Here is an 83,426-nt window from a genome sequence, read left to right as displayed (position 1 = left end):
GCAGAACCGGGCGTGAGATTCGAAATGACGGTCTTCGCAAGCACGCAGGATCTTGACGGCAACGATCATGACGTGTGGTTCAGTGCCGAACGCCGGCTGCGAGATTCGTCGCTGATCTGCCGCCCGCTCACGCAGTGTCGCGACGTGATCGTTGCGTCGCCAACGTACCTTGCGCGGCGCGGTCCGCCAGAGGTCCCGCAGAACCTTCCCGACCATAACGTTCTGCTCGCGTCGAACGTAGCGACTCGCCACTGGGAATTCCGCGATGCTCACGGTCCCCGTCGAGTCGCCGTGCATCCGATCTTCACTTCGCCCAATCTGATGGCGGTAAAACGGGCAGCATTGGCGGGTCTCGGCGTTGCGCGCCTGCCGCGGCCGCTGATCGAGTCGCAACTGCGTGCGGGCGCGCTCAAGCTGCTGCTTGACTGTTTCGATCTCGAAGGCGACGAGCGCACTATGTGGATGCTCTATTCGGGGCGTCGTTACATAACGCAGCGCGTGCGAAGTTTTGTCGACTTCGTTGTTGCTCGCTATCGGGAGCCGCAGATCTTCTGATAGCAGCAACCATCGTCGCAAAGGCGATGGGTTGTTTAGGTAAGTGTTCAGGAGATAGAGAATTCAAACTCTGCGGGGTACCTACCTACCCATGGGCGCAGCAATTTCCCCTTTGCTTAAACCATAAGGTGTCGACAGTTGTCCCCGGCTCGCGAACTCACAAAACGTGATTGCAGCAGTCGCAGCGCATGGGGTGGATGTGTGATATTGGCGCCAGAGCTGCCTGCCGATAACTTGTGCCGACAGGCAGGTCAAGGTCGAGCGGAAGATCGAGCCGACCAATGAAGCAACGCACCGATAAACTCGTGCGCCAAAGCAACTTTACATCCGAGCTATGCCTGCACCCACTATCACTCCGCCCGCCGTCGACCCACTTCGGCCCGTGAGTCCAGCCGATCTCAACGGCGGCCTCCAAAGATGGATCGGTCATTCGTTGACCCGCATGGCCAGGTGCGGCAGCCGGCCAATGTGACGGTGCCACGAAAATGCCAACGTACGCAATCGCACACTTCTGCTCGGTTTGGTCTTCGGGCTTCGCGCCCAGAGCACTATTTTTCAGAAGCACGTCCCTCGACTGACAAAACCGGCGCGGAACGTGCCGGCCTGTACGGCCCGCCGATTTGATTGCGCCGGACCGCATCCTTACTTGCCAGCCACCTCATTGCAGCCATCCGGTCTCCTGATGGCGGCCGTTGCACGTGTTGCAAATTGGGGGTACGTCATGAAACGAATCTGTGCCGCATTCCTTGCGGCAATGCTGAGCGCTACGATCGCGTCAGAATGTCAGGGCCAGTACACGACTGACTGGATAGCGAATACGTTTGGGACTAACGCCACTCACGTAGGTAACGCCGCGCGTTCGATGTGGGTTGCGCCAGAAGGCACCATTTACACCGCTTCCATGTGGGACGAGAACGAGGGCGGCATTGCGATCTACAAGAGTGGTTTGAACGCCGGCAGCCTTGGCGCGCATGGTGAACCACAAGGCAGTGCCATCACCGGCAATGCCACCAAGCTCTGGGCACCGCGCCAGTGGGGACGCGTGAACGGGGTCTACTCGAGCGGCCTCGTGATCAGATACGACCGGGTGACGGGAGCGTTTGACCAGAGCATCCAGGTCTCGTGCGACACCACCGAGCGGCGCGCCGATGTGATCACCGGTATCGCCACCTGGTCCCACTTCTGGATGGCGAGCGACAACCCGTGCGCGCGCATGCGACTTTACGACATCAATGGCACCTGGCTGCGTGACATTGCCGTGACTGACCCCGGTGCACTAGCGTTCGACGGCAATGGCAACATCCTCGTCGCCCAGGAGGCAGAGGGCACCGTCCTTCAGGTCAGCCAGACCGGCACGATCCTGCATACGCTCACCCTGCCCACCGGCGAAGTCCCGCATGCGCTCTACTTCGACCCAACCACGCAGTATCTTTGGATCGGCGACGCAGGACCGGACCAGAATGCGAAGATCTACGACACGCGCACGTGGACACTGAAAAGCACGTTCGGGGTGACGGGTGGCTATCTGGATACAACGACTGGTACAAAAGGGCAGGTGGGGAGCCTGCGCTTCGCGCGCATCGACGGCATCGGCAAAGACTCGGCCGGCAACCTCTACATCCTTTCCCAGCCGTGGGGAGGCTCATGGGACCATGGCCGCACAGGAGGCACAGACCTCTACGCATACAGCCCGACAGGCAAGCTCCTCTACAACCTGCGTGCACTGAATTTCGAGGCGATAGCCGCCCCCGATCCGGCGACTGACGCAACCCTGTTCTATTCCGGCGTGAACATCTATTCAGGCACAGGTAGTGCGGACTGGAAGTTTGTCGCCAACACCGTTGACCCGTTCACGTATCCGTCCGACCCCCGCCTCGACGTGACTTACCGGGGTCGCGGCCTGCACTTCGGCATGATTGCGAGCGCAGGAACGAACAGGGTGCTGGTCGCCACTGACCAGAACCCCGACGGCTTCTACTTCTTTCACTTTGACCCCGCCCAGGGCTACACTGCCGTCCCGGATGGGGTATTGCCGGGCACGCTATTCAATGCCACTGCGCTGGTTCGCAACGGCTTCTGCGTCGACAGCAGGGGCGACGTGTGGGCCGGGCTCGACAAGACGAACCGGATCTGGCACTGGCCGCTGACCGGGTTCGATGCGAACGGCAAGCCGTCATGGGGAGCGCCCGTAACCGTGCCGGTTCCTGCATCGATCGGTGACCTGAGCCGCATCATCTACCTGCCCGAAAGCGACACGATGATTCTCGGGCAGCGGATCACGGGCAGCACTGACTGGACCGGCATCGGAACCCGCGTAGAGGTCTACCACGGGTGGCTCGCCGGCAACACAACCAACCCGAACCCGGTTATCACGCTCACCAGCGCCAATCCGAAGTCCCTCACTGCTGCTGGCAACTACCTGTTCGTTGGCTACGTCCACACCGTGCCCAACATCGATGCCTTCAACCTGACGACGGGCAGTTTGGACAATACGTTCATCAACAGCAACCCCAGCAATGTGTACGTCGGCAATGACATGGATTCGATGTACGGTCTTAGATCGTACCTTCGATCGACCGGGGAGTACGTGGTCACGAAGGACAACTACAACGCCTCCAGCATCGTTGTTTATCGTTGGACACCGTGATCGCCCGTGCCCGTCGCGCCTACTCCACCGGCCTCAGACCAGCAATCTGGCAAATCGCAGCGCGCAGACAACCACACGCCGCCAATGGATCGTTGACCGATGTACCGTCACAATGCTGTAGATCTGGCTGGATTTGACGAGACGACGGTAGACAGTTGTTTTGCGAAAAATCGAGTTACTTCAATGGGTTGTGGCCGTCCTGAGACGTGCTGAGCATCCGCTCCACATACCGCGCAATCAGATCGATCTCCAGATTGACCGGCGAACCCTCGCGCAAATTCTTCAGCGACGTCACCTGCACCGTGTGCGGAATCAGATTGATCGAAAACTCACAGCCATCGTCGCGATCTTTAATCGAGTTGACGGTCAGGCTCACGCCGTTGACGGTGATCGAGCCTTTATAAGCCAGATAGCGGCCGATCTCGCGCGGCGCCAGCACGCGCAGTTCGTGCGATTCGCCGACCGGCGCAAAATACGTGACCGTGCCGAGGCCGTCCACGTGGCCTGAGACGATATGACCGCCGAGCCGGTCATGCGCGCGCAGCGCCTTCTCGAGATTGACCTCGCCGGTCTCGCCCAGGCCCGCCGTGCAGTTCAGGCTTTCGCGCGACACGTCGACTTCGAACGAATGCGCGGTCTTTGCCACGACCGTCATGCAGGCGCCCTGGATCGTGATGCTGTCGCCGAGCTGGACGTCTTCGAGTTCGAGGCCGCCGGCTTCGACGTTCAGGCGCACGCCCGCGTCACCATCCGTGCCGAGGGGTTTGACTGATTCGATGCGGCCCACCGCCGCGACGATTCCTGTAAACATCGTGCTAGTCCTTGATCAATTCGAAGTTGGTTGGGGTGCGGGCTCGGTCCCGGCTTCGGGTGCAGGATTCGGCACGGCGCGGGGCACAAAGCGCGCAAGAATCCGCAGATCGTCGCCGATCCGGTCGACTGCGTGGAAGTTCAGTTGCGTGCGGCCGTCGAGCGTCTCCGGCGCGTTCAGATTGAACATGCTCATCGAGTCTACGCCAAGCAGGCTGGGCGCAAGATAGACCAGCAGTTCGTCGACGCAGCCTTCGCGCAGCAGCGAACCGTTCAGCTTGTAGCCCGCCTCGACGTGCAGTTCGTTGACGTTACGCTCGCCGAGTATTTTCAGCATGGCGGGCAAATCGACCTTGCCGGACGCGTTCGCCAGTTGCACGATCTCCGCGCCGCGATCGCGCAGTGCGGCGGCTCGTTCAGTGTGACGTTCGTCGAGATTGCCGCAGAAAATCAGCGTGGGTGCGCCGGCCAGAATCTGCGCGTCAGGCGGCACGTCGAGCTGGCTGTCGATCAGCACGCGTTGCGGCTGGCGCGGCGTGTCGACGGCACGCACGGTCATGCGCGGGTCGTCTTCCCGGACGGTGCCGATGCCCGTCAGAATCGCCGACGCGCGGGCGCGCCACGCGTGACCGTCGGCGCGCGCCGCTTCGCCGGTAATCCATTGACTGACGCCCGAGGGCAAACCGGTGCGGCCATCCAGCGAGGCGGCCACTTTCATGCGCACCCATGGGCGGCCGCGCGTCATGCGCGACACGAAACCGATGTTGAGTTCGTGCGCTTCGTTGGCGAGCAGCCCGCAACGCACTTCAATGCCGGCGTCGCGCAGCATCTTGAGACCACGCCCGGAGACCTGCGGATTCGGGTCTTCCATCGCCGCGACCACGCGCTCGACCTGCGCTTCGATCAGCGCGTTCGCGCACGGCGGCGTGCGGCCGAAATGGCTGCACGGTTCGAGCGTCACGTAGGCCGTGGCGCCGCGCAGATCATGGCCGCGCGAACGCGCGTCCTTCAACGCGCGCACTTCCGCGTGATCCTGGCCGGCCGGTTGCGTGAAGCCTTCGCCGATCACCTCGCCGTTCTTGACGAGCACGCAACCGACGCGCGGATTCGGGTCGGTCGTGTACATGCCGCGCTTGGCTAGTGCGAGCGCGCGTTCCATATGGACGAAGTCGGTTTGCGAAAACATCGGTGTCCGATCGGGTGCGGTGGCTAGGTAGTGTTGGGCCTGGGTTTCGGCGGTTTCTGCGTCTCGTTCTGTGTCTCGCCAGCCTCAGGCCGCGAGCGAGGTGAACGCGCCGCGCGCGGCGTCGATCGTGGCGTCGATGATCGCGTCGTCGTGCGCGATGGAAACGAAGCCCGCTTCATAGGCCGACGGCGCGAAGTACACGCCCGCGTCGAGCATCTTGTGGAAGAACGCATTGAAGCGCGGCACGTCGCTCTTCGTGACTTCGGCAAAGCTGGTGGGAATCGACTCGGTGAAGTAGAGGCCGAACATGCCGCCAAGCGAATCGGCCGCGAACGGCACCTTCGCTTCGCGCGCGACATTCGCGAGACCTTGCGCGAGACGCGTGGTGCGGGCGGAGAGGGTGTCGTAGAAGCCGGGCGCCTGAATTAGTTGCAGCGTTTTCAGGCCCGCGGCGACCGCGATCGGATTGCCCGACAACGTGCCAGCCTGGTAGACGCCGCCGAGCGGCGCGAGGTGAGCCATGATGTCGCGCCGGCCGCCGAAGGCCGCGGCCGGCATGCCGCCGCCGATCACCTTGCCCAGACACGTCAGGTCTGGCTTGATGCCGTAGACCTCTTGCGCGCCACCCAGGGCGACGCGGAAACCGCACATCACTTCGTCGAAAATCAGGACCGAACCGTACTCGGTGCACAGGCGCCGCAAGGCTTGCAGGAATTCAGGCGTGGCGCGCACGAGGTTCATGTTGCCCGCCACCGGCTCGACGATCACCGAAGCGATCTCGTTGCCGAACGCCTTGAACGCTTCTTCGAGTTCCGCGACGTTGTTGTACTCGAGCACCGTGGTGTGTTTGGCGATATCGGCCGGCACGCCCGCCGAAGTCGGATTGCCGAACGTGAGCAGGCCCGAGCCGGCCTTGACCAGCAGGCTGTCCGCGTGGCCGTGATAGCAGCCTTCGAACTTGACGATGCGGCTGCGGTTCGTGAAGCCGCGCGCGAGACGCAGCGCGCTCATGGTCGCTTCGGTCCCGCTCGAGACCATGCGGACCTGCTCGATCGACGGGACCAGTTTGCAGATTTCTTCGGCGATTTCGATTTCGGATTCCGTCGGCGCGCCGAACGAGAAGCCGTTGGCCAGCACGCGCTGGACCGCTTCCAGCACTTCCGGGTGGACGTGGCCGAGGATCATCGGGCCCCACGAGCCGATGTAGTCGGTATAGCGTTGTCCGTCCGCGTCCCAGAAGTAGGGGCCTTGCGCGCGCTCGATGAAGCGCGGCGTGCCGCCAACCGAACGGAAGGCGCGGACCGGCGAGTTCACGCCGCCGGGGATGGTGCGCTGCGCGCGTTCGAAGAGGGTCTGATTATTGGACATGGCGATGGCTGGAAATTGGGTTGCGCAGCGGCGCGGGTAGCCTGGAGGCGGCTGGCGCGGCGCTGGGATGAGTACAGAAATTGTACCGGAGTCAGCGTGAAGAGGTTTTGGGTATGCCCAAGCCGGCGGATGTGTCGAGCTTTGGCGGCTTGCGCTTGCCCGTGAGCTCGGCCCAGCGCTTCTCCAGCGCGCCTTCCGCCATGGGCTTGATCACGGTGCCCGAACTCTGCGCGTCCCACGTTTGCACCGAAAACGGATGCGTGCGCAACATCTCGCGTGGAATCACGACACCCTCGTGTGCGTCGACCACCCAGTCGTAGACGAAGTCGATGCACAACCTGTAGCCGCGCTTCGTCGCCGGGTCGGGGACTTCGTACGGCGCGCGCGTCACGTAGCCCGAGCCGAAAATGCCCTTGGGTTCCTGCGCGACACGGTGCAGGAACACGCGGTCGCCCGGCAGGATGCTGCGGGCAAATCCGCAACCCCATACATCAGCCACCGCTACGCCTGCGGCGACCCGTTTCGCCACGTCGGGCAACTCGGGCCACGGCCATTTCTTGGGGCTCCAGATCAACAGGAAGGCAGTCATGACAAGGTCGGAACAGGGCAGTGTGGAAGGCGTAGCGGACAGGTTTGTGTCACGCCCCGAAGCGTTCTGGCGGCAGCTTAACCGATCGACGGCGCGCTTGTCGCGGGGCATGAACGGCCCGTTATCATTCGGACCTGGACGCCTCGGACGGTTTAGCTGTCGCGTACAATCGAGGTCGTCAAGCTGCTGCTTTCCCTGTTTCACCGCGTGTCGCTGCCGATGAGGGCGCGGCGCTTCATCTGGATTCCCATGTCTCACGTCACCCGAAGCCGGCCCGATGGCCGGCTGATTCTGTTGCTCGGTGCGCTTGCCGCATGCGGGCCGATTTCGATCGATATGTATTTGCCGAGCCTGCCGACTATCTCGCAGGCATTCGCCATCAGCAACGGCGCCGCGCAAACCACGCTCACCAGCTTCATGTTCGGCTTTTCGATCGGCATGCTGCTCTATGGTCCGTTGTCGGATACCTATGGGCGCCGGCCCGTGCTGCTCGGCGGCATCATCATGTATGCGCTGGCAAGCGTGGCCTGTGCGCTGTCGTTTTCGATCGGATCGCTGGTGATATTCCGCTTCGTGCAGGCGCTCGGCGCGGGCGCGGCCTCGGTGCTGGCGCGCGCGATCGCCCGCGACGCGCACGGGCCGACCGATGCCGCGCGTGTGCTGTCGATGCTCGCCATCGTCACGTCGATCGGGCCGTTGCTCGCGCCGCTGATCGGCGGACAGTTGCTGTTGCTCGGCGGCTGGCGCGTCGTCTTTATCGTGCTGACGCTGTTCGGTACGGTGTGCGCGGTGACCGCTTTCCTCAAGGTGCCGGAAACGTGGCCGCCCGAAAAGCGTGCGCATTCAGCGCTGCTGAAATCGTTCGGCGCCTATGGCAAATTGCTGCACGATCCGGTCGCGTGGGGGCACATGCTGTGCGGCGGGATGGCGTTCGCGTCGATGTTTGCGTACATCACCGCGACGCCGTTCGTGTACATCGAATATTTCCATGTATCGGCGCAGCACTATGGCTTTCTGTTCGCGCTGAATATCGTCGGCATCATGTTCGGCAACTTGATGAATACGCGTCTCGTCGGCCGGCTCGGTTCGCTGCCGATCATTTCGTTCGCCGCGACTGTGAGTTGCATCGCGTCCCTGTTCGTTTGTCTCGTCTCGCTGACGGGGTGGGGCGGGTTGTGGTCGATCGTTTTCGGTTTGTTCTTCGTGGTCGGCGTGGTGGGGTTGTTGTCCGCTAACTGCACGACCGATCTTATGCATCGGTATCCGTTGAATGCCGGCGCCGCGGCCGCCGTGTTCGGCGCGGTGCAGTTGGCGCTCGGCGCATTGGCGAGCCTCGCCGTCGGACTCTGGCAGGATGGCTCGCCCAAGGGCATGGGCATCGTCGTGGGCGTCGCGGGCGTGCTGTGTTACGTCGGGCGGATTCTGGTAGTCAAATGGCACGGGATGAAGGTACCTGTCGCTGCTGTTTGACGGCATCGCGAGCAGGCATTCTTCGCTAAACGCGGATCATTGTTCCTTAGCCGAAACGCGCGGCATGCTTGCTTCTTCATCCTGCGCGAACAATGTGTCTACGGAAAACACCAGGTGTTGCGTGCGCGCGACCGTGCGTTTCAATTTGCATTGCTATGATGGCGTCACTGTTCCTCGGAGCGGCAATCATGGCGATCAGAGATTTGATGAATGGCGAACGGCAACATGCTGCCTTCGCTGAAGCGCAGAAGCTGGCAGACAGCGGCGCCTATCACGATTACACAGACATCGAATACGTCTTGCGCTTTGATTACGGTTTGTCTGATGTATCGGCGCTGCTCGACAGCCAGTTGATGCATCGCGACCTGAATCGCCGCTGCGCCGATGCGCGTGAGAAGCTGGATGCGCTTAGCGTGTGACGCGTCTGACGTGGGCGGTGAGCGGCATGCAGCGTCCTGTGCATAGCCACGCGCTGCGAAGGCGCCATCCACTTTGGAGTTGCATTCATGGCTGTTAGCCAGCACGACCCGCATCTGCCGCACATGGACAATCCCGCTGGTTTGGCAAAGCCGGGTGGCCATTACAGTCATGTTGCGATTGCGAATGGTTTTGTTTTCGTCTCGGGACAGTTGCCGATCAACGCACAGGGCGAGAAGCTTGCTGACGCCTCGTTCGAGGTCCAGGCCGAGCAGGTGTTGGCGAATGTTCAGGCTGCGCTCGAAGGTGCCGGCAGCAGCATTGCACAACTGGTGCAGGTACGCGTCTATATCGCCGACGTCGAACACTGGGCGAGCTTCAATCAGATCTACGCGCGTTGGGCAGGTGAGGCACGGCCGGCGCGGGCCGTCGTGCCGGTTCCACACCTGCATTACGGGTTGAAGGTCGAGGTCGAGGCGACCGCGCTGGTTTAAGTCGTTGTGGTGTCGAGGCGTTGCGACTCAGTTTCAGTGAATGATGAGGCCGTTAAACTGGGCATTGCCCACGCCGGACGCGATATTCACGCCGACATTGCCGCTCACCGCCGCCAGTGAGCCGGCACCGAGTTTGGCGGAGGTGCTGCCCGTCACTTGCGCGACGGCACGCACATTCTGTTGTGAGGTGATCGTTGCTTGCGGTGTGGTGATGAGGATGATCTGGTTGGCCTGAGCATTCAGCGCACCGGCTGAGACGTTCACGCCGATATTGCCGCTTGCGCCTCTCAGCGTATTGGCGCCCAGGGTAGCGGCGGAGGCGCCCACTTTCGCGCTGCCGCCAACGTCCTGCAGATTCGACAGCCTGGCCGAGCCGAATACCGCTGCGCTATCGTCGTCGGACAGCGCCGTTGACGTGCCTGCAAGCGCGGACGATGCGCCCGCGCTCGCGGCAACCCAAATTAGTGCACAGGCTAAAGTACTGACTTTCATGAGCAACTCCCTGGCGTGCTGACGCACAGATAGTCTTGATATCGACCATGGGAGCAAGATGTTGAGGGAGGGGTTCCCCTTAGTGCGGGTGGTGCCGAGAGATTGACTGATACGACCTTGGCCAGGAACGAGCTTGGCCAGAAATTACCACCTCCCGCGGCCGCCGTAATAACCGCCGACGCCAACCCCCACGCTGACGCTCGGGACGGCATAGTAGCCGGGCGCATATCCGTATGCCGGTGCGTAGCCATAGGGTGGTGCAACCACACACCCGGTAAGGCCCACTGCGAAACCTATCGTTAACAGTAACTTGAGCATGGTTCCTCCCTCTTCATGAGTTGGAGGAGCCGGGCGCAGCATTCGTTCGGCCTGGCTTGTGACAGCAAATTACGCAGCCTCGGTGCAATCGGGCTTTATTTACAGTTGCTTACCCGTTCGACACGTTGCGCATTCGCCGATGGGCGGATTCTTTGATGGCCAGAAATGAAAAACGGGCCGATCGGCCCGTATTCATTGATTGTCTGGCGGAGGCGGTGAGATTCGAACTCACGGAAGGATCACTCCTTCGCCGGTTTTCAAGACCGGTGCCTTAAACCGCTCGGCCACACCTCCAAGCCCTAAATTGTAACCTGAAAAATCCTCGTTGCGGCGCTCGGCGGGGCTGCAATCACTGCGGATCTTTCAGAAACAGCGCCTGCAGATCGTTCAGGAAGGCCTGGCCAAGCGGTGTCGGCGCGATCTTTTCGTGGTCGCGCGTAATCAGCTTGCGCCGTTCCGCCTCCTGCAAAGCCGGTTCGATGGAGGTCATCGAGAGCCCTGTGCGCTCGATAAAGCGATGCACAGGAAACCCTTCCACCAGCCGCAGCGCGTTCAGCATGAACTCGAACGGCAGATCGCGCGGCCCGACCTCGTTCTCTTCATGCACTGCCGTGCCGGCCAATGCCTGCTCGATGAAGGTGGTCGGATGCTTGTAGCGCACCTGACGCAGCACGCGGTTCGGAAACGACAGTTTGGTATGCGCGCCCGCGCCGATGCCGAGATAGTCGCCAAAGCGCCAGTAATTCAGATTGTGCTTGCTCTGCCGATGCGGCTGCGCATACGCGGACACCTCGTAGCGTTCGTAACCTGCGGCTGTCGTGCGTTCGTGAATCCAATCCTGCATGTCGGCGGACGCATCGTCGTCTGGGAGCGCAGGCGGGAATTTCGCAAACAGCGTGTTCGGTTCCAGCGTCAGGTGATACAGCGACAAATGCGGCGGCGCGAACGACAACGCCGTCTCCACATCAGCCTGACACTCCGCGAGCGTCTGCTGCGGCAGCGCGAACATCAGATCGAGGTTGAAGTTGTCGAACGTGTTCGCGGCCACTTCGACCGCGTGGCGCGCCTGCGTCGCGTCGTGAATCCGGCCGAGCGCCTTCAGATGCGCCTCATTGAAACTCTGGATGCCCACTGACAGACGATTCACGCCGCTTGCGCGAAACTGCGCGAACTTGGCGGCTTCGAACGTACCAGGGTTGGCTTCGAGCGTGATTTCCGCGTCGGCGTCGAGCGGCAGCAGCGCACGCACGTCGGACAGCATGCGGTCGAGCCCGGCCGCAGACAGCAAGCTGGGCGTGCCGCCGCCGATAAACACAGTATGCACCTGGCGCCCCCACACGAGCGGCAACGCCATCTCGAGATCGGCGCGCAGCGCGTCGAGATACTCGGTCTCCGGAAACGTGTCGCCTTTCCATTCGTGCGAGTTGAAATCGCAGTACGGGCATTTGCGCACGCACCAGGGAAAGTGCACGTACAACGCCAAGGGCGGCAACGACGTCAGGCGAATGCTGCCCGGCGACGTGAAGGCCTTGATGACGCCGTTGCCGATATCGGCAGGCGCCGGTTTGATCGGAATCACGCTTCCTCCGTCAAACGCGCGAGCAGGTGGCGCAAGGCAATCGCGCGATGGCTGCTGGCGTTCTTCACCGCCGGTTCGAGTTCCGCGGCGCTCGCATTCAGCGACGGCAGGAAGAAGTACGGGTCATAGCCGAAGCCATGCGCGCCGCGCGGTGCATCCAGCATTTCGCCATGCCAGCGGCCTTCGGCGATCAGCGGTTCGGGATCGTCCGCATGACGCACGAGCGCCAGCACGCAGTAGTAATACGCGCGCCGATCGGTTTCACCTTGCAAGGCTGAAACGAGCTGCGCGTTGTTCGCTGCATCGCTCTTTTCACCGCCGGCGAGTTGCGCGTAGCGCGCCGAATAAACGCCGGGTGCGCCGCGCAGCGCGCGCACGCACAAGCCGGAATCGTCGGCGAGGGCGGGCAGGCCGGTGAGCTTCGCCGCGTGACGCGCCTTGGTCAGCGCGTTTTCGACGAAAGTCGGATGCGGCTCTTCCGCTTCCGGCACGTTCAACTCGCCTTGCGGAATCAGCTCGATGCCGGCCGCGCCGAGCAGCGCCGCGAACTCGCGCAGCTTGCCCGCGTTGTTCGACGCCAGCACGACTTTCTTCAGCGGCGAGTCAGACGCAACAGCGCCGTTGCCTTGACGAACTTCACTCACTCTTTTGCTCCAACGCTGCTTTCTGCTTCGCGATCAGCGTGTTGATGCCGTCGCTTGCCAGATCGAGCAGCGAATTCATTTCGTCGCGCGAGAAAGGCACGCCTTCGGCCGTGCCCTGAATTTCGACGAAGCCGCCCGCGCCCGTCATCACCACATTCATGTCGGTGTCGCATTGCGAATCTTCGTCGTAGTCGAGATCCAGCACCGGCAGACCGTCGTACACGCCGACCGAAATCGCCGCGACGTAATCGGTAATCGGCGAGCTTTCGATGCGGCCCGTAGCCAGCAATTTGGCCACCGCGTCATGCGCCGCCACGAATGCGCCCGTGATGCTGGCCGTGCGCGTGCCGCCGTCGGCCTGGATCACGTCGCAATCGATATGCAGCGTACGCGCGCCGAGCTTCTCGAGATCGAACACCGAGCGCAGGGCGCGGCCGATCAGGCGCTGGATTTCCTGGGTGCGGCCGGTTTGCTTGCCGCGTGCGGCTTCGCGGTCGCTGCGGGTATGCGTGGCGCGCGGCAGCATGCCGTATTCGGCGGTCAGCCAGCCCTGGCCGCGGTCGCGCAGAAACGACGGCACGCTCTCGGCAATGCTCGCCGTGCAGATGACCTTGGTGTCGCCGAATTCGACCAGCACGGAGCCCTCCGCATGCTTCGTGTAGTGGCGCGTGATGCGCACGTCGCGTAGCTGATTGGCCTGGCGGCCGCTGGGGCGTTGGGTGTTGTCGGTCATGTTGGGATTGGTCTGGAAGAAAAGCAGGAGGGAAACCGCGATTTTACCGCCGATCGCGTCGGGCGCGGCGCGGCCGGTCGATCGCACGGCCGCCCGCGTGTGCCGGGGCTTTCCGCGGGGTAGCACTTCGCGCGCGGCGGTGCTCGCGTTGCCCGGCTGCCGCCCGCGTACGAAGCGGCCTCGTCGGTAAAAATGGGATAATGCGGATTCTCCGCCCCGCGTCTCGTACACGCCGGGCGATTCGACTCTTCGGCCATCGTCAAACGCATGGCCACAATCGCGAGAAATACGATGATCTACAGCATGACTGGCTATGCGAGCGCCACGCGCGAACTCGTCCCGGCCTCAGGCACAGGCGGCGTGAGCGTATCGGTCGAACTGCGCACGGTGAACTCGCGCTTTCTCGATCTGAACTTCCGGATGCCGGAAGACGTGCGCGTCTGCGAACCGACGTTGCGCGAAATGCTGATGAACAAGCTCTCGCGCGGCAAGGTCGACATCCGTATCAACCTGCAACGCAGCGAACAGTCGGCTAACGCGGGCTCGGTCAATCGCGATGCGCTGACGCAACTCGCGCTGCTCGAGCGCACGGTGTTGTCGACGTTCCCGGAAGCAGGGCGCCTGCGCACCGGAGAAATTCTGCGCTGGCCGGGGGTGCTGGCCGAAACCGGCGTGGCGCCGGACGTGCTGCGCGATGCGGTGCTCGCATGCGGCAAGCAGGCGATTACCGATCTGATCGACGTGCGTGCGCGCGAAGGCGCGCAACTGGCAGCGGTGCTGCTCGCCAACGTCACTGAAATGGAAACGATCGTCACGAAGATCACGCCGCTCGTGCCGGAGCTGATCGCCAAGCATCAGCAGAAGATCGTCGAACGTCTGCAGGAAGCGCTGGGTATCGCCGCGCCCGACACGACGGCAACGAGCGTCTCGCGCGAAGAAATCAACGAACGGATTCGCCAGGAAGTGACGATGTACGGCATCCGCATCGACATCGCCGAAGAACTGTCGCGCCTCACGGCTCACCTGAACGAAACGCGTCACGTGATCGAGAAGGGCGGCAAGGTCGGCAAGCGCCTCGACTTCATGATGCAGGAACTGAATCGCGAAGCGAACACGCTCGGCTCGAAGGCGGCGGCGAAGGAACTGGCCGATTCGTCGATGACCCTGAAGCTGCTCATCGAACAGATGCGCGAGCAAGTACAGAATCTGGAGTAAGGCAGGAGCCTCGATAACATGACCGACCACACACGCGAAACCAGCGCACCGCGCAACCCTTACGCCGGTGCTTATCCCGGCAACCTGTTCATGGTGGTCGCGCCTTCGGGCGCGGGCAAGTCGACGCTCGTGAACGCGCTGCTCGCCGGCGACGAAGCGATCCGTCTGTCGATTTCGTACACGACGCGCCCGCCGCGTCCGAAGGAACAGGACGGCGAGCACTATCACTTCACGAAGGTCGACGATTTCCTGACGCGTCACGCGGCCGGCGAGTTTCTGGAAAGCGCGGAAGTGCACGGTAACTACTACGCGACCTCGCGCGTGTGGATCGAAGAGCAGATGAAAAGCGGGCATGACGTGCTGCTCGAAATCGACTGGCAAGGCGCGCAGCAGGTAAAGAAACAGTTTCACAACGCCGTTGAAATTTTCATCTTGCCGCCGTCTCTCGATGCGCTCGAAGAGCGTTTGAAAAAGCGCGGCCAGGACGAGCCGAACGTGATCACGCGCCGTCTGCTCGCAGCCGGCAGCGAGATGGCGCACGCGGCCGAAGCGGAGTATGTCGTGATCAACGACAACTTCGATCGCGCGCTCGGCGAACTGCGCTGCCTCGTGGCGGCGACGCGTTCGCGCTTCGCCTCGCAATACGCGCGTCACACGCAGCTTTTCGTGCAACTCGGCATTCACCTGCCACACGCGTGAACGCGGCGGCATATTGAGCACATAAGGTAGAATAAGCAACATCAATTAACGCCCCCAGACCCGTCGCTTCGCGCCGGCCCCCCCGAGGGCAACAAGAAGACTTGGGGCGGCCCAGCGTTTTCTGGAAAGAAGGAACCCAACATGGCCCGCATTACCGTCGAAGACTGCCTCAAACAGATTCCGAACCGTTTCGAACTCGCGCTTGCCGCGACCTATCGCGCGCGTCAGCTCGCACAAGGTCACACGCCGAAGATCGAAAGCCGCGACAAGCCCACGGTCGTCGCATTGCGCGAAATCGCAGCTGGCCAGGTTGGCGTCGAAATGTTGAAGAAGGTGCCTGTTTAAGGCGCACGCTTCCGTTTTCGATTGCCCAGTTGCCATGTAATTGCATCAACGTACAGACCGGCGTCCAACCCTAACCGCTACGGAGGCGAAATTGAGTGCTACCCCGCCCACCGCCACGGAAGTGGAACACGACGCCGATTCTCCCTCGTCTGCACGGAAGTACATCGACGCGGTCCTCGAACAGTCGTTTCGCCATCTGTTCGGGCCGACCGCCACACCGGAGCAACCGCGCCGGCATGACGTCGTTTCGATTGCCAAGCTGACAGGCGTTCTGTCCGGCTATCTTCAGCCGGAAGAAATCAAGGACATCAAGGCAGCGTTCCATTTCAGCGACGAAGCCCACCTTGGTCAGTATCGCCAGAGCGGCGAGCCCTACATCACCCATCCTGTTGCCGTCGCGGAAATCTGCGCCGGCTGGAATCTCGACGCCCAGTCGATCATGGCGGCGCTGCTGCATGACGTGATGGAAGACCAGGGCGTGACCAAGGCCGAACTCGCCGAGCGATTCGGCGCGAAGGTCGCGGAACTGGTCGACGGCTTGTCGAAGTTGGACAAGATGGAGTTTCGCAATCGCGAAGAGGCGCAGGCGGAAAACTTCCGCAAGATGCTCCTCGCGATGGCGCGCGACGTCCGCGTGATTCTGGTCAAGCTCGCCGACCGGCTGCACAATATGCGCACGCTGGGTGCGGTGCCGCATGAAAAGCGCCGCCGCGTGGCGCGTGAGACGCTGGACATCTACGCGCCGATCGCCCACCGGCTTGGCCTGAACAATACCTATCGCGAGCTGCAGGACCTGAGCTTCGCGAACTTCAACCCGCATCGCTACGCCACGCTCGAAAAGGCCGTCAAGGCCGCGCGCGGCAACCGGCGTGAAGTGGTTGGCAAGATTCTGGAGTCGGTGCAGCGCGCGATTGCCGACGCGAAGCTCAACGCCGAAGTCACGGGCCGCGAGAAAACCATCTTCAGTATCTATAAGAAGATGCGCGACAAGCAGTTGTCGTTCTCGCAGGTGCTCGACGTGTACGGCTTCCGTGTGGTGGTCGAAAGCGCGCTCGAGTGCTACACCTGCATCGGCGCGCTGCATGCGCTTTACAAGCCGGTGCCGGGCAAGTTCAAGGATTACATCGCGATCCCGAAGGTGAACGGCTATCAGTCGCTGCACACCACGCTGGTTGGCCCGTTCGGCGCGCCGATCGAGTTCCAGGTGCGCACGCGCAAGATGCACGAGATCGCCGAAGCGGGCGTCGCGGCGCACTGGCTGTACAAGAACGGCGGCGCGGATCTGAACGACGTGCAGAAGCGCGCGCACCAGTGGCTGAAGTCGTTGCTCGACATTCAGAGTGAAGCGGGCGATTCGAGCGAATTCCTTGAGCACGTCAAGATCGATCTGTTCCCGGATGCGGTCTACGTGTTTACGCCGAAGTCCAAGATCATGGCGCTGCCGCGCGGCGCCACCGCACTCGACTTCGCGTATTCGATCCACAGCGACCTGGGCAACCAGTGCGTCGCAGTGAAGATCAACAATGAACTGCTGCCGCTGCGTACCGAGCTGAAGAGCGGCGATATCGTCGAAGTCATTACGGCGCCGTATTCGAAGCCGAATCCGGCCTGGCTTGGATTCGTGCGGACCGGCAAGGCGCGTTCGGCGATCCGCCACTACCTGAAGACCATGCGTCTGAACGAGTCAGTGCAGCTCGGCGAGCGTCTCGTCGACCAGGCGCTGAAGGGCTACGGGCTGGCGCTGTCGGACGTCACGCCTGAAGCGTGGGAAAAGCTGGTGCAGTGGACGGGCAACAAGAACCGTCAGGAAATCTTCGCGGATATCGGTCTTGGCCGCCGTGTTGCCGCAGTCATGGCCAAGCGCATCGAAGTGCTGATGAGCGGCCGCGATGCGGACGACGACGGCTCGCGCGACGGCACAGCATCGCATGCGCCGCCGGTCGTGATCACTGGTACAGAAGGCATGTCGGTGCAACTGTCCGCGTGCTGCCGTCCGATTCCGGGCGACGACATCATGGGCTACATCGGCATCGGCCTCGGCATGGCGATCCACACCACGGACTGCCGCGTCGCGCAGCGTATCCACCGGCGCGATCCGGGCCGCTGGATCGATGTGGCGTGGGCGCCGCAGCCGGGACGTCTGTTCGACGTCGCGGTGAAGGTGCTGGTCAAGAACACCAAGGGCGTATTCGCCCGCGTGGCGGCCGACATCACATCGGCGGATGCGAACATCGTCCACATCGCGATGGACGAAGACCTGTCGCAGGAATCCACGGTGCTGCGTTTCGTGATCCAGGTCAGCGATCGCGTCCATCTCGCCAACGTCATGCGCCGCGTGCGTACGAATCCGGACGTGATGCGTATTGCGCGCGAGCGGCCGAGCGAGGAAGGGCATCACCGTCACGACGGCGGGATGCGGATCGACCGCGAGCGCGCGGATTACTGATCTGACGGCTGGCTGGGTCTGCTCGACCACGTTGGACGTCTGGTCGCCTCGGGCGGCTTCAGGCGGCTTTCGTTTGAATCTGAACGCACCTGCCCGCCAGCGAGTCTCACCGGAACTTCAGGGAGAACGCTTATGAACGTAGCTGACCTCACCGGCGTGGCGCTCGACTATTGGGTGGCCCGCAGCCTGCACGACTTCGTGCGCGAAATCTACTTTACCGACAGCGGCGAAACCGTCTCGATCCGAGGCAATGACCGTGGCCGCCCGTGGGATGGCCGTTTTACGCCGTCCACGTCATGGGAAGCGGCCGCGGCGGTGCTGGAGCGCGCGCAGCGGCTGGAGGTGCGTGAGCGGACCGATCATGGCGCGGCACATTGCATCGCTGAGTTCGAGGGCGGCCATCGAACCGTGGAAGGGCGGGGAGACTCGTTACGGGTTGCGCTGCTGCGGGCGTTTGTTGAAAGCCGTTTCGGCGATAGCGTGGGTGAGGTATTGCGGCAGGCGCAGGCTGTGACTGGCGAGCGCGCGGCGCTGATCGGCGAGGAATCGGCGGAAAGTTCGTTCGTGGATGTGCCGAGTCCCGATGGGCAGATCGGTGATATTCAGTCGATACCGCGATAGCTGCGGTGACGCTGCCAAGGCCTGGGCCCTGGCAGAGTGGACCGGTTGAGCAGAACCGGTCACGTAAAAAACAAAGGGCCTTCCGATCGGAAGGCCCTTCATAGGTGGTGCGGCTGGCAGGATTCGAACCCACGACCCCTTGGTTCGTAGCCAAGTACTCTATCCAACTGAGCTACAGCCGCACGCTAAACAGGTGACGCTAAATACGATGATACTGCAATGAGGCTCGGTAAAACGTAAGGGCCTCCCCGGAGGGAGGCCCTCGAATAAGTGGTGCGGCTGGCAGGATTCGAACCCACGACCCCTTGGTTCGTAGCCAAGTACTCTATCCAACTGAGCTACAGCCGCACGCAGAAACGAGATTATAGCAAAGGTTTTCAAAAAGGGAAGCATGTAACTGCGATTTGTCTCATTGCCCTGATCGTGTACCCTTGATAGGCAGTCGCTTGCTGCAGTTAACGGACCATCATGAACAAGGCCTTTGTCAAAGAGTCGAGTGAAGAGAATGACGACGATCTCGACGTCGCCCAGCCCGAAATCCCCCCGGGTACGAAAAACTACATCACGCCCGCCGGCTACCGGCGGATGCGCGACGAACTGCTGCATCTGATCGATGTCGAGCGGCCGGAGGTGGTCAGACTGGTGTCGTGGGCGGCCTCGAACGGCGACCGCTCGGAAAACGGCGACTACATCTATGGCAAACGCCGTCTGCGAGAAATCGATCGGCGGATCCGCTTTCTGACCAAGCGCCTCGACATCGCTGAAATAGTCGACAGCAGCAAACAGGAAAACGTCGATCAGGTGTTCTTCGGCGCGACTGTCGAATATGCGACGGAAGACGGCGAGGTGCATACGCTGACGGTTGTTGGCGTCGATGAGGTCGACCTGGATGTCGGCCACGTGAGCTGGATCTCGCCGATCGCGCGAGCGCTGCTCAAGGCCAAAATTGGCGATACGGTGACCTTGTACACGCCCGCCGGCCCACAGCCGATCGACATCCTGGACGTCAAGTATCCGCTGCCTGATACCGGCGGCGGTGCAGCATAAAAAAAGGCGCCGCGAACGGCGCCTTCGATGCTGCGGATGTTGCCGGCCGCTTTAGAAGCGGTGACGCAGACCAGCGGTCACAGCGACTTGGCTGTTCGTCGACGACGCCGCACCCAGGCCATTGATGTTTGCAACCAGGCCCGAGCCTTCGTTGACGCGCTGATACTCACCCTGCAGGTACACGTCCGTGCGCTTCGACAGCGCGTAGTCCGTTTGCAGGTTGAACTGGTTGTAGTTCGGGCGCACACCGTTCAGGCTGGCGCGCGTGTAGGTGTACGAACCCGCCACGCTCACTGCCGGCGTGAGGGCATAGCGGCCGTTCACTTCGAAGTTCTGGAAGTGAGCGCTGTTGCTCGGCAGGGAGACGGCAGCCGAGGTACCCCCTGCAGCTGAGCTGATGCTGGTCAGGCCGGTCAGGTTGGTTTGCGTGTACAGGAGGCCAGCCGTTGCCGGGCCGAACGTGTAGTTCGCGCCTGCCCCCCAGGTTTGCTGACGCTTTGCTCCGAACGTGAAGTCGTCCGACACTGCGCCGCCGGTATTCGCCGTGCCGCTGCCGTTCAACTGCATGAACGCAGCTGCGACGTTCAGGCCACCCCAGTTATACGTTCCACCAACGCTGTATGCGCGGTTGTTCGCAAATCCGCCAGCCTGGTTCGAGAAGCCGTACATGGCGCCGCCCTTGAAGCCGCCGTAGTTCACGCTGGTGTACTTGACCGAGTTGTTGACGCGGAACGAGTTGTTCAGGTTGTCGTTATCGAACGGGTGGGCGAACTGCGTGCCGCCGTATTGCGTGCCCGTCAGGGACAGCGGGCCGACGTAGTCCACCATGCTGTCGTATTGACGACCGAGGGTCACGGCGCCGAACTGGTCGCTCGACAGGCCGACGAACGCTTGACGGCCGAATTCACGGCCACCTTGCTTCAGCGTGCCGTTGTTGATGCCGAAACCGTTTTCCAACGTGAAGATGGCCTTGAGACCGCCACCGAGGTCTTCAGAGCCACGCAAGCCCCAACGGCTGCCGTTCACTGAACCGCTGGTTTCTTGCCAATTGCTGTGGCCGTGCTGGTTATTGGTATAGGTGATGCCGGCATCGATCAAGCCATACAGCGTGACGCTGCTCTGGGCATGTGCTGCCGTTGCAAAAACGCCCGTGAGGGCCGCGACCATGAGAGTCTTTTTCATCTTGTAACTCCGAGAGCTAGAGTGGGCGTTGAACCCAGGCTTAAGGAGACCATCACGCGGGCGCTGCGAGAGGCGAAATCCGCATGAGAAGCGCGCTGTACGCCACGCGCGCCGGTTTCCGGTTACGCAGAGTGTAGAGAGACGCTCGCAAAGCGGATGTTCCGATTTCCACAATAAAGTATTACTGGATATGAAACGATAGGCGAATAGCGTTTAAGCCTTGCTGATAAAGGCTTGCAGCGCTATTGAGGGGGGGCGTGAGAGGTGAGTCAACTGAATTGCGTTGCACATTCGCTACAGTAATCGATGCAAAAAAACAACGCGATAAATCGTAAAAAAGGATTGTTGTCGCTATAGCAATAGATGGTTGTCGATTATGCGAATAATCGATCTCGACTAAGCCGTTATACTGAAATCTCTGCTTTCCGAAGCAGACTTTTTCGTTGACGAAAAAGATCTCCAAACCTTTGTCGGCGCGACTTCCCAGTCGCGCTTTTTTTTTGCCTTCCGGTTGCGGATTCGCGGACGTTAGTCAGTGCGCCGGCGCAGCACCGTCCACATCACTCCAGTCGGTTGTCACCGAGTCGCTCCAGTCTTCCATCACATAGCGGCGTGCATCCATGGGGGACGAGAGCAGATTTTGCCAGTGATCCCCATGCCACATGGGATCGACCTCGAAGGCCGAGGGTGATGGAGCGACCGGCTCGGATTGCGAGGGAACTGTCTTTGCGTGGGATTGGGTGAACCAGGCGATGAAGCGACGGAATTCATTGAACAGCATGGCAATCTCCTGACGCGCATTACTTCGCGCTACTGATTTCCATGATGCTGGCATGAGTGCGGCGCAACAACTCGGACAAACACTTACTAAAAACATCTTCTGTTACATGTTTTCGTGGGTATGCCGAAATTTTTTCCGATATCGGTTGTGCCCGATATCGAGTGAGTAATATTGACGTGAAAAGCGATTCTGTTTTCGCTGAATATGCGGTCGGAATTCGTCGATTCATTTGGCATTGACTTATCGCGCCGCATGCTAAGTGAATATGAAAAATTCGCTTGACGTTGTTTCTTCGTTCCCCGTATAACAGCAAAGCTGAATTTCAATTGCCAGATATGAAAGTGCCGAAGGCTTCAGAAATGCCCGATCGCAGATGAAATGGCCACGAAATGCAGTTTGAGGGCAATGCCCCGATTTTGATAAATCCTCGAGGGAAACTGGAATATGGAAACTGGTATCGTCAAATGGTTCAACGATGCTAAGGGCTTTGGCTTCATTACATCGGATTCGGGTGGCGAAGACCTGTTCGCGCACTTTTCGGAGATCCGCACCGAAGGCTTCAAGTCGTTGAAGGAAAGCCAGCGCGTCTCCTTCGAGGTCAAGGCCGGCCCGAAGGGCAAGCAAGCGGCGAACATTCAACCGCTGTAAGCCGCACCGCGCTGCTCCGCGTATGTCGCCGGGCAGCCTGATCGCCGGAAAGCCTTCGCACGACGCGAAGGCTTTTTTATGGGCATTCGTTATTATCATCGCGGCATAAACGATTAACTACCTGGTTCGAATTAATCTGGAGAAGATCGGGGGCGTAAAATTGAGCCCTGGAATCTAAAATCGACATCATAGAAATATAATAATTAACAGCTTTATGAGCGAATCGCAGGTCGTGCCGGAATCCAGTCTTTGTGCCGCACGGCGACAAGGGCAAAGCAATACTGGCTGGGTGCGCGGCGGCTAACTGGTGCATACTTGCCGCAAAGCCACGCGTCCAAAGTATCCCTTTCCATGTCTGAACAGTTTCTGCCGCAACCGGCCCTAGATGTGCCAATCGTCTTCGTCGACCTTGAAACCACCGGCGGCTCGACCAGTGAGCATCGCATTACCGAAGTCGGCGTGGTTGAAATAGGACCGGCCGGCGTGTCGCGTTGGAGCAGCCTGGTCGACCCTCAGCAACCGATTCCTTCCTTCATTCAGCAGCTCACCGGCATCACGAATGCGATGGTGCGAGGCGCGCCTACTTTCGACGTCATTGCGCCGGCATTGTTCGAGCGCCTGAACGGCAAACTGTTCGTCGCGCACAACGCCAGTTTCGATCGCGGTTTTCTGCGTGGGGAGTTTCGCCGGGCCGGACTAGCGTTCGATCCGGATGTGTTGTGTACCGTGCGCCTGTCACGCGCGTTGTTTCCGGCGGAAAAGCGCCATGGGCTCGATGCATTGGTGGAGCGTCATGGTCTCGTCCCGTCCGATCGTCACCGCGCACTTGCGGACGCCGATCTGATCTGGCAGTTCTGGCAACGTCTGCATGGCGGTCTCGTGCCACCGGACGTTTTGCAGGCGCAGATCGAGCGAACTACGCGGCGCTACCGGCTTGCAGGCGACATCACCGAAGATCTGCTCGACACGGCGCCAGCCGGATGCGGTGTCTACGCGTTCTATGGAGAAGGCGACCTGCCGCTCTATGTTGGGCGAAGCGTGCGTGTGCGTCAGCGGCTGCGTTCTCACTTGACGGGGGAGCGGCGGTCGTCGAAGGACGTGAGGCTCGCGCAACAAGTACGGCGTGTCGAGTGGCTCGCGACCGGTGGCGAGCTGGGCGCCATGCTCGCGGAGGCGCAATGGATCGCGACGCTGCGTCCCGGCCATAACCGGGTGCCGCGCGTCTTGAAGAGCGATCCCGTGGATGCGCCGTGGCCGTTCGAAGGTCCGATCGTGTTTGAGGAGCGTGAAGAAGCGTCGCACGCGCGTGCCTTTCATGTCGTCGACCGGTGGCGTTACCTTGGGCATGCGCCTTCGCTCGCCCAGGCGGCCGCGCTGCATGCTTCGAGCGAGGGTGGACCGTTCGAACTGTCGACCTATCGTCTTCTGCAAAGCCATCTGGCGCGCGGCTTGCGCGTGATGTCCTTGAGCGTCTCGAGCGGCACGCCTGTGCCGAGTCTGGCTTAACGCGAGTTTCGTGCGACAACCCGCTCATCAGGGCGGGTTCAATCCGCACCTGAGAGCGTTGGACCGATCGGAGTCTCAGACTCCGTTCGACCGCACCAACCGATCATCCCGTCGCACCGACTCCACCCGCTTCGCACACATGACCGAGAGCGCGCGTCAACGCGCTCGAATGGGCCGAGTCATAGCGCGTCAGTGATTTCCAGTTAGCAAGCGATTGCGCCACGCGCGACGGACAATCCTGCGCTGTGCGCAGCGGTTGCACCCGTGCGAGTCCGGCCACGAGCGACTGCGTCAGCCGGTCCAACTCCGGCCTCGTGCTGGTGGCAAGGTCGGGCGCAGGGCCTTCGGGCGGCCGCGTGCTGCGCCAGGTGTCAAACAGCGCGTTTTGCACTTCCTTGCTGGCGTCGATCTGATCCTGGAAGAAGGCGCGCGCAAACGCTGGATCGACGTTCGCTGCGACGGCGCGCTTTTCGACGTCGGCGAGCAACGCATTCTCGCGCGGTGTATCCGTAATCGCCTGGTGGTTCGCCCACTTCCAGCGCGCAACGGGTTCCGCGAGCGCGAGGCGCTGCGAAGCCAGTGCAATCAGGTTGGTGAGAGCGGTGTCGTCGCCATCCGCGACGGCAGGGGCGGGCGCGAGCGCAAGCGCCGTGAACAACGCGAGCGCGCATGACGCTCCAAAGCGATACGAGCGATTCATGGAAGGCGGGAGTGGCCGGTGGCCGCGGAAGAAAAAACAGAAGAATAGACGATGCGCGGATCAAGCGGGCGCGCTGAACGACTGAAAACAAGCTGCCGGGATATTTAAAGGCGCCCTAGGCGCCTATCAGAGACAGAGACAGAGACAGAGACGAGCGCTCTCAGTGCGCCGGGCGAAATCAGCCGGGCGTCACAATCAAGCAGGCGTAACCCGCGTCTCGAAAGCGGCAAACGACAATCGTAGGGGCACGTAGCAACTTTCGCCGCGCGCCGGACGCGCGGACGCTGATGCTGCATCGCGCCACCGCACACTTACTTCGAGTCGCACGACTTACGTTGTTCGTCGAAAAATGCGCGAACGTGCTCAGGCAGTTCGGCACCCAGAAACTCGACGCCAGCGGGTTCCGGATCCGGGCTAAAAACTTTATCCGGGGTCGGAATCTTCGGTGGTTTGGCATCCATGATCTCTCTCCTTTACAAAGCGATTATCTGCCTCGGTCCCCGTTTTGCACCAGTGTCCGATGCGGCTCACATGTTGTGTGTTGCTTTAACGGTACAGCCTTACATTGGAACGGAATGTTTGAATAGAATTTATCGGTTGACTGCGCAGAACTGAATTTGCAGCAGCCAATCAAAAACAGTCCGATATCTTCGCCATTCCCTTCCCAGCCTTGCACCATGCGCCTTCCGCGCATTATCTCTGTTGCGCCACAGCACAGCCTGTTCGTACCCGTTGATATGAACAAATCGCGGTGATTTTTGTGCACTGCCGCATCGGAAGGATTTTCCCCGCGTTAGTCCGAACGTTCGTTTATTACCGATTGGTTCAGCGCGCTCATTCAGCCCCCTAATTGTTTGTAAACGAACGATTGCGCGACTTCGTTGACGAACAGGAATACTTTCCTGAATATTTTTTGCAAATAAAAAGCGCCGCGCTCCAGACGAAGCGCGGCGCTCGCTGTGGACGATTTTTACGCGTTCGGCGCCGGAATTGTCACGGGCGCGGAGTAGGCCGCAGGTTTATCGGCGACTTCGACCTGGCCATGAATCCGCGCCTGATGACCGTCGGCAAACATGTAGTACGGGAATGGACGGGCCGGTTCCGAGACGGCGTCGAGACGCGCGATCAATTCCGGCGCGAGCGTGAAATCGAGCGAGCCGAGCGACTCCTGCAGCTGCTCGGGCCGGGTTGCGCCGACAATGATGCTCGACACGCCGCGCTTGTGATGCAGCCAGTTCAGCGCAACTTGCGCCATCGGCCGCTCCGCCAGATTCGCGACGGCCTCCAGTTCCGCGACGATGCGGAAGTTGCGCTCGGTCAGCTTGTCGAATCCCGGCGGCGGCGCGCTGGCCATGCTCGCAAGGCGCCCGTCGCCGGAAACAGCGCTCGCCGCTCCGCCTTGCGAAGGACGGTATTTGCCCGACAACACGCCCATACCCAGCGGACTCCACGGCACGAGCCCCATGCCCAGATTGGCGGCGAGATCGGCGAACTCGTTTTCGGCGTTGCGCTCGATCATCGAGTATTCGAGTTGCATCGCCGCGACCGGTTCGAAGCCGCGCCAGTCGGCAAGCGTCTGCGCCCGCCCGGCGAACCACGCGGGCGTATCCGACAGGCCGACGTAACGGATCTTGCCCGCGCGCACGGCGTCGTCCATCGCGCGCATTACTTCGTCCACCGGCGTGACGCGATCCCATGTGTGCAGGTAATACAGGTCGATGTAGTCGGTGCCCAGACGCTTGAGCGAGCCGTCGAGCGCGCGCAGCAGATTCTTGCGATGGTTGCCGCCCGCGTTCGGATTGCCGGTCTCGGCGTTGTAGCCGTACTTGGTGGCGATCACGAGCCGGTCGCGCAGACCGCGCGCCGCGACGAATTTGCCGAGCCATTTCTCACTGGTGCCTTCGGTGTACAGGTCCGCGGTGTCGACGAAGTTGCCGCCGGCATCCACGTACAGATCGAACAGGCGTTGCGCCGCTTGTTCGTCGGCGCCCCAGCCCCATTCGGTGCCGAAGGTCATCGTGCCGAGTGCGATCGGGCTCACGCGAAGGCCCGAGCGGCCGAGCAGGGTGTAGCGGTCCATCGTCATATCAGTCTCCTTGAGCGGTGAGGCGGGAAGCGTTGAATCGATGGCGTTATCGTGCGCCGATTCTTTGCTTGGAAAAATGCCGTCCGTCTGCAAGGATTGTGAAGTCTGGCTTAATAATGGAGATCGCGATGGACCCAGCCCAGTTGCCGGCGTTGATGGCATTCGCGAGCGTGGCGCGCCACGGCAGTTTCACGCACGCGGCTGCGGAAACCGGCGTGACGGCATCGGCGTTGTCGCAAAGCATTCGTTCGCTTGAGACTCAACTGAATGTGCGCCTGTTCAACCGGACCACCCGGCGTGTTGCCCTGACGGAAGCTGGCGCGCAGTTTCTCGCGCGCGTGCTGCCTGCGCTGGGTGAACTGGAGGCGGCCTTCGAGGCGCTCGATGAAACTCGCGAGCAGCCCGCCGGCCGCTGCGCATCAATTTGCCGAGAGTCGCGAGCGAGCTGCTGGTGTTGCCGCATCTGGCCGAGTTCACGCGTCGCTATCCGCAGATCCGTCTCGATCTGACACTCGACGATGGTTTCGCTGACTTGGTCGGCGAAGGTTTCGACGCGGGCATCCGGCTCGGCGAACGGGTCGCGCAGGACATGGTGGCGGTACCCTTGGGCGGCGAGATCCGCATTGTCGTAGCCGGCTCACCGGCCTATTTCGAGCGCTATCCAGCGCCGGCGACGCCATCCGATCTCGCCGCTCACGATTGCCTGCGCTACCGCTTCTCGACCAGCGGCGGCATCTATCGATGGGAGTTCGCGCAGCCTGACGATCCGTCGCGTGTGTTCGAAGTCGAGACACGCGGGAGTCTCGTCACCAACGATCTGTACACGATGGTGCGGGCGGCGGAGCAGGGAGTGGGCCTCCTCCACGTGATCGACGACTACGTGAACGAGCAACTCGAAGACGGCCGCCCGGTCCGCGTGCTGGACGGGTGGTGTCCGAGCTTTCCGGGCTTTTATCTGTACACGGCGAGCCGCGCGCAGATGCCGTTCAAGCTGCGCGCGCTGATCGATTTCCTCCGGGAGAAGCGCGAAGTCCGATAGACCTCGCGTGTTGCTGCAGCTTCAGGCTGTGAATCGTTGCGTCGGACAGGATGCCGTGCGGCTCTCCCCGGGTGGTGTCTGCAACTGCCGTTGGTTTGTCGTTCGCCTCGATCGTGCCGCCGACTATCATTGAAGCGGCTATCTGCGGCACAGGGTGCGGTGGATAACGGAAGCGCCGGCACCGGCGCGGAAGATGGCTGTCTTCGCCCTTCAGAGAGTTCGCCATGGAAAACGCTGTCTACTGGAAAGGACGTCAGGTCGGTATCGAGTGCGCTGGCCGGACCTTGTGGTTTTCGTCGGCGCCGCAGGAAGCCGTGTTGGCATATGGCACGAAGCCGGCTGAGAACGTGATTGTTGAAGATGCGGTCGTCGTTCGCAATCTCGGCGTGACCGCGCGAAGCGATCGATTGGATTTTGGCGGCTGAAGGGGCGCTACCGTTGATCGTTGTGACGGTCGGTTGAAGCGGGAGCCGCGTTGAAAACCGGCACCAGAAAGCAAAAAGCCCAGTCACGAGGACTGGGCTTTTTGCTTGAATCTTGTGGTGCCGGAAAGAGGAATCGAACCCCCGACCTTCGCATTACGAATGCGCTGCTCTACCGTCTGAGCTATTCCGGCATCAGGAGAAACGAGATTATAGGGACTTCTTCAGGAACTTGGCAAGCCCCCGCGGTCACTTTTTTGTTTCGAGATGGTAGCGCGTGACGCGGTCGACTTCGTTCTTCGAGCCGAGGAACACCGCCACACGTTCGTGCAGACTTTTCGGCTGGATGTCCAGAATCCGCTTCTCGCCGTTGGTCGCGGCGCCCCCGGCCTGCTCGACGATGAACGCCATCGGGTTTGCTTCGTACATCAGGCGGAGCTTGCCCGGCTTGTCCGGCGTGCGCTTGTCGGCCGGGTACATGAAGATGCCGCCGCGGTTCAGGATACGGTGCACGTCAGCCACCATCGATGCGATCCAGCGCATGTTGAAGTCGCTCTGGCGCGAACCGTCCTTGCCGTCTTTCAACTCGCCGATGTATTTCTCGACCGGCGGATACCAGTGACGCTCGTTCGACGCGTTGATCGCATATTCACGCGTTTCAACCGGAATGCGCATATCGCTTTGCGTGAGTACCCACGAACCCAGTTCGCGGTCGAGTGTGAAGCAGTTCACGCCGTTGCCGGTGGTCAGCACCAGCACGGTTTGCGGGCCGTACACCGCATAACCTGCCGCGACCTGCTGCGTGCCGGGTTGCAGGAACGACTGTTCGGTGGGCTGCTGGCCGTCCGGGCAGCGCAGCACCGAGAAGATCGTACCGATCGACACGTTGACGTCGATGTTCGACGAGCCGTCGAGCGGATCGAACACCAGCAGGTATTCGCCCTTCGGGTAGTTGGCGGGGATCGGGAAGAACTGCTCCATTTCCTCGGACGCCATGCCCGCGAGGTTGCCGCCCCATTCATTCGCTTCGAGCAGGATTTCGTTCGACAGGATGTCGAGCTTCTTCTGCACTTCGCCCTGAACGTTCTCGCTGCCTGCCGTGCCGAGCGCATCGCCCAGCGCGCCCTTGCTGACGTGGTAGCTGATCGCCTTGCACGCGCGCGCGACGACTTCGATCAAAAGGCGCAGGTCGGCCGGCAGGTTGTTGGTTTCGCGCTGCTGCTCGATCAGGTACTTCGTGAGAGTGGTACGACGTTGCAAAGCCATTGCTGTACTCCGGGAAGGCTTAGGGAATGTCTCGATTTTAACCGCTCGCTGTGTCGGTTCCGTGCTTTTGAGATACGAGGGCGTGCGCCCGTCCTGCCAGGCGCTGTAAAGGCGCGCGAAATTCAGGCTTTGCGGCGGGCCTTCATGGCCGTGACTTGGCCGGCCACGTGGGTGGCAAGCGCCGCGGCACGGGTGTGTTCGGCCGGGACCTTCGGCATTTTGGGCCGGTTCGCCTTGGGCATCGGCTCGATCTCGCGTTCGATCTGCTCGCCGGCCGCCGCGGTGGCGACCCGCAGGTCGTAGGCGATCTGAAGATTCAGCCAGAACTGCGCACTCGCGCCGAAGTAACGTTCGAGCCGTAGCGCGGTGTCGGCCGAGATGGCGCGTTTGCCGCGCACGATGTCGTTGATGCGCGGCGCCGGTACGCGCAGCGCAAGGGCGAGCGCGTTGACGGACATGCCGAGCGGCTCGAGGAACTCGCACCGCAGAATCTCGCCGGGGTGGATTTCCGGGATGCTTTCGCCGGTGCTGATGTCGGAGAAATCGATGCTGCCCAGATCGGAGCGTTTGATGACCATGCCGGTCTCCCAATAATCAGTGATAGTCGACAATTTCGACATTCAGCGCCTCCCCGTCGACAAAGTGAAAACAGATTCGCCACTGCGCGTTGATGCGAATGCTCCACTGCCCGCTGCGCTGGCCTTGCAAGGATTCGAGCCGGTTGCCCGGCGGCGCATGCAGGTTGCGGATTGACCTGGCGGCGTCGATCATGAGCAGCTTGCGGCGCGCGAGCGCCTGCATATGAAGCGGCAGTGAATGCACGAACTTGCCCTGAAAGATTGCTGCCGTGGCCTTGTCGCCGAATGTCGTGATCATGGGATGATATAACGCGTTGCGTTAAACGTAAACCGTTAAATGAATGCGTTTACTTTCCACCCGCCGAACCGATGCGAACAGTCGTCCAGACGGCTAACGTTGACGTCCGCACACCGCTTCATCGCAAAATTCAGGACGAAAAAAAGCCGGCAACACGTGCCGGCTTTTCGCTGCGCAAAGCGCTGTCAGACGATCGTCACGCCAACGCTTTCTCCACGATCTCGCGCACGTCGCGCGACTTCACCTGCGACGCCACTTTCTCCAGCGCCGCGCGCATACCGTCACGCAGTGTCGGCGTAAAGCGGCGCCACAGTTCCAGCGAGCGGGCGAGGCGGGCGGCGACTTGCGGATTGATGGCGTCGAGCGCGATCACCTGCTCGGCCCAGAACGCATAGCCCGAACCGTCTTCGGCGTGGAACTGTGCGGGGTTCGCCGCGCAGAAGCTGAAAATCAGCGAGCGAGCCCGGTTCGGATTCTTCAGGTTGAAAGCCGGGTGCGCCATCAGCTTGCGTACGATCTCGATCACCGGACGCTGCGCGCTGCCACGTTGCGTGGCTTGCAAGGCAAACCACTTGTCGATGACGAGCGGTTCCTTTTCGAAGCGCCGGTAGAAGTCGTCCAGCGCCTGCTGCGCCTCAACGCTGCCGCCGTTCGCCGCCGACGCATTGAGCAACGCCGAGAGCGCCGCCGAGCGGTCGGTCATGTTGTTGGCGGCATCGTATTGCGCGGATGCAAGACGCACGGCTTCAGCCGGATCGTCGAGTTCCGCGAGATACGACAACGCAAGATTCTTCAACGCACGATGACCGGAAGCCTCCGGCGTCGCTTCATAGGCGCCCGGCGTGCGGTGCTTTTCGTACACGGCAAGCCAGTCCTTCCTGAGGGCATTCGCGAGGCGCTTGCGCACGAATTGCCGCGCGGCGTGTACGGCGGCCGGATTCGATTCGGTCATCTGTTCAGCCAGATACGCTTCCGACGGCAGCATCAATGCCAGTTCGCGGAAAGCAGGCGAGAGCGTTTCGTCGGTCAGCACGCGCGCGAACGCGGCGACGACCGAGTCGTCGAGCTGCAGCGGCACGCCGGTTGTGGCGCGCCCGGCGAGCGTCAGCAGTTCGCGCGTGGCGAGCCGCTGACCGGCTTCCCAGCGGTTGAACGGGTCGCTGTCGTGCGCTAGCAGGAACGCGAGCTGATCGGCCGAGTAGTCGTATTCGACGATCACCGGCGCCGAGAAATTGCGCAGCAGCGAGGGCAGCGGTTCCTGCGCGACGTTGACGAACGTGAAGGTCTGTTCGGCCTGCGTGAATTCCAGCACGCGCGTTGTGGCGTCCGACGCCTTGGCTTCGCTTTCCAGTTGCAGCGGCAGGTCGTGGCCGTCCTTGCCGATCAAACCGATCGCGAACGGGATCAGCAGCGGGCCTTTTTGCGTTTCACGCGCGGCTGGCGCGGCATCGCCGTAGCCTTGCGTGAGCGTCACGCTGTAGCGTTGCTGCGCGGCGTCGTACTTCGTGCGTACCGAGACGCGCGGCGTGCCGGCCTGACTGTACCAGCGTTCGAATTGCGCGAGATCGCGGCCGTTCGCATCGGCGAGCGCGTGACGGAAGTCGTCGCAGGTCACAGCCTGGCCGTCATGACGCTTGAAGTACAGGTCCATGCCTTTGCGGAAACCGTCGCGGCCGAACAGCGTCTGATACATCCGCACGACTTCGGAGCCTTTTTCGTAGACCGTCATCGTGTAGAAGTTGTTGATCTCGACGTAGCTTTCCGGACGCACCGGGTGCGCCATCGGACCCGCGTCTTCGGCGAATTGCATCTGGCGCAGCACGCGCACGTCTTCGATGCGTTTGGTGGCGCGTGCGGCTTCGTCGGTCGCGCCGCCCGCCATGTCGGCCGAGAATTCCTGATCGCGGAACACCGTCAGGCCTTCTTTCAGGCTTAGCTGGAACCAGTCGCGGCACGTTACGCGGTTGCCGGTCCAGTTGTGGAAGTATTCGTGGCCGACCACCGCCTCGATGTTCGCGAAGTCGGTGTCCGTTGCCGTTTCGGGGTTCGCCAGCACGTACTTCGTGTTGAAGATGTTGAGCCCCTTGTTCTCCATCGCGCCCATGTTGAAGTCGCTCACCGCGACGATCATGAAACGGTCCAGATCCAGTTCCAGCCCGAAGCGCGACTCGTCCCAGCGGATCGAGTTGATCAGCGAATCCATGGCGTGACGGGTCTTGTCCAGGTCGTGCGGTTCGACCCACACCTGCAACAGCTTTTCCTTGCCCGAGCCGCTCTTCACGCGTTCTTCGAGCGCGACCAGCTTGCCCGCGACCAGCGCAAACAGATAGCTCGGCTTCCTGAACGGATCTTCCCAGCGGGCGAAATGGCGGCCGTCCGGCAGATCGCCTTCTTCGAGCAGATTGCCGTTCGACAGCAGCACCGGATAGTCGGCCTTGCTGGCGCGCAGCGTGACCGTGAAGGTCGCCATCACGTCAGGGCGGTCGAGGAAATAGGTGATGCGGCGAAAGCCCTCGGCCTCGCACTGCGTGAAGAAGTTGCCGCCCGACACATACAGGCCCGACAGCGTGGTGTTTTCCGCCGGATTGCAGATGCTGGTGAGCGTGACTTCGAAGTTATCCGGCACGTTCTCGAGCGTGAGGCCGTGTTCGTGCGCATGCGCGTGGGCGAACGGGGCGCCGTCGATCGTGGCGCCGACGAACTCGAGTTGTTCGCCCATCAGTTCGAAATTCGCGGCGTGGGACGCGTCCGGGTTGCGGCGCACCCGCATCGTGTTCCTGACGACGGTGCGTTCGGGGATCAGATCGAACTCCAGTGCGACGGTGTCGATCAGGAAGGCGGGCGGCGCGTAATCGGCGCGGCGGATCACATTGGGCGTTGCGGTATCGGCCATGGCGTTCTGTAGTGATGGGACTCGAGCCGTCACGCGTGCTTATGGCGCGCGAGCCGGGCTTGTCGAGCCATTGTACAAAGGCTCGGCGGATTGTGCGGGTCGAACTTTTTACCGATTCGCCTGGTCAGCGTATTATCGGGGCCGCTCGGCGCAGCAAAGCATGCGCATGAGCCAACCCGCTCAAGAATGGCAATAACAGGCATCACGAGGTAGACCATGAAATTCGATCGATGGACCCGCCGCGCCACGCTGCTGCTGGCCACGCTGACGGTGCTGCTGTCCGGTTGCACGAGCTACGTGACCTCCCAGGTCACGGCGTTCTCGGACTGGAGCGGCAACGACGCCACCCGTACCTATGCGTTCACGCGGGCGGGGGATCAGCAGAACAATCTCGAACTCACCACCTACGAGCGTCTCGTCGGCAATGAGCTTGCCATGCATGCGTTCCGCCAGGTCGACACTTCCCAGGCGCGTTATCTGGTCGGGCTCTCTTACGGGATTCGCTCGGACATGGTGACGGTCGCGCAGCCGGTGTATTACAACCCCTGGCCGGCGCCGTACTGGGGCCGGTTCGATCCGTGGGGCCCGTGGGGCGCGCTTCCGACCGCCTATGTGAACCAGAGCTACCCGATCTTCACGCACCTGCTCGGCGTGCGGATCACCGAGCGCGCCAGTGGCAAAGAGGTCTATAACGTGACAGCGCGTAACTCGGACGAAGAATCGTCGCTGGTGAGGGCCATGCCGTATCTGGCGCGCAGCGCGCTGGCTGACTTCCCGCTTGGTAACGGCGTGGTCCATACCGTGAAGATTCCCGTCGACAAGAACGGTGGGATCTCGAACGAAGTCGCAACGACGGGCGCCGCGCCCGCGGCCGCGCCGGCTTCGGCGCCGGGTGCGAAGGTCGTGCAATAGGGCGTGCAATAAGCGCTACACCGGCGCGGCGGTAAGCGCCCGTAAGTGGCGCGTGAGATTTCGGAGACGCGCGGCGTCTAACTCAGCAGCGCGGCACCGACGCATTGAAGTGTTCCGAAACGAAACACTTGTTTAGAAAGCTAAATGAAAGTATTCGCGTCTATTTACGGATGCGACAGCGCCTGTCTGGCCCGCAGAGCTCGCTGCAAGCGGCTTTGCAGGCTTTTCACGGACGCGCAAGGGCCGCCAGGCCTATATTTTGACGTTGTCCAGGCATCCGTCGCACCCGCGATACGGATACAGATAGATACGTCTTTTGTGGCTGATTTAATCCACAATATTCAGTATGATTCCGGCGACCACAGGGAGCCTGAGTCAATCCATCAGACTAATTGGCAAAGGCACCTAAATAATCGGGGCCAAGTGCCGTTAAATCGCTGAACCCTATATAAGAAGATTGGATTGACCCCCGGCTGGAGATTGTCGTTCCGCGCGGCGCGCATACGCTGTGACGGCTGCGTATTCCGTCAGGCGCCCTCAGCCTCTCCTCGCTTCTACGCGCGAACACCGATATGCCCGATCTGCACTGGACCATTCCGGTCGCTCGCTGGTCTAGCTGGCCTGCTGCCGCATCTGCCGCACCCGACATCGGCTTTATCGAGCCGATCGTGCGGCGTCGCCTGAGCACGCTGTCCAAAGTCGCCCTGAAGGTCGCGCACGACTGCGTGGCGCAAGACGAGGTCAGGGTCGTGTTCGCTTCACGCCATGGCGAATTGCGGCGCACCACGGACATCCTGCGTACCATCAGCGCGGGCGAGCCGGTCTCGCCGACCGCCTTCAGCCTGTCGGTGCTGAACGCCATGACCGGTGTCTTCGGCATTGCGCGCGGTGACCGTTCCGCTGCCAGCGCGATCTCGGCCGGCGCCGAGACGCTCGGTTACGCGTTGCTGGAAGCGTACGCGCAATACGCAACGCAGCCCGGCTCACCGGTATTGCTGGTGTACGCTGACGAACCGGCCGATCCGGCGTACGGCACGATTGAAGACGAAGTGCAGGGCGGCGCGATCGCGATCCTGCTGAACGGCGAAGCCGCGACGGGGCAACTGGTCTGCACGTTGTCCGGCGGAGGCGAGCCGGAGGCAGCCCGGGCCGCGCAGGAGGCAAATCACGCAGACGCGGGGAATATGGCAACTGCGGAGGCAAGCGCGGAAGAAAGTTTCGCGACCCAGAGCCAGGCGCTGCAGCACTGTCTGGAAACGGGCAGGCCCGCCGTCTGGCAAGGCGCCGGCGCGGCCTGGCATTGGAGGTGGCATGAACGCGCGGCTTGATTACGTTTGGCGGTTCTGTGCGACAGGCATGGCCTTCGTGGTGTTCGGCATCTGCGGCGTGCTGTTTTCGGTGTTGGTGTTCCCGCTCGCGTGGCTGTGGCCGCACCGGGCGTCGCGTCAGCGCGTGGTGACGACCGTGATTCACTGGTTTTTCCGCGCGCTGGTCGCGGTGTTGCAGCGCATCGGTGTGATGGAGCTCGAGGTATCGGGCGGGCAGGCATTGCGCGCCGGCGGCCCGGCGATCGTGGTCGCCAATCACCCGACGTACCTGGACGTGATGGTGTTGTTGTCGCTTACGCCGCGTGCCTGTTGCGTGGTGAAAAACGCGCACTGGGGCAACCCGTGTTTCTGGGGAATCGTGCGCTCGGCGGAATATGTGAGCAACGCCGATCCCTCGGAGCTCGTCGAAGCCGGCGCGCGGCAGCTAGCAGCGGGCTACACGATGATTATTTTTCCCGAGGGCACGCGCAGCCCCGCGCCGAACCGGCTGCACGCGTTTTCACGCGGGTTCGCGCACATGGCGTTGAAGGTCGGCGCGCCGATCGTGCCTGTGCTGATGGACTGCGATCCGCCGGCGTTCACCAAGCAGATGCGCTGGTACGACGTGCCGGCGCGCGCTTTCCGGATCCGCGTGAACGTGCTCGAGCCGCTTGGCGTCGAGCAACTCGCCGACCACGACACTTCACCGTCTCTCGCGGCGCGCAGCGTGACCAGCGCCATCGAAGCCCACATTACTCAGCACCTGTTCGATTATGGATTCTTTAAAACTGGAAATTAAACAGCTTCTGATCGAAGCCCTCGATCTGGAAGACCTGAGCCCGGCCGATATCGACGACGACGCCCCGTTGTTCGATACCGACGGCATCGGTCTCGACTCGATCGACGCGCTCGAGATCGGCATCGTGCTGCGCAAACAATACCAACTGACCATCGCAGCGAACGACGAACGCACCCGCGAACACTTCCGCTCGATCAGCACGCTGGCCGCGCTGGTCGCGAGTCAACGCGAAACGGCGCATGCTGTGAACGAAACCACAATAAAAGGGGATTAATCGTGTCCGAGGCAGAGATTCTTGAACGCATCCGCGCCATCTTCAAAGAGAACTTCGCGATCGAGCCGGAGCGCGTGACGCCCGACGCACATCTCTTCGAAGACCTCGATCTCGACAGTATCGACGCCGTCGACCTCGCGATCAAACTGCAGGAAATGACCGGCCGCCGCATCAAGCCGGAAGAATTCAAGTCGGTGCGCACGGTCGGCGATGTGATCGGTGCGGTCGAGTCCCTGCTGGCGGCACAAGGCTGATGCCATCCGTGCGTTCGCGAATGCAAGCGGCGGCGAGCCGGCCCGCCGAGGCATCGCCCGGCACTGAGCGCCACTGGGCCAAAACGGTGGTGCAGGTCCTGCTGAAACTCGCATATCCCGCGTTGATTCTGTGTGCCTGGCGCTGGGACACGCCGCGCTATGTCGGCTGCATGCTGTTTGCGATTCTGTGGCTGCAACGCTGGGCCGGCAGTGGTCCGGTCGCGACCTCGCTGCGCCGGCTCTCCACGATCGACTGGACCGTGGTCGGCTTGCTGAGCTGCGCCTCGGCGGCGATCGTATTCACCAACAGCGAGCTGCTGCTGCGCCTCTATCCGTCGCTCGTCAATCTGGGCCTGTTGATCGCGTTCGGTGCGACGCTGGTGCGCGGGCCGTCGATGATCGAAAAATTCGCGCGGCTGGGCAATCCGAATTTGCCGCCTGGCGCGGTGCGCCATACGTGGCGCGTGACCCAGGTGTGGTGCGTATTCTTCGCGCTGAACGGCGCGTTCTCCGCTTATACGGCGCTCTATTGGAGCCGCGCAAACTGGTCGCTCTATAACGGCGCGATTGCGTATGGGTTGATCGGCGTGCTGCTGGTGGCCGAGGTCATCTGGCGTTATCTGGTGGTGCTGCCGCGAGCCGCGCGTTCGGAGGCGGCATGATTGCGCTGCATGATCTGTTGTCCGCGGGCCATGGGGCCGCCGTTGTGAATGCGCCGGTATGCCGCGACGGCGCGACGGTGCTCGACCGCGCAGCGTTTCGCGCGCGCGTGTCGGCTCTGGTCACGCTGATGCAAACGCAAGACGCGCGCCGCTACGCGTTATGCATCGACGATCCGTTCGATTTCGCCTGCGCGCTGTTTGCGCTGTTCGCGTGCGGCAAAGAGCCGGTGATTCCGGCCAATGCGACGCCGGGCTATCTCGCCGATCTTGCCGACGCGTACGACGCCGTGCTGACCGACGCCGATCTGCGGCGCGGTGTGCGAGACGCTGACGCCGATGCCGATGGCACACACACGCCAGGCGCCTCGCACACGATCGATCCGCAAGCTCCGTTGACGCTCTACACCTCCGGCAGCAGCGGCGCCCCCAAGCCGATCCGCAAGACCCTCGCGCAATTCAACGCCGAAGTGCACACGCTCGAAAAACAGTGGGGCGCTTTGGTCGGCGATGCGACGATGCTCGCGAGCGTGCCGCATCATCACATTTACGGTTTGCTGTTTCGCGTGCTGTGGCCGCTTGCAGCGGGCCGCGCGTTCGACCGCGCGATCAGCATCGAGCCCTTGCATCTGCAAACGCAGATCGAGCAATGCGGCGCGACGGTGATTGTCTCGACGCCCGCGCAGTTGTCGCGTTGGCCCGCGTTGCCTGGTTTCGCCGCGTTGACGCCGGCGCCGCGCGCATTCTTTTCTTCGGGCGGCCCGCTCACCCTGGAAGCCGCGCAGGAATACGCCGCCGCTTATGGCGCTGCGCCGCTCGAAATCTACGGCAGTACGGAAACCGGTGGCATCGCGTGGCGTCGTCAGGATCAGACTGATGCCTGGCAGCCGGTCGTCGGCATTGAAGTGCGCCGCGACGAAGACGGCGCGCTGAACGTCCGCTCGCCGCATCTCGATCACACCGGCTGGCATCGCACGGACGACAAGATCGCGTTCGACGCCGATGGCCGCTTCCGCCTGCAAGGTCGGCTCGATCGCGTGCTCAAGCTGGACGGCAAGCGCGTGTCGCTGCCGGAGCTCGAAGCGCGTCTCGCGCTGCATCCGTATGTCGCGCAAGCGGCGATCGTGCCGCTTGAAGGCGCCTCGCGCGAGCGCGTCGGCGCCGTCGTGGCGCTGACGGAAGCCGGCTGCGAGGCATTGCGGGACGAAGGCCGTGTGCTGCTCGCGCAAACCCTGCGCCGGCATCTCGCTGCCTATTTCGATGTGGTGGTGCTGCCGCGTCATTGGCGTTTCCGCCTCACGTTGCCGTTCGACGCGCGCGGCAAACTGCCGGTGGCTGCGGTCGCGGCGGCATTCGAGCCGCGCGCGGACGGCGTGGAAGTGCTCGCCGAAGCTCGCAGTGCCGACACGTTGCATTACGAACTGCGCGTGCCGCCGACGCTTGTGCATTTCGCCGGCCACTTCCCCGGTCTGCCGATTTTGCCGGGCGTGGTCCAGGTGCATTGGGCGATGCATCTGGCGGCCGAACACGTGCCGGCCGTGCGCGCGCTGGCATCGGTCGACCGTCTCAAGTTCATGGCGCCGGTGCCGCCGGGCGCGGTGCTGAATCTCACGCTCGCACACGACGCAGCGCGTGGCCGCGTGCAGTTCGCGTACCGGCTGAGCGGGCGTGAATGCGCATCGGGCGTGATCGTGTATCGGGAGCCTGCATGATGCGCTTCGCTCCTTGCATCGTTATTCCGATTTACAACCACAAGGACGCGATCGGCGCGACCGTTGCCCATCTCGCGGTGCACGGCTTGCCGATCTTTGTCGTCGACGACGGCAGCGACGAGGCGACCCAGCAGGTGCTCGCCTCACTCGCGCAACAGTACGCGGGGCAGCTCACGCTGCTGCGTTTGCCAGTTAACGGCGGCAAGGGCGCGGCCGTGATGGCGGGACTGCGCGCCGCGCGCACTGCGGAGTACACGCACGCTCTGCAGATCGACGCCGACGGCCAGCACGACGCGACCGATGTGCCACGTTTCATCGAAGCGGCGCTCGCCGAACCGGGCGCGGTGATCCTCGGCCGCCCGGTCTACGACGAGAGCGTGCCGAAATCGCGCCTCTACGGCCGTTATCTGACGCACGTATGGGTGTGGATCGAAACGCTCTCGCTGACGATCCGCGATTCGATGTGCGGCTTCCGTCTGTATCCGCTTGCGCTGGCCTGCGAGCTGATCGACAGCGTGCAACTGCCGACGCGCATGGACTTCGACATCGAAATTCTCGTGCGTTTGTACTGGCGGCGCGCCGCGTTCCGCTCGATTCCGACGCGCGTCACCTATGCAAGCGATGGCGTCTCGCATTTCGACGTGCTGTGGGACAACGTGCGCATCAGCCGCAGCCACACGCGGCTCGTGTTCGGCATGCTGTGGCGTCTGCCGATGCTGCTCGCGCACAAAGTGATGCCACGCCGTCTGGCGATCGCAAGTGAGGCGGTTAAGCAGAACGAACCGGGCAAGCCGGGCAACCTGAGCGAACCCGGCCAGCACGCTGAACAAAACGAACAAAGCCCCCAGGACTGGTGGCGGATCGCCGAACGCGGCAGCCATCTGGGCATGTCCTTGCTCGCGCTCAGTTGCAAGCTGTTCGGCCGCCGTTTCACGGCGCTCTGGCTGCATCCGATCGTCGCGTATTTTCTGCTGACGGGCCGCGCCGCACGCGAGGCGTCGAGCAACTACTTCACGCGTCTTGGCGAAGCCGCACCGCACGGCGATACGCCGCGTCCGGGTTGGCTGTCCGCCTATCGCCACATGCTGGCGTTCGCGCAATCGGGCTTCGATAAGCTCGCGGCATGGTCTGGCCGCGTCAACAACGCCGACGTCAAATTCGAAGACCCATCGGCATTCGAAGCATTGGTCGCAAGCGGCAAAGGTGCGCTCGTGATCGGCGCGCATCTCGGCAATCTGGAAATGACCCGCGCGCTCGCCGCGCAGGGCGCCTACGCGAAAGTCACTGCCGTGGTCTACACCGAACACGCGCGGCGCTTCAATAGCGTGCTGGCTTCGGCGAATAGCCAGTTCGCGCGGCATCTACTCGAAGTCAGCGACTTCGGTCCCGAGACCGCCATGATGATGCAGGAGCGCGTCGATGCGGGCGAGCTGCTGGTGATCGTCGGCGACCGCGTGCCGGCACACGAAGCGGGCCGCACGACCGAAGCGCAATTTCTCGGCTCGACCGCCCCGTTCGCGCAAGGCCCCTACGTGCTCGCCCATGCGTTGGGCTGCCCTGTCTATCTGTTCTTCTGTCTGAAAGAGCGCGACGGCTATCGTCTGTATTTCGAACCGTTCGCCGAGCGCATCGAGTTGCCGCGCCGCGAACGCGCGCAGCATCTTGCCGCGTGGGCGCAGCGTTACGCGGCGCGCCTCGAACACTATTGCCGCAAGGCACCCTATCAATGGTTCAATTTCTTCGATTTCTGGGCCAGCCCCAAGCGAGGCACACATGGCCGAACATGATCTGATCGAGGCGCAGAGCGCTAGCTCAAGTGAGAATGCCCGCGGGAACGCAAACGCAAACGCGGCGGCGGCGGTAACGATCGGCGGCCGCAAGCTGACGATCGAAGAAGTCGTTGCGATCGCCCACCATCGCGCACCAGTTGCGTTGAGCGCCGATCCGGCGTGGCGTGCGCGCATCCAGCGCGGCGCGGATTTTCTGCGCCGGCATCTGGCATCGGGCGCGACCGTGTACGGCGTCAACACCGGCTATGGCGACGCGTGCGTGGTCGACGTGCCGATGGAACTCGTCGAAGCCTTGCCGTTGCAACTGACGCGTTACCACGGCTGCGGAATGGGCCAGTATCTCGACGACGCGCAAACGCTCGCGGTGATCGCCGCGCGACTCAACTCGCTGGCCTACGGTTTCTCCGGCGTACGCCCGGTGTTGCTCGAACGCCTTGCCGATCTGATCAATCATCGCGTGTTGCCGCGCATTCCGTCGGAAGGCTCGGTCGGTGCAAGCGGCGACCTGACGCCGCTCTCGTATGTTGCCGCCGCGCTCGCCGGTGAACGCGATGTGATGTTCGAAGACAGTCTGTGCAACGTGCGCGAGGTCTGGACGGAACTGGGTCACGAGCCACTGACGCTCGCGCCGAAAGAAGGCCTCGCGCTGATGAACGGCACTGCGGTAATGACGGGCCTCGCCTGTCTCGCGTTCACGCGTGCCGATCATCTGACGCGTCTCACCGCACGGCTCACCGCGCTTTCTACCGTTGCACTCGACGGCCGTGCCGCGCACTTCGACGCGATGCTGTTCGAAGTGAAGCCGCATGCAGGCCAGGCCGAAGCCGCGGCGTGGATTCGCGACGATCTGAGCGGACGCGACGATACGCCGGGACATCGTCTGCAGGACCGCTATTCGATTCGCTGCGCGCCGCATGTGATCGGCGTTGCTCGCGATGCCTTGTCGTGGGTGCGCCGCGATGTCGAGAACGAACTGAACAGCGCGAACGACAACCCGCTGATCGATCCCGACAACGAGCGCGTGCTGCACGGCGGCAACTTCTACGGCGGCCATATCGCGTTCGCGATGGACTCGCTGAAAGTCGCGGTCGCCAATCTCGCCGATCTGATGGACCGGCAGCTTGCATTGCTGGTCGACGTGAATTTCAACAACGGCTTGCCGCGCAACCTGTCGGGTGCGGCGCCCGCGCGCGCCGCGATCAATCACGGTTTCAAGGCGGTGCAGATTTCGTCGTCCGCATGGACGGCCGAAGCGTTGAAGAACACGATGCCCGCGAGCGTGTTCTCGCGTTCGACTGAGGCGCACAATCAGGACAAGGTCAGCATGGGCACGATCGCTGCGCGCGACTGTTTGCGCGTGCTGGAGTTGACCGAGCAGGTCGCCGCCGCGCATACGCTGGCGACGGTGCAAGCCGCGCGCCTGCGGTTGAAGATCGACAGCACCACGCCGGTTCCCGCGCCGCTACAAGTATTCATCGATAGCGTGACGGCGCAGTCGCCGTTCGTCGACGAGGACCGCGCGCTGGAAAGCGACCTGCGCGCGCTGACTGCGCGCATCGCCGCGTGCGATTTGTTGAACGACTATCGGGGGGGATTGCACGCATGACCGGCTCCCCTAAAGTGCTGACAGCCAGCGCGATGGTCGAAGTGCCGTTTCACGACGTCGACGCGATGAACGTGTGCTGGCATGGCCACTATCTGAAGTACTTCGAGATCGGCCGTGCGGCGCTCCTGCGCACCTTCGACTACGACTACCGCGAGATGCAGGCCTCGGGTTACCTATGGCCGATCGTCGAGGCGCATCTGAAGTATGTGCGCCCGGCCACCTACGGCCAGGCACTCGAAGTGCGCACGCAACTGCTCGAACACGAAAACCGCCTGAAAATAGGCTATGAAATTGTCGATTGCGCATCCGGTACGCGATTGACGAAGGGCTACACGATCCAGGTCGCAGTCGATGCCGCGACGCAGGAATTGCAGTTCGTGTCACCGCCCGTCGTATTCGAAAAGCTGGAGCGTGTATGGGGACGATGAACTTGCGCGGTGTGGCAGCGGGCGGGTTTCTCGCGCTAGGCACGCTAAGCGTATTGAGTGTATCGAGTCTGGCAGCATGGCCGACTGTGGCGTCTGCGGCTGAAACTGCACAGTCCGCCGGCAACCCCGCTCTCGTTTCGCAGATCGCCTCCCATCTCGCGCAGGCCAAGGGCGTCCGCGCGCAATTCACGCAAACGCAAACGCTCGCGGCGATGAAGCAGCCGCTCGTCAGCACGGGTTCACTGCTGTTCTTCCGCGATCGTGGCGTGATCTGGCAGATCGACACGCCGTACAAAGCCACCTACGTGATCACCGATGCGGGCGTCGCCGAAGTCGACACCAACGGCCAGCGCGTGACGGCTCACAGTGCCCAGGGCACACGCGGCGTCGCGCAGGTTTCGAAGATGATGCGCGCGATGCTCGGCGGCGATCTGTCGGCGCTGTATTCGCAATTCGACGTGCAGGCCGAAGGCAGCGCCGCGCAGTGGCGCATGCAACTCACGCCGAACCAGCCGCAGATCGCGCAGTCGATCAAAGGTTTGCAGATGAACGGCGGCGACTATCTTCAAAGCCTGCGCATCACGCTCGCGAACGGCGACATCACAAAACTCGACTTTGCTAAAAGCGCGGCGGTGACCGAACCAACGCCGGCTGAGCGCAGCCTGCTCGGAGCGCCGTAATGCTGGTGCTGCAACGGCGGTCCGCGAAACAGGCGTGGGGCATGCGCGCCGCGTGGCTGCTGCTCGCGCTCGCCGCGGTGCTGTATTGCGGCTGGCGTTTCGCGGGACCTTCGCCGCTGCAGACCAATCTGCTGGCGTTGCTGCCTGCCACGGAAGCGGATCCGGTCGCCGAGAGGGCGGTCGATACGCTGGCGAGCGCGCTGGGCGACCGCACGGTTTTTCTGGTCACCAGCAACGATGACGCGCACGCCAAAGCGGCTGCGAAACAACTCGGCGCATCGTTGCAGAAAAGCGGGGCGTTCGGCTCGGTGACGGCGGAGTTGCCGCCGTTCGATCTGTCGCAGATCGCCGCGTTGTATATGCCGTATCGGTTCGGTTTGCTGGCGCCCGTTGACCGCGCGGCACTCGCGCAGAGCAATGCGGCAAGCCCTGCGCTGCACGACGCACTCGCGCAGCGCATCTACAGCCCATTGCACGGCGGCCTGACCACGCCGCTCGCCGACGATCCGTTCGGTTGGCTCGAACACTGGCTCGGCGGTTTGCCGGTCGCCACGTCGAATCTCGAACTCGAAGACAACATGCTGGTGGCGCATCGCGGTGCTGCGACCAGTGTGCTGATCGTCGCCACGCTGCCGGGCTCGGCCTACGAATCGAAGACGCAGCACGCCGTGCTCGCCGCGCTCGCGCAAGGCGAAAGCGCCTTGAAGCAGGCGTTCCCCGAAGTGTCGGTGGCGAGAACCGGTGCGGTGTTCTACGCGGAGTCGGCACGTAGCGCATCGGAACACGAGGTGCATCTGATCGGCGTCGCGTCGCTGTGCGGGATTGCGTTGCTGATGATGTGGGTGTTCCGCTCGCCGCGTCTGTTGCTGCTCGGTTTCGTTTCGACGGCGCTCGGCATCGTATGTGCGCTCGCGGTCACGATGCTGGTGTTCGGTCAATTGCATCTGTTGACGCTGGTGTTCGGCGCGAGCCTGATCGGCGAAGCGGTCGATTATTCGATTCAGTATTTCGTGGTCTATCTCGGCGCGGAGCGCGATTGGGATTCGCGCCGTGGTGCGCGTGCGGTACGTCCGGCTTTGACGGTTGCGCTTGCCACCAGTCTGCTCGGCTACGCGATCCTCACGTGGGTGCCGTTCCCCGCGCTCAAGCAGATTGCATGCTTCGCGATGGCAGGCATTGTGACGGCGTATGCCTCCGTGCTGTGGTTGTTGCCCGCGCTGCTCACGCGCCCGCCGAAGCGCGGCCCGCGGCGCCTGTTCGCTGGTGCGGCGCGTGTGCTGACGGTCTGGCATCGCACGATCGGCGGCAAGCGCGCATGGTTCGTCGCGGCGCTGTTGCTGATCGTGGCGATTCCCGGCTGGTTGCGTCTGACGAGCGACGACGATATCCATCTGCTGATCCAGCGTGATCCTTCGCTGGTCGCGCAGGAAGACCAGGTGCGCGCGGCGGTGGGTGTCGATAACAGCGCGCAGTTTTTTGTCGTGCGTGGCGAGACGCCGGAAATCGTCTTGCAGCGCGCCGAAGCGCTGGGCGCGAAGCTCGACGGGTTGAGCGGCACGGCGAACAAGGTCGGCAGCTATCAGTCGGTGGCGCAGTTCGTGCCGTCCGCGAAGCAGCAAAACGAAGACCGTGCATTGCTTGCGCAGCACGTATTCAACGATCCCGCGGCATTGCGTGCGACGCTGCTGCAGGCGGGCTTTAAAGACGAAGTCGCCGATGCCTGGCTCGCTGCGTATGCGAAACCGCAGCCGCTGCTTACGCTCGACACGTGGCTCGCCGCACCGTGGTCGCAGCCCTACAGGCATCTGTGGCTGGGTGAAGTCGATTCGGCCACCAAAGCGTATGCGGCGGTCGTGATTCCACAAGGCGTGACGCCGCAGAACGAACCCGCGCTGATCGCCAGCGCGCAGGCGCTGCCCGGCGTCGTATTCGTCGACAAGGCGGCGAGCGTCTCGAAGCTGTTCGGCGCGTATCGCGTGGACAGCGGTTGGTGGCTCGGCGGTGCGCTCGCGCTCGTGCTCGTCCTGCTGATGCTGCGCTACCGCGCGCGCGGCGGCATTGCCGTGACGTTGCCGGTGCTGCTCGCGGTCGTCGTCACGCTCGCGGTGTTCGGCTACGTTCACATGCCGCTCAATCTGTTCAACTGGCTCGCGCTGATGCTGGTGCTCGGCGTTGGCGCAAACTATGCGGTGTTTCTGCGCGAAGGCTGTTTGCGCGCGGACGCGGATCTCGGCGCGGTGTGGACCGGCGTGCTGCTGTCGTCGGCCACCACGCTGTTGTCGTTCGGCATGCTCGGCATGAGCGCGATGCCCGCGCTGGAGAGTTTCGGCGCCACGCTCGCGCTCGGCATCCTCGTATCGGTGCTGCTCGCGCCGATCGGCATGCCATCGGAATCAAGGAGGGCCGCATGAAGGCGCCATCAGTTTATTTGCACGCGCTCGGCATGATCAATGCGCTCGGCGGCGACCTCGATGCAATCGTCCCGGCGCTTGCCGCCGGTCGCGCACCCGGTATGGCGCACGCGCATACGGGCATTGGCGAAGCATTTGTCGGCAGCGTACTCACGCCGCTCGATATTGCGCCGCCCGCCGGGCTCGCGCGGTACGACTGCCGCAATAACCGCTTGCTGCTGGCCGCGCTGACACAGATCGCGCCCGCGGTCGACGCGGCGCGCGAGCGTTACGGCGCGCATCGGATCGGCGTGGTGCTCGGCACCAGCACGTCGGGTATCGAAGCGGCCGAAGCCGCGTTCGTCTATCACGCGCAAGCGGGCGACCTGCCCGCCAATTTCAATTACCGGCAGATGGAGATCGGCACCGCCGCGCCGTTCGCCGCCGCCGCGCTCGGCGTGCAGGGCCCGGCATTCACGATCTCGACCGCTTGCACTTCGAGCGCGAAGGCTTTTGCGTCGGCGCGCCGATTGCTGCAATTGCGGCTGTGCGACGCGGTGGTGGTGGGGGGCGTCGATTCGTTGTGCGAGTTGACGGTGCAGGGTTTCGCCTCGCTCGAATCGACCAGCGGTGTGCGCAGCAATCCGATGAGCCGCAATCGCTGCGGGATCAACGTCGGCGAAGGCGCAGCCGTGTTCCTGATGAGCCGCGAAGAAGCGGCAGTACGCCTCGCGGGTGTCGGCGAATCGAGCGATGCGCATCATATTTCCTCGCCGGACCCCCAAGGCGTGGGCGGCGAACTCGCGCTGCAAGCGGCGTTGGCCGACGCGGGCATCGCATCGTCGGCAATCGGCTATGTGAATCTGCATGCCACCGCCACACGCAAGAACGACGACATGGAAGCGAAGCTGATGGCGCGTGTCTTCCCCAACGGCGTGGCGACGAGCGGCACCAAGCCGCTGACGGGTCACCAACTCGGCGCGGCGGGCGCGACCGAACTCGCCTTCGCGTGGTTGACGCTGGCACGCGCGAATGAGTCGCAACCCGTGCCGCTGCCGCGTCATCTGTGGGACGGCGCTGCCGATCCCGCGTTACCGGTGCTCGACCTGGTCGAAACCGAACGCTTTTTGCCGCAAGGCACGGGACCGCAGTACGTGATGAGCAATTCGTTTGCGTTCGGCGGCAGCAATGTCAGCCTGATCCTGGGACGGTGACGCGCGCGATGACCCAGACGCCCTCCATTCAGGATCTCATCCTGCAACCGATCGAAACGATCATCCCGCATCGCGGCACCATGCTGCTGATCGATGCCGTGAGCACGTTCAGCGAAGACGCACTGAGCGCGCGTGCCACTGTTCATGCCGACGCGTGGTATGCCGACGCCGACGGGGCGATGCCCGCATGGATCGGCATCGAGTTGATGGCGCAGGCCATCGCGGCGCACGTCGCGCTGCTGGCCATGCGCTGCGGTGGCCAGGCGCGCCCCGGTGTGCTGCTCGGCTCGCGCAGCTATCGCGCTTTGCAACCGTCGTTTGCCGGCGATGCCCAGTTGCTGATCCACGCAACAGAATTGCTGCGCAGCGAAGAAGGCCACGGCGCCTACGAATGCACGATCCATCATGGCGACGTGTGTTGCGCCGAGGCGGTCATCAAGATCTTTCAGCCGCGTGATTTTCAGTCATTCATCGAAGGGAGTTTCAGTTCATGAGCCGGCGTGTTCTCGTTACCGGCGCAAGCCGCGGCATCGGCCGTGCGATTGCGTATCAGTTGGCCGCCGACGGTTTCGCGGTGTCGGTGCATTGCCGCACGGGCCGCACCGAAGCCGAAGCCGTGGCAACGGGCATTGCCGCGCAAGGCGGTTCGGCGCGCGTGCTGCAATTCGATGTGCGCGATCGCGCCGCGTGCCGCGAAGTGCTCGAAGTGGATGTCGTGGCGCACGGCGCGTACTACGGCATCGTATGCAGCGCGGGCGTGACGCGCGACGCCGCGTTCCCTGCGCTCACCGAAGAAGACTGGGACATCGTGATCGAAACCGGTCTCGACTCGTTCTACAACGTCGTCCATCCGCTGACCATGCCGATGGTGCGGGCGAAAAAGGGCGGGCGCATCGTCACGATCGCGTCAGTCTCCGGCGTGATGGGCAATCGCGGCCAGGTCAACTACAGCGCGGCGAAGGCCGGCCTGATCGGCGCATCCAAGGCGCTCGCCGTCGAACTGGCGACGCGCAATATCACCGTCAATTGCGTCGCGCCGGGTTTGATCGATACCGGTATGCTCGACGATATGCCGCTCGAGCAGGCATTGAAGACGGTGCCGATGAACCGCGTCGGCCAGCCTGCCGAAGTGGCGTCCGTGGTCAGCTTCCTGATGTCCGATGCGGCCTCGTATGTCACGCGTCAAGTGATCGGCGTCAATGGCGGGATGGTGTAATGAAACGCGTCGTCATTACGGGCATGGGGGGCGTCACGGCGTTCGGTGACGACTGGAACGCAATCGAAGCACGCCTTAAGAGCGGCGTGAACGCGGTGCGCCGGATGCCTGAGTGGGATTACTTCGAGTCGCTGCACACGCGGCTTGCGTGTCCGTTGCCGGGTTTCACGGTGCCTGCGCATTATCCGCGCAAGAAAACCCGCTCGATGGGGCCGGTGTCGATGTACTCGGTGCGAGCGAGCGAGCTGGCGCTCGCCGACGCGGGCCTCGCTGACGACACCAGCATCAAGGACGGCCGTATGGGCGTCGCCTACGGCTCGTCGTCGGGCTCGGTGCAGCCGATTCGCGCGTTCGGCACGATGCTCGAAACCGGCTCGATGAGCGACGTCACGTCTAACAGCTACGTGCAGATGATGCCGCACACCACGGCGGTCAACGTCAGCCTGTTCTGGGATCTGAAAGGGCGGATCATCCCGACCTCGTGCGCGTGCGCTTCGGGCAGTCAGGCGATCGGCTACGCGTATGAAGCGATCCAGAGCGGCAAGCAGACGCTGATGCTGGCGGGCGGCGCGGAAGAAATGTCGGGCCCGGCGGTCGCCGTGTTCGACACGCTGTACGCCACCAGCACGCGCAACGACGAGCCGCATCTCACGCCGCGTCCGTTCGACGCCGCACGCGACGGCCTTGTGGTCGGCGAAGGCGCGGCGACGCTGGTGCTCGAAGAATACGAACACGCGGTGGCGCGCGGCGCGCGGATTCACGCGGAGATCGTCGGCTTCGGCTGCAATTCGGACGGCGCGCATATGACCCAGCCGACCGCCGAAACCATGGCGCTGGCCATGCAGCTCGCTTTGAAAGATGCGCAACTGCCGCCTGAAGCGATTGCCTACGTGAACGCGCACGGCACCTCGACGGACCGCGGCGACATCGCCGAAAGCCATGCGACCGCGCAGACCTTCGGCGCGCGCATGCCGATCAGTTCGCTCAAGAGCTATGTCGGCCACACGCTCGGTGCGTGCGGCGCGCTGGAAGCGTGGTGGACTATCGAAATGATGAAGCGCAACTGGTATGCGCCGACCTTGAATCTGGAGAACGTCGATCCGGCCTGCGCATCGCTCGACTACATCGTCGGCACAGGCCGTGAGATCGACGCCGAATATGTGATGAGCAACAACTTTGCATTCGGCGGCATCAACACGTCGCTGATTTTCAGGCGCGTTCGATGAGCGTGCCACTGCAACGCGTGGTCGTCACCGGCATGGGGATCGTGTCGTGCCTCGGCAATACGCTCGACGACGTGTCCGCCGCGCTGCGCGCGGGCCGCTCGCGCATTGAGCGGATCGACGCGTGGCGTGAGCGCGGTTTTGGTTCGCAGGTGGCGGGCGTCGCATCGGTCGCGCAGGAGCCGCCGTTCGATCGCAAGCTCGAACGCTTCATGGGCGACACCGCGCGCTTTGCGTGCCACGCGGCGAAGAAAGCGATCGACGATGCCGGGCTCGACCTCGCCGCGTTGCGTTCGCCGCACGCCGGGACGGTGATTGGTTCGGGCGTCGGCACGATGTCGAGTTACGACGTGTCCATGTCGATTGCGAATACCCGCGGCGTCGACAAAGTGCCGCCGTATACGGTTCCGCATGCGATGAGCAGCACGGCGTCGGCCAACGTCGCACAGGTGTTCGGACTCGAGGGCGTGAGCTATTCGCCGTCGTCGGCGTGCACGACGTCGGCGCTCGCCATCGGCCAGGCGATGCAGTTGATCCAGACCGGCCGCCAGGACATCGTGCTGGCCGGTGGCAGCGAGTCCTTGCACGACAACATGACGCTGATGTTCGACGCCATGGGCGCACTGTCGCGCAACTTCAACGACAGGCCGCAGCGCGCTTCGCGTCCCTACGACACGGCACGCGACGGCTTCGTGATCGCCTCGGGCGGCGGTGTGCTGGTGCTCGAATCGCTCGATCATGCGTTGGCGCGCGGAGCCCGCATTTACGCCGAGCTGACCGGCTTCGGCGACTGCACGGACGCGGTCGGCATGGTCACGCCGCGTGCCGCCGGCATCGCGCGAGCAATGCGCGGCGCGTTGGGCGAAGCGGGCAAGCGTCCGGACTACATCAACACACACGCACCGTCGACACCGCTTGGCGACGTCGAGGAATTGCGCGCTTTGATTGACGTATTTGGCGCTGAAGTCCCCGCGTTTTCGTCGACCAAGGGTATGACCGGGCATCCGCTCGGCGCATGCGGCGCGCACGAGGCGATCTACACGTTGCTGATGATGCGCGACGGTTTCATCGCGGGGACGGCGGGTATCGAGACGCCGGAGCCGGGCGTCGTCGGTATGCCGCTCGTGCGCACGACGCGTGACGCGCGCATCGGCACCGCGATGTCGATTTCATTCGGGTTCGGCGGCAGTTGCGCAAGCCTGATGTTTGAAGTGTGGCAGGGCGGCTGAACCGGCCGTCATTTAAAAAAACGAGGGAAATAAAAATGAAAAAAGTTTATGTACTGGGTGCGTTGGCGCTGGCGGTGGTGGTGCTGACGCAGGCGGGATGCGCCACGGACGTGAAATCGGTGCCGCTCGCGGCGGCCGGCGGTCAGTCGCGCGGCGGCGTGCCGGTGTATTTCGGCCAGCAGAGCCACCCGGCGGTGACGGCCAGGTTGGGCGACGTGTCCTACTCGGTGCGGATCGCGCGCAAGGTGGCGAGTCCCGACGATGCATGCCACGAAGCGCTTGCCGAAGCCGTGCAGAAGCTGCGCGCAGCAGCTCGCGAACGCAACGCCAATGCTGTGATCGACGTATCGACACGCTTTCATAGCACCCAGAGCAACTCGTCGACCGACTTCACCTGCGGCGTGAGCCCGAGCGCGGCCGCCATCGCGGTGAGCGGTCAACTCGTCGTACTGGAAGCGAACTAGGTCGAATCGAATTCAGAACTCACTAAAGCAACAAAAACCACTCAGGAGTTTCGATGAAACGCAATCTGCTGTTTGCCGCGCTGTTCGCTTCGCTCGCCACGTTGAGCGCTACTCAGGCTTTTGCTCGCGACACGGTTGATAACTATCCGGTTGCACCGGCGCTGCAGAGCGAACCGGGCAAGGTCAGTGACGACATTGCGTTGTATTTCGCGGGCCAGCAGCACCCGGCCGTGGTCAAAACGATGGGCGAATTCGCGACCAACAAGAAGACCAACGCCTTCGGCAAGAGCGATCTGGCAGCGTGCCAGCACGTGTTCCTTTCGGCCGTGATCGAGTTGCAGGAACGCGCACGCAAGGAAGGCGGTAACGCCGTGATCAACATCAAGAGCAACTACAAGAACGAAGTGCGCGAGAGCGCGACGGAGTTCACGTGTGGCGCGGGTGCGGTAATTGCTGGTGTGGCGCTGAAGGGCGATGTGGTGACGCTGCGCGGTAAATGATTACCGAAGTGGTGTCGAGCGTGCAAATAAGCACGCAAATAGGCACGCCGTGATGCTTACCAGGGCGGTGGCGTCACCGCCCTGGCGAGGTTCAATCTGCCTTGACCGCCGCGACATTGACTAGCGTTTCACGACGCTTGCCAGGTTGCGGACGGTACAGGCCGAGGCGTTCGAGCAGGCCGAAATCTTTCGCGCGGCTCCACCAGAGATACGGCAGCGAGACGTTGCGCTGCTCGAAGCGGAAACCGCCGCGGCGGATCATGTCGAGATAGCCGTCGGCGCTTTTCTGCACGTGCATGGGATGGCGAAACAGCAGCCGGATCACCCACGATTTGATGTACGCGTCGGTGGATTCGGCGAACAGCAGGATGCCGCCCGGTTTGAGCACGCGGCGGAATTCGGCGAGCGCGCGGTCCTGCTCGACGAGATGGTGGAAGGTTTGATGACAGAACACGATGTCGGCGCTGGCATCGGGCAGCGGCAATTGCGCGCAGTCGCCGTGCAGCACTTCGATATCGGCGAGCTTGTCGCGGCACGCGCCGGCTGCATTGGCGGCAAGCGCCAGCGACGGTTCGTGAAAATCGACGCCGACAAGGCGGCGCGGCTTGAACGCGTCGGCAAGCAGGTGGAACGAAATGCCTTGCCCGCAGCCGACGTCGACGATCACCGGCGCGGCAGGCAAGGGCGCGTTGATCAGGCGTTTGAGGTCGTTGATCGCGACCCGCAGGACGTGGTGTTCCCACGTGTAGGTGCGCAGGAACCAGATTCCGAAGGCCGTTTCCGGCACGAAAGGCACACGGGATGTTTCGGATGGCGACACGCTGGGCTCCGACGAAATTTGTTCTTGCTGTGAAGCGTAATTGTAACGAAAAGTAAGGATGCAGCGTATCGCTGTTCCGTGCAAGCAAACGATTGAGGCAACCTTGAGTACACATTCGTCAAAGCGCATAACCGTCGACGTAGCGATCATCGGTGCGGGTCCGGCAGGCGCAGTCGCAGCAGCGCTCTTGCGCAGGGCGGGCCGCTCGGTGCTGGTGCTGGAGCGCCAGCATTTCCCGCGCTTCTCGATCGGTGAAAGTCTGCTGCCGCAAAGCATGGCCTACCTCGAAGAGGCAGGCATGCTGCAGGCGGTGGTCGAAGCCGGTTTCCAGTACAAGAACGGCGCGCATTTCATTCACCGCGGCCAGGCGTCGGCGTTCGACTTCCGCGATAAGCATTCGCCGGGGTGGGGCACCACGTACCAGGTCGAGCGCGCGGTGTTCGACGATATTCTGATTCGCTGCGCGGCCGAGCAGGGCGCCGACGTGCGCTTCGGCCATACGGTGCGCGCGATGCATCCTGGCGATACGCCGGTGCTGGAAGTGATCGACGAAGCGGAAAACGCGTATGAAGTGGAGGCGCACTTCGTGTTTGACGCGAGCGGCTTCGGCCGTGTGCTGCCACGCTTGCTGAACCTCGAAGCGCCTACGCGGATGCCGACACGTGCTGCAATCTTCACGCACGTACGCGATGGCATTCCGGCCGGCGCGACCGATCGCAACAAGATCTGCGTGGCGACGCACCCGGAGCGCCGCGACGTGTGGTTCTGGATGATTCCGCTGGCGGGCGGCCGTTCGTCAGTGGGTTGCGTTGCCGAGGCCAGTTTCCTTGATATGCCGGAAGCCGAGCGCGACGCGAAACTGCGGGCGCTGATCCAGCAGGAGCCGACGCTCGGGCCGTTGATCGGCAATGCTCCGTTCCTGATGCCGGTGCGTCATATCGGTGGCTATGCGGCGAATGTCGAGCGCTTGCACGGACCGGGCTATGCGTTGCTCGGCAACGCGGGCGAATTTCTCGATCCGGTGTTCTCGTCCGGCGTGACGATTGCGTTGCGTTCCGCGCATCTCGCGGTGCAGACGTTGAACCGGCAACTGAATGGCGAACAGGTCGACTGGTCGGCGGCTTACGACGTGCCGTTGCGCAAGGGGATCGATACGTTCCGCGCGTTTGTCGAGCGCTGGTATACGGGCGAGCTGCAGGACATTATTTTCTATCCGGACCAGACGCCGTCGATCCGCCGCATGATCAGCGCGGTGCTGGCGGGTTACGCGTGGGATGAGTCGAATCCGTATGTCGCCGATCCGGTACGCCGTCTGAATGCGTTGCACGACGTGTGCACCCACCGTTGACTCTTGACCATTGACCGGGCCGCACGGCACGGGGAAATGAAAACGGCGCTTCCTAATGGAAGCGCCGTTTTTTATTCAACCGCCTGAGTTAATTCAGGCGTTGGCTCACGGATCCAATCAGGCCGCGATCTTCGCCACGCGCGGCGCATGTTGACGCACGTCGTCGCGACGATGCACGCGCTTGCCCGCGGCATACGTTTCGTAGATCGCGCGGTCGTCGCCGAGCAGCGCGAACGCGAACAGCAGTTCTTCGAGCGATTCGGTGCGTGCGGTACGGCGTGCGAGCAGCGGCGTGGCTTGCGGATCGAGCACGACGAAATCGGCTTCCGACTTCGGCTTCAGCGTGCCGACCTTGTCGGCCAGATCGAGTGCTTCAGCCGCCCCTGCGGTGGCGAGATAGAACATCCGCGTGGCCGTCAGATGATGGCCCGTCAACCGCGCGACCTTGTGCGCTTCGTTCATGGTTTGCAGCATCGAGAACGAGGTGCCGCCGCCAACGTCGGTCGCCAGCGCGATCGACATGCCGGCTTCGTCGGCCTTGTCGAAGTCGAACAGGCCGCTGCCGAGGAACAGGTTCGAGGTCGGGCAGTGCGAGGCGACCGTGCCGGTTTGCGCCATGCGCTTGCGGTCTTCCTCGTCGAGGTAGATGCAATGGCCGTACACCGCGCGGCGGCGCAGCAGGCCGTAGTGATCGTAGATGTCCAGGTAGCTGCGGTGGCCCGGGAACAGATCGGCGACCCATTTCACTTCGTCGGTATTCTCCGCGACGTGGCTCTGGATGAAGATGTCCGGATGCTTGCCCGCCAGTACGCCGCATGCTTCGAGTTGCGCTTCGGTCGAGGTCGGCGCGAAACGCGGCGTGAGCGCGTACATCTGGCGGCCACGGTTGTGCCAGCGGCCGATCAACTCGGCGCTGTCGTCATAACCCGATTGCGCGGTGTCGCGCAGAAACTCGGGGCAGTTGCGGTCCATCAGCACCTTGCCGGCCACCATGCGCAGATTGCGCGCTTCGCTCTCGGTGAAGAGGGCGTCGGCCGATTCCTTGTGGACCGTGCAATACACGAGCGCGGTGGTCGTGCCGCAAGCCAGCAGTTCTTCGACGAAGAAGCTTGCCGTATCGCGTGCATACGCCGGATCGGTGAAACGGCGCTCGGTCGGGAACGTATATGTGTCGAGCCACGGCAGGAGACCCGGCGCCGGCGACGCGATCATGTCGGTCTGCGGATAGTGAATGTGCGTATCGATGAAACCCGGCACGATCAGCTTGTCGCGCATCTCCTGCACATGGGTGCCCGGCGCGAGTTGCGACGCGAGCGCCGCATACGCGCCCGCTGCGACGACATGGCCGTCTTCGACGATCAGCAAACCGTCCTCGTTGAAGACCGCTGCGTTGGGCGATTGCGCAGGGTCGCCGTTGAAGGTCAGCAGTTGCGCGCGGAACGCTGATTGTGTCGATTGAGTCATGGAAAAACCGTCTCCGTATTTGTGAGGAGCTAAACAGCGCAGACGGCGGCTTGATCCCTGGTCTGAAACGAACCCGTGCCGCCGCCGGCTGCCATTCATTGGCCCGTCAGTGCGGGCCGCCTGGGTGCCAGTGCGCGTCGAGCTTCGCGATCAGTTCGCTGCGTTGCTCGGGCGTGACGAACGACGCTTCGAAGCTGTTGCGGATGATCGTGTAGACCTCGGCATCGTTGAGCTTCAACGCGTCGATGGTGGCGAAATAGTTGGCGTTCACGTAACCGCCGAAATAAGCCGGATCGTCGGAATTCACCGTGACGGCGACGCCGCGATCGAGCAGGTCCTTCAGCGTGTGCTTGGTCATGTCGTCGAACACGCAGAGTTTCAGGTTCGACAGCGGGCACACGGTCAGCGCGACGCGCGAATCGGCGAGACGCGTGACGAGCGCCGGGTCTTCGATGCTGCGCACGCCGTGGTCGACGCGGTCCACTTTGAGCAGGTCGAGCGCTTCGTAGATATACGACGGCGGGCCTTCTTCGCCCGCATGGGCGACCAGTTTCAGGCCGAGTGCGCGTGCTTTGGCGAAGACGCGTTCGAACTTCGACGGCGGATGGCCGCGCTCCGACGAATCAAGACCCACACCGATCAACCGATGTTTGTATTGCTCGAACAGCGGCAGCGCTTCTTCGAACGTGGCGAGCGCGTCTTCTTCCGATAGGTGACGCAGGAAACACAGAATCAGCTTGCTCGTCATACCGCGCTTCTCCGCATCGGCCAACGCGCGATCAATGCCCGCGACGACGGTTGCGATCGGCACGCCACGTTCCGTATGCGTCTGCGGATCGAAGAAGATTTCGCTGTGGATCACGTTGTCGGCGAGACAGCGTTCGACATACGCCATTGTCATGTCGTAGAAGTCCTGCTCGTGCAGCAGCACGCTCGCACCGGCGTAGTAGATGTCGAGGAACGATTGCAGATCGGTGAACGCATACGCGGCGCGCAGCGCTTCGATCGACTCGTACGCGAGCTTCACGCCGTTGCGTTCGGCAAGCGCGAAGATCAGCTCGGGTTCGAGCGAACCTTCAATATGGATGTGCAACTCGGCCTTCGGGGCACGAGCGGTTTTCTCAATGAGTGCCGTGGGAGTAGCGGTTGTTGTATTCATGGTCGGTCAGCATTTAGTTTGGAGTCGGTTCGCGCCGGATGCGGGATGCAGGACAGAACGCAATCGCTGTGAGGCGGCAGGTCGATTGTGCGGCAAATCAGACCGTCTGCGCCGCGTGCGCGCCCGCATTCGCCTCCACTGCCTGCAACACTTGAGCAGCCGCGGAAATCGCAATGATCTCCGGCGACTTGTCGACGATACCGTCGACGCCGAGCGGGCACTTCATCCGCGCAATCTGCGAAGGATCGATGCCACGCGCGGCCAGTCGATGTTCAAACTGCTTGCGCTTGCTGTGCGAGCCGATCATGCCGAAGAACGCGAAATCGCCCCGGCGCAGAATGCGCTCGGCCAACTCGAGATCGCGCGCATGGTTGTGCGTCATCACGATGAAGTACGTGTGCGGCGCAGCCTGGTCGATGGCTTCGTCGGGCGCATCGTTCGGATCGATCTTCACGTTGGGCGCATGCAGCGTCTCCACGGGGGGAAACTGCGCGTCGCGTTCGTCGACCCAGCGTACCGTGCAAGGCAACGTGGCCAGCACGCGAACCAGCGCCGCGCCCACGTGACCGGCGCCGAACAGCACGACCTGGAAGTCGCCTGGTGCGATGGTTTCGGTGAGCAGCGCGCCGCTGTCGTCGAAACCGGCGCCGTCCCACAGCAGGCAGTCGGAGGCATCGACACCCGGTTCGGGGTCGGACAGCATCACCGCATCCGGTGCGGGGCCGAATGATACGCTACGGACCGTCGAAAGACCCGCAGCCACGCGTTTCGCAAGCGAGGTGATCCAGCCGAGGTCGCCGATGTCGAGGCGTTCAAAGGCGAGAATCACGGCGCCGCCGCAGCACTGGCCGAGACTGGGGCCAAGCGCGAAACGTTCGAGGCGGCGCATATGCGGCGAGCGCATGCCGTCGCGCAGCACCTGGCGCGCGGTCTCGATGGCCTTCCATTCGAGGTGCCCGCCGCCGATCGTGTGCTTGGCCGAATCGCGTGTGACGATCATCTTGGTGCCGGCTTCGCGGGGCGCCGACCCTTCGACGCGTGCGACCGTCACCAGCACGGCGGCGTCGCCGTGCGCGAGCAGTTGTTGCAGGTCAGGTAGCCAGGCTTGCATCCGGCGGTTCTCCATACATGGCCGCGCGGGGTGTCCGTGCGGCCGGTTGAGTGTGGCGGGACGCGTTCGTGTCGCGTCGGGCCCAGGCTTTAAGTTGCTTAACGTCGTTCAACGGTTCATCAAGTTGCTAGACCGGTGTGGTGGCGGTTGAGGCTGCGGCTACCGCTTCCGTTGGTTGTTCCGCCGGTTGTCCTGTCGCGGGCTCCGTCGTCGTCTCAGGCGATTGCAACGCGTCCAGCGCGTCAAGAATCGCTTCGGGTGTCGCGGGCGCGCGAAGCTGCGGTGCGTTTTCCGCACCAGGCACCGCGGCCGCGACCGCGTCACGAATCGCGAGGAATACCGAGAACGGCAACAGCAGCGGCGGCTCGCCGACTGCCTTCGAATGGAACACGGTTGGCTCGACGTTCTGATTCTGATAAAGCTGCACGTTAAATGCCGCGGGCGTATCGCTGACGGCGGGAATCTTGTAGGTCGACGGCGCGTGCGTCATCAGGCGGCCATCGCGGTTCCACCACAATTCTTCGGTGGTGAGCCAGCCCATGCCCTGAATGAAGCCGCCTTCCACCTGGCCGAGATCGATCGCCGGATTGATCGATTGGCCGGCGTCGTGCAACACGTCCGCGCGCACCAGTTTCCATTCGCCGGTCAGCGTATCGATCACTACTTCCGACACGGCCGCACCGTACGCAAAGTAATAAAACGGGTGACCGGTCAGCGTTTTCGCGTCCCAGTGCACTTTCGGTGTCGTGTAGAACCCATCCGACCACAACTGCACACGGGCCAGATACGCGGCGGCGACCAGTTGCTCGAATGGCATCGCACCGCCGTTCACCGACACTTCACCGCTGGCGAATTCGACTGCATCGGCGGTGCCGCCGAGTTGCTTCGCCGCGAGTTTGGCGAGCCTGTCGCGAATGGTCCGCGCAGCGGCTTCGGCGGCTTTGCCGTTCAGGTCGCTGCCAGTGGAGGCGGCGGTCGCCGAGGTGTTGGCGATCTTCGACGTATCGGTCGCCGTCACGCGCACGCGCGAAAGCGGCAGGCCGAGCTGGTTCGCGACGACTTGCGCGACCTTCGTATTCAGTCCCTGGCCCATTTCGGTGCCGCCGTGATTGACGAGGACCGAACCGTCTTTGTACACGTGCACCAGCGCGCCGGCCTGATTCAGAAACGGCACGTTGAACGAGATGCCGAACTTCACCGGCGAGAACGCGAGGCCGCGTTTGAGCACAGGACTTTTTGCGTTGAACGCGGCGATCGCGTCGCGGCGCGCGCGGTAGTCGCTGGTTGCAAGCAACTCATCCGTTAGCGGGGCGATGATGTTGTCTTCGACTGGCTGTCCGTACGGCGTCGTGTCGCGTTCGCCGATGCCGTAGTAGTTGGCGAGGCGCACGTCGAGCGGATCGCAGTGCAATTGACGCGCGATGCTGTCGAGCATCACTTCCATCACCAGCGCGCCTTGCGGGCCGCCGAAGCCGCGGAATGCGGTGTTCGATTGCGTATTGGTCTTGCAGCACAGCGCGACGATGTCGACGTCGGACAGGTAGTACGCGTTGTCGAAGTGACAGACGGCACGGGTTGCGACCGCACCGGACAAGTCAGCGGAATAGCCGGCTCGCAAGGCAATTTCGACGCGTGCGCCGAGGATGCGGCCGCTATCGTCAAAGCCTGCTTCGTATTCGTAGACCGCGTCGTGGCGCTTGCCGGTGATCATGAAATCGTCGTCGCGGTCGGCACGTAGTTTGACCGGCCGGCGCAGCAGCTTCGCCGCCAACGATGCCACACACGCAAACACCGCCGATTGCGATTCCTTGCCGCCGAAGCCGCCACCCATTCGCCGGCATTCGCACACGACGTTGTGCGCCGGCCAGCCGAGCATATGCGCGACGACCTGCTGCATTTCGCTCGGATGCTGCGTCGAACTGTAGACGAGCATGCCGTCCATTTCCTTCGGCACGGCGTACGCGATCTGGCCTTCGAGATAAAACTGTTCCTGGCCGCCGACTTCGAACGTGCCGCGGATCTTATGCGGCGCGGCAGCGATTTTCGCATCGGGTTCGCCGCGCCTCAGATGCAGCGGCGGCAGGACGAACTGCTTATTGGCTTTCGCTTCGGCGGGAGTGAGGACGACCTCGAGCGGTTCATATCGCACGACGTCATCGCTTTTCGCCAGCGCTGCCGCGCGCCGCGCGAGATCATGACTTTCGGCGATCACCGCGAACACCGGTTGACCGAGATACAGCACTTCGTCCACAGCGAGAATCGGATCGTCGTGCAGCACCGGGCCGCAGTTGTTCTCGCCGGGGATGTCTTCGGCGGTCAGCACGGCGATCACGCCAGGCGCTTTTCTGACAGCGTCCAGATCGAGCGACACGATCCGGGCGTGTGCATGCCGCGACAGCCCAAGCGCCGCGTGCAGCGTGCCTTGCAATTCGGGGACGTCGTCGGTGTAGGTGGCTTCGCCGCTCACGTGCAGCGCGGCCGATTCGTGCGGCAAGGAGATGCCGATCGCCGTCTCGCTCTCCTGAGCGGCGGCGTGCCTGGCAGCATGTTCGACGAAAGCATCGGTCCGGTTCATCACGACGACTCCTTCGCAACGGCCGCGTCGGGCGCGCCGGCTTCGTACGCGAACGCATTCACGTCGAAGAGGGCGAGCGGCGCGTCATCGCGCGTTTCGAGGTGGAAGCGCCACAACAGGTTGCGCGCCACCTTCAGTCGATAGGCGCTCGAGGCGCGCATGTCGGTGAGCGGCTGGTAATCGGCGACGAGTGCGTTCATCGCTTGCCGCGCGGTGCTTTCGTTCCATGTTGCGCCATTCAGCGCGGCCTCGGTTTGCGCGGCGCGTTTAGGCGTCGCAGCCATGCCGCCGAATGCAATACGGGCTTCCCTGATCGCGCCGTTTTCGCCGATGTGCAGCGCGAATGCGGCGCACACCGCGGAGATGTCCTGATCGTAACGCTTTGACACTTTGTAGGTGCGGAAGCGCAGATCACGCGCCGGACGCAGCACGCGCAGCGCTGCGACGAATTCGCCGGCCGCGAGCGCGGTTTTCTGATAGCCGAGGTAGAACGCGTCGAGCTTCAGCGTGCGGGTTTTGGCGCCTTGGCGCAGCACGACTTCGGCGTCGAGCGCGAGCAGCGCAGGCATCGAATCGCCGATTGGCGAGCCGTTCGCGACGTTGCCGCCGAGTGTGCCGGCATTGCGGATCGGCAGCGACGCGAAGCGCGTCCACATCTCGGCCAGTTCCGGGTAGTCGACGGCGAGCGCCGCGTAGGCGTCTTCGAGCGTCACGGCGGCGCCGATTGTCAGCGTCTGCGCATCGCGCTCGATCGTCTTCAATTCGGCGACGTTGCCGATGTACAGGATGTCGCCGAGATCGCGGAACTGCTTGGTGACCCAGAGGCCGACATCGGTGCTGCCGGCCAGCAGACGCGCTTGCGGATGCTCGGCGCGCAGTTTGGCGAACGCGTCGAGCGAGATCGGTGCATGGAAAGTGGGCGAGCTGAACGTGGCGCCACGCGTATCGGGCGCGCAGTACTCGAAGGTGTCGCGGCGTTGGATCTCACGCAGCTTGTCGGCGACCGCCTTGCGGTCCAGCGTCACGCGTGGGTATTGCGGATAGTCGAACATTTTCTGCGACGCATCGACAATCGGCCGGTAGCCAGTGCAGCGGCACAAATTGCCGGACAGCGCGGCGTTGATCTCATCGCGGGTGGGCAGGCCGGCGGCGGCCGGCTGGTTTTCATACAGCGCCCACATCGACATCACGAAGCCGGGGGTGCAGAAACCGCACTGCGAGCCGTGGCAATCGACCATGGCCTGCTGGACGGGGTGCAGGGCGCCGTCGGCGGCGCGCAGGTCTTCGACGGTGAAGAGGGCTTTGCCGTCCAGCGTCGGCAGGAACTGAATACAGGCGTTGACCGCTTTCAGCGCGAGCCCGCCTTGTGCATCCAGTTCGCCGATCACCACCGTGCAGGCGCCGCAGTCGCCCTCCGCGCAACCTTCCTTGGTGCCCGTGCAATGCAAGTCCTCGCGCAGGTGCTGAAGCACGGTGCGCGACGCCGGGACGCCCGCGACCTCACGGACGGACCCCTGGTGATAAAAGCGGATGGTTTGCGTTGTCATGGCGAATCCGAAAGACAGTGCGGACCGGGCGCGCGTTACGCATGGGGTCGCGCCAAAGCCGGCCTCGCGCACGTAGATCGCCATCCAGTTCCGAAGATAGCACTACCTCGTCCCGAAAAGATTTCCCAACTCGCATGAAGCTTATTCGGAAGCGGTCATGAGATAAGTACGATTCGCGCCAGGGCGGGAAGTTGCGTGAGGCGGGATGAGTGGCGCAAAGCCTTGAGGGACGGGGCGCGGCGAGAAAAGGGGGCGGAGCGGACGTGAAAACGCCGGCCTTCAACCCGTCAGAGAAGACGGATCAAAGGCCGGCGCCGATTCAGTCAGATCGACCGGAAGCGTCGATCAGGCGATCCGGCGGCGATTCTTAACGAGGCTCAGCGCCAGCGGCACGAAAGCCACGACGAACGCCACCAGCGACCAGGTGGGCAGCGACAGGCCGAGAATCGGCGGATAGGCTGTTTCGCAGAGCCCTGCCACTTTGAAGACGCCCGGCAGCCACTGCGCGGGCGGCAAGCTGTCGACCACCGGCTGCAGCGCGTCAAAGCCGCAACTGAAGCCCGGATTGGCCTGCACATAGACGTGCCGGGCGGCGGTCACGATGCCGCCCAGGGCCGACAGGGCCGCCAGCACTTCCAGCAGCCGCACGCCACGCCAACTGTTAAAGCGCGCGCCGAGGAACGCAAAAATCGCGATCAGCAGGAAGAAATACCGCTGGATGATGCACAGCGGGCACGGGTCTTCGTGCAAGCCGTATTGCAGATACAACGCGCCGGCGACGAGGCCGACGCAGATCAGGCCAAGCAGAACCAGCAGGGAGCGCTCGCGGCGCAGCATCGCATTGTCGTTATTCATGGGTCGTGTGGCTGTCTGGAAACGAAAAGGGCGGGTGCCCGCGATTCTAGCGCGAACCCCCGCCCTGGCGCTTATCGCGCTTTTAAGTCGCAATCCCCGCTCAGTGTCTGCGCCGTATCCTGTTCAGCGCCCTACTTAGCGAATCGCGTTGAGCACCGCCTGGGCGCCGCGGCCGATGGCCAGCAAGGCGTCGTCGGCGTGTGGTGCGCCTGCCAGCATCAGGCCGACGGGCGCGTCGCCGCGCAGATGGCAAGGCAGCGACAGCGCGCAGGCGTCGAGGAAGTTGAACACGCTGGGGTTGCGCAGGATCAGCGCGTTGGTGCGGCCAAATGCTTCATCGTCGTCGATCAGATCGGCCACGCGCGGCGGCACCACCGGCACGGTCGGTGCGACCACCGCGTCGAAACGCTGCCACAGCGTGCGTGCGGCTTCGTCGAGCATGGCCTGGCGCTCGGCGAGCAGGTCCAGATAGTCGACGGCACTGGCCGGCTGGCCTTTCAGGATGCGTACCAGCACGCGCGGATCATATTGATCGCGGTGCTTTTCCAGCAGCGGACGGTGCCATGCATACGCTTCGATCGGCGAAAAGCCGAAGCGGTTGATCTCGGGCAGACGGTCGAGCGGCGCGAAGCGCACTTCCGTAACGATCGCGCCGGCCGCTTCCAGATGTTTGAGCGCCGTGTCGATCGCGGCGGCGACCGCCGGTTCGACGCCGTCGGTCACGAAATTGGTCAATACGCCAAGGCGCACGCCTTCGAGCGGCCGGGCCGCCGGAATGCGTGGCTCGAGCCCCGCCAGCATACGGTCGACCAGCGCACAGCACGCTACCGAGACGCCGATCGGCCCGAACGAGTCGAGCGTCGGAGAGAGCGGCACGCCGCCTTGCTTCGGAATGCGATCGGCGGTCGGCTTGAAGCCGGTCAGGCCGCATAGCGCCGCCGGGATGCGGATCGAGCCGCCGGTATCGGTGCTGAGCGCAATGGCCGCCATGCCGTCCGCGACCGACGCCGCCGCCCCCGACGACGAGCCGCCCGAAATCCGCTCGTCGCCCTTCACGCCGCGCTGATACGGCGACAGCGGATGTCCGTAGTGTGGGTTCAGGCCGAGTCCGGAAAACGCGAACTCGCTCATATTGGTGCGCCCGACGATCACCGCGCCCGCCCGTTTCAGACGCGCGACCGCGACCGCGTCCGCTTTGGCGGCGGGCGCGTCGGCCAGCACCACGGAACCGGCGCGGGTCGGCTGGCCTTCGATATCGAACAGATCTTTGACCGACACCGGAATCCCGGCGAGCGGCGAGAGGACGGTGCCGGCGGCGCGCAGGCGGTCGTGCGCATCGGCCGCGGCGCGGGCGCTGTCGGCGTCGGCGTGCATGAAAGCGACCGCACCCTGGCCGGCCGGATCGGCGATCCGTTCGAGCGCGGTTTCAACGAGCGCGCGGCTCGTGGTGCGGCCGGCAGCGAGGTCGGCGGCAAGCTGGGCGAGCGGCGGGAAGGGCGTGAATTCGGTGGCCATGATGTCGGGAGAATCCGGTTGAACCGGGTGAAGCCGGTTGAGGTGGATGGGAAGCGGTCGAGAGATTCGGTCGGTGGGAAGCGGTCGATCAGATGCGGTTGAAAAGCGTCGCGCGGAACGCTTCGATATGCTTTTGCACCGATTGGCGGGCGCCTTCGGCATCGCGTTCGCGCAGCAGGCGAAACAGCTCCAGATGTTCTTCGTGGACGTCTTCGAGATGATGCGGCTCGGACAGCGAAATGAACCAGAAGCGCAGTGAGCGTTCGTGCAACCCACGCAGGATGTCGGCCAGCACCGGGTTGCGCGACGCCGCCGAAATCGCCAGATGAAACTCGCGGTCGATATCCATCATGCCTTCGATATCATGCGCGGCGACGCACACCGACGAGCGGTCCAACAAGGCCTGCATCGCGTCGAAATCGTGTTGCTGCGCATGGCGCGCGGCCAGCTCGACGCAGTAGCTTTCGTTGACGAGTCGCACGTCGATGATCGCCAGCACGTCGTCGAGCGAAACCGGGCGGACCATGATGCCCTTTCTCGGCATGATGGTTAGCATGCCCTCGTGCACCAGCCGGTGCAGCGCCTGATGCACGGGCGTTCTGCCGATGCCGGTCAGCACCATCAATTCCGCTTCGTTGAGTACCTCGCTTGGCCGCAGGCGCATCGTGATGATCTCGCGCTTGACGAAGGCATAGGCCTGTTCGGCGAGGCTGGCCGTGGCGGTCTCGCGGGGGGTACTGGAGCGGCGGGCAGTCTGCAAAAGCGTCATGTGAAGAAGGTGCGGGCGTTGTCGTCCGCATTGTAGAACAAGGTTTTGCGCGGACGGCGCCGGGTGGGCGGTTGCTCACCCGGCGCCGTTTGCGCATGACGCGTGGTTCTCACACGTCACAGCAATCACGGCAATCACAACGTGTCAGGCGCTCCTCGGCGTCACCGCCGCTGCGTGCTGCACCTTGACGCGCGGCATCATCAACGTAACCAACCCGCCGACGATCAACGCCCCCGCGATCAGCACCAGCCCGAAGGTCACGCTATGCGTCGCATCTTTGACGATGCCGAGCACATACGGGCTCACATAGCCGGCAAGGTTCGCAATCGAGTTGATCACGGCGATGCCGGCCACGGCTGCGGAGCCTTGCAGGAACGTGGTGGACATCGACCAGAAAATCCCGAAGCCCGCCAGAATGCCGATGTAGGCGATCGACAAACCAGTGACGGCGAGCGGAATCGAATTGGTCACCGAGGCGCTGCCGAGCAGGCCCGCCGCGCCGATGAAGCAGCACACGGCGTAATGCCAGCGTCGTTCGCCTGTGACATCCGACGAGCGGCCGATCAGAATCATGCCGATGCCCGCCGCGAGATAAGGAATCGCGGTGACGAAGCCGTTCGTGACGAGATTCGTGACGCCGAGGTCCTTGACGATCTGTGGCAGCCAGAACGAGAAGCCCGCATTGCCGGTAACGAGGCAAAAGTAGATCAGCGTCAGCAACCAGAAGCGCCCCGAGCGCAAGGCAACCGCCAGACTCTGCTCGGCACCGGCCGCCGCAGCGGCAGTGTTTTCGCGCGAGAGGCGGGTGAGAATCACGCGCTTTTCGTCGTCGGTGAGCCAGGCGGCTTCGGCGGGCGTGTTGCGCAACACGGCGAGCGCCCAGAAGCCGGCGAGGATCGACGGAATACCTTCGATCAGGAACATCCACTGCCAGCCGCGCAAGCCGTGCGCTTCATGCAGCGCCGACATCAGAAAACCCGACAACGGCGCGCCGATGATCCCTGCCACCGGAATCGCCGCCATGAACACGGCGACCATCCGCGCGCGCCGGTCGGACGGAAACCAGAAGGTCAGATACAGCACCACGCCCGGCACCAGTCCGGCCTCGGCGACGCCGAGGAAAAAGCGCAGCACGTAGAACATCGTTTCCGAGCGTACGAACATCATCAGACACGACAGCAGCCCCCACAGCATCGTGATGCGGGCGATGGTGGCGCGCGCGCCGAACTTCTTCAGCAGCAGATTGCTCGGTACCTCGAACACGAAATAGCCGAAGAAGAAGATCCCCGCGCCGAGTCCGTAAGCCGCGTTCGAAAGCCCGAGGTCGCCGGTGAACTGCAGCTTCGCGTACCCGATGTTGACGCGGTCCAGATACGACAACACGTAGACGAGAAACAGGAACGGCATGATGCGCCAGGTGATCTTGCGCAGGGCGGCGGCTTCGAGCCACGCGTCGGAAGACGCGTCGGCGTTGGCGGATAGCGAAGGGGGATTCATGGGTGCCTCACTCGACGATAGGTAGCGCGTGCACGCGGTAAGCGTGGCGCAGCGTGCGGTTCAGGATGGGGTCGTGCAGTTCGAGTTCGAGCGCATCGCCGTCGGCCATCCCGACGATGCCGCCTTGTACCGCCAGCGTGCCGCAGAACATCGCGGCGCCATCCGCTACGGGCGCGCGTTCCAGCAGATCGGCGGCCGGCAGCAGCGACGCGACGGTGCCTTGCTGGTAGACGCGCCGCTCGCCGTTCTTTGTCACGGCGAAAGCACGCAATTCGAGCTGATCCCAGTGCCCGGCGACATCGTCGAAACGCCATGCGTCGCGTGCGAGCGGTTTCGGGCAGACCTGTTTGGAGACGGTGACGCCGTAGGCCTCGACTTCGCGGTCAGTATGGTCGGAGCCGACGGTGACGAAGAGCCCCGCCTTCGAGCGCACCAGCACGCACTCGGCTTCACCGCTCGACTTCACACCAACCACGTCGATCTGTTCGGCCTGCGTCAGCAGCTCGGCGCCGAGGCGGTAGAAGCAGGGTGTGGTCGACGGCCGCTTCACGCCGAGTTCCGCCAGTTCGGCGATGTGATGCTCGATCGCCGCCTGATCTCGCCCGGCCCAACCGGCGATCGTCAGTCGATTCACTTCGACGATATCGGCGCGACTGTCGCCGGAACGATTTACGACATTGAAGGACATCTGCATCACCCGACTCCCAAGAAAATATGCGGCAAATATTATTGTGATATTTCACTGGCGTCCAGCGTGTCAAAAAAGTTTCGGGCCTACGGTCCGGTTGCTAGGCCCCTGATCCGGCCAATCCCACGCCCTTTCGACGTTTGCGCGATTCGGCGCGTCGTGCGGGTGCGTTACACTGCGTTTTTGAGACATTACTTTTTGTAAGGGACACATCAATGCATCATGGCATCGGCTTCATTCAGGATCTGGCGGTCGTGATGGCGCTTGCCGGCGTCGTCACCGTGCTGTTCCATCGCCTGAAGCAGCCGGTGGTGCTGGGCTACATCGCCGCGGGCGTGATCATCGGGCCGTACACGCCGCCGTTCCAACTGATTCACGACGAGCAGACCATCCAGACGCTCGGTGAACTCGGCGTGGTGTTCCTGATGTTTTCGCTCGGACTCGAATTCAGCCTGCGCAAGCTGTTCAAGGTCGGCGCGACGGCGATCGTCGCGGCGCTCTCCGAAATCGTGCTGATGCTTTGGATCGGCTATGAGATCGGCAGCGCGTTCGGCTGGAGTTCGATGGACTCGCTGTTCCTCGGCGCGATTCTCGCGATCTCGTCGACGACCATCATCGTCAAGGCGCTCTCCGAGCTGGGCCTGAAGCGCGAGGGCTTCGCGCAACTGGTGTTCGGGATTCTGATCGTCGAGGATATTCTCGCCATCGCGATGCTGGTGCTGCTCTCCGGCATTGCGCAGACAGGGCAGTTGAGCGCGGGTGTCGCCGTCGTGACGCTCGGCAAGTTGCTGCTCTTCATGACGGTGTCGTTAGTGGTGGGCATTCTGGTCGTGCCGCGCGCGCTGAACTACGTGGCGCGCGCCAAGAGCGACGAAATGCTGCTGGTGTCGGTGCTCGGCTTCTGCTTCGGCTTCTGTCTGCTGGTGGTGAAGCTCGATTACAGCATTGCGCTTGGCGCTTTCCTGATCGGCGCGATCATGGCCGAGTCGCGCCATCTGCATCGGATCGAGCACCTGATCGCGCCGCTGCGCGACGCCTTTTCCGCGATCTTCTTCGTGACGATCGGCCTGATGCTGAACCCGGCCGTGCTGGTCGACTATGCCTGGCCGATTGCGGTCATTACGGTGGCGGTGATCGTCGGCAAGATCGTGTCGTGCGGACTCGGCACTTTTCTCGCGGGCAAGGATGGGCGCACGGCGATGCGGGTCGGCATGACCGTTTCGCAGATCGGCGAGTTCTCGTTCATCATTGCGTCGCTCGGTCTGACCTTGAAGGTGACGAGCGCGTTTCTGTATCCGATCGCGGTGGCCGTCTCCGCTTTGACCACGCTTTTCACGCCTTACCTGATTCGTGCCGCCGATCCGCTGACGCAGCGTCTCGGGCAGGCGATGCCACGCACGCTCGCCAACGTGTTCGGCATGTACGGGCAGTGGCTGCGTAGTTTGAGCACGGGAACCGGCGAGCCGACGCTGTTCAGCATGACGCGGCGGATCATTTTGCAGATCGCCGTCAATCTCGCGCTGGTCGCGGCGATCTTCCTGATCGTGTCGTATAGCGCGCCTTATACCAGCACCTGGCTCGCACACTGGATGGCTTCCGAGCCGATGCAGCGCGTCGTGCTGTGGAGCATCGCGCTGGTGCTGTCGATGCCGTTCCTCGTCGCGGTCTATCGCAAGACCAAGTCGCTTGCGTTGTTGCTCGCCGAGGTGAGCGTGCAGCCGGCGACAGCGGGGCGCTTCACCAGTGCGATTCGTTACGCGATCTCCGATCTGGTGCCGGTGGTCTCGATGGTCGGCGTGTTTCTGCTGGTCGCGGCGCTCTCCAGCAGCATCTTGCCGCCGACGGGTCTCCTGACTGTGGTGCTGGTGTGCGCTGCGCTACTGCTGGCGCTGGTGTGGCGCTGGTGCGTGAAAATCCATGCGGCGATGCAGATCGCTTTACGCGAGACTTTCGAAGAACAGCCGGATCCCTGAGTTGGACGACCTGCGTTACGAACCGCAACAATGTGAGCAATTGTGTGTGGGTTTGCCGGGCTTGCCGCGCTAGCGGATAATCAGGGCATATTCATTCGTTCGCGTGGAAGGGGCCTGTCTGACTGTCATGAGCGAAAACAAACCTGAAAACACCGGTAAGCCCGGCAGCCCATCGTCACCTTCGGCGACGCCAGCGTCCTCAACGCCCTTAAGGCCTTCCACGTCGTCCGGCGCAACTCCCGGCGCGTCGAAACCTGATGTCTTGCCGCCTGAGCCGGCGGCCTCGTTACCGCTTTCCCACGAAGATTCCATCCAGTCCCCGATCAAGGACGTGGTCGCGCCGTCGGCTGCATTGCCGGCTGCCGGGGAGGCCGCGGCGAGATCGTCGACCGACGACCCTGACAGCGCATCCACTGTCACCCCCACCGATGTGCAAACGGCGCGGCAACGCGACGCGGCTGAAGCACGCAGTTCAGCGGCTGCGTCGACCGCACAGCAGGAGGCCGAGGTTCACGAGCGGGCGGCACGCAAGGCGGGGCAGGCCTACAAGAGTCCAGCCACACCTCCTGGCACGCTCGAGAGCAGCGAACCGCTCGCCGGGGAATTGAGCGCTCCGGCCGACGAAGCTGCCCTCACCGGAAACGAGGAAAAAGCGCAAGAAGCGGCCGCTGCCGCCCGCCGGGCCGGCTCGCCGCCGCCGGGTTTCGGCGCCGCGCCTGACTTCACCGCAACGAACCCGCCGCCGCCGAATGCGTTGCCGCCGTCGCCGCCGCGCTATCTGCGGCAAAGCGATTCGGCGTGGACCGTGTTCGGCCGCATCATCGCGGCGCGCGCGCGTCAGTTGTTCGATCGCGCCGGCCAACGGATCACGCAGCGTACGCTGCGCATCGGCGTGTCGGCGCGCATCTTTCACCCGGAGCCGGGTGCGAAGGGGCTGCGGGGCAAGACGCTGCAATACCTCGAGGAATCGATTGCGCACTGGGTGATGTCGCGCGACGTGCTGGTGTTCATGATTCCGACGGTTGGCCATCAGGGTATGCTGCACCCGAGCAATATCCGTTTGCGCGACTACGCGAAGCATCTCGACGGTCTGCTGCTGCAAGGCGGCGCGGACGTCTCGCCGCAATCGTACGCGGAACAGGCGACGAGTCCCGAGTGGCCGGGCGACCGCGTGCGCGACATGTACGAACTTGAATTGCTGCATGAGTTCATCGAGTCGGGCAAGCCGGTGCTCGGCGTGTGCCGCGGTTGCCAGTTGATCAACGTGGCGTTCGGCGGCACCTTGTACCAGGATATCGCCACCGAAGTGCCGACCGCCGGCACGCACGTCAACGAGCACTACGATCAGCATCGGCACGGCATTCACTTCCCGGACGGCTCGACGCTGGCCAATATGTTTCCGGGCCGGCGCGAGGCAATCGTCAACTCGATTCACCATCAGGCGGTCAAAACCATCGGCCGCGATCTGAATATCGAGGCGGTGTCGGCGTCGGACGGCATCATCGAGGCAGTGCGCTATCGGCGTGCGCCGTTTGTGATGGGCGTGCAGTGGCACCCGGAGTTTCATCGCGCGGGCGGTCCGGAGTTGCTCGATTGCACGCCGTTGCTCGACACCTTCCTGCGAGTGGCGCGCGAAACGCGGTTTTAAGGCCACACCTTTAAGCCGCGCTTTCAAGTTTCGAGTCCGGTCTTTCAAGCACGATTGTCACGGGGTGCCGCCGCCATGTTTGGCGGCGGCGCCCCGTGAGGTTGTTTTCCCACTGCGGCTTTCCGTTCGTCTTCGCTTCGCTATCAGGGCCTTTACGGGTTATGCGGGTGATGCACCGGTCATCGTCGGTGGCTTATCAAGCTGCTGCCTATCTCCATATTGCAGCTCTGCTTGATGTTGGATTCGCGCGAACGCCATGCAGATTGGGAAACGTCCGCATGAGTCATGCGCGAGTCAAATTGTTGCGTTTTCGTCTTATCTGAAATCTTTTATTTCGCGACGGGTACGTCCATCCGGCCGAATCATTCGCTATCGATTTATCTCGATTTAAAGTCCGTCAGCGCGACGCTTGAATGCTTCGCTTAACGACTAATCCGCGCGATAATCCAAGGCTGTATTGGATTCGCATGGAGCATGCACGTATGAAGTACCCCTTAATTGTACGGCGCCCCATGTTGCTCGCGGCCTCGTGTGCGCTGTTGCAGCATGGTGGTTTCGTACTGGCGGCGCAAAGCGGCGAGACCGCGCCTCTGGTCGGCACGCGGCCGGCCATCAATACGCTCACACCGCAACCGGTCGCCGCCGCACTGCGTAGTGCGGCATCAACCACGCCGCCGGCTACTGCCGGTGACGCGCAAGGCAACGTCGCCGAACTGATGCAGATGATTCACGACGCCAGGTTGAGCGAACTGCGCACCACATATAACGGTAGTTACGGCGCGAGTCTGTTTTTCTATCCGCAAGAAATGACGTACTACGTCGCGCTTTTTCAAGACAAGCATTTCTGGCGCGTGATCAAGTCGGAGGACATAGGCCGTGCCGAAGCGGTCTATGCAGGTTTCGTTCAGCAGACGGCGCAACTCGCGGACGTCGAAATTCGCCGCACTCAGTTGCAGGCGCAGAAAGCGTATATCGAAGACATCATCGCATTGTCGGAAGATCGTGCTAAGCGCTTGCAGGCCGACCTCGACGTCGCGCGTACGCAGCAGGCCAAGGTCAACGACTATCAGCGGCAGACGCAAGGCGAGGCGGTTGCGCTGCACGCGGAAAAGGAAAAGGCGCAGGCGCAATTGCGTCAGGTGCAGGGTGAAGTGATGCAGTTGCAGCGGCAGACCGAGTTCGGATTGCCAACCCAGAAGTAGGCGGACGAGCGTAAAAAGCCCAGCCCGGGCATTCATGGCCGGGCTTGGTCTGCTGATCAACCCCACGCTTTTCGGAGCGTGGGGTTTTGTTTATTTGCGGCCCGTTTTTGCAATCACGACGCGCTTACTTCGCGAATTCATCGGGAACCTCGGTCACGCGACGTTGCGATACGTGATTGATCCATTCTGTCCCACCGGTTTCAGGCGGATTGATCGTCGAAGCAGGGCGCGATGGCGGCGCAATATCGCGCAGGTGTGTGCGAGCTGACAGGGTCATTGATGCGTATTCGTCGGTGCCGAGTTGCGAAGGCGCGAGTGGCGAGTAGGCTCCCGCCGACGATGGTTTCGGTGAAGTTCGTTGTGGATTCGCCGACAGTGGAATCTGCGGCACTTCGTAGTTCGTCGGCGAGATGCGTGACACCCGCGCTAGCGACTGCATCGCGATGGTGGTCTGCGAACTGCGGCCGCTTCTTTTATACTGGTTCGGGGCGCTTTCGCGTAGCTTATCCCGGCGACGCGATAGGTTTTGACCGGCTATAGCGCGCGCCGGTGTTGCCGTGACGGGCGTGACGATTTCCGTCGTGGCGCTCGGCGCAATCACCGCTGGACGAGTATCAGCAACTGCGTAGGGTGTAACAGCAGCATCAGGCGAGTGACGATTCGCCGACTGCGCCTCCTGGCGGATCGGGACCTTGCCCGCTGGTTTGGCATCGCTAATCGTGTGACGCTGCGCCAGATGACCGAACCCAATCCAGGCAAGCATCGCGGCGCCGCCGAGTGCGCAGGCGCCGCCCGCTAGCGCACGCCAATGCAACGACCCGCCGCGCGGCGAGGCCGGAACCGGCGAGAAAGGTACGGCTTCGGCGGACGTTCGCAAAGATTCGTCGGCCGGTGTGTCGAACACGGTTGTTGAGCTGGCAGGCGAGGTGAAGCCTGAGGACACAGCCAGCGGCAAGCGCCACGACTCCCACTGGCAGAGCGCGCGGATGGTGTCCGCATCCAGACAAAAGGTACGTAAGACGGCCGCATAGAGCGCCTTGAGCTCCGCACGCAAACTGTGTCCTGGCGGCAGCAGCGCCCAGTCGCGGCCGAATGGCGGGGGCAGCAGGCGGCCCAGGGGCGACAGGCTCGGCAGCGCCATGGAGCCTTCGATGAGGGTGAGGGGGATAGTGGTCGACATCGGTTTCTTCGCAGCGCCTCGTAAAAGGGCCGCGGCTGGCGGCTCAGGGGGCTCTGGCTTCGGAGCGATGCGTATGAAAACGCTGTACACAACGCCATATGGAAACGCCGTACTCAGGTCGAGCACGCCGCCGCATGAGCGGTTACTGTGAAGCCATCGGGATGCGGAAGATGATGCCAGGAAGTGGCTGAACTAACGATCGGATTGTTCCGAAAAAGACGCGCCGGTCCGTCCTGAGTCGGACGAGTTCTGGACGATGATCAAACCGGGCACGCCAGTCTCATCGATCCAGCCGGTACACGTAGCGCAACGCAGTAATATCCACGCCGCCCATGTGATCCGGTTCGGCGCCGACGAACTGCCAGCCTTGCCTTTCATAAAAGCCGATCGCCGGTGTGTTGCCTTCGAGCACGTAGAGATACAACTGCGTCTCGCCTTGCGCGCGCGCCCAGTCTTCGGCAGCACGCATCAACAGCTTGCCTGCGCCGATACCCTGGTGCGCAGGCAGTGCATGCAGGTTGTCGAGCAGGACACCCCACGCGGACTCCGGCTGCCGTTCGACGCAGACGAAACCGATCGGCTCGCCCGCGAGTTCGGCGATCAGAACGATGCGGCGCTCGCCGCCTGGTGCGCGCAAGCGCGCTTCCCAATAGGCGGCGCGCTCCTGCGTCACCTCGCCGTCGAGGAACGCGTCCGGCAGCAGGCCGCGATAGGTGGCCTGCCAACTGGCGCTATGGATCGAAGCGATCAGCGCCGCATCCGCGAGGGTCGCAGGCCGCAGTGAAAGTGCGTGGGAGGTTTGCATCGGGATGGTGGTCAACGGGAATGGCCTGTCTGCGAAAAGTCTACCGCAAGGGTGAGCAGATGTTGTCTGTAATGAAACTGTATGGAATACGCGACAGCGCCAGGAACGGTAACATTACGTGCTGCGGGTTCCGGGTATTTCACAACGTTTACCCTGATACCGCGCAAATGTGTTCAGTATGAAAATGCGGCGCCCCCGGCGCGTTCTAATAATTGAGTTGCCCGCGGCATCCGCTTGCCGAACGCAGTGGATCGTTTCAACCGCCTGAGCGCCGCCCGTCTGCGTGGCGACAGGTTTATCAGAGAATGTCATGTCTACCGCGTCACACGCCGCTTCCTCATCCGAAGAATCCAAGTTCAAGACAGTTTTCCGCGTGGTTAGCGGCAACTTTCTTGAGATGTACGACTTCATGGTCTACGGCTATTACGCGTCCGCGATTGCCAAGACCTATTTCCCGAGCGGTAACGAATTCGCCTCGCTGATGCTGTCGCTGTCGGTATTCGGTGCGGGCTTCCTGATGCGGCCGCTTGGCGCGATCGTGCTGGGTGCTTACATCGACCATCACGGCCGGCGCAAAGGCCTGATCCTTACTCTCGGCCTGATGGCGCTCGGCACCCTCACGGTCGCGTCGATACCAGGCTACGCGACCATCGGCGTGCTCGCACCCGTGCTAGTGCTGGGCGGCCGGCTGCTGCAAGGCTTCTCCGCCGGGGTCGAACTGGGCGGCGTGTCGGTCTATCTGTCGGAGATCGCCACCAAGGGCAACAAGGGCTTCTATTGCGCGTGGCAGTCCGGCAGCCAGCAGGTTGCCGTGGTGTTCGCCGCACTGATCGGCGTGTTCCTGAACAAGTGGTTGCCGGCAGACCAGATGACCGCCTGGGGCTGGCGCGTGCCGTTCCTGATCGGTTGCCTGATCGTGCCGTTCCTGTTCCTGATCCGCCGTTCGTTGCAGGAAACCGAGGAATTCAAGGCGCGCAAGCATCGTCCGAGCATGGGCGAGATCATGAAGACGATGGCCGCGAACTGGGGCATCGTGCTGGGCGGTATGGGCATGGTCATCATGACCACCGTGTCGTTCTACATGATCACGGCCTACACGCCGACCTTCGGCAAGGAAGTGCTGAAGCTGTCGTCGATCGATACACTCGTCGTCACCGTCTGTATTGGTTTGTCGAACCTGATCTGGCTGCCGCTCGCGGGCGCGTTGTCGGACCGTATCGGCCGCCGTCCGGTGCTGATTGCCTTCACGATCCTGACGATCATCACCGCATACCCGGCCCTGCAATGGCTGGTCGCTGAGCCGTCGTTCGCTCGCCTTCTGGCGGTCGAGCTGTGGTTGTCGTTCCTGTACGGCAGCTACAACGGGGCGATGGTGGTGGCGCTGACCGAAGTGATGCCGGTCGAAGTGCGGACCGCCGGCTTCTCGCTGGCCTACAGTCTGGCTACGACGATTGGCGGCTTCACGCCGGCCATTTCCACGTTGCTCATTCACACCACCGGCAACAAGGCAGCGCCTGGCCTGTTCCTGGGCGTGGCGGCGATTTGCGGGCTGATCGCGACGCTGGTGCTGTATCGCACGCCGGAGTCGCGCAATCAGTATCGAGCGGCTTAAGCGTCGCCGTTCATCCTGACAAACAAAAACCCCGCGCTCTCACGAGCGCGGGGTTTTTTCTTGAGCGTTGCGTCGGCGACCGATTTCGGTGAGTTCGGCTCAGTTAGCCGCGGCGCAATTCGTGAGCCACTGCCTCCACCACATCGCCCCACGCGCCGGGTTGTGGCTGGCGCAGCAGCGTTGCGCCCGGATACCACGGACTGCGCGTCTCGCCGACGAACCAGCGCCAATCCGCGGCGAACGGCAGCATCAGCCATAGCGGCTTTTTCAGTGCGCCGGCGAGGTGAGCGATCGATGTATCGATCGACACGACTGCGTCGAGCCGCTCGATGATCGCCGCAGTATCCGCAAAATCGCCGATCCGCTTATCGAAACGATGAATCGACGCCGCACGCGGATGCGCGTCAAGCGCCGCGTGTTCCTCGGCGCCCAGTTCAGGTTGCAGCACGATCCAGTCGATCCCTTCGAGCGCGAACAGCGGAGCGAGCGCGGCGAGCGGCATCGAACGGGTTTCGTTCTGCTGGATGCGTCCTGACCACGCGATGCCGATCTTGCGCTTCGCGTGACCGCCGAGCGAGCCGCGCCATTTGCGGCCGTAAGCCGGAGGTACGCTGAGGTAGGGCGTGCGGTCGGGGATCGTGTCGTAGGTAGTGCCGAGCGCGAGCGGCAAGCTCAGCAGCGGGCATTGCAGATCCGCCGCTGGACGCGGTGTGCCCTGGGCGATCAGCGTGACGCGCCACGCTTGCGCGGCCGGTGCAAGCAGCGGCAGCAGTTGCGGCTGCACTTCGAGCACAACGCGCGCGGCACGCTGCGCGGCCAGTGGCACGAAGCGGACGAATTGCAGCGTATCGCCGAAACCCTGCTCGGCATGAACGAGAAGCGTGCGTTGTTCGATCGGCTCGCCATGCCAGCGCGGCAACGTCTGAATGACCGGCTGCGCGGTGGTTTGCAGCCGCCATTCGTATTCCGGCAGCCCGCGCGCGAAATCGCGCAACGCGAGCCAGGCAAGCGCGCGGTTCATGTGCGCGGACGCTAGATCGGGGCGCAAGCGCAGCGCCTGATCGAAGGCACGCACTGCCGCGGCATGCGCGCCCAGTGCCTGGTGTGCAGTGCCGAGACTCAGCCATGCGAGCGCGAACTGCGGATCGAGACCCACCGCGCGCTCGAGATACGGCAGCGCTTGCGCATGGCGTCCCAGCGCCGCGAGCGCGTTGCCGAGCCCGAAGATGGTGGGCGGCAGGTTCGGCTGCAAGGCGAGCGCCGCCTGGAAAGAGGCGACCGCTTCTGCGTGGCGGCCGGTGGCGTCGAGCGTATTGGCGAGATTGAAATGTGCGGCGACGAAACGCGGTTCGGCTGCCAGTGCCGCCTGGAAGCGCGGGATCGCCTCGTTCGCGCGGTCAAGCGCGTTCAGCGACATGCCCATGTTGTTGAGCGCACCCGCATGCCCAGGGCGCAGTTCGAGCGCGCGCTGGAACGACGCGATCGCCTCCGTATGCCGGCCGAGCGCGTGCAATGCATTGCCCAGATTGTTATGCGACGAGGCGTCGTTCGGTTGCAGGCGCAGCGACTTCTCGAAGGCGTCGGCGGCGTCTTCGTGGCGGCCCACCGACGCGTATGCATTGCCCAGGTTGTAGTGCGCCATCGGGAAAGACGGCGCAAGCGTCAGCGCATTGCGGAACTGTTCGATGGCGTCGTCGATCTGGCCGAGCGCCTTCAGCGCATTGCCGAGGTTCAACTGCAGCGCGGCGTCTTCCGGGCGCAGGTTCACCGCGCGCCGTACGAGCTCGGCGGCTTCGGCGTGCTGGCCCTGCTGGTGGCGCAGGACGCCCAGCAGGTGCAACGCATCGACGTGCACGGGGTTGCCCTCGAGCGTCGCGCGGTAGCCGCGTTCGGCGTCATCGAGGCGGCCGTCACGATGCGCCGCGAAAGCGCGGTCAAATACTTGTTGCATGACGGAGGGATGGCATTCGGGTGAGGCAGAGGCCGCATTTTCCCACACTCGCCGGGCCGCCCTCCAATTTGACCTGTTGTCTTGATATCTATAACATATGAATACCTGTTCATATGTATGTCAATGATGCCGCTTGCCATGGCTGCCGCTATCTCGCCTGTCAGTTTCGACGACCGCCCGGTGGAGACAATCGTGCCGCTAGCCGATCTGTTTCGCCTGCTTGGCGATCCGACGCGTTTGCGTATCGTGCTCGCCTGCGTCGACGAGCGGCGCGCGGTTGGCGCGATCGCGGAGGGGCTGGGCCTGTCGCCGTCGCTGGTGAGCCACCATTTGCGGCTGCTGCGCGCGGCTCGGATCGTGCGCGCGGAGCGGCAGGGCAAGCAGGTGTTCTATCTTGCCGCCGACCGCCACATCAGCGCGATGCTGGCCGGCATGCTCGAGCATGTCGCTGAGCCGGCCGGCGAATTTTCTTTGGACCCGTCATGAAGAAAATTACCGCCCCGAACCGGGCCGCCGAAGAGCGCGAGGACGACCACGCGCCGGTGTGGCTCGAGGGGGAATTCGATGGCATCGATGGGGAAGATGCGCAGGGCGGGGGGCAGGAAGGCGATGCTCGCGATCAGGGCGAGCTTCGGCACGGCGCGGTTCGTCCTGAGGTCGACGATGCAGGTGGGAGCGGCACGGAGGGGCACGGCACGCAGGGGCACGAAGCGCATGAGCGCGAGGCGAGCACGCACGGTATGTGTAAGCAGATCGCGCATGATCACGGCGCGGACCATAACCGCAGCGCCGACAGTCATAGCAGCCACGTCGACCACAACCACGGCAGTCACGCCGACCATAGTCACAGCGACCACAACCACGGCAGCCACGCCGGCCACAGCCACAGCGCCCACAATCACGCTGGCCACAGCCACAGCGGCCACAGCCACGCCCACGCACCCGCCCCAGGCCACGGCCGTGCCTTCGCGCTCGCCGTCGGGCTGAACGTAGCGATCGTGCTGGTTCAAGCCGTCTACGGCGTGATCGCGCATTCCACCGCGCTGCTCGCCGACGCCGGCCACAATCTCTCCGACGTGCTCGGCCTGCTGCTCGCCTGGGGCGCAACGTGGCTCGCCGCGCGTCGTCCGTCGGCGCGCTATACCTTCGGCTACGGCAGTTCGTCGATCCTGGCGTCGCTCGCCAACGCGGGGTTGTTGCTGTTCGCGTGCGGCGTGATCGTCGCGGAGGCGATCGGTCGCCTGATGAACCCGGCACCCGTCGCGGGACTGGTGGTGTTCGTCGTCGCGGCGGTCGGCGTGGTCGTGAACGGCTTCTCGGCGTGGCTCTTCATGCGCGGCCAGAAGGAAGATCTGAACATTCGCGGCGCGTTCCTGCATATGGCCGCGGACGCCGCCATCTCGGCCGCGGTCGCGATCAGCGGTCTCGTGATTCTCTATACCAACTGGACGTGGCTCGATCCGGTGATGAGCCTGTTCGTGGTCGCGGTTGTGGTGGTTGGCACGTGGGGTCTGCTGCGCGATTCGGTGCGCATGGCGCTCGACGCCGTGCCGCCCGGCGTCAGTCTGCAGGATATCCGCGACTATCTCGCCGAACAGCCCGGCGTCACCGACGTGCACGACCTGCACGTCTGGGCGCTGTCGACCACCGGCAATGCGCTCAGCGCGCATCTGGTGATGCCGGCAGGCCATCCCGGCGACGAGTCGATCGACGCCATCGTCGTCACACTGCGCGAACGTTTTTCGATGCAGCACGCCACGCTGCAAGTCGATCTCGGCACCACCGAGCATCGATGCGCGATGGATCATCCCCACGATTGATGCAGCGCACCGTTGAGCGGGTTATCGGCGGCGTACACTAGAACGATCTGTTGTCTCCGGAGTCCCGCATGGACGCTGCCGCACACGATGCGTCGCCGGTGCTGATCGTTGGGGCGGGTCCGACCGGGCTCGCCGCGGCAATGAGTCTGGCGCGTGCCCACATCCCCGTGCGTCTGATCGACAAAGCGCTGCAACCGAACCCGCATTCACGGGCCATCGGCATTCAGGCACGCACGCTCGAACTGTTTGAACAGCACCGCCTGATTGAGCCGTTTCTCGAACTCGGTCATCGCGCGCGCATCGCCAATCTTTTTTCCAATGGCATGCGTCTCGCGCGCCTCGATTTCGATCCGTTGCGCACGCGCTATCCCTATCTGCTGTTTCTCGATCAATCCGTAACCGAACGGTTGCTGACGGAGCATCTCGCGACGCTCGGCGTGACCGTCGAACGCGGCGTTGAACTGATGATGTTCGTGCAGGGTTCCGCCAGCATTCAGGTGACGCTGCGTCGCGCGGACGGCCGTACCGAGACCCTGCGCCCGTCGTACGTCATCGCGGCTGACGGCGCGCACAGCACGATCCGCCACCGGCTCGGCGTGAGCTTTGCGGGCAGCACCTTCGAACAGACGTTCCTGCTGGCCGATGTGCATGCCGAAACCGATTGGCCCGAGGACGAATTCCATATCTTCGCGTCGGGCGAGGGTCTCGTCGCACTGTTTCCGATGGGTCATGGCCGTCACCGTCTGATTGCGGACCATCCGGTCGAACCGACCCCGGTCCCGGCGCCGGTCACGCCCGCTGTGCTCGGCGAGCCGCCACTCAATCACGTCTCGCCGCCGTCGCTCGCCGAATGCAAGGCGCTGATTACCCGGCGCGTGCGGGAACGTGTCGACGTGTCGGAGCTGGCATGGTCGTCGTATTTCCATCTGAACAGCAGAATGGTGGAGCGGCTGCGCGTCGGCCGCATCTTCCTCGCGGGGGATGCGGCTCACGTACACAGCCCGGCCGGCGCGCAAGGGATGAACACGGGCATTCAGGAAGCGTTCAATCTGGGCTGGAAGATCGCGCGCGTTCTGAAAGGCGCGGCGCCTGACCGTCTGCTCGACACGTATCACAGTGAACGGCATCCGATCGAACGCGACGTGCTGCGGCAAACGGGCTTCATCACGCATATGGCCGAGGCCGATCATGGACCGCTGAAGCTGCTACGCGAGCGCGTGATGCCGGTGCTGGCCGCGCTCGGTCCGCTGCGCGATGCGGCGCGTATGACGATCAGCGAGTTGTCGGTCCAGTATCGGCGCAGTCCGCTGACGCTCGAACGCCTGCTCGACGGCGGCCCGCGTGCCGGCGAGCGCGCGCCGGATGCGCTGGTGCACGTAGTGGATGGGCCGCTTGGCCGCGCGCCGGGCGTCGGTTGCATTTTCGATCTGCACGATCCGGCGTTCTTCTCGTTGTTCCTGCTGGTCCCGCCGCTGGCCGTCGACGACACGCCGCTCGATCCGGCCGCGAAGCACGCACCGCCGCCGGACCCGGAACTGGAGCGGCTGGCTGCGGAAGTCGAGAGATTGTTGCCGGGCGCGGTGCGCATCTGGCGCGTGACCGATACGAGCGGCGAGGGCGGCCCGGCGCTGTCCGAATCGTATGGACGCACGCGGCCGTCGTTCTATCTGGTGCGGCCGGACGGCTACATCAGCGCGCGCGGACGCACGGGGTCCGACCTGCACGGCTTGCTGCGGCACTGCGAAGCATGGTTCGCAGTGGGTGGCGTGATACCGGAGCAGACGGCGCTGTGAGGAGGCGCTGACACGAACGCGCCTCGCGCGCGTCGTATCCGCTGGCTGACCGGCCTTCGCTTACACCGCAGCCGCAGCCGCCGGCGTCAACCCGTCACGATGCTTGACGAGCGCTTCCCTGACGATGCCCGACATTTCGATACCGCTTGCATCCGGCTCATCGAGCGCCGCCAGTAAAGCGCGCCGCATGCGCGGCTCCCAGAAGCGGCGGATATGATCGGCGATGCCGGCGAGTGCTTCCTCACGGTCCGGCATCGAATCGAAAAAGTCGCCGATCCGGTTCGCCATGTCGATCAGATTCTGATTGTCCATGGCTTGCCTCACTTACCCGATGTTGCGTTGGCCAACTCGCGCTGCTTCAGCAGATCGAGCTGCTCCGTGTTGAAGCGCGAATAGTCCTGCTGCCATTGCGACGGCTGTTCGACCGGCATCACCTGCACCGCGGTCACCTTGTACTCGGGACAGTTCGTCGCCCAGTCCGAGCTATCGGTGGTGATCACGTTCGCGCCCGATTCGGGGAAGTGGAACGTCGTGTAGACGACGCCCGGTTGCATCCGCTCGGTCACCTTCGCGCGCAATACGGTTTGTCCCGCGCGGGATTCGATGCCGACCCAATCGTCATTCCTGATGCCGCGTTCTTCCGCATCGTGCGGGTGGATCTCGAGACGATCTTCGTCATGCCAGCGCGAATTTTCGGTGCGGCGTGTCTGTGCGCCGACGTTGTACTGCGACAGGATGCGGCCCGTGGTGAGCAGCAGCGGGAACTTGCGCGTGACCTTTTCCGGCGTTGCGATGAACTTTGTAATCACGAACTTGCCCTTGCCGCGCACGAAAGTGTCGATGTGCATGGTCGGCGTACCGTCGGGCGCGTCTTCGTTGCACGGCCACTGGATGCTGCCGAGTTCGTCGAGCTTCCTGTACGACACACCGTGGAAGGTCGGCGTGAGACGTGCGATCTCGTCCATGATCTGCGACGGATGCGCGTAGTCCATTTCATAACCGAGCGCGCGCGCGAGCATCACGGTGACTTCCCAGTCGGCGTAACCCGGCACCGGCGGCATCACCTTGCGCACGCGCGAGATGCGGCGCTCCGCGTTGGTGAAGGTGCCGTCCTTTTCGAGGAACGACGAACCCGGCAGCAGCACGTGCGCGTACTTTGCGGTCTCGTTGAGGAAAATGTCCTGCACGACGATGCATTCCATCGCAGACAATGCCGCCGACACGTGATGCGTGTTCGGATCGGATTGCACGATGTCTTCGCCCTGGCAGTACAGGCCCTTGAAGGTGCCGTGCACGGCGGCGTCGAACATGTTCGGAATGCGCAGGCCCGGTTCGGGCTGCAGCGTCACGTTCCATGCTTCTTCGAACAGCGCGCGCGTGATCGAATCGCTGATATGGCGATAGCCCGGCAGTTCGTGCGGGAACGAGCCCATGTCGCACGAACCCTGCACATTGTTCTGGCCACGCAGTGGATTCACGCCGACACCTTCGCGGCCGATGTTGCCGGTCGCCATCGCGAGATTCGCGATACCCATCACCATTGTCGAGCCCTGCGCGTGTTCGGTGACGCCGAGGCCGTAATAGATCGCGGCGTTGCCGCCGGTGGCATAGATGCGGGCGGCTTCGCGGATGGATGCGGCGGGCACGCCGGTGAGTTCCTCGGTCGCTTCCGGCGCGTTCTCGGGCAGGGCGACGAACGCACGCCATTGCTCGAACGCGCGCGTTTCGCAGCGCTCGGCGATGAACGCTTCGTTCAGCAAGCCTTCGGTCACGATCACATGCGCGAGGGCATTGACCACGGCGACGTTGGTGCCCGGACGTAATTGCAGATGATGCGAGGCCTTCACGTGCGGCGTATCGACGATATCGATGCGGCGCGGATCGACCACGATCAGCTTCGCGCCCTCGCGGATGCGGCGCTTCATACGCGAGCCGAACACCGGGTGGCCGTCGGTCGGATTGGCGCCGATGACCATGATGACGTCGGCCTTGTCGACCGAGGCGAAGGTTTGCGTGCCGGCCGATTCGCCGAGCGTGGTCTTAAGGCCATAGCCGGTCGGCGAGTGGCAAACACGCGCGCAGGTGTCGACGTTATTGTTGCCGAAGGCGGCGCGCACGAGCTTCTGTACGAGATACGTTTCTTCGTTCGTGCAGCGCGACGACGTAATGCCGCCGATCGAATCGCGGCCGTGCTTCGCCTGAATGCGGCGGAATTCCGACGCCGCGTACGTGAGCGCTTCTTCCCAGCTGACTTCACGCCACGGATCCGTGATTTTCGCGCGGATCATCGGCTTGGTGATGCGGTCCTTGTGCGTCGCGTAGCCCCAGGCGAAGCGGCCCTTCACGCACGCGTGGCCTTCGTT

General features: G+C 63.1%; 76 protein-coding genes and 4 tRNA genes. 43 read left to right on the top strand and 37 right to left on the bottom strand.

Annotation, left to right across the window (positions count from 1 at the left end; translation table 11 throughout):
* Both P3T25_RS37040 and P3T25_RS37035 read left to right on the top strand, forming a co-directional pair.
* A partial coding sequence (locus P3T25_RS37040; RefSeq protein WP_429361988.1) for a substrate binding domain-containing protein occupies positions 1 to 555 on the top strand: 555 nt, incomplete at its 5' end.
* 721 nt (positions 556 to 1,276) lie between these two features.
* Positions 1,277 to 3,202, top strand: coding sequence for a YncE family protein (locus P3T25_RS37035; protein ID WP_429361986.1), 1,926 nt, complete (start codon positions 1,277 to 1,279; stop codon positions 3,200 to 3,202).
* Between the two features lie 175 nt (positions 3,203 to 3,377).
* Here P3T25_RS37035 and P3T25_RS37030 read toward each other — a convergent pair whose 3' ends face one another.
* From P3T25_RS37030 to P3T25_RS37015, 4 genes are all read right to left on the bottom strand, one after another.
* Positions 3,378 to 4,013 (bottom strand): riboflavin synthase, encoded by a 636-nt coding sequence (locus P3T25_RS37030; RefSeq protein WP_154559919.1) that lies wholly within the window; start codon positions 4,011 to 4,013, stop codon positions 3,378 to 3,380.
* A gap of 15 nt (positions 4,014 to 4,028) precedes the next feature.
* The gene (gene ribD / locus P3T25_RS37025; protein WP_154559920.1) at positions 4,029 to 5,198 is read right to left on the bottom strand and encodes a bifunctional diaminohydroxyphosphoribosylaminopyrimidine deaminase/5-amino-6-(5-phosphoribosylamino)uracil reductase RibD; all 1,170 of its coding nucleotides are present in this window, start codon (positions 5,196 to 5,198) and stop codon (positions 4,029 to 4,031) included.
* Between the two features lie 84 nt (positions 5,199 to 5,282).
* Complete coding sequence (gene hemL / locus P3T25_RS37020) at positions 5,283 to 6,566, bottom strand: glutamate-1-semialdehyde 2,1-aminomutase (RefSeq protein WP_154559921.1); 1,284 nt, start codon at positions 6,564 to 6,566, stop codon at positions 5,283 to 5,285.
* Between the two features lie 91 nt (positions 6,567 to 6,657).
* A complete protein-coding gene (locus P3T25_RS37015) occupies positions 6,658 to 7,155 on the bottom strand; it encodes a hypothetical protein (protein ID WP_154559922.1) in 498 nt (165 codons plus the stop codon).
* A gap of 249 nt (positions 7,156 to 7,404) precedes the next feature.
* On the opposite strand from P3T25_RS37015, the gene P3T25_RS37010 reads away from it, so the two are divergent.
* From P3T25_RS37010 to P3T25_RS37000, 3 genes are all read left to right on the top strand, one after another.
* A complete protein-coding gene (locus P3T25_RS37010) occupies positions 7,405 to 8,625 on the top strand; it encodes a Bcr/CflA family multidrug efflux MFS transporter (protein ID WP_429361983.1) in 1,221 nt (406 codons plus the stop codon).
* Positions 8,626 to 8,813: 188 nt separating this feature from the next.
* On the top strand, positions 8,814 to 9,044 hold the full coding sequence (locus P3T25_RS37005; RefSeq protein WP_054037416.1) for a hypothetical protein: 231 nt from the start codon (positions 8,814 to 8,816) through the stop codon (positions 9,042 to 9,044).
* An 87-nt stretch (positions 9,045 to 9,131) separates the two neighbouring features.
* Positions 9,132 to 9,536, top strand: a complete 405-nt coding sequence (locus P3T25_RS37000) for a RidA family protein (protein WP_200564701.1) — start codon at positions 9,132 to 9,134, stop codon at positions 9,534 to 9,536.
* Positions 9,537 to 9,569: 33 nt separating this feature from the next.
* On the opposite strand, the gene P3T25_RS36995 is transcribed toward P3T25_RS37000, so the two are convergent.
* The 5 genes from P3T25_RS36995 to rph all read right to left on the bottom strand — a co-directional run bounded on the left by P3T25_RS36995 (position 9,570) and on the right by rph (position 13,302).
* Positions 9,570 to 10,028, bottom strand: a complete 459-nt coding sequence (locus P3T25_RS36995) for a hypothetical protein (RefSeq protein WP_429361980.1) — start codon at positions 10,026 to 10,028, stop codon at positions 9,570 to 9,572.
* Positions 10,029 to 10,550: 522 nt separating this feature from the next.
* Positions 10,551 to 10,640: transfer RNA gene (locus P3T25_RS36990), tRNA-Ser, on the bottom strand.
* Positions 10,641 to 10,695: 55 nt separating this feature from the next.
* A complete protein-coding gene (gene hemW / locus P3T25_RS36985; protein ID WP_429361978.1) occupies positions 10,696 to 11,925 on the bottom strand; it encodes a radical SAM family heme chaperone HemW in 1,230 nt (409 codons plus the stop codon).
* Positions 11,922 to 12,569, bottom strand: coding sequence for an RdgB/HAM1 family non-canonical purine NTP pyrophosphatase (gene rdgB / locus P3T25_RS36980; protein WP_168435658.1), 648 nt, complete (start codon positions 12,567 to 12,569; stop codon positions 11,922 to 11,924). The genes hemW and rdgB overlap by 4 nt, the downstream gene beginning before the upstream one ends.
* Complete coding sequence (gene rph / locus P3T25_RS36975; RefSeq protein ID WP_054037414.1) at positions 12,562 to 13,302, bottom strand: ribonuclease PH; 741 nt, start codon at positions 13,300 to 13,302, stop codon at positions 12,562 to 12,564. The genes rdgB and rph overlap by 8 nt, the downstream gene beginning before the upstream one ends.
* 291 nt (positions 13,303 to 13,593) lie before the next feature.
* Here rph and P3T25_RS36970 point away from each other — a divergent pair, with 291 nt between their 5' ends.
* From P3T25_RS36970 to P3T25_RS36950, 5 genes are all read left to right on the top strand, one after another.
* On the top strand, positions 13,594 to 14,517 hold the full coding sequence (locus P3T25_RS36970; RefSeq protein WP_266261281.1) for a YicC/YloC family endoribonuclease: 924 nt from the start codon (positions 13,594 to 13,596) through the stop codon (positions 14,515 to 14,517).
* 18 nt (positions 14,518 to 14,535) lie between these two features.
* Complete coding sequence (gmk, locus tag P3T25_RS36965) at positions 14,536 to 15,216, top strand: guanylate kinase (RefSeq protein WP_154559927.1); 681 nt, start codon at positions 14,536 to 14,538, stop codon at positions 15,214 to 15,216.
* Between the two features lie 141 nt (positions 15,217 to 15,357).
* Positions 15,358 to 15,561: a DNA-directed RNA polymerase subunit omega gene (gene rpoZ / locus P3T25_RS36960; RefSeq protein ID WP_006025620.1), complete on the top strand. Its 204-nt coding sequence runs from the start codon at positions 15,358 to 15,360 to the stop codon at positions 15,559 to 15,561.
* 91 nt (positions 15,562 to 15,652) lie between these two features.
* Complete coding sequence (locus P3T25_RS36955) at positions 15,653 to 18,007, top strand: RelA/SpoT family protein (protein WP_154559928.1); 2,355 nt, start codon at positions 15,653 to 15,655, stop codon at positions 18,005 to 18,007.
* Between the two features lie 132 nt (positions 18,008 to 18,139).
* The gene (locus P3T25_RS36950; RefSeq protein WP_154559929.1) at positions 18,140 to 18,628 is read left to right on the top strand and encodes a phage protein NinX family protein; all 489 of its coding nucleotides are present in this window, start codon (positions 18,140 to 18,142) and stop codon (positions 18,626 to 18,628) included.
* A gap of 105 nt (positions 18,629 to 18,733) precedes the next feature.
* Here the strand turns inward: P3T25_RS36950 and P3T25_RS36945 are convergent.
* Positions 18,734 to 18,810 (bottom strand) — tRNA-Arg (locus P3T25_RS36945).
* An 89-nt stretch (positions 18,811 to 18,899) separates the two neighbouring features.
* Positions 18,900 to 18,976, bottom strand: a tRNA-Arg gene (locus P3T25_RS36940).
* A 120-nt stretch (positions 18,977 to 19,096) separates the two neighbouring features.
* Between P3T25_RS36940 and greB the strand changes: the two genes are divergently transcribed.
* Complete coding sequence (gene greB / locus P3T25_RS36935) at positions 19,097 to 19,675, top strand: transcription elongation factor GreB (RefSeq protein WP_154559930.1); 579 nt, start codon at positions 19,097 to 19,099, stop codon at positions 19,673 to 19,675.
* A gap of 51 nt (positions 19,676 to 19,726) precedes the next feature.
* Here greB and P3T25_RS36930 read toward each other — a convergent pair whose 3' ends face one another.
* Positions 19,727 to 20,857, bottom strand: coding sequence for a porin (locus P3T25_RS36930; RefSeq protein WP_154559931.1), 1,131 nt, complete (start codon positions 20,855 to 20,857; stop codon positions 19,727 to 19,729).
* A 532-nt stretch (positions 20,858 to 21,389) separates the two neighbouring features.
* Positions 21,390 to 21,638 carry a hypothetical protein gene (locus P3T25_RS36925; RefSeq protein ID WP_429361973.1) on the bottom strand — a complete coding sequence of 83 codons (249 nt, stop codon included), beginning with the start codon at positions 21,636 to 21,638 and terminating at the stop codon, positions 21,390 to 21,392.
* Positions 21,639 to 22,082: 444 nt separating this feature from the next.
* Here P3T25_RS36925 and P3T25_RS36920 point away from each other — a divergent pair, with 444 nt between their 5' ends.
* Positions 22,083 to 22,286 carry a cold-shock protein gene (locus P3T25_RS36920; RefSeq protein WP_054037310.1) on the top strand — a complete coding sequence of 68 codons (204 nt, stop codon included), beginning with the start codon at positions 22,083 to 22,085 and terminating at the stop codon, positions 22,284 to 22,286.
* 351 nt (positions 22,287 to 22,637) lie between these two features.
* Positions 22,638 to 23,792: an exonuclease domain-containing protein gene (locus P3T25_RS36915; RefSeq protein ID WP_429361971.1), complete on the top strand. Its 1,155-nt coding sequence runs from the start codon at positions 22,638 to 22,640 to the stop codon at positions 23,790 to 23,792.
* Between the two features lie 103 nt (positions 23,793 to 23,895).
* Here the strand turns inward: P3T25_RS36915 and P3T25_RS36910 are convergent, their stop codons facing one another.
* The 3 genes from P3T25_RS36910 to P3T25_RS36900 all read right to left on the bottom strand — a co-directional run bounded on the left by P3T25_RS36910 (position 23,896) and on the right by P3T25_RS36900 (position 26,578).
* Positions 23,896 to 24,492 (bottom strand): chorismate mutase, encoded by a 597-nt coding sequence (locus P3T25_RS36910; protein ID WP_154559934.1) that lies wholly within the window; start codon positions 24,490 to 24,492, stop codon positions 23,896 to 23,898.
* 311 nt (positions 24,493 to 24,803) lie between these two features.
* A complete protein-coding gene (locus P3T25_RS36905; protein ID WP_028200145.1) occupies positions 24,804 to 24,953 on the bottom strand; it encodes a hypothetical protein in 150 nt (49 codons plus the stop codon).
* Between the two features lie 509 nt (positions 24,954 to 25,462).
* Positions 25,463 to 26,578, bottom strand: a complete 1,116-nt coding sequence (locus P3T25_RS36900) for an aldo/keto reductase (protein ID WP_171927770.1) — start codon at positions 26,576 to 26,578, stop codon at positions 25,463 to 25,465.
* Positions 26,579 to 26,706: 128 nt separating this feature from the next.
* Between P3T25_RS36900 and P3T25_RS36895 the strand changes: the two genes are divergently transcribed.
* From P3T25_RS36895 to P3T25_RS36885, 3 genes are all read left to right on the top strand, one after another.
* Positions 26,707 to 27,087: a LysR family transcriptional regulator gene (locus P3T25_RS36895; protein ID WP_429361968.1), complete on the top strand. Its 381-nt coding sequence runs from the start codon at positions 26,707 to 26,709 to the stop codon at positions 27,085 to 27,087.
* Positions 27,030 to 27,617: a LysR substrate-binding domain-containing protein gene (locus tag P3T25_RS36890; RefSeq protein ID WP_429361966.1), complete on the top strand. Its 588-nt coding sequence runs from the start codon at positions 27,030 to 27,032 to the stop codon at positions 27,615 to 27,617. Before P3T25_RS36895 ends, P3T25_RS36890 begins: the two co-directional genes overlap by 58 nt.
* A 224-nt stretch (positions 27,618 to 27,841) precedes the next feature.
* Positions 27,842 to 28,042: a hypothetical protein gene (locus tag P3T25_RS36885; RefSeq protein WP_266261286.1), complete on the top strand. Its 201-nt coding sequence runs from the start codon at positions 27,842 to 27,844 to the stop codon at positions 28,040 to 28,042.
* A 115-nt stretch (positions 28,043 to 28,157) separates the two neighbouring features.
* Here P3T25_RS36885 and P3T25_RS36880 read toward each other — a convergent pair.
* The 5 genes from P3T25_RS36880 to pepN all read right to left on the bottom strand — a co-directional run bounded on the left by P3T25_RS36880 (position 28,158) and on the right by pepN (position 33,074).
* Positions 28,158 to 28,233: transfer RNA gene (locus tag P3T25_RS36880), tRNA-Thr, on the bottom strand.
* Between the two features lie 55 nt (positions 28,234 to 28,288).
* Positions 28,289 to 29,305, bottom strand: a complete 1,017-nt coding sequence (locus tag P3T25_RS36875) for a class 1 fructose-bisphosphatase (protein WP_054037301.1) — start codon at positions 29,303 to 29,305, stop codon at positions 28,289 to 28,291.
* A 122-nt stretch (positions 29,306 to 29,427) separates the two neighbouring features.
* Positions 29,428 to 29,883 (bottom strand): HigA family addiction module antitoxin, encoded by a 456-nt coding sequence (locus P3T25_RS36870; RefSeq protein WP_429361963.1) that lies wholly within the window; start codon positions 29,881 to 29,883, stop codon positions 29,428 to 29,430.
* 16 nt (positions 29,884 to 29,899) lie between these two features.
* A complete protein-coding gene (locus P3T25_RS36865) occupies positions 29,900 to 30,181 on the bottom strand; it encodes a type II toxin-antitoxin system RelE/ParE family toxin (RefSeq protein WP_200564691.1) in 282 nt (93 codons plus the stop codon).
* Positions 30,182 to 30,377: 196 nt separating this feature from the next.
* Entirely contained in the window at positions 30,378 to 33,074 is a 2,697-nt protein-coding gene (gene pepN / locus P3T25_RS36860; RefSeq protein ID WP_429361961.1) for an aminopeptidase N, read from the bottom strand.
* Positions 33,075 to 33,290: 216 nt separating this feature from the next.
* Here pepN and P3T25_RS36855 point away from each other — a divergent pair, with 216 nt between their 5' ends.
* The 19 genes from P3T25_RS36855 to P3T25_RS36765 all read left to right on the top strand — a co-directional run bounded on the left by P3T25_RS36855 (position 33,291) and on the right by P3T25_RS36765 (position 51,731).
* Positions 33,291 to 33,986: a DUF4136 domain-containing protein gene (locus P3T25_RS36855; RefSeq protein WP_429361959.1), complete on the top strand. Its 696-nt coding sequence runs from the start codon at positions 33,291 to 33,293 to the stop codon at positions 33,984 to 33,986.
* A gap of 572 nt (positions 33,987 to 34,558) precedes the next feature.
* A complete protein-coding gene (locus P3T25_RS36850; protein ID WP_429361957.1) occupies positions 34,559 to 35,314 on the top strand; it encodes a beta-ketoacyl synthase chain length factor in 756 nt (251 codons plus the stop codon).
* Complete coding sequence (locus P3T25_RS36845) at positions 35,298 to 36,092, top strand: lysophospholipid acyltransferase family protein (protein WP_093639093.1); 795 nt, start codon at positions 35,298 to 35,300, stop codon at positions 36,090 to 36,092. The genes P3T25_RS36850 and P3T25_RS36845 overlap by 17 nt, the downstream gene beginning before the upstream one ends.
* Positions 36,067 to 36,366 carry a phosphopantetheine-binding protein gene (locus P3T25_RS36840; protein WP_154559941.1) on the top strand — a complete coding sequence of 100 codons (300 nt, stop codon included), beginning with the start codon at positions 36,067 to 36,069 and terminating at the stop codon, positions 36,364 to 36,366. The genes P3T25_RS36845 and P3T25_RS36840 overlap by 26 nt, the downstream gene beginning before the upstream one ends.
* A 2-nt stretch (positions 36,367 to 36,368) precedes the next feature.
* The gene (locus P3T25_RS36835; protein WP_020069032.1) at positions 36,369 to 36,620 is read left to right on the top strand and encodes an acyl carrier protein; all 252 of its coding nucleotides are present in this window, start codon (positions 36,369 to 36,371) and stop codon (positions 36,618 to 36,620) included.
* Positions 36,620 to 37,282 (top strand): hypothetical protein, encoded by a 663-nt coding sequence (locus tag P3T25_RS36830; protein WP_200618125.1) that lies wholly within the window; start codon positions 36,620 to 36,622, stop codon positions 37,280 to 37,282. Before P3T25_RS36835 ends, P3T25_RS36830 begins: the two co-directional genes overlap by 1 nt.
* Positions 37,279 to 38,991, top strand: coding sequence for an AMP-binding protein (locus tag P3T25_RS36825; RefSeq protein WP_429361953.1), 1,713 nt, complete (start codon positions 37,279 to 37,281; stop codon positions 38,989 to 38,991). The genes P3T25_RS36830 and P3T25_RS36825 overlap by 4 nt, the downstream gene beginning before the upstream one ends.
* The gene (locus P3T25_RS36820; RefSeq protein ID WP_429361991.1) at positions 38,991 to 40,778 is read left to right on the top strand and encodes a glycosyltransferase family 2 protein; all 1,788 of its coding nucleotides are present in this window, start codon (positions 38,991 to 38,993) and stop codon (positions 40,776 to 40,778) included. The genes P3T25_RS36825 and P3T25_RS36820 overlap by 1 nt, the downstream gene beginning before the upstream one ends.
* Positions 40,765 to 42,387 (top strand): HAL/PAL/TAL family ammonia-lyase, encoded by a 1,623-nt coding sequence (locus P3T25_RS36815; RefSeq protein ID WP_429361951.1) that lies wholly within the window; start codon positions 40,765 to 40,767, stop codon positions 42,385 to 42,387. Before P3T25_RS36820 ends, P3T25_RS36815 begins: the two co-directional genes overlap by 14 nt.
* The gene (locus P3T25_RS36810; RefSeq protein ID WP_154559945.1) at positions 42,384 to 42,815 is read left to right on the top strand and encodes an acyl-CoA thioesterase; all 432 of its coding nucleotides are present in this window, start codon (positions 42,384 to 42,386) and stop codon (positions 42,813 to 42,815) included. The genes P3T25_RS36815 and P3T25_RS36810 overlap by 4 nt, the downstream gene beginning before the upstream one ends.
* Positions 42,803 to 43,495, top strand: coding sequence for a LolA family protein (locus P3T25_RS36805; RefSeq protein ID WP_429361949.1), 693 nt, complete (start codon positions 42,803 to 42,805; stop codon positions 43,493 to 43,495). The genes P3T25_RS36810 and P3T25_RS36805 overlap by 13 nt, the downstream gene beginning before the upstream one ends.
* Positions 43,495 to 45,906, top strand: coding sequence for an MMPL family transporter (locus tag P3T25_RS36800; protein WP_429361947.1), 2,412 nt, complete (start codon positions 43,495 to 43,497; stop codon positions 45,904 to 45,906). Before P3T25_RS36805 ends, P3T25_RS36800 begins: the two co-directional genes overlap by 1 nt.
* A complete protein-coding gene (locus tag P3T25_RS36795) occupies positions 45,903 to 47,099 on the top strand; it encodes a beta-ketoacyl-[acyl-carrier-protein] synthase family protein (RefSeq protein WP_429361945.1) in 1,197 nt (398 codons plus the stop codon). Before P3T25_RS36800 ends, P3T25_RS36795 begins: the two co-directional genes overlap by 4 nt.
* Positions 47,100 to 47,107: 8 nt before the next feature.
* Positions 47,108 to 47,593 carry a hotdog family protein gene (locus P3T25_RS36790; protein WP_429361943.1) on the top strand — a complete coding sequence of 162 codons (486 nt, stop codon included), beginning with the start codon at positions 47,108 to 47,110 and terminating at the stop codon, positions 47,591 to 47,593.
* Positions 47,590 to 48,315, top strand: coding sequence for a 3-ketoacyl-ACP reductase FabG2 (locus P3T25_RS36785; RefSeq protein ID WP_154559950.1), 726 nt, complete (start codon positions 47,590 to 47,592; stop codon positions 48,313 to 48,315). The genes P3T25_RS36790 and P3T25_RS36785 overlap by 4 nt, the downstream gene beginning before the upstream one ends.
* Positions 48,315 to 49,541 carry a beta-ketoacyl-ACP synthase gene (locus P3T25_RS36780; RefSeq protein WP_266261296.1) on the top strand — a complete coding sequence of 409 codons (1,227 nt, stop codon included), beginning with the start codon at positions 48,315 to 48,317 and terminating at the stop codon, positions 49,539 to 49,541. The genes P3T25_RS36785 and P3T25_RS36780 overlap by 1 nt, the downstream gene beginning before the upstream one ends.
* Complete coding sequence (locus P3T25_RS36775) at positions 49,538 to 50,767, top strand: beta-ketoacyl-[acyl-carrier-protein] synthase family protein (protein WP_429361940.1); 1,230 nt, start codon at positions 49,538 to 49,540, stop codon at positions 50,765 to 50,767. Before P3T25_RS36780 ends, P3T25_RS36775 begins: the two co-directional genes overlap by 4 nt.
* Positions 50,768 to 50,802: 35 nt before the next feature.
* A complete protein-coding gene (locus P3T25_RS36770) occupies positions 50,803 to 51,231 on the top strand; it encodes a signal peptidase (protein WP_429361938.1) in 429 nt (142 codons plus the stop codon).
* Between the two features lie 53 nt (positions 51,232 to 51,284).
* Positions 51,285 to 51,731 (top strand): excinuclease ABC subunit A, encoded by a 447-nt coding sequence (locus tag P3T25_RS36765; RefSeq protein WP_429361936.1) that lies wholly within the window; start codon positions 51,285 to 51,287, stop codon positions 51,729 to 51,731.
* A 91-nt stretch (positions 51,732 to 51,822) separates the two neighbouring features.
* Here P3T25_RS36765 and P3T25_RS36760 read toward each other — a convergent pair whose 3' ends face one another.
* Complete coding sequence (locus P3T25_RS36760; RefSeq protein ID WP_429361934.1) at positions 51,823 to 52,551, bottom strand: class I SAM-dependent methyltransferase; 729 nt, start codon at positions 52,549 to 52,551, stop codon at positions 51,823 to 51,825.
* A 103-nt stretch (positions 52,552 to 52,654) separates the two neighbouring features.
* Here P3T25_RS36760 and P3T25_RS36755 point away from each other — a divergent pair, with 103 nt between their 5' ends.
* Positions 52,655 to 53,899, top strand: coding sequence for an NAD(P)/FAD-dependent oxidoreductase (locus tag P3T25_RS36755; protein WP_429361932.1), 1,245 nt, complete (start codon positions 52,655 to 52,657; stop codon positions 53,897 to 53,899).
* 117 nt (positions 53,900 to 54,016) lie between these two features.
* On the opposite strand, the gene guaD is transcribed toward P3T25_RS36755, so the two are convergent.
* The 10 genes from guaD to P3T25_RS36705 all read right to left on the bottom strand — a co-directional run bounded on the left by guaD (position 54,017) and on the right by P3T25_RS36705 (position 67,085).
* A complete protein-coding gene (gene guaD / locus P3T25_RS36750; RefSeq protein WP_429361930.1) occupies positions 54,017 to 55,363 on the bottom strand; it encodes a guanine deaminase in 1,347 nt (448 codons plus the stop codon).
* Positions 55,364 to 55,469: 106 nt separating this feature from the next.
* A complete protein-coding gene (locus P3T25_RS36745; protein ID WP_429361928.1) occupies positions 55,470 to 56,522 on the bottom strand; it encodes an adenosine deaminase in 1,053 nt (350 codons plus the stop codon).
* Between the two features lie 97 nt (positions 56,523 to 56,619).
* Positions 56,620 to 57,633: a xanthine dehydrogenase accessory protein XdhC gene (xdhC, locus tag P3T25_RS36740; RefSeq protein WP_429361926.1), complete on the bottom strand. Its 1,014-nt coding sequence runs from the start codon at positions 57,631 to 57,633 to the stop codon at positions 56,620 to 56,622.
* 127 nt (positions 57,634 to 57,760) lie between these two features.
* Positions 57,761 to 60,208: a xanthine dehydrogenase molybdopterin binding subunit gene (gene xdhB, locus P3T25_RS36735; protein WP_429361924.1), complete on the bottom strand. Its 2,448-nt coding sequence runs from the start codon at positions 60,206 to 60,208 to the stop codon at positions 57,761 to 57,763.
* Entirely contained in the window at positions 60,208 to 61,755 is a 1,548-nt protein-coding gene (xdhA, locus tag P3T25_RS36730) for a xanthine dehydrogenase small subunit (RefSeq protein WP_429361922.1), read from the bottom strand. Before xdhA ends, xdhB begins: the two co-directional genes overlap by 1 nt.
* 345 nt (positions 61,756 to 62,100) lie before the next feature.
* Entirely contained in the window at positions 62,101 to 62,610 is a 510-nt protein-coding gene (locus P3T25_RS36725; protein ID WP_097390115.1) for a disulfide bond formation protein B, read from the bottom strand.
* Positions 62,611 to 62,745: 135 nt separating this feature from the next.
* Positions 62,746 to 64,125: an amidase gene (locus P3T25_RS36720; RefSeq protein WP_429361919.1), complete on the bottom strand. Its 1,380-nt coding sequence runs from the start codon at positions 64,123 to 64,125 to the stop codon at positions 62,746 to 62,748.
* A gap of 88 nt (positions 64,126 to 64,213) precedes the next feature.
* Entirely contained in the window at positions 64,214 to 64,894 is a 681-nt protein-coding gene (locus P3T25_RS36715; RefSeq protein WP_266261306.1) for a GntR family transcriptional regulator, read from the bottom strand.
* A gap of 144 nt (positions 64,895 to 65,038) precedes the next feature.
* Positions 65,039 to 66,391, bottom strand: coding sequence for an MFS transporter (locus tag P3T25_RS36710; RefSeq protein ID WP_429361917.1), 1,353 nt, complete (start codon positions 66,389 to 66,391; stop codon positions 65,039 to 65,041).
* A 7-nt stretch (positions 66,392 to 66,398) separates the two neighbouring features.
* Positions 66,399 to 67,085, bottom strand: a complete 687-nt coding sequence (locus P3T25_RS36705) for a DUF2848 domain-containing protein (protein ID WP_429361915.1) — start codon at positions 67,083 to 67,085, stop codon at positions 66,399 to 66,401.
* Positions 67,086 to 67,294: 209 nt separating this feature from the next.
* Here P3T25_RS36705 and P3T25_RS36700 point away from each other — a divergent pair, with 209 nt between their 5' ends.
* The 3 genes from P3T25_RS36700 to P3T25_RS36690 all read left to right on the top strand — a co-directional run bounded on the left by P3T25_RS36700 (position 67,295) and on the right by P3T25_RS36690 (position 71,902).
* On the top strand, positions 67,295 to 69,052 hold the full coding sequence (locus P3T25_RS36700) for a cation:proton antiporter (RefSeq protein WP_266261307.1): 1,758 nt from the start codon (positions 67,295 to 67,297) through the stop codon (positions 69,050 to 69,052).
* A gap of 127 nt (positions 69,053 to 69,179) precedes the next feature.
* The gene (locus tag P3T25_RS36695) at positions 69,180 to 70,700 is read left to right on the top strand and encodes a gamma-glutamyl-gamma-aminobutyrate hydrolase family protein (RefSeq protein ID WP_429361912.1); all 1,521 of its coding nucleotides are present in this window, start codon (positions 69,180 to 69,182) and stop codon (positions 70,698 to 70,700) included.
* 482 nt (positions 70,701 to 71,182) lie between these two features.
* Positions 71,183 to 71,902: a DUF2968 domain-containing protein gene (locus tag P3T25_RS36690; RefSeq protein ID WP_429361910.1), complete on the top strand. Its 720-nt coding sequence runs from the start codon at positions 71,183 to 71,185 to the stop codon at positions 71,900 to 71,902.
* Between the two features lie 124 nt (positions 71,903 to 72,026).
* On the opposite strand, the gene P3T25_RS36685 is transcribed toward P3T25_RS36690, so the two are convergent.
* On the bottom strand, positions 72,027 to 73,082 hold the full coding sequence (locus P3T25_RS36685) for a hypothetical protein (protein ID WP_429361908.1): 1,056 nt from the start codon (positions 73,080 to 73,082) through the stop codon (positions 72,027 to 72,029).
* A gap of 280 nt (positions 73,083 to 73,362) precedes the next feature.
* Complete coding sequence (locus P3T25_RS36680; protein ID WP_154559969.1) at positions 73,363 to 73,887, bottom strand: GNAT family N-acetyltransferase; 525 nt, start codon at positions 73,885 to 73,887, stop codon at positions 73,363 to 73,365.
* A 310-nt stretch (positions 73,888 to 74,197) separates the two neighbouring features.
* Here P3T25_RS36680 and P3T25_RS36675 point away from each other — a divergent pair, with 310 nt between their 5' ends.
* Positions 74,198 to 75,499 carry an MFS transporter gene (locus P3T25_RS36675; protein WP_154559970.1) on the top strand — a complete coding sequence of 434 codons (1,302 nt, stop codon included), beginning with the start codon at positions 74,198 to 74,200 and terminating at the stop codon, positions 75,497 to 75,499.
* 103 nt (positions 75,500 to 75,602) lie between these two features.
* Here P3T25_RS36675 and P3T25_RS36670 read toward each other — a convergent pair whose 3' ends face one another.
* On the bottom strand, positions 75,603 to 77,450 hold the full coding sequence (locus tag P3T25_RS36670) for a tetratricopeptide repeat protein (protein ID WP_429361905.1): 1,848 nt from the start codon (positions 77,448 to 77,450) through the stop codon (positions 75,603 to 75,605).
* 138 nt (positions 77,451 to 77,588) lie between these two features.
* On the opposite strand from P3T25_RS36670, the gene P3T25_RS36665 reads away from it, so the two are divergent.
* The 3 genes from P3T25_RS36665 to P3T25_RS36655 all read left to right on the top strand — a co-directional run bounded on the left by P3T25_RS36665 (position 77,589) and on the right by P3T25_RS36655 (position 81,063).
* The gene (locus tag P3T25_RS36665; protein ID WP_429361903.1) at positions 77,589 to 77,936 is read left to right on the top strand and encodes an ArsR/SmtB family transcription factor; all 348 of its coding nucleotides are present in this window, start codon (positions 77,589 to 77,591) and stop codon (positions 77,934 to 77,936) included.
* 254 nt (positions 77,937 to 78,190) lie between these two features.
* Entirely contained in the window at positions 78,191 to 79,270 is a 1,080-nt protein-coding gene (locus P3T25_RS36660; RefSeq protein WP_372342686.1) for a cation diffusion facilitator family transporter, read from the top strand.
* Between the two features lie 68 nt (positions 79,271 to 79,338).
* Positions 79,339 to 81,063, top strand: a complete 1,725-nt coding sequence (locus P3T25_RS36655; RefSeq protein WP_154559973.1) for an FAD-dependent monooxygenase — start codon at positions 79,339 to 79,341, stop codon at positions 81,061 to 81,063.
* Between the two features lie 60 nt (positions 81,064 to 81,123).
* Here the strand turns inward: P3T25_RS36655 and P3T25_RS36650 are convergent, their stop codons facing one another.
* Both P3T25_RS36650 and fdhF read right to left on the bottom strand, forming a co-directional pair.
* Positions 81,124 to 81,375 (bottom strand): formate dehydrogenase subunit delta, encoded by a 252-nt coding sequence (locus P3T25_RS36650; protein WP_154559974.1) that lies wholly within the window; start codon positions 81,373 to 81,375, stop codon positions 81,124 to 81,126.
* Between the two features lie 8 nt (positions 81,376 to 81,383).
* On the bottom strand, positions 81,384 to 83,426 hold a 2,043-nt coding region (gene fdhF, locus P3T25_RS36645), incomplete at its 5' end, for a formate dehydrogenase subunit alpha (protein ID WP_429361900.1).

Origin of the sequence: Paraburkholderia sp. GAS32, assembly GCF_050434225.1 — a bacterium.
GTDB lineage: Bacteria > Pseudomonadota > Gammaproteobacteria > Burkholderiales > Burkholderiaceae > Paraburkholderia > Paraburkholderia madseniana.
The sequence above is the reverse complement of the archived record's forward strand: the minus strand, read 5'-3'. Positions and strand labels throughout refer to the sequence as shown.

Bases quoted from the DNA above. Each gene is read 5' to 3' on its own strand.
- xdhA (WP_429361922.1), bottom strand. From the start codon at position 61,755: ATGACAACGCAAACCATCCGCTTTTATCACCAGGGGTCCGTCCGTGAG.
- P3T25_RS37010 (WP_429361983.1), top strand. From the start codon at position 7,405: ATGTCTCACGTCACCCGAAGCCGGCCCGATGGCCGGCTGATTCTGTTG.
- P3T25_RS36765 (WP_429361936.1), top strand. From the start codon at position 51,285: ATGAAACGCAATCTGCTGTTTGCCGCGCTGTTCGCTTCGCTCGCCACG.
- P3T25_RS37005 (WP_054037416.1), top strand. From the start codon at position 8,814: ATGGCGATCAGAGATTTGATGAATGGCGAACGGCAACATGCTGCCTTC.
- greB (WP_154559930.1), top strand. From the start codon at position 19,097: ATGAACAAGGCCTTTGTCAAAGAGTCGAGTGAAGAGAATGACGACGAT.
- rph (WP_054037414.1), bottom strand. From the start codon at position 13,302: ATGACCGACAACACCCAACGCCCCAGCGGCCGCCAGGCCAATCAGCTA.
- P3T25_RS36820 (WP_429361991.1), top strand. From the start codon at position 38,991: ATGCGCTTCGCTCCTTGCATCGTTATTCCGATTTACAACCACAAGGAC.
- P3T25_RS36910 (WP_154559934.1), bottom strand. From the start codon at position 24,492: ATGAATCGCTCGTATCGCTTTGGAGCGTCATGCGCGCTCGCGTTGTTC.
- P3T25_RS36970 (WP_266261281.1), top strand. From the start codon at position 13,594: ATGATCTACAGCATGACTGGCTATGCGAGCGCCACGCGCGAACTCGTC.
- P3T25_RS36915 (WP_429361971.1), top strand. From the start codon at position 22,638: ATGTCTGAACAGTTTCTGCCGCAACCGGCCCTAGATGTGCCAATCGTC.
- P3T25_RS36745 (WP_429361928.1), bottom strand. From the start codon at position 56,522: ATGAATACAACAACCGCTACTCCCACGGCACTCATTGAGAAAACCGCT.
- P3T25_RS36660 (WP_372342686.1), top strand. From the start codon at position 78,191: ATGTGTAAGCAGATCGCGCATGATCACGGCGCGGACCATAACCGCAGC.
- P3T25_RS36790 (WP_429361943.1), top strand. From the start codon at position 47,108: ATGACCCAGACGCCCTCCATTCAGGATCTCATCCTGCAACCGATCGAA.
- P3T25_RS36925 (WP_429361973.1), bottom strand. From the start codon at position 21,638: ATGCTGTTCAATGAATTCCGTCGCTTCATCGCCTGGTTCACCCAATCC.
- P3T25_RS36995 (WP_429361980.1), bottom strand. From the start codon at position 10,028: ATGAAAGTCAGTACTTTAGCCTGTGCACTAATTTGGGTTGCCGCGAGC.
- P3T25_RS36905 (WP_028200145.1), bottom strand. From the start codon at position 24,953: ATGGATGCCAAACCACCGAAGATTCCGACCCCGGATAAAGTTTTTAGC.
- P3T25_RS36895 (WP_429361968.1), top strand. From the start codon at position 26,707: ATGGACCCAGCCCAGTTGCCGGCGTTGATGGCATTCGCGAGCGTGGCG.
- P3T25_RS36800 (WP_429361947.1), top strand. From the start codon at position 43,495: ATGCTGGTGCTGCAACGGCGGTCCGCGAAACAGGCGTGGGGCATGCGC.
- P3T25_RS36920 (WP_054037310.1), top strand. From the start codon at position 22,083: ATGGAAACTGGTATCGTCAAATGGTTCAACGATGCTAAGGGCTTTGGC.
- P3T25_RS36695 (WP_429361912.1), top strand. From the start codon at position 69,180: ATGAGCGAAAACAAACCTGAAAACACCGGTAAGCCCGGCAGCCCATCG.
- P3T25_RS36705 (WP_429361915.1), bottom strand. From the start codon at position 67,085: ATGCAGATGTCCTTCAATGTCGTAAATCGTTCCGGCGACAGTCGCGCC.
- P3T25_RS36885 (WP_266261286.1), top strand. From the start codon at position 27,842: ATGGAAAACGCTGTCTACTGGAAAGGACGTCAGGTCGGTATCGAGTGC.
- P3T25_RS36875 (WP_054037301.1), bottom strand. From the start codon at position 29,305: ATGGCTTTGCAACGTCGTACCACTCTCACGAAGTACCTGATCGAGCAG.
- pepN (WP_429361961.1), bottom strand. From the start codon at position 33,074: ATGGCCGATACCGCAACGCCCAATGTGATCCGCCGCGCCGATTACGCG.
- P3T25_RS36815 (WP_429361951.1), top strand. From the start codon at position 40,765: ATGGCCGAACATGATCTGATCGAGGCGCAGAGCGCTAGCTCAAGTGAG.
- P3T25_RS36900 (WP_171927770.1), bottom strand. From the start codon at position 26,578: ATGACGATGGACCGCTACACCCTGCTCGGCCGCTCGGGCCTTCGCGTG.
- P3T25_RS36770 (WP_429361938.1), top strand. From the start codon at position 50,803: ATGAAAAAAGTTTATGTACTGGGTGCGTTGGCGCTGGCGGTGGTGGTG.
- P3T25_RS37030 (WP_154559919.1), bottom strand. From the start codon at position 4,013: ATGTTTACAGGAATCGTCGCGGCGGTGGGCCGCATCGAATCAGTCAAA.
- hemL (WP_154559921.1), bottom strand. From the start codon at position 6,566: ATGTCCAATAATCAGACCCTCTTCGAACGCGCGCAGCGCACCATCCCC.
- P3T25_RS36780 (WP_266261296.1), top strand. From the start codon at position 48,315: ATGAAACGCGTCGTCATTACGGGCATGGGGGGCGTCACGGCGTTCGGT.
- P3T25_RS36785 (WP_154559950.1), top strand. From the start codon at position 47,590: ATGAGCCGGCGTGTTCTCGTTACCGGCGCAAGCCGCGGCATCGGCCGT.
- P3T25_RS36670 (WP_429361905.1), bottom strand. From the start codon at position 77,450: ATGCAACAAGTATTTGACCGCGCTTTCGCGGCGCATCGTGACGGCCGC.
- P3T25_RS36845 (WP_093639093.1), top strand. From the start codon at position 35,298: ATGAACGCGCGGCTTGATTACGTTTGGCGGTTCTGTGCGACAGGCATG.
- P3T25_RS36775 (WP_429361940.1), top strand. From the start codon at position 49,538: ATGAGCGTGCCACTGCAACGCGTGGTCGTCACCGGCATGGGGATCGTG.
- P3T25_RS36950 (WP_154559929.1), top strand. From the start codon at position 18,140: ATGAACGTAGCTGACCTCACCGGCGTGGCGCTCGACTATTGGGTGGCC.
- P3T25_RS36805 (WP_429361949.1), top strand. From the start codon at position 42,803: ATGGGGACGATGAACTTGCGCGGTGTGGCAGCGGGCGGGTTTCTCGCG.
- P3T25_RS36690 (WP_429361910.1), top strand. From the start codon at position 71,183: ATGAAGTACCCCTTAATTGTACGGCGCCCCATGTTGCTCGCGGCCTCG.
- gmk (WP_154559927.1), top strand. From the start codon at position 14,536: ATGACCGACCACACACGCGAAACCAGCGCACCGCGCAACCCTTACGCC.
- guaD (WP_429361930.1), bottom strand. From the start codon at position 55,363: ATGACTCAATCGACACAATCAGCGTTCCGCGCGCAACTGCTGACCTTC.
- P3T25_RS36825 (WP_429361953.1), top strand. From the start codon at position 37,279: ATGATTGCGCTGCATGATCTGTTGTCCGCGGGCCATGGGGCCGCCGTT.
- P3T25_RS36810 (WP_154559945.1), top strand. From the start codon at position 42,384: ATGACCGGCTCCCCTAAAGTGCTGACAGCCAGCGCGATGGTCGAAGTG.
- P3T25_RS36725 (WP_097390115.1), bottom strand. From the start codon at position 62,610: ATGAATAACGACAATGCGATGCTGCGCCGCGAGCGCTCCCTGCTGGTT.
- P3T25_RS36830 (WP_200618125.1), top strand. From the start codon at position 36,620: ATGCCATCCGTGCGTTCGCGAATGCAAGCGGCGGCGAGCCGGCCCGCC.
- P3T25_RS36675 (WP_154559970.1), top strand. From the start codon at position 74,198: ATGTCTACCGCGTCACACGCCGCTTCCTCATCCGAAGAATCCAAGTTC.
- P3T25_RS36795 (WP_429361945.1), top strand. From the start codon at position 45,903: ATGAAGGCGCCATCAGTTTATTTGCACGCGCTCGGCATGATCAATGCG.
- rpoZ (WP_006025620.1), top strand. From the start codon at position 15,358: ATGGCCCGCATTACCGTCGAAGACTGCCTCAAACAGATTCCGAACCGT.
- P3T25_RS36930 (WP_154559931.1), bottom strand. From the start codon at position 20,857: ATGAAAAAGACTCTCATGGTCGCGGCCCTCACGGGCGTTTTTGCAACG.
- P3T25_RS37000 (WP_200564701.1), top strand. From the start codon at position 9,132: ATGGCTGTTAGCCAGCACGACCCGCATCTGCCGCACATGGACAATCCC.
- P3T25_RS36850 (WP_429361957.1), top strand. From the start codon at position 34,559: ATGCCCGATCTGCACTGGACCATTCCGGTCGCTCGCTGGTCTAGCTGG.
- ribD (WP_154559920.1), bottom strand. From the start codon at position 5,198: ATGTTTTCGCAAACCGACTTCGTCCATATGGAACGCGCGCTCGCACTA.
- P3T25_RS36665 (WP_429361903.1), top strand. From the start codon at position 77,589: ATGGCTGCCGCTATCTCGCCTGTCAGTTTCGACGACCGCCCGGTGGAG.
- P3T25_RS36700 (WP_266261307.1), top strand. From the start codon at position 67,295: ATGCATCATGGCATCGGCTTCATTCAGGATCTGGCGGTCGTGATGGCG.
- P3T25_RS36685 (WP_429361908.1), bottom strand. From the start codon at position 73,082: ATGTCGACCACTATCCCCCTCACCCTCATCGAAGGCTCCATGGCGCTG.
- P3T25_RS36840 (WP_154559941.1), top strand. From the start codon at position 36,067: ATGGATTCTTTAAAACTGGAAATTAAACAGCTTCTGATCGAAGCCCTC.
- P3T25_RS36650 (WP_154559974.1), bottom strand. From the start codon at position 81,375: ATGGACAATCAGAATCTGATCGACATGGCGAACCGGATCGGCGACTTT.
- P3T25_RS37015 (WP_154559922.1), bottom strand. From the start codon at position 7,155: ATGACTGCCTTCCTGTTGATCTGGAGCCCCAAGAAATGGCCGTGGCCC.
- P3T25_RS36655 (WP_154559973.1), top strand. From the start codon at position 79,339: ATGGACGCTGCCGCACACGATGCGTCGCCGGTGCTGATCGTTGGGGCG.
- P3T25_RS36680 (WP_154559969.1), bottom strand. From the start codon at position 73,887: ATGCAAACCTCCCACGCACTTTCACTGCGGCCTGCGACCCTCGCGGAT.
- P3T25_RS36715 (WP_266261306.1), bottom strand. From the start codon at position 64,894: ATGACGCTTTTGCAGACTGCCCGCCGCTCCAGTACCCCCCGCGAGACC.
- P3T25_RS36870 (WP_429361963.1), bottom strand. From the start codon at position 29,883: ATGGTCATCAAACGCTCCGATCTGGGCAGCATCGATTTCTCCGACATC.
- P3T25_RS36710 (WP_429361917.1), bottom strand. From the start codon at position 66,391: ATGAATCCCCCTTCGCTATCCGCCAACGCCGACGCGTCTTCCGACGCG.
- xdhC (WP_429361926.1), bottom strand. From the start codon at position 57,633: ATGCAAGCCTGGCTACCTGACCTGCAACAACTGCTCGCGCACGGCGAC.
- P3T25_RS36855 (WP_429361959.1), top strand. From the start codon at position 33,291: ATGAAATTCGATCGATGGACCCGCCGCGCCACGCTGCTGCTGGCCACG.
- P3T25_RS36720 (WP_429361919.1), bottom strand. From the start codon at position 64,125: ATGGCCACCGAATTCACGCCCTTCCCGCCGCTCGCCCAGCTTGCCGCC.
- P3T25_RS37035 (WP_429361986.1), top strand. From the start codon at position 1,277: ATGAAACGAATCTGTGCCGCATTCCTTGCGGCAATGCTGAGCGCTACG.
- P3T25_RS36865 (WP_200564691.1), bottom strand. From the start codon at position 30,181: ATGATCACGACATTCGGCGACAAGGCCACGGCAGCAATCTTTCAGGGC.
- xdhB (WP_429361924.1), bottom strand. From the start codon at position 60,208: ATGAACCGGACCGATGCTTTCGTCGAACATGCTGCCAGGCACGCCGCC.